The sequence below is a fragment of the Myxococcus sp. CA051A genome, assembly GCF_013336705.1.
Classification (GTDB): Bacteria; Myxococcota; Myxococcia; order Myxococcales; family Myxococcaceae; genus Myxococcus; species Myxococcus llanfairpwllgwyngyllgogerychwyrndrobwllllantysiliogogogochensis.
In genome coordinates, this window is sequence record NZ_JABUMS010000001.1 from 1206738 (window position 1) to 1322080 (window position 115343).

The 115343-nt window shown below is 68.5% G+C and carries 83 protein-coding genes and 1 tRNA gene (1 of these 84 only partly in view); 40 read left to right on the forward strand and 44 right to left on the reverse strand.

Going from position 1 to position 115343, the window contains the following annotated elements; translation table 11 throughout:
* Nucleotides 1-5: 5 nt before the first annotated feature.
* The 6 genes from HUA74_RS04935 to HUA74_RS04955 all read left to right on the forward strand — a co-directional run bounded on the left by HUA74_RS04935 (nt 6) and on the right by HUA74_RS04955 (nt 6033).
* Nucleotides 6-1922, forward strand: a complete 1917-nt coding sequence (locus tag HUA74_RS04935; RefSeq protein ID WP_254624888.1) for a M4 family metallopeptidase — start codon at nt 6-8, stop codon at nt 1920-1922.
* 377 nt (nt 1923-2299) lie between these two features.
* A complete protein-coding gene (locus HUA74_RS04940) occupies nt 2300-3115 on the forward strand; it encodes a hypothetical protein (protein ID WP_254624889.1) in 816 nt (271 codons plus the stop codon).
* Nucleotides 3116-3136: 21 nt separating this feature from the next.
* A complete protein-coding gene (locus HUA74_RS45400; protein ID WP_371817198.1) occupies nt 3137-3547 on the forward strand; it encodes a hypothetical protein in 411 nt (136 codons plus the stop codon).
* Between the two features lie 172 nt (nt 3548-3719).
* On the forward strand, nt 3720-4736 hold the full coding sequence (locus HUA74_RS04945) for a neprosin family prolyl endopeptidase (RefSeq protein ID WP_174453570.1): 1017 nt from the start codon (nt 3720-3722) through the stop codon (nt 4734-4736).
* Nucleotides 4737-4942: 206 nt separating this feature from the next.
* Complete coding sequence (locus tag HUA74_RS04950) at nt 4943-5473, forward strand: RNA polymerase sigma factor (protein WP_217443330.1); 531 nt, start codon at nt 4943-4945, stop codon at nt 5471-5473.
* A 44-nt stretch (nt 5474-5517) separates the two neighbouring features.
* Nucleotides 5518-6033 (forward strand): hypothetical protein, encoded by a 516-nt coding sequence (locus HUA74_RS04955; protein WP_174453571.1) that lies wholly within the window; start codon nt 5518-5520, stop codon nt 6031-6033.
* 57 nt (nt 6034-6090) lie between these two features.
* Here HUA74_RS04955 and HUA74_RS04960 read toward each other — a convergent pair whose 3' ends face one another.
* A complete protein-coding gene (locus tag HUA74_RS04960) occupies nt 6091-6783 on the reverse strand; it encodes a LytTR family DNA-binding domain-containing protein (RefSeq protein ID WP_141645347.1) in 693 nt (230 codons plus the stop codon).
* Nucleotides 6780-8474 (reverse strand): histidine kinase, encoded by a 1695-nt coding sequence (locus tag HUA74_RS04965; RefSeq protein WP_141645348.1) that lies wholly within the window; start codon nt 8472-8474, stop codon nt 6780-6782. Before HUA74_RS04965 ends, HUA74_RS04960 begins: the two co-directional genes overlap by 4 nt.
* A 134-nt stretch (nt 8475-8608) precedes the next feature.
* On the opposite strand from HUA74_RS04965, the gene HUA74_RS04970 reads away from it, so the two are divergent.
* Complete coding sequence (locus tag HUA74_RS04970; protein WP_174453572.1) at nt 8609-10015, forward strand: alpha/beta fold hydrolase; 1407 nt, start codon at nt 8609-8611, stop codon at nt 10013-10015.
* A 157-nt stretch (nt 10016-10172) separates the two neighbouring features.
* Nucleotides 10173-11156, forward strand: coding sequence for an aldo/keto reductase (locus HUA74_RS04975; RefSeq protein ID WP_174453573.1), 984 nt, complete (start codon nt 10173-10175; stop codon nt 11154-11156).
* 135 nt (nt 11157-11291) lie between these two features.
* Here the strand turns inward: HUA74_RS04975 and HUA74_RS46575 are convergent, their stop codons facing one another.
* Both HUA74_RS46575 and HUA74_RS04985 read right to left on the reverse strand, forming a co-directional pair.
* On the reverse strand, nt 11292-13778 hold the full coding sequence (locus tag HUA74_RS46575; protein WP_174453574.1) for a hypothetical protein: 2487 nt from the start codon (nt 13776-13778) through the stop codon (nt 11292-11294).
* Between the two features lie 216 nt (nt 13779-13994).
* The gene (locus HUA74_RS04985) at nt 13995-14882 is read right to left on the reverse strand and encodes a LysR family transcriptional regulator (RefSeq protein WP_371817193.1); all 888 of its coding nucleotides are present in this window, start codon (nt 14880-14882) and stop codon (nt 13995-13997) included.
* 110 nt (nt 14883-14992) lie between these two features.
* On the opposite strand from HUA74_RS04985, the gene HUA74_RS04990 reads away from it, so the two are divergent.
* The 3 genes from HUA74_RS04990 to HUA74_RS05000 all read left to right on the forward strand — a co-directional run bounded on the left by HUA74_RS04990 (nt 14993) and on the right by HUA74_RS05000 (nt 17526).
* On the forward strand, nt 14993-15814 hold the full coding sequence (locus HUA74_RS04990) for an MBL fold metallo-hydrolase (RefSeq protein WP_174453576.1): 822 nt from the start codon (nt 14993-14995) through the stop codon (nt 15812-15814).
* A 38-nt stretch (nt 15815-15852) separates the two neighbouring features.
* Nucleotides 15853-16602 carry an RNA methyltransferase gene (locus tag HUA74_RS04995; protein ID WP_174453577.1) on the forward strand — a complete coding sequence of 250 codons (750 nt, stop codon included), beginning with the start codon at nt 15853-15855 and terminating at the stop codon, nt 16600-16602.
* A 111-nt stretch (nt 16603-16713) separates the two neighbouring features.
* Nucleotides 16714-17526 (forward strand): S1 family peptidase, encoded by an 813-nt coding sequence (locus HUA74_RS05000; protein ID WP_217443331.1) that lies wholly within the window; start codon nt 16714-16716, stop codon nt 17524-17526.
* 33 nt (nt 17527-17559) lie between these two features.
* Here HUA74_RS05000 and HUA74_RS05005 read toward each other — a convergent pair whose 3' ends face one another.
* Complete coding sequence (locus HUA74_RS05005) at nt 17560-18024, reverse strand: hypothetical protein (protein ID WP_174453578.1); 465 nt, start codon at nt 18022-18024, stop codon at nt 17560-17562.
* Nucleotides 18025-18160: 136 nt separating this feature from the next.
* Here HUA74_RS05005 and HUA74_RS05010 point away from each other — a divergent pair, with 136 nt between their 5' ends.
* Nucleotides 18161-18685 carry a hypothetical protein gene (locus HUA74_RS05010; RefSeq protein ID WP_174453579.1) on the forward strand — a complete coding sequence of 175 codons (525 nt, stop codon included), beginning with the start codon at nt 18161-18163 and terminating at the stop codon, nt 18683-18685.
* A gap of 225 nt (nt 18686-18910) precedes the next feature.
* Here the strand turns inward: HUA74_RS05010 and HUA74_RS05015 are convergent, their stop codons facing one another.
* Complete coding sequence (locus HUA74_RS05015) at nt 18911-19597, reverse strand: SDR family oxidoreductase (protein WP_174453580.1); 687 nt, start codon at nt 19595-19597, stop codon at nt 18911-18913.
* Between the two features lie 207 nt (nt 19598-19804).
* Here HUA74_RS05015 and HUA74_RS05020 point away from each other — a divergent pair, with 207 nt between their 5' ends.
* Together HUA74_RS05020 and HUA74_RS05025 are read left to right on the forward strand one after the other, a co-directional pair.
* The gene (locus HUA74_RS05020; protein ID WP_174453581.1) at nt 19805-21322 is read left to right on the forward strand and encodes a hypothetical protein; all 1518 of its coding nucleotides are present in this window, start codon (nt 19805-19807) and stop codon (nt 21320-21322) included.
* A 149-nt stretch (nt 21323-21471) separates the two neighbouring features.
* On the forward strand, nt 21472-25059 hold the full coding sequence (locus HUA74_RS05025; RefSeq protein ID WP_174453582.1) for a chitobiase/beta-hexosaminidase C-terminal domain-containing protein: 3588 nt from the start codon (nt 21472-21474) through the stop codon (nt 25057-25059).
* A 101-nt stretch (nt 25060-25160) separates the two neighbouring features.
* Here HUA74_RS05025 and HUA74_RS05030 read toward each other — a convergent pair whose 3' ends face one another.
* Together HUA74_RS05030 and HUA74_RS05035 are read right to left on the reverse strand one after the other, a co-directional pair.
* Nucleotides 25161-26624, reverse strand: a complete 1464-nt coding sequence (locus tag HUA74_RS05030; RefSeq protein WP_174453583.1) for a cytochrome-c peroxidase — start codon at nt 26622-26624, stop codon at nt 25161-25163.
* A 152-nt stretch (nt 26625-26776) separates the two neighbouring features.
* The gene (locus HUA74_RS05035) at nt 26777-28858 is read right to left on the reverse strand and encodes a M36 family metallopeptidase (protein ID WP_174453584.1); all 2082 of its coding nucleotides are present in this window, start codon (nt 28856-28858) and stop codon (nt 26777-26779) included.
* Between the two features lie 732 nt (nt 28859-29590).
* Between HUA74_RS05035 and HUA74_RS05040 the strand changes: the two genes are divergently transcribed.
* The 5 genes from HUA74_RS05040 to HUA74_RS05060 all read left to right on the forward strand — a co-directional run bounded on the left by HUA74_RS05040 (nt 29591) and on the right by HUA74_RS05060 (nt 35058).
* Nucleotides 29591-29663, forward strand: a tRNA-Gly gene (locus HUA74_RS05040).
* 289 nt (nt 29664-29952) lie between these two features.
* Nucleotides 29953-32073 (forward strand): P-loop NTPase fold protein, encoded by a 2121-nt coding sequence (locus HUA74_RS05045; RefSeq protein WP_174453585.1) that lies wholly within the window; start codon nt 29953-29955, stop codon nt 32071-32073.
* A gap of 153 nt (nt 32074-32226) precedes the next feature.
* Entirely contained in the window at nt 32227-33069 is an 843-nt protein-coding gene (locus tag HUA74_RS05050; protein ID WP_141646552.1) for a hypothetical protein, read from the forward strand.
* A 179-nt stretch (nt 33070-33248) separates the two neighbouring features.
* Nucleotides 33249-34115, forward strand: coding sequence for a DUF6345 domain-containing protein (locus HUA74_RS05055; RefSeq protein ID WP_141646551.1), 867 nt, complete (start codon nt 33249-33251; stop codon nt 34113-34115).
* Between the two features lie 40 nt (nt 34116-34155).
* Entirely contained in the window at nt 34156-35058 is a 903-nt protein-coding gene (locus tag HUA74_RS05060; RefSeq protein ID WP_141646550.1) for a hypothetical protein, read from the forward strand.
* A 113-nt stretch (nt 35059-35171) separates the two neighbouring features.
* Here the strand turns inward: HUA74_RS05060 and HUA74_RS05065 are convergent, their stop codons facing one another.
* The 3 genes from HUA74_RS05065 to HUA74_RS05075 form a co-directional block, all read right to left on the reverse strand.
* Entirely contained in the window at nt 35172-36059 is an 888-nt protein-coding gene (locus tag HUA74_RS05065) for an HNH endonuclease (RefSeq protein ID WP_174453586.1), read from the reverse strand.
* Nucleotides 36060-36493: 434 nt separating this feature from the next.
* On the reverse strand, nt 36494-39940 hold the full coding sequence (locus HUA74_RS05070) for an ELWxxDGT repeat protein (RefSeq protein WP_174453587.1): 3447 nt from the start codon (nt 39938-39940) through the stop codon (nt 36494-36496).
* Nucleotides 39941-40209: 269 nt separating this feature from the next.
* Entirely contained in the window at nt 40210-42165 is a 1956-nt protein-coding gene (locus HUA74_RS05075) for an ABC transporter substrate-binding protein (protein ID WP_174453690.1), read from the reverse strand.
* 175 nt (nt 42166-42340) lie between these two features.
* On the opposite strand from HUA74_RS05075, the gene HUA74_RS05080 reads away from it, so the two are divergent.
* Nucleotides 42341-43180: a hypothetical protein gene (locus HUA74_RS05080; protein ID WP_174453588.1), complete on the forward strand. Its 840-nt coding sequence runs from the start codon at nt 42341-42343 to the stop codon at nt 43178-43180.
* Between the two features lie 27 nt (nt 43181-43207).
* Here HUA74_RS05080 and HUA74_RS05085 read toward each other — a convergent pair whose 3' ends face one another.
* The 4 genes from HUA74_RS05085 to prfA all read right to left on the reverse strand — a co-directional run bounded on the left by HUA74_RS05085 (nt 43208) and on the right by prfA (nt 47002).
* A complete protein-coding gene (locus HUA74_RS05085) occupies nt 43208-43597 on the reverse strand; it encodes a zf-TFIIB domain-containing protein (RefSeq protein WP_141646542.1) in 390 nt (129 codons plus the stop codon).
* Between the two features lie 149 nt (nt 43598-43746).
* Complete coding sequence (murA, locus tag HUA74_RS05090; protein ID WP_141646541.1) at nt 43747-45018, reverse strand: UDP-N-acetylglucosamine 1-carboxyvinyltransferase; 1272 nt, start codon at nt 45016-45018, stop codon at nt 43747-43749.
* 14 nt (nt 45019-45032) lie between these two features.
* Nucleotides 45033-45914, reverse strand: a complete 882-nt coding sequence (prmC, locus tag HUA74_RS05095; RefSeq protein ID WP_174453589.1) for a peptide chain release factor N(5)-glutamine methyltransferase — start codon at nt 45912-45914, stop codon at nt 45033-45035.
* A complete protein-coding gene (gene prfA / locus HUA74_RS05100; RefSeq protein ID WP_141646539.1) occupies nt 45911-47002 on the reverse strand; it encodes a peptide chain release factor 1 in 1092 nt (363 codons plus the stop codon). Before prfA ends, prmC begins: the two co-directional genes overlap by 4 nt.
* Before the next feature lie 161 nt (nt 47003-47163).
* Between prfA and HUA74_RS46360 the strand changes: the two genes are divergently transcribed.
* Nucleotides 47164-47286: a hypothetical protein gene (locus HUA74_RS46360; protein WP_013941470.1), complete on the forward strand. Its 123-nt coding sequence runs from the start codon at nt 47164-47166 to the stop codon at nt 47284-47286.
* Between the two features lie 8 nt (nt 47287-47294).
* Here the strand turns inward: HUA74_RS46360 and HUA74_RS05105 are convergent, their stop codons facing one another.
* Entirely contained in the window at nt 47295-48515 is a 1221-nt protein-coding gene (locus HUA74_RS05105) for a CapA family protein (RefSeq protein WP_174453590.1), read from the reverse strand.
* A 63-nt stretch (nt 48516-48578) separates the two neighbouring features.
* Here HUA74_RS05105 and HUA74_RS05110 point away from each other — a divergent pair, with 63 nt between their 5' ends.
* Together HUA74_RS05110 and HUA74_RS05115 are read left to right on the forward strand one after the other, a co-directional pair.
* The gene (locus HUA74_RS05110; protein ID WP_141644800.1) at nt 48579-49394 is read left to right on the forward strand and encodes a lipopolysaccharide assembly protein LapB; all 816 of its coding nucleotides are present in this window, start codon (nt 48579-48581) and stop codon (nt 49392-49394) included.
* Nucleotides 49395-49397: 3 nt separating this feature from the next.
* Entirely contained in the window at nt 49398-50825 is a 1428-nt protein-coding gene (locus HUA74_RS05115) for a hemolysin family protein (protein ID WP_174453591.1), read from the forward strand.
* Between the two features lie 22 nt (nt 50826-50847).
* Here the strand turns inward: HUA74_RS05115 and HUA74_RS05120 are convergent, their stop codons facing one another.
* Complete coding sequence (locus tag HUA74_RS05120) at nt 50848-51558, reverse strand: hypothetical protein (RefSeq protein WP_371817194.1); 711 nt, start codon at nt 51556-51558, stop codon at nt 50848-50850.
* Nucleotides 51559-51893: 335 nt separating this feature from the next.
* On the opposite strand from HUA74_RS05120, the gene smc reads away from it, so the two are divergent.
* Entirely contained in the window at nt 51894-55493 is a 3600-nt protein-coding gene (gene smc / locus HUA74_RS05125; protein ID WP_141644802.1) for a chromosome segregation protein SMC, read from the forward strand.
* A gap of 98 nt (nt 55494-55591) precedes the next feature.
* On the opposite strand, the gene HUA74_RS05130 is transcribed toward smc, so the two are convergent.
* From HUA74_RS05130 to groES, 6 genes are all read right to left on the reverse strand, one after another.
* Nucleotides 55592-56794, reverse strand: a complete 1203-nt coding sequence (locus tag HUA74_RS05130) for a hypothetical protein (RefSeq protein WP_141644803.1) — start codon at nt 56792-56794, stop codon at nt 55592-55594.
* A 38-nt stretch (nt 56795-56832) separates the two neighbouring features.
* Nucleotides 56833-58218 (reverse strand): sigma 54-dependent Fis family transcriptional regulator, encoded by a 1386-nt coding sequence (locus tag HUA74_RS05135; RefSeq protein WP_141644829.1) that lies wholly within the window; start codon nt 58216-58218, stop codon nt 56833-56835.
* A gap of 587 nt (nt 58219-58805) precedes the next feature.
* Nucleotides 58806-59201: a hypothetical protein gene (locus HUA74_RS05140; protein WP_174453592.1), complete on the reverse strand. Its 396-nt coding sequence runs from the start codon at nt 59199-59201 to the stop codon at nt 58806-58808.
* Between the two features lie 96 nt (nt 59202-59297).
* Nucleotides 59298-59555: a glutaredoxin 3 gene (gene grxC, locus HUA74_RS05145; RefSeq protein WP_141644805.1), complete on the reverse strand. Its 258-nt coding sequence runs from the start codon at nt 59553-59555 to the stop codon at nt 59298-59300.
* Between the two features lie 146 nt (nt 59556-59701).
* Complete coding sequence (gene groL, locus HUA74_RS05150) at nt 59702-61345, reverse strand: chaperonin GroEL (protein ID WP_141644806.1); 1644 nt, start codon at nt 61343-61345, stop codon at nt 59702-59704.
* A gap of 36 nt (nt 61346-61381) precedes the next feature.
* Nucleotides 61382-61672, reverse strand: coding sequence for a co-chaperone GroES (gene groES / locus HUA74_RS05155; protein ID WP_002640434.1), 291 nt, complete (start codon nt 61670-61672; stop codon nt 61382-61384).
* A 413-nt stretch (nt 61673-62085) separates the two neighbouring features.
* On the opposite strand from groES, the gene HUA74_RS05160 reads away from it, so the two are divergent.
* The 3 genes from HUA74_RS05160 to HUA74_RS05170 are packed head-to-tail and all read left to right on the forward strand — an operon-like array spanning nt 62086 to nt 63865.
* Complete coding sequence (locus HUA74_RS05160; RefSeq protein ID WP_174453593.1) at nt 62086-62685, forward strand: hypothetical protein; 600 nt, start codon at nt 62086-62088, stop codon at nt 62683-62685.
* A gap of 19 nt (nt 62686-62704) precedes the next feature.
* On the forward strand, nt 62705-63346 hold the full coding sequence (locus tag HUA74_RS05165; protein ID WP_174453594.1) for a hypothetical protein: 642 nt from the start codon (nt 62705-62707) through the stop codon (nt 63344-63346).
* A 39-nt stretch (nt 63347-63385) separates the two neighbouring features.
* On the forward strand, nt 63386-63865 hold the full coding sequence (locus HUA74_RS05170; RefSeq protein WP_174453595.1) for an NUDIX hydrolase: 480 nt from the start codon (nt 63386-63388) through the stop codon (nt 63863-63865).
* Nucleotides 63866-63874: 9 nt separating this feature from the next.
* Here the strand turns inward: HUA74_RS05170 and rpoZ are convergent, their stop codons facing one another.
* The 9 genes from rpoZ to HUA74_RS05215 form a co-directional block, all read right to left on the reverse strand.
* Nucleotides 63875-64114, reverse strand: coding sequence for a DNA-directed RNA polymerase subunit omega (gene rpoZ, locus HUA74_RS05175; RefSeq protein ID WP_141644810.1), 240 nt, complete (start codon nt 64112-64114; stop codon nt 63875-63877).
* A gap of 141 nt (nt 64115-64255) precedes the next feature.
* The gene (locus HUA74_RS05180; protein WP_174453596.1) at nt 64256-64609 is read right to left on the reverse strand and encodes a DoxX family protein; all 354 of its coding nucleotides are present in this window, start codon (nt 64607-64609) and stop codon (nt 64256-64258) included.
* Between the two features lie 12 nt (nt 64610-64621).
* Nucleotides 64622-66262: a phosphoglucomutase (alpha-D-glucose-1,6-bisphosphate-dependent) gene (gene pgm, locus HUA74_RS05185; protein WP_174453597.1), complete on the reverse strand. Its 1641-nt coding sequence runs from the start codon at nt 66260-66262 to the stop codon at nt 64622-64624.
* 103 nt (nt 66263-66365) lie between these two features.
* Nucleotides 66366-67997: an MFS transporter gene (locus tag HUA74_RS05190; protein ID WP_174453598.1), complete on the reverse strand. Its 1632-nt coding sequence runs from the start codon at nt 67995-67997 to the stop codon at nt 66366-66368.
* Nucleotides 67998-68070: 73 nt separating this feature from the next.
* Nucleotides 68071-69027: a hypothetical protein gene (locus HUA74_RS05195; RefSeq protein ID WP_174453599.1), complete on the reverse strand. Its 957-nt coding sequence runs from the start codon at nt 69025-69027 to the stop codon at nt 68071-68073.
* Between the two features lie 11 nt (nt 69028-69038).
* Nucleotides 69039-70637: a caspase family protein gene (locus HUA74_RS05200; RefSeq protein WP_174453600.1), complete on the reverse strand. Its 1599-nt coding sequence runs from the start codon at nt 70635-70637 to the stop codon at nt 69039-69041.
* Nucleotides 70634-71404, reverse strand: a complete 771-nt coding sequence (locus HUA74_RS05205; protein ID WP_174453601.1) for an ACP synthase — start codon at nt 71402-71404, stop codon at nt 70634-70636. The genes HUA74_RS05200 and HUA74_RS05205 overlap by 4 nt, the downstream gene beginning before the upstream one ends.
* A complete protein-coding gene (locus HUA74_RS05210; RefSeq protein WP_174453602.1) occupies nt 71401-71943 on the reverse strand; it encodes a sigma-70 family RNA polymerase sigma factor in 543 nt (180 codons plus the stop codon). Before HUA74_RS05210 ends, HUA74_RS05205 begins: the two co-directional genes overlap by 4 nt.
* A 25-nt stretch (nt 71944-71968) precedes the next feature.
* A complete protein-coding gene (locus tag HUA74_RS05215; RefSeq protein ID WP_141644817.1) occupies nt 71969-72943 on the reverse strand; it encodes a hypothetical protein in 975 nt (324 codons plus the stop codon).
* A 241-nt stretch (nt 72944-73184) separates the two neighbouring features.
* On the opposite strand from HUA74_RS05215, the gene HUA74_RS05220 reads away from it, so the two are divergent.
* Both HUA74_RS05220 and HUA74_RS05225 read left to right on the forward strand, forming a co-directional pair.
* Nucleotides 73185-74009, forward strand: a complete 825-nt coding sequence (locus tag HUA74_RS05220) for a nucleotidyltransferase (protein WP_174453691.1) — start codon at nt 73185-73187, stop codon at nt 74007-74009.
* The gene (locus HUA74_RS05225; protein ID WP_141644819.1) at nt 73993-74697 is read left to right on the forward strand and encodes a metallophosphoesterase; all 705 of its coding nucleotides are present in this window, start codon (nt 73993-73995) and stop codon (nt 74695-74697) included. Before HUA74_RS05220 ends, HUA74_RS05225 begins: the two co-directional genes overlap by 17 nt.
* 7 nt (nt 74698-74704) lie before the next feature.
* On the opposite strand, the gene HUA74_RS05230 is transcribed toward HUA74_RS05225, so the two are convergent.
* The 7 genes from HUA74_RS05230 to HUA74_RS05260 all read right to left on the reverse strand — a co-directional run bounded on the left by HUA74_RS05230 (nt 74705) and on the right by HUA74_RS05260 (nt 82399).
* Nucleotides 74705-75073 carry a Rieske (2Fe-2S) protein gene (locus tag HUA74_RS05230; protein ID WP_141644820.1) on the reverse strand — a complete coding sequence of 123 codons (369 nt, stop codon included), beginning with the start codon at nt 75071-75073 and terminating at the stop codon, nt 74705-74707.
* The gene (gene hmgA, locus HUA74_RS05235; RefSeq protein ID WP_174453603.1) at nt 75070-76407 is read right to left on the reverse strand and encodes a homogentisate 1,2-dioxygenase; all 1338 of its coding nucleotides are present in this window, start codon (nt 76405-76407) and stop codon (nt 75070-75072) included. Before hmgA ends, HUA74_RS05230 begins: the two co-directional genes overlap by 4 nt.
* Nucleotides 76408-76437: 30 nt before the next feature.
* Nucleotides 76438-77514, reverse strand: a complete 1077-nt coding sequence (gene hppD / locus HUA74_RS05240; protein WP_174453604.1) for a 4-hydroxyphenylpyruvate dioxygenase — start codon at nt 77512-77514, stop codon at nt 76438-76440.
* Nucleotides 77515-77731: 217 nt separating this feature from the next.
* Nucleotides 77732-79240 carry a DUF4340 domain-containing protein gene (locus tag HUA74_RS05245; protein WP_174453605.1) on the reverse strand — a complete coding sequence of 503 codons (1509 nt, stop codon included), beginning with the start codon at nt 79238-79240 and terminating at the stop codon, nt 77732-77734.
* Nucleotides 79237-80796 carry a Gldg family protein gene (locus tag HUA74_RS05250; RefSeq protein WP_174453606.1) on the reverse strand — a complete coding sequence of 520 codons (1560 nt, stop codon included), beginning with the start codon at nt 80794-80796 and terminating at the stop codon, nt 79237-79239. Before HUA74_RS05250 ends, HUA74_RS05245 begins: the two co-directional genes overlap by 4 nt.
* Nucleotides 80797-80832: 36 nt before the next feature.
* A complete protein-coding gene (locus HUA74_RS05255; protein WP_174453607.1) occupies nt 80833-81636 on the reverse strand; it encodes an ABC transporter permease in 804 nt (267 codons plus the stop codon).
* A gap of 40 nt (nt 81637-81676) precedes the next feature.
* A complete protein-coding gene (locus HUA74_RS05260) occupies nt 81677-82399 on the reverse strand; it encodes an ABC transporter ATP-binding protein (RefSeq protein WP_141644831.1) in 723 nt (240 codons plus the stop codon).
* A 228-nt stretch (nt 82400-82627) separates the two neighbouring features.
* On the opposite strand from HUA74_RS05260, the gene HUA74_RS05265 reads away from it, so the two are divergent.
* The gene (locus tag HUA74_RS05265) at nt 82628-83821 is read left to right on the forward strand and encodes an aspartate kinase (RefSeq protein ID WP_174453608.1); all 1194 of its coding nucleotides are present in this window, start codon (nt 82628-82630) and stop codon (nt 83819-83821) included.
* A 110-nt stretch (nt 83822-83931) separates the two neighbouring features.
* Here the strand turns inward: HUA74_RS05265 and HUA74_RS05270 are convergent, their stop codons facing one another.
* On the reverse strand, nt 83932-85557 hold the full coding sequence (locus tag HUA74_RS05270; protein WP_174453609.1) for a nitrous oxide reductase family maturation protein NosD: 1626 nt from the start codon (nt 85555-85557) through the stop codon (nt 83932-83934).
* Between the two features lie 410 nt (nt 85558-85967).
* Here HUA74_RS05270 and HUA74_RS05275 point away from each other — a divergent pair, with 410 nt between their 5' ends.
* Entirely contained in the window at nt 85968-86360 is a 393-nt protein-coding gene (locus tag HUA74_RS05275; RefSeq protein ID WP_141647503.1) for a LysM peptidoglycan-binding domain-containing protein, read from the forward strand.
* 233 nt (nt 86361-86593) lie between these two features.
* On the opposite strand, the gene HUA74_RS05280 is transcribed toward HUA74_RS05275, so the two are convergent.
* The gene (locus HUA74_RS05280) at nt 86594-87049 is read right to left on the reverse strand and encodes a hypothetical protein (protein ID WP_174453610.1); all 456 of its coding nucleotides are present in this window, start codon (nt 87047-87049) and stop codon (nt 86594-86596) included.
* 352 nt (nt 87050-87401) lie between these two features.
* On the opposite strand from HUA74_RS05280, the gene HUA74_RS05285 reads away from it, so the two are divergent.
* Nucleotides 87402-90089, forward strand: coding sequence for an ATP-dependent Clp protease ATP-binding subunit (locus HUA74_RS05285; protein ID WP_174453611.1), 2688 nt, complete (start codon nt 87402-87404; stop codon nt 90087-90089).
* Between the two features lie 27 nt (nt 90090-90116).
* Here the strand turns inward: HUA74_RS05285 and cutA are convergent, their stop codons facing one another.
* The 3 genes from cutA to HUA74_RS05300 all read right to left on the reverse strand — a co-directional run bounded on the left by cutA (nt 90117) and on the right by HUA74_RS05300 (nt 92143).
* Entirely contained in the window at nt 90117-90443 is a 327-nt protein-coding gene (gene cutA / locus HUA74_RS05290; protein ID WP_174453612.1) for a divalent-cation tolerance protein CutA, read from the reverse strand.
* Between the two features lie 10 nt (nt 90444-90453).
* Nucleotides 90454-91419 (reverse strand): ATP-binding protein, encoded by a 966-nt coding sequence (locus tag HUA74_RS05295; RefSeq protein WP_174453613.1) that lies wholly within the window; start codon nt 91417-91419, stop codon nt 90454-90456.
* A gap of 61 nt (nt 91420-91480) precedes the next feature.
* The gene (locus tag HUA74_RS05300) at nt 91481-92143 is read right to left on the reverse strand and encodes a hypothetical protein (RefSeq protein ID WP_141647498.1); all 663 of its coding nucleotides are present in this window, start codon (nt 92141-92143) and stop codon (nt 91481-91483) included.
* Nucleotides 92144-92425: 282 nt separating this feature from the next.
* Between HUA74_RS05300 and HUA74_RS05305 the strand changes: the two genes are divergently transcribed.
* The 8 genes from HUA74_RS05305 to gltJ form a co-directional block, all read left to right on the forward strand.
* A complete protein-coding gene (locus HUA74_RS05305) occupies nt 92426-96007 on the forward strand; it encodes a tetratricopeptide repeat protein (RefSeq protein WP_174453614.1) in 3582 nt (1193 codons plus the stop codon).
* A complete protein-coding gene (gene gltE, locus HUA74_RS05310; protein ID WP_174453615.1) occupies nt 96007-97476 on the forward strand; it encodes an adventurous gliding motility TPR repeat lipoprotein GltE in 1470 nt (489 codons plus the stop codon). The genes HUA74_RS05305 and gltE overlap by 1 nt, the downstream gene beginning before the upstream one ends.
* 125 nt (nt 97477-97601) lie before the next feature.
* On the forward strand, nt 97602-97874 hold the full coding sequence (gene cglF, locus HUA74_RS05315; RefSeq protein ID WP_174453616.1) for an adventurous gliding motility protein CglF: 273 nt from the start codon (nt 97602-97604) through the stop codon (nt 97872-97874).
* 78 nt (nt 97875-97952) lie between these two features.
* A complete protein-coding gene (gene gltG / locus HUA74_RS05320) occupies nt 97953-99917 on the forward strand; it encodes an adventurous gliding motility protein GltG (RefSeq protein ID WP_141647494.1) in 1965 nt (654 codons plus the stop codon).
* Between the two features lie 102 nt (nt 99918-100019).
* Complete coding sequence (gene cglE / locus HUA74_RS05325; RefSeq protein ID WP_141647493.1) at nt 100020-100652, forward strand: adventurous gliding motility protein CglE; 633 nt, start codon at nt 100020-100022, stop codon at nt 100650-100652.
* A 210-nt stretch (nt 100653-100862) separates the two neighbouring features.
* The gene (locus HUA74_RS05330; RefSeq protein WP_174453617.1) at nt 100863-102566 is read left to right on the forward strand and encodes a DEAD/DEAH box helicase; all 1704 of its coding nucleotides are present in this window, start codon (nt 100863-100865) and stop codon (nt 102564-102566) included.
* Between the two features lie 129 nt (nt 102567-102695).
* Complete coding sequence (locus HUA74_RS05335; RefSeq protein ID WP_174453618.1) at nt 102696-114971, forward strand: tetratricopeptide repeat protein; 12276 nt, start codon at nt 102696-102698, stop codon at nt 114969-114971.
* A 136-nt stretch (nt 114972-115107) separates the two neighbouring features.
* Nucleotides 115108-115343, forward strand: partial view of an adventurous gliding motility protein GltJ gene (gene gltJ / locus HUA74_RS05340; protein WP_174453619.1) — the 5' portion only. 1888 nt of this gene lie beyond the right edge of the window; only the first 236 of its 2124 coding nucleotides appear in the window; it begins with the start codon at nt 115108-115110; its stop codon lies beyond the right edge, outside the window.

Here is a 115343-nt window from a genome sequence, read left to right on the forward strand (position 1 = left end):
AGACCATGATGCGTGGCATCCGCTGGCTCGCCGCATGTTTGTCGTTCTCCCTCTCTGGCTGTTCCGCCGGAGATCTCGAGCCCTCCGAGGCCTCACAGCCAGAGCAGAGCGTCCTCACGAGCGATGCCCGCCTCCAGGACATCGCGACGGCGCTGAGCGCGCTCCCCGACGTCCAGGTTCTGGGCTCACACGGTGACGGCGTGCCGTACATGATTCATGGAGAGCTGGGATGGGTGGGCCAGAGCCTCGCGGACGTCACGGTCTGGCAGGCCCACGAGTTGGTGACCACGGCACTGGAGCGCATCGCCCCGTCTTTCCGCCTCGACGCGCGCGACCTGGTGCCTCGGCGAATCGCTCGTGACACGCAGGGACGCACCCATCTCCGGTACTCGCAGACCAAGGACGGCCTGCCGGTGGTCGGTGGTGAGTTGGTGGTGCACCTGGATGCGTCTGGACGGGTGTACGCGGTGAACGGCTCGGCGCGGGACGGGGAGCAGGTTCCCTCCAGCCCCGGCATCGCGCTGGAGACCGCCCAGCAGGTGGCCTTGCGGAAAACGCCGGGCGCCAGCGCCTTGGAGGGCATGCCTCGCCTTGTTTATGTCCGTGCGACCGCGAAGGACCCGCTGCGGTTGACCTGGGAGGTGCGGGTGACGGGCACCGCCGCCGCTACGCCCCTGCGGGACCGTGTCTACGTGGACGCCTCGGATGCCTCCATCGTCCTGCGCGCGCCGGAGATCCACGACGCGCTCAACCGCAGGGTGTACAGTGCCAACAACGCCACCAGCCTCCCCGGTACGCTCAGGCGCGGCGAGGGGCAGGGGCCCACGGGCGATGCCCACGTGGACGGCAACTTCGACGTGCTGGGAACCACGTACGACTGCTTCAACACACTGTTCGGGCGTGACTCGATTGACAATGCGGGCCACACGCTCACCAGCACCGTGCATTACTCCACCCACTACGTGAATGCCTTCTGGGACGGCACGCAACTGGTGTGCGGCGATGGAGACGGGGTCAACGCCGGGCCGCTGTGCACGGACCTGGATGTGGTGGCCCACGAGCTGACCCACGCGGTGACGGATTTCGAGTCCGGCCTCATCTATACCGGCGAGTCCGGCGCGCTGAACGAGTCCCTGTCGGACATTTTCGCCTCCGTTTGCGAGAGCTGGTCGAACTCGTGGTCCATGGGCCCGGACATCTGGAAGATTGGCGAGGACATCTGGACGCCCGCCACGCCCGATGACGCCCTCCGATACATGAACGACCCGGTCCTGGACGGCGCCTCGCTGGACTACTACGGGGACTACTCGTCCGACACCGACGTGCATTACGCGTCGGGCATCTCGAACCTGGCGTTCAAGCTGCTGGCCACCGGCGGTGTGCATCCTCGCGGGCGCACCCCGACGGAAGTCCCAGGCATTGGCGTAGAGGCCGCTGCTCGCATCTTCTACAAGGCCAGCACCGACTACTTCACCGCCAGCACCACCTTCGAGCAGGCCAAGACCTATACCCAGTTCGCGGCGCAGGACCTCGGCTTCAGCGCGGCCGTGCTGGAGTCCGTGAGCCTGTCCTGGCAGGCCGTGGGCTTCCCTCTCTACTTCCCGACGTTCTGCACGACCCTTCCTCGCTTCAGCGGTACCGTGACGAACCTCAACGGCGCGGTGGGTTCGAACCGGTACTACTGCGCGGACGTCGGCGCATTCACCTCCCCGTACTTTACCCTTGGCGGAGGCACGGGTGACGCGGACCTTTACGTGCGATACGGCGCTGCTCCAACGAAGAGCGTCTACGACTGCCGCTCCTACTCGACGACCAACACCGAGGTGTGTACCGGCACGTCACGGCCCGTACCGGGCAGGTTCTGGGTCATGATCAACGGGTACCGGGCCTACTCCGGCGTGACGTTCAGCTATTCCTTCTGAGCGGTGCGCGGGCAGGGATGGCGGGCGGCTGCCCGCTCCGGGGACAGGGCCATCCCAGACTGAAGACGAGCATGTCCCTCCTCCACGGGGCCGTGTCTGGCGTATCGATTCAAGCGGTTGACGCGCCGCTCGAAGGTGGGCGGCGCGAATCCGATGAAAATCGTCAGGGTCGCGAATCCATAGGGCGGGATTTCGTCCAGGTGCTCCACCGCGGTGCTCGCCCACGGGTTGGGCGGATTGTCGATGGGGCGTGCCTTCACGCGCACAGGGTGGGGCTGAGAACCCGTTCAGTCAGGTGCCGGATGCGTGCGAGGTTGAGGGGAAGGCGCGCCCAGGAGCGTTACACCGCGACATTCCTCCGCATGGAAGGGCCGCGAATGAGATTCCTCCTGCTCCTGCTCTCTTTGTTTCTTTCGAGCTGTGCCTCCCCGGCCCGAGGCGTGGCCGCGCAAGGGGGCGCGGTGGCCTCTGATGCCGACCGGATTGTGCGTGACCTCTGCGACAAGCAGCTCGCGCTGCTCGGCGAGGAGTCCCACCACGGCAATGGCAGGACCATCGCTTTCAAAGCGGAACTGACCCGCAGGCTCGTGGAAGAATGCCAATACGATGCCTTTTTCATCGAGACAGGCATCTATGACTTCCTCCACCTCCAGGTGCTGAGAGAGGCGGGCCAACCCGTCAGCGAGGACCTGGTTGCCACTGCGATTGGTGGGATGTGGGCCAATCAGGAGATGGCGCCCCTGATTCCGTTCCTGTCCGAGCGGCTCAAGGCGGGGACCCTCGTCGCGGGTGGGATTGATGATCAGATCAACCGAGGCACCTACGCCCAGCGCGAGATGGCGCGCGAACTCATTCCCTTTCTGGAGGGCCCGAGGCAGGCCGCGTGCGGAGAGGAAATCGAGAGGAACATGTCCTGGAACTACGACGACGCCCACCCATATACGGCGGAGCACATGAAGTTCATCCTGGGCTGCTGGACGGAGCTGGGGGCGGTGCTCTCCAGGCCCGGAGTGGCTGTGACGCCGAGGGCTCGAGGCCAGTTGCAGATGGTCCGCAGCCTTGAGCGGAACTACACCCGTCAGGTCGCCGCGATGTCCCGGGCTCCGGACGCGTCTGGAGGGACCTGGAGCTGGAGCGATTTCGATGACCGCTCCCGCTCCATGTTCATGAATCTGGAATGGCACCTGGCCTAGTCATCCAGGCCCCGAAAGGCCATTGTCTGGCTTGCCACCGTTCATGCGGCGAAAGACCTCAAGGGCCTTGATGCGGACACCCGGCACGGGACGTCCTTCGGGTCCTACGTCCAGGAGAAGTTCGGGGCGCGGGCCTTCGTGTTGGGCTTCTCCGCGCGATCCGGGAGCTATTCCATCGGCAGCACCCCTCGCACGAATTCCCTCGCACCCGCGCGGGACGACTCCCTGGAGGGCTGGGCGTTTTCGGGCCACACCGGGGACACGCGGTATCTGGATGGGAGCCAGCTGCGTGACTTCGGGCCCCGAGTGGCGCGTCCCTTGAACGACGCGTGGATGACGGCCCCTTGGGCCACGGTCATGGATGGGCTGCTCATCTTCCGGGAAGAAGCCCCACCGCGCCCGGTGGCCCGGGCGAGCCCAGCGACGCATTGACCCCACCAGCGAGTCTCGGAGGGGTCAGGGGCGCTCCATCTTCCGTACCAATGTGAGAGTCATTGTTACCCCAGCCATCCAAGGACTGGCGCTCAATCCAAACCGAGACAAGCATGGTGGCGCCGTGCCCCGCTCCTCGACTGGCCCCAGGTCCTGGGGCCCCGGAGTCACCATGCAGCCTCATTCGCTGTTCTCCCGCGTCGCTTGTCTATTTTCACTCGTCACCCTGGGTTGTGGCGCTCCTGATGCAAAGGAGCCCGCGGCCCAGGCGGACCAGCCCTCCGCGGTAGGTCACTACCGCTGCATCCCGCTCTCCGCGGAAGCGCTGCGCGTGACGGCACCGTCCACGGCCCTCGTCGTGGGAGACTCACGGCAGGAAGCCCAGGTCACCACGGCCCGGCTCTGCCCCAGCGGGCAGGTGCCCCAGGCGGTGTACAACCCGGCGCCGCCGCGCCCGCTCGCGTCCTGGCTGCCCGCGATGCCCGGCGCGTCCGAAGACAATCGTCCCGTCCATGCGAGCGCCGACTCCATCTTCTACGTGGGGGTGTACAAGCCGACGTCAGAGACGGGTTACTCGCTGGGGGTGGGCGCGCGTCTTCAGATCAACAACCCCCAGGTCGCCCACACCTTGGACCAGGCCAGCACGGTGGTGTCGATGGTCCGGGGCAGCAGCACGTCGATTGTCGCGACGGGCTACCGCAAGTTCCAGACGTCGTATCCCACCCTGCTCGTCGGCCACACGGTGGGAGGCGTCTTCCAGCACGTCACGGGCTGGGTGCAGGTCCACCCGAGCTACTACCCGGGGATGGACCTGAGCGGCTACATCGGCGCGAAGCCGCGTTTCTTCGTCCTCTATTCGGGAACCGACTGGTGGGTGTATTTCAATGATGCCTGGGTGGGCTACTTCCCCGGCTCACGGTGGGGCGGCGCCTTCACGTCGGGCGACATGGCCCACTGGTACGGTGAGGTGTTCGACGCGGGTGCGCGCCTGCCGCCGGTGACGGACATGGGCAACGGCTTGTTCCCACCGAACGCGGCCTCCGGCGCCATCGACGAGATGTGCACCCACTCGGGCACCAACTGCTACAGCATTGGTGCCGGGCAGACGTATGTCTCCAACGCCGCGTATTACGGCCTGTACTACCCGGGCCTGTCGAACCTCCGTTACGGCGGAAACGGCGGCGGGTAGCCACCGCTCGGAAGCTTGGGAGACGGGCGTGTCCTCGCTCTGGGGGCATCGCCCGGTGTGTAGATTCAAGGGGTTGACGCGCCGCTCGGGCATCGGGCGGCGCGGTCCGGAGAAAATCGTCGAGGTCGCGAATCCGTTCGTCGGGTGCCCGCCTCTTAGTGGGCAAGGCAGGGCATTTTCCCCGCCGCCGTCTTCCAGGGACTCGCATGGCCGCCGCCCACCCGTTGCCCGCTGCTCCCGACGCGATGCTGCTCGCGGCCCACGCGGGGGATCGCGACGCGATGCTCCGCCTCCTCCAGGCGCTCCAGCCCAACCTCAGGCGGTACGCGCAGCAGCGCTGCTTCATCAGCGACATCGACGACGCGGTCCAGGAGTCGCTGCTCTTGCTGGCCCGCCACCTGGGCTCGGTCCGGAAGCTGGCGTCCCTGTCGGGCTGGTTGTTCCGCATCGTTCAACGCGAGTGCCGCCGCCTGGGGCGCGTGGCCCTCAAGCAGGACCCCTACGAGGAGGCGCGGGCCGACCAGTGGATGGTCTCGCACACGCCGGACTCCGCTCGACTCGATGTGGCCTCAGCGCTGGAGTCATTGCCTCCGCACTACCTCGAGGTTTTCCTGTTGCGCGACTTCGAGGAGCTGTCCATCCGCGAAATCTCGGAGCGCCTGGGCGAGGACGTGCCCGCCGTGAAGAGCCGGCTGCACCGGGCCCGCGCCATGGTGCGCGAGTACCTGCTGGCCTGACCTTTCATCCCCGCCTCATCGACATCCGAAGAAGGAGACCTGTCATGGCCAATCCCATGTCCACCCTCGGCATCATCCACACCGTGCTCAGCCTGCCCCCCATCGTCTTCGGTGTCTGGGGCTTCCTTCGCGACGGACGCATCGACCCCGGCACCCGCGTGGGCCGGCTGTACCTGCTCGGCATGGTGGCGTCGATTCTCACGTCGTTCGGTCTCTCCATCACGGGCGGCTTCAACCCCGGTCATGGACTGGGCCTGCTCGCGCTCGTGCTCATGGCGGTGGGCGTCGTCGCCTCGCGCGTGGGTGGGTTCGGTCGCGCCACGCCCTACGTGGAGACGCTGACGCTGTCCGCCAGCTTCATGGTGCTGCTGGTGCCCGGCATCAACGAGACGCTGACGCGCCTTCCCGCGGGCCAGCCCATCGCCAGCAGTCCGGAGTCGCCGCCCGTGCAGACCGCCCTGCTCGTGCTGGTGGCCTTCTTCTTCCTCGGTGCCACGTACCAGGTGCTGAAGCTGCGGGCGCTCGCGCGAAGGAGCCCGGCGGTCGGCTCGGCGGCGTGACGCCTGCTTCGCCTGGGTCATTCCCCCTGACGCCGCTGCGGGAATCAGCGACGGCGCCTACGCCTCCAGTCGCTTGCGCAGCACTCCAACACGGCTGCGGCCCACAGGCAGTCGGGTGCCGTCTCGCAGCTCCACCGAGGTGCGCGAGCCCTCCGTGGAGATGAGCTCGCGGATGTCCGTCACTCGGATGAGATAGGAGCGGTGGATGCGGAAGAAGTCGGCGGGGAGCAGTTGCTCGAGCCGCTCCAGGCTCTTCTCGCTCAGCTCGGTGCCGCCTCCTCGCAGGACCAGCTCGGTGTAGTCGCCAGCGCCCTGGATGTACGCGACGGAGTCCAGGGGCACGAGGACCACGCCTCCGCCCTTCCTCACCGCGAGAGCCCGCAGGGGAGTGGCCGCGCGGCTTCCCACTCGGGCGAGCGCGAGGGCGAGCCGCTCCGGCGTGTATGGCTTGGGCACGAAGTCCAGCACCCCCAGCTCGAAGGCGCGCAGCGCCTGGTCTGTGTTCGCGGACACCACCACTGTCTGGAACGCGCCCGCGGCCACCTCCTCGAGCAGCGCGAAGCCGTCTTCCCCCGAGAGGTTCAGGTCCAGCAGCAGTACGTCCACGGTGCGCTCGGCCAGCAGCTCGCGTGCCTCGTCCAGACTCGCGCACACGCGCGGGGGCGGAGCGTCCGGCCCCAGTTGCTGCTCGCACAGCCGGGCGAGACGGCGCGCCGCCAGTGGCTCGTCCTCCACGATGAGCAGTCTCACGCCGGCACCTCCACCCGCGTCCTCCAGCCCGCATCCGTGGGCCCATCCTCGAGCCTCCACGCACCAGGGAAGGCCTCCTCCAGACGCGCGCGCAGGTAGCGCGAGCCGGTGCCCTCACCACCTCCCGGGCGCGTCCCCGTGCCCGGAGGCGCGAGGAAGACGTAACGCCGACGGGGCCCCGTGCCTTCGGCGACGAGGCTGCTTTCGAGTCGGAAGGTGTGGGGCGAGACGTAGCGGTTGTGACTGAAGGCGTTCTCCAAGAGCGTGTGCAGCAGGGCAGGGGGGACGGGGGCCGACAGGTCCACGCCCTCGGTCTCCAACTGGAAGGCCGTGCCTTGTCGGCAGCCCATGACCTCCAGATGGGCGCGACACAACTCCAACTCGCGAGCGAGCGGGATGGTGCGCTCACCGGAGACGGCGAGCAGGTGCCGGTACACCGCGCCCAGGGCCTCGATGAAGCGCACGGCCTGCGCGGGCTCCGTCTCCACCCACTCGCTCAGCGCGCCCAGCGTGTTCATCAGGAAGTGCGGCTGCAGGCTGCGCTTGAGCAACTCCAGTTGCAGGCGCTCCGCGGCGCGCGTCGCACTCTCGAACCGCTCCTGCTGATGGCGCTGCCGCCGGGCATGTATCGCAGTGAGGCAGACCAGGAGCCCTCCGAAGGCGACGAAGAAGCCGCGCTCGGAGAAGCCCCAGGGTTCCAACAGGTAGAGCGTCCCGGCGAAACAGAGCCCCGCCAGCGCGCCCAGGGCTCCCCCCGGTTCCCCTCTCCGCCACGCGCGCACGGCGAGCGCCGTGGAGACGACGAGCGAGGCCCCGAGCGCCACGCTGTTCTTGGCATCGAAGCCCGGAACGAAGACGAGCGCGAGCAGCCCCAGTCCCAGTCCCACCCACCGCAGCCAGCGGAGTGGCTCGCCGAAGGCCGCGTGGACGGTCGCTGGCAGCAGCGCCGCCACCGCCAGCACGGCCGCCGCCTGCAGTCGCAGCCGCAGCGCATGCTGTGGGTAGGGATAGTTGGCGAGCCCGCGCCACGACTCCATCAGGACGAGCGCCGCGGCGGCGAGGCACAGCACGCCGAGCAGGAGCGTGGCGAGCCCACCGTGAGCGAGCCGCACGCGCACGAGGTGGTAGAGCCCCATCAGCACCAGCGCGCCCAGCATGCAAAGGGCTGGCACCAGTCCGAGCATCCGCATCTGAGCGAGTGACGCGGCCTCGCCCACCTGCATGTAGTGGACGGTGCCCACGGGCTGGAAGCCGAGTCGATGCGCGGAGATGCGCATCGTCAGCACGTGAGGGCCGGGCGCGCTGAGTCCGGTCGGAAGCGGGAGCAGGGCATCGACCCGTCCTGGTACCTCCTCCGAGGGCGTCCGCCCCACCTGTCCGTTGCGGCCCAGCAGCCCGCCGTCCCACCACGCCTCCCATGACCCGAGCACCGACAGGGCGAGGGCAGGTGTCGGGGCTCCGGCTTCACGCGGGGGCACGTCCACCTGCGTGCGCAGCCAATAGGGGCCCGTCCCCTCGTTCACCTGGTCGGCCGCCACCGTGCGCCAGCCCCGTGCGTCTCCGGAGAGCGCGACCTCCGGGGAGAGATCCTCCGTGTTCACCTGCACCAGTCCCTGCCGCGCGGAGGGCAGCGCGGCCGAAGCGGTGAGCGAGAGCGCGAAGCATCCCGCGAAGAGGGCGGAGGACATCATGGGCCTCAACATACGCGGCCTGGCGCCGCCCCACGCGCATTCCGGCGACACCGCGAGACGTTGGGCGACCGGCACCCCACGTGCCGTGCTGGCCACCGCATTCTCCTCCCTGAAGCCCTTCTCGGAGGAACGCCATGCGTGCCGTGCTCCTGCTTGCCCTCATCCTTCCGTTGTCCCTCGCCCAGGCCCAGGGCCTCCAACTGCAGCCCCACACCTTCCAGGCCCACGACGGTCGCACCGTTCAGGCGGAGCTGGGCACCCTCACCGTGCCCCTGCGCCATGCCCACCCCGAGGGCCCGGGCTTGCCCCTGCGCTTCGTGCGCTTCAAGAGCACGAGCCCCTCGCCCGGGGCGCCCATCGTCTACCTCGCGGGTGGCCCTGGCGGCTCCGGTATCGAGGCCGCACGGTATGGCCGCTTCGATCTGTTCCTCGCCTTGCGCGAGGTGGCCGACGTCATCGCGCTGGACCAGCGCGGCACCGGCCAGTCGAACCCCCATCCCGAGTTGAAGCAGCTGTGGGCCATCCCGCTCGACCAGCGCATGGACGAGGCGCTGCTCACCTCCACGGTGAAGAAGGCCGCCGCGGAGGCGAGCCGGACCTGGACCGCGGCCGGCGTGGACCTGGGGGCCTTCACCACGGTGGAGAACGCCGACGACCTGGAGATGCTGCGCAAGGCGCTGGGCGCGCCGAAGCTCAACCTCTGGGGCATCAGCTACGGCACCCACCTGGGCCTCGCCTACGTGCGGCGCCACGCGGAGCGGGTGGACCACATCATCCTCGCGGGCATCGAGGGGCCTGATGACACCTGGAAGCGGCCTGCCCACGCGGAGGCGCTGCTCGGGCGCTGGGAGGCCGTGTTGCGCGCCGAGGGTGAGCGCGGGCCCGGCCTGAAGGCACGGCTGGCGAAGCTGGTGAAGTCGTTGCGGAGCAAGCCGCTCACGGTGGAGTTCACGGACGAGGAGAAGGGTGACCGCCGCACCTGGAAGGTCAGCCCCTTCGACCTTCAGTGCCTCGCCTTCGAATCCCTGAGGGACCCGGCCACCTTCCGGCGCTTCCTCCCCCTGCTCACGGCGTTGGAGTCCGGGAACCATGAGGCGATGGCGCCGTTCGCGGGCAGGCTTCGCGAAGGCTTGCTGCGTCCCATGTCGCTCGCGATGGACGCGGCCTCCGGTGTGAGTCCGGCGCGACGCGCCCTCATCGAGCGGGAGGCGGCGAAGGCGGTGCTCGGTGGCAGCGTCAACCCGGGCGCCCTGCTGGCGGAGGATGTGGCCGGCGTGAGCGACCTGGGAGAGTCCTTCCGTGGCCCTCTCAAGGCCGACGTGCCCGTGCTCCTCATCAGCGGCACCCTGGATGGGCGCACGAGCCCTGACAACGCGGAGGCGCTGCGCCCCGGACTCTCCCGGGCCGTGCACCTGGTGCTGGAGGGCGCGGGACACGACGGCCTCTTCCAGTCGGACCCGCGCATCCTGGAGCGGATGAAGTCCTTCCTGAAGGGTGAATCGCTCCGCGACGAGCGAATGGAGATCAAGGCGAAGCCCTGAGGTCTCCCGCTCGCCCCGCGCTCGTGTGGGGGACGGGCCGCCGCCTCGCGGTCGTCGAGGAGGCGGCCTGACCTCCGCCTGCCGCCGGGCCGGTGCACCGCTCTTGCTCCGGCCGCACCTTCAGCGCGCAACGGCACTCGAACGCGGAGGCAGGACGATGAAGCAGCGCAAGCTGGGTCGGCAAGGGCTGGTGGTCTCGGAGCTGGGGCTCGGGTGCATGGGGATGAGCGAGTTCTACGGCGCCGGGGATGAGGCGGAGTCCCTGCGCACCATCCACCGCGCCCTCGAATTGGGCATCACCTTCCTCGACACCGCGGACATGTACGGGCCCTTCACCAACGAGGAACTCGTGGGCCGCGCCATTCGAGGCCACCGCGAGCAGGTGGTGCTGGCCACGAAGTTCGCCAACGTGCGTGGCGCCAAGGGCGAGTTCCTGGGCATCCGGGGCGACCCGGCCTATGTGAAACAGGCGTGCGAGGCCTCGCTCAAGCGCCTGGGCGTCGACCACATCGACCTCTACTACCAGCACCGCGTGGACCCGAAGGTGCCCATCGAGGACACGGTCGGCGCGATGGCGGAGCTCGTGCGCGCGGGCAAGGTGCGCTACCTCGGCCTGTCCGAGGCCGCGCCCGAGACGATTCGCAAGGCGCACGCCGTCCACCCCATCTCGGCGCTGCAGACCGAGTACTCCCTGTGGACGCGCGACGTGGAGGAGGACGGCGTACTCTCCACGGTGCGCGAGCTGGGCATCGGCTTCGTCTCCTACAGTCCACTGGGGCGCGGCTTCCTCACCGGCCAGTACAAGCGCTTCGAGGACCTGCCCGCGGACGACTTCCGACGACAGAACCCGCGCTTCCAGGGAGACAACTTCCAGAAGAACCTGGACCTCGTGCAGCGCGTGGAGCAGCTCGCGAAGCAGAAGGGCGTGACGTCCGCGCAGCTCGCGCTCGCATGGGTGATGTCCCGAGGCCCGGACGTGGTGCCCATCCCCGGCACCAAGCGCGTGAAGTACCTCGAGCAGAACGCGGGTGCCGCGCGCGTGGAACTCACGGGCGCGGACCTCGCCCAGCTCGACTCGGTGTTCCCGGTGGGAGCGGCGACGGGGCTTCGCTACCTGGACATGAGCAGCGTGCACCGCTGACGCGTTCGCAAGAAGGCGCTCACCGGCGCTGGGGCGCCCTGGAAGTCACGGGCGATGGGATGCCCGCATGACGCCGTGAACGGCTCCGGGGTGGCGCGGCTTGCGCGAAGAATGGCAAGCCGCGCCCGTCCGGCATCAGGGCACGGTGGTGCGCCGGCGCAGATGCGCCACGCCCACGGAGGGGATGCGGCGCGCGTCGCGTCCGGCCTCGGCGATGAAACCTCCCAACCAGATACCGTCGGGTGTCAGCGCCACGGCATCGACGCTGATGGCGTTGACGCCCCCTCCAATGGGCAGCAACCGTTCGCCATTGAAGACATACGCATGGGTGGGGCCCCCGCCTTCGGGAATGATGGTGCCCACGGCGACGAGGTCGCTCCCGCTGGGGACGAGCTTCCGGAAGCTATGGACACCGCCCCGGCTCTCGTTCATGGGCGGCGGCAGCCCGTTTTCAGCCGTCGCCAACTCCACCCAGGCGGTACCGTCCCAGTGTCCGAGTGTGATGCGGTCTGGCACGGGCAGGCCCTCCGGCCCCAATTCCATGTTGGTGCTCGCGAAGATGCCGCGCTCCCCGTAGGCGACGGTGATGACGGAGGTGCTCAGTCCTTCGCCCAGGGGCTCGAAGGCGGTGCCGTTCCAGTGGACGATGCGCCGCGCCGCCAATGTGCCCACGTGCGTGAACTCGCCCGCGGCGACGAAGGCGGGGTGGTCGGGGTCCTCGTTCTCGGGACGAAGGGCCAGCGCGGACACGGGGCTGTCGAAGCCGTCCGCCACCAGCACGAAACGCTCGCCATCCCAGCGGACCACGCGCCCGGTGGTGTCCAGCAGGGTCGACAGCCAGGGTCGTCCGAGCGAGTCCAGGGTCATGTCGAAGATGAAGCCGTGTGCGCTCAGGTCTCCGAGTGACCGCCACGCTTCCCCGGTCCACGTGAGCACGTGCGACTGGAGGGCGTTCCAGTCAGTACACGAGACATAGATGTCGCCCCGGGCATTCACAGCCAGGTCCGAGCACTCCATCTCCGGCAGTGCCGCCAGCGGCTTCCAGCCCGCGTCACTGAATTGCAGCACGGTGCGCGGAACCGCCTCGCCACCCGCATGGGAGATTTCGCCCAGGATGTGGACGGTGCACTGGGGGCCTCCCGTCGCCATCACATCGGGTCGCCCGCTCAGTCCGTCGCCGGACTCGCCGCCCTCGGTCCGCCACTGGCCGTCTTCGTAGGAGACGAGGCTCTGGGATGCCGCGCCGTTGACGCTGGGGAAGGTGCCCGCGACATAGAGGCGCTCACCGTCGAGCAGGAATCGCTGGATGGGGACTTCCCACAGGGGGAAGGCGGAAGGGCCCTCATCGCCACAGTAGAGCGGCGCGAACCAGACGGTCCGGTTGGGCAGCGTGGCATTGGGCCACGGCTCCCATCCGGTGGTGGGCGACCACTGCGCCAGGGCATTCGCGGGGATGGCCTTGGGGTCGTTCCAGGCATGGCCGTTGACGTGGGAGAAGCATCCACCCACGTGAAGCTTGCCGTCGTTGAACACCAGGTCCGTCACGACGCCGGGGAACTGCCCGGTGCTGACGCCTTTGTTGAGCATCTCCCACGCGGTGCCATTCCAGCGGGCGATGGAGCCCACGCCATCCATGCTGAAGTCGTAGGCGAACGTGCCACCCGCATAGGGCGTCCCGTCGTCTCCGAGCGCGAGCGCGAAGACGCCGTTGCCGATCAGAGGGAGGTCGTACGCCTCCCACGTGCTCCCATTCCACCGGGCGACCATGTTGCTGGAGATGCCACCCACCTGGGAGAAGCCGCCGCCCACCCAGACGTCATCACCGTCGACGAGCAGCTCGTAGACGGGGCCATTGGCGGGGCCTCCGGTGGGGAACCGCCAGGTGCTCCCATCCCAGATGGCCAGGCCGATGGCCCCGTTCTCCGCGAGCTGGAACTGCCCCGCGACCCAGAGCTCTCCCTTGATGAAGGCCATGGTGCGAACCAGGCCGTCGAACCTGCCGATGACGCGAACACCTTCGGGCGTCGCGAGCCACACCTCACCCGAGCGCGCGCCGAACGTGTCGTTCGTCGCCAGGGCGAGCGTGGTGTCGTCCTTCGCCGCGACGGAAGAGAAGCCCGCGCCGGGAAGCCCTTGCTCCCATGTTCTCTGGAGGGGTTGCCACTTTCCGTCGTGGCGCTGGATGAGTGGAGGCGTGGCCTGCGTGCCGAGCCAGCGGAAGTACCCGGCGGCGACGAGGTCGCCCGAGGGCGTCTTCGCGAAGTCATACACATGGGGCACATGGCCATCCATGCCGGAGACGCCCGCGATGGAGAAGCGGGGGTCCCATTCTCCGTTCTGGAGGACGTCCGTCACCGTCGGCGCGCAGGAGGTCCCCGCATCGGGTTCACCTCCGCCCGCATCGGGCTGGCCTGCGTCAGGAGTGCCGGAGTCAGGCTCGCCAGCATCCGCGGGGCCGGCATCGGGACCAGGGCCTCCGCCAGAGTCGGGGATGCCAGCGTCATCAGGGCCCGCATCGGGCGTGGGCTTCGGCGGGTCATCACTACAAGCGGTGAAGAGGAGTGCCACGACGAGGAACAGGGAAACACGATGCGTCCAGGAGTTGATCAGGGGTGTGCGCATAGGGGGTCACACACGACTGCAATTGCCGGACCCTTTCTCGTCTTATGGTGTTTCAAGTATTTCAGACGACTTCGAGCGACGCCGTCGCACCGAGAGCCTCGAGCCCCTGAGGTTCTCTCAGGAATTTGAGGCTCTCGGTGCGCTTGAGTCCGTCATCTGAGGCACACGGACAGCGCGTACCCACATCGGCCCTTCATCAGGAACGGTGTTGAGGCCTCATCGTCCCGGGGGGCCCGCCTTCGCGAGCAGCTCCACGAAAGAGGTGAGGTGGGGTGTGGGGCGCACGGCGCGGGGCCACACGGCGTGCCAGTGCCTGCGCAGTCCCTTGCGTGTCACACGCACCGCGACCAGCGTCCCGCGTGAGAGCTCCGGGGCCACCGCCCAGCGGGCCAGCACCGCGATGCCGAGCCCGGCCTTGGTCAACTCGACGAGCGCCTCGGTCAGCTCCACATGGGACACGCGCGCGGGGGAGACGCCGGCGGGAGTGAGCACCTGTTGGAACAAGGTGCTCTCGGTGAGGGGGATGCTGTAGAGCAGCACGTGCTCGCGCGCGAAGTCGGCGGCTTGCAGGACGCCGCGGCTGGCCAGGGGATGTTCTGGTGCCATGACGGCGACGAGCTCGTCCTCGAAGAGGGGCGCATGTGCGAGGCGCCGGTGCCGCGTCGGCGCGCTGACGATGCCCAGGTCCAGCGTCCCCGCCAGCAGCGCCTCCACCGGGCGGCGCGTGGCCTCCACTGCGATGCGCACCTCCACCTGGGGATGGCGGATGGAGAACCGCCGGAGGACCGCCGGCAGCCAGTGGTAGGCCGTGTAGCACTCCGTGGCGAGCCGGAGGATGCCCTGCGACGTGTGCGCGAGCCGTGCAACGTCCGCTTCGGCGGCTTCCACCTCGGCCATCACCTTGCGTGCGGCTTCGAGGACGCGTTGGCCGGGGCCGGTGAGCACCATGCGTCGGCCCTCGCGCTGGAACAGCTCGGTGCCCAGCCGCTCTTCCACGTCGCGGAGTTGGTGGCTCAGCGCGGGCTGGGACAGGTGCAGCACGCGCGCCGCCGCCGTCACCGAGCCGGTGTCCACCACGGCCGCCACCAGTCGAAGGTGTCTCACGTCCAGGGTCATCCATTCGATTCTCGCATGGATGGATTCGGAGGATGCGTTGGACGCATGGAGGAAACTTCGGGAGAACCCACGCCTGCTCGCTGACGAGAGGTGCCGGGATGGGCTTGAAGACGCTGCGATTGGCCCCTGAGGTCTGGGTCGTCACGGGGGAGGCGTATGACTCGAATGCCACGCTGTTCCTCCGGGAGGGTGAGGTGCTGATGGTGGACGCGCTCGCGAGCCGGGCGGACGCGGAGGCGCTCCGGGAGTGGGTGGCTGGCTCCCTTCGGGCCCGGGTGCGGCAGGTGGTCTGCACGCATGGCTTCAGCGACCACCTGGCGGGGCTCCAGGCGTTCCCCGAGGCGTCGGTGTGGGCTCACGCGCGGTTCGAGGAGACCTTTCGCCTGGAGCGCTTCCGCTCGGACGAGGAGACGGGCTTCTACCGTGCGCCGGACCGGTGCGTGGACGCGCCGTTGTCGCTGGAGTGGGGACGGTACACGCTGGACGTGTTCCCGAATCCCGGGCACACGGCGAGCACGCTGAACCTCGACGTCCCCGCGTTGGACGTGTTGCTCAGCGCGGACATCGCGGTGGGGAACATGGCCTACGTCGCGTATGGCGAGCCGGCCGACATCGATGCCGCGCTGGCCCGGGCCGAGGCGAGGGGGCGCACGAGGGTCATCCAGGGGCACGGCGGGGTGTCCTCCGCGCGCACGCTGGGGGCCGCGCGACACTACCTGCGGGCGCTGGAGGCGGCCGTGCGCGAGACGCGGGGCGTGCCGGAGCGTGTCCGCGCGATTCCGCTCGGAGCCTGTCTTCCGGAGGACGTGGAGGGAGGCGACTTCGAGGCGTTCTTCCACCGGAGGAACCTGGACGAGGTGCTCTCTCGGGGGCTGTGGTCCGCGTCGCCCCCGGGGGAGAGGACAGGACGGAGCGGATGAGCGCGACGGGGGCTGTGCGCGGCCAGTAAGGTGGCTGCATGGCTCTCACCTCCCACCTGCGCGTCGTGCTGCACCAGACGCAGGGCCCGGACAATCTCGGCGCAGTGGCGCGCCTGGCTGCGAACTTTGGCGTGGCGGAGCTCGTGCTCTCCGATCCTCAACTGCAGGAGATGGACGGCGCCCGGCGCATGGCGGTGCACGCCGGCCATGTCCTGGAGGCCGCGCGAATCGTTCCCACCCTGCCCGAGGCGCTGGAGGACGTGGTGCTCGCGGTGGGGACCACTTCGCGGCAGAACCTGCGCGGCATGCCCACCCTTTCTCCCGAGGATGCGGTGGCGCTGCTGGCGCTGCACTCGCAGCGGGGGAAGGTGGCCCTGGTGCTTGGGGGCGAGAAGCGCGGCATGTCCGATGAGGACCTGAGCCACTGCCAGCAGGCGCTCGTCATTCCCACGCGGCCCGAGCAGCCCTCCATGAACCTGGCGCAGGCGGCGGCGGTCCTCCTGTACCTCTGCGCGCGCGAGCAGGTGGAGGTGGCGTCACCGGGCGCGGTGGAGGGCGCGCCGCTGCGGCTGGTGCAGGCGCTTCAGTCCTGGATGCGATTGGTCCTCCTGGAGGTGGGGTTCCTCAATCGGCAGGGACCGGATGCACTGCTCGCGGAGATGACCCACTCGCTCACCCGCTCGGCCCTGACGAGGCGGGAGGTGGAGCTGTGGCTGACCGCCTTCAAGCAAATCTCGCGTCTCGTGGTGGGCCCGACGGCGCGTCCGGAATCCGACAAGAAGGGCTGAGGCGTGCGGAGGACTCCAGGTCCACGAGCACTGCCCGGGGGCCGTCGTCATCCAGGACGGGTGGGTGGTGTACGGTGCCCGCGGGATTCAGCCCTGGATCGAAGGAGCGATATGCGCATCACTCGGATGGCCGTCGTGTTGTTGTCCACCCTCGCTGTCCTCTCCTTGGTGGGAGGGGCGGGTGAAGCCGTTGCCCAGACGAGCCCCAAGCTCGTCGCCAATGGCATGAAGATCATCTTCAACCCGGCCTATCCGGAGGCCTTCTGCACAATGGGCCCGGTCGGAACCGACAGCTATGGCAACCGTGTCGGCATCACCGCGGGACACTGCCTCGACGGTGGCGACACCTACGAAGGTGTCCTGATTCCCTATGGTCTGGCGCCCATCTACGACGCCAACGACGTGGCGTTTGGCCCCATCGGATACATGCGATTCATCAAGCCGAAGGCACTCCAGCCGTTTCTGGACTACGCCATCCTCCAGTTCGTCGAGGACGTGCAGCTCTCGGCCCAGGGCCCGCATCTCAAAATCACCGGGGTGCTCGTGGTCGAAGGCAGCCGGGAGAACCTGCTGGGTGCCGCCTGGTTCAACAACAACGAGCTGGTGACGTCGGCGCCGTCCGGCACCTACTACGGCCGTATCACCAACAACAGCAATGGTCTGTACCAGTGCTGGGCCCAGCACGCGGCCGGCGACTCGGGAGGCCCTGTCATCTGGCATGTTCCGGGGAGCGCGTACCCGTCGTCGTCGAACAACTTCCAGTCCGAGGGGCCGTGGGCCGGCATCACCACCCGTCGGTCGATTGCCATTCCGCCGTACGTCTACACCTCATCGGCCAACATCCTGAAGGACCTCCGCCTTCGGGACGCGGCCAGCGGGTTCGACGGCACGGTGATGGGGGCGGGATTCCAGACGACGCCCTGAGCGGAGAGTGTCGCGGCTACATGCCTGGGGCCGTCACTCGCGCAGCCAGGCGAGGATGACGTCCTTGTCGCCCGTCGCCAGCACGTATGGCGTGCCTGGGGCGATGACGCCCTTGCGGGCCGCGACACCTTCCACCGCGTCCTGCGCGTGGGTGAGCTGCACGCCTGCTCCACCTCCGCCGAGAACGAGGGGCGCACCCATCTTGAGGTCGAGCACCACCACCTGGCGCCGCGCGGGTCGCGGCTCCGCCATGTCCACGATGACGAAGTCACCCGCGAAGCGACGCTGGTCGCAGCGGAAGACCCACAGGTTCGGCTTTCGGCCGAGCAGCTCTTGCGCGAAGGGCTTCTCGTCACTCTTCATGACGTAGCGCTCGGAGAGCAGGCTGGCGGTGGAGAGCGGATAGCCCTCCTCTTTCGCGAGGAGCAGCGCCCACGGATTCGCGAGCCGGAGCTGCGACAGCAAGACGGGCAGGACGATGGGAGGCTCGCGAGGCATGGGTGGGCGTGCTCGACGGGCGGGGTTGCTCGTGTCGGACAGTCATTCAAACACGTCGCGGCACCCCTGGGTTCCAGCGTGCCCCCTGGCTCTGGTAAGGGGACGCGGTTGTCAAACCACACCCTGGAGTCTTCGCATGTCCCGAATTACCCGCCACGCGCTCGTGCTCGCCCTGATGCTCACTTCCACCTCTGCTCTCGCGGGTTCGCAGTGGGTGCAGGCGCGCACGGTGCTCAACACGTGCGGCTACTTCAGCACCTCCCAGGCGGAAATCACCCTCACGTACCGCAACGATGACCTGCCCTGGGGGACGAGCGTGTTCCTCATCTACGGCTGGGGCGGGAGCACCGGCCCCACCAGCACGTTCGACTGGGCTCCGGCTCCGCAGACCGTCGAGGCGCCGGCGGTGGCTCCGTACCACTGGGGTACCACGGTGACGGGTGTCATCCGGGCGCGGTCGTCCACGCAGTACACGAGCATCAACTACGTCTGGAAGGTGGTCCTCCCGGATGGTCAGGAGTTCTACGAGAAGGGCAATGGCTCCACCTACGGCTACTACGCCGCGGACTTCTCGCAGGTGCCCATGCCGTGCACCAACACCGCTGGCAGCTTCATCGGAACTCCGACTCCGCTGATCATCACCACCGTCGTCAAGAACTGACGGTCCTTCCGAGCACGGGCGTCCCGTGCATGGCGAGGATGGCCCCTCACCCGTCGGTCATCGATGGGGTGGGGGCCATCGGCGCAACGCTGGAGGAAACGGCGGCCACGGTCACCCGATACAGCCCTCTGCGATACTCAAGGCTTGTTTCAGCCCGCGAGGTCCTCGGGTGTTTGTTTGCGAATGATTGTCAGGGGCCTGGACTGAGGAGTGACGCCACTTCGCTCACCAGTCGATGCGCGCGCCCCGGAAGTCGAAGAAGCCTCCGCTGTCCTGCGGCGTCACGCGGTCCAGCACCGCGAGCAGCCCCGCGGCGGACTCGGACACCTGTGTCGGTGCGCTCGCGCCGCCCATGTCCGTCTGTACCCATCCGGGACTGATGGTCACCACGATGAGTCCCTCGCCGCGCAAGTCCGCCGCGAGCGAGCGCGTCGCCATGTTCAGCGCCGCTTTCGACATCCGGTAGCCGTAGCCTCCGCCCGACGTGTTGTCCGTGATGGAACCGAGCCCCGAGCTGAGGCTGGCGATCTTCGCCCCGGGCGTCCCGCGCAGTCGCGGCAGCACCGCGCGAGTCACTCGCAGGGCACCGAGCGCGTTCACCTGCAGCATCTGGAGCGCGTCCTCGAGCGAGACATCCTCGAGGTCGTCTCGCCGGGTGCGCCGGCCCGCGTTGTTGATGAGCAGGTCCACTGGCTCCGTCAGCGCGGCGGCGAACGCGCGCACGCTCTCGTCGCTGGTCACGTCGAGGGCATACACCCGCAGCCGGCCGCCGGAGGCATCCGCGAGGGCGGTGAGTTCGCGGGCCTCCGCCGGCTCTCGGGCTCCCGCGTGCACCGTGTCGCCGCGCGCGAGGTACTGCCGGGTGAGCTCCAGGCCGATGCCACGGTTGGCGCCTGTGATGACGAGATTCATGGCGCCGGACCATAGACCTGGACCTCGTCTGATGGGGGGACTGTGGGGCACGTGGGCCACACGATGGGGGGTTGTCCCCCCTGTCTCCGCGCCAGTGCTCCCGTGTCGCCGAGCGCATCCGTGGAGGAGTTCGTGTGAGCGCCCCATGGCATGTCACTTGCCTGGGCCCACGCGCGGGCGTTCAGCCATCTTGTCTCGGAGCAGTGCATGACCACGGGCCGTCTGAGCCGATGTTTGTCTCCTTGGATTCTCTTCGTGTCGCTCTCACTCGTCGTCGCGGGATGCGACTCGTCGGACCCCTCTCCTGGGGAGCAGCCCTCACCCGACGGCGGGACGACGTCACCGGATGGAGGAGGGCCGCGGCCCGACGGCGGGACGACGTCACCGGATGGAGGAGGGCCGCGGCCCGACGGAGGGACGACTTCACCGGATGGCGGGCAGCAGCCTCCTCCCGAGTTCACCTGGGGCCATGGCACGGAGACCGGCACGCTGGTGGGCAACGTGTGGACGCCGGGGCGTGACGCGACTGGGCTCGTGAACGAGGTGTCGTGGGCGCTCGTCCCGAAGGACCGGTGGATTGAAGTCGCGGGGACGCCGCTCACCACGCTCGACGCGGAGGTCAAGGCGGCGCTTCCTGGCTTCCGGGACCTCGGCTCGCAGGGAATCGCCGGGGTCATCAACGCGTACTCAGGGGTGGCGCTGGATGCGCCGCGCGCGCGTTGGTGGGCCTTCGGTGGAGGCCACGCGGACAGCTCCAACAACGGCATCTACCGCTTCGACATGGCGCAGATGCGCTGGAGCATCGAGCAGCTCCCGGACCACTCGGCGAACTGGGCGGAGGTTCCCTGGGGGAATACATACAGCAGCTATCCTCCCGCCTCGGAGTACGCCAGGTCGCATCCGGACAGCGACGTCACCGGGGACGAGTTCTTCGACCCGGCCCGGCCCGCTGCCTCGACAGGCAACCCCACGGCCCGTCATACCTACAACGGGCTCGTCTACAACCCGGACCTCGATGAGGTTGCCTTTGGCGTCCGGCGCATGTGGCGTTACAGCCTGACGACGCGCAAGTGGACGCGCCACAACCCGTTCAACACCCCGGGCGCCTCCTACAATGGAGAGACGGGTTACGGTGGCGCGGCCGGGTGGACGTTCTGGGACGAGGTGGCGGGCCGTTATGTGTTCGGCCCCACGGAGAACGGCAACTATTCGCGGTGGTGGTCGTTCGGAACCGCGGACAAGTCCTGGAAGTGGGAGGTCATTACTCCTCCCACCTGGTTCTTCGCGCAGATGGCCAGGGTGGGGCGCACGCTGGTGAGCTTCCCGGCTCCAGGGCACGAGGAGTCGCACGTGCACTTTCCCCGACTGATCACCTACGACCTGGACACGACGAAGTGGGGCGAGCTGAAGCTCACGAGCGACCTGGTGCGTGCGCGCTGCTTCAGCGAATACTTCGAGGGACAGGTGTTCGCCTACGTGCCTCCGCTCAATCGCTACATCGCCGCGTTCCGGTATGACCGCGATGGCGATGGGAGCTTCGAGTACCGGACCTACGAAGTGGACCCGGTGGCCCTCACGCTGCGCGAGGCCCCCGAGTACGAGGCTGGCGCCTTCGGTGGATGGCATGAGCTGGTCAAGAACCGCTTCTTCTACCTGGCGACGCACCACGCCCTCGTCTACGTGCGCAGGGGCGAAGAGAACCTGCGGGTCTTCAAGCTCCCCTGAGCCAGGGCAGATTCCTGGCGCACGTGAACATGTGCTGGGGGTGCCTCCATCGCCCAACGCGGCACAGCGCCCTGTCATGGGGACTTCCTCCCCAACTTGCGTCAATAGCCGGAAAGCACGTAAATCGACAAAACGCCGGGAGGGCCCGCATGCGTCGATCAATCCAGCGCCTCATCGCTGTCACACTCTTCCTGCTCGCCATGGATGTGCTGGCGAGCAATGACGTGAGAGGCAATCTCGAGGGCGTGTATTGGAGGGGCACGACCTACTTCGTGGAGGGGTGGGCGTGTGCGTACGGGTTCTCCGAGTCGGTCGACGTCGACGTGTACGCTGGAGCGCCGTGGCCCACGGGCACGATGCTGGGCGGCACCCGGGCGGATGTGCTGTCGGAGCCGGGGGTGTCCACGGCCTGTGGCAGCACCCTCAACCGGCACCGCTTCCGGTTCCAGCTCCCCCAGTATCTGCTCAAGCAGCACGCGGGGAAGCCGCTCTATGCGCATGCCCATCTGGCCGCCCACGGCATCAACAACCTCGTCCCGGGCTCGGGAAACATCTCCATCCCCGCGGCCCCCTACAATGGACAGGTCAAGGGCTCCGTCGAGGGAGTGTACTTGCGGAGTGATGGCTATTACCTGGAAGGATGGACCTGCGCGTATGGCATCAACCAGTCCGTTGAGCTGAACGTCTACGCGGGCGGGCCCTGGACCACGGGAACCATCTTCTACGGGGGGCTGGCGGACATCGCTTCCGAGCCCGCGGTGAGCTCCATTTGCAACACCACGCTGGCCCGACACCGCTTCAAGATTCGCCTGTCAGATTCGGTCCTCGCCCAGTTCCAGGGTCAGCCCCTGTATGTGTATGCCATGTTGTCCGGCACGGATGTCTCGGACCAGGTCGCCGGAACGCCGACAGTGCCCACCGTCGCGACGGTGCAGGCTCCCGTCCTGTCCCCGTCGGGAGGCACCCATGCCAGCCCCATCAACGTGGCGCTGACCTCCGGCACCAGCTCGGCGAGCATCTACTACACGCTCAATGGCTCGGCTCCGACGTGTGGCGGTGGGAACCTCTACGGCACGCCCTTCGCGCTCTCCTCGGCGACCACCGTCCAGGCCATCGCCTGCAAGAGCGGCATGACGCAGAGTTCCGTTATTTCGGCCCAGTACAGCTTCGTCGCCGCGCCGCCCCAGTTCTCGCCACCGGGAGGGATCTACAGCAGCGCGCGGAGCGTGACGCTGACGACCACGACCCCTGGCGCGACGCTCTACTACACCCAGGATGGAAGCTCGCCCGTCTGTGGCGCCCCCTCGCTCACGTATACGGCGCCCTTCACCGTGGACACGACGAGGACGGTCCGCGCCATCGCCTGCCGCGCGGGCTTCACCAGCAGCACGCCGGTCAGCGCCACCTATACGCTCTCGACGTCGAATTGGACGGGCCCCGCCGCCACCATCGTCACCGTCAACGGAGGCAAGCGCATCTCCGTCAACGGCCAGGTGCTCAGCCCGCTGCACCACGCGTTCAACCTCCAGTCGTGTCGTCTGGACGACTGCCTGGCGGAGGATGCCATCATCGACACCCAGCTCGCCGAGCTGGCGAGGACGCAGGCCTTTGGCACTCGCTTCATCGTCGAGGTGGCCGCCATCGCCTACCGGGGCACGCCCGCGGTCCAACGACTGGGCGCCCGGCTCAAGAAGGTCCGGGAGGCCTACCCGGGGTTCGACCCGTACCTCATCATCCGGTTCGACCTCTATGATTATGAGGAGAGCGCCTTTACCTGCGTGGACGGAGAGGACTTCCTCTCCCCGACGTACATGGCGCTCTACAACAACCAGGGGGCCCGCTTCAACGCCAATGCCCTCTGCGACGCTTCCGTCGACGGCAAGTTCAGGAAGCCCTACAAGCGCATCAACGAATCGTGGATTCTGTCCCGGGAGGTGGAGATCGGCACGGTCGCCAACCTGCTGGAGGCCGAGCCGGAGACCCGGGGGCGGGTGATTGGAATGACCTTCACCTACCTCTCTGGGGGAGAGTTCTTCTTCTCGCCCCTCTACGTCACGGGCAAGGACCCGACAGCGAAATTCCCTTGGGAGCCGCTCCACACGTCGAGTTTCTTCTTTCAAGACGACTCCGGCAGTCCCGCCGCCACCCTCACGAATCGGATGTCGGAGAACTTCGGCATCTTCCTGGCGGGGAGCACGAAGGCCGCGGCCGTCCAGGCGTCCCGCGCCGAGGTGGACAACCTGGTCGCCGCCATCTCCCGGTTGGCGGCCCGGGTGAAGCAGGTGACGGGCGGCAAGGCGTTGAACAAGATCTTCTACGGCTATTCCTATGGCCTCACTGCGCGCCGGGCGTTCTCTTTCCACCACGGGCTCGCCACCTTGTTGCTCGACCCGAACATCGACATCCTCGCCTCTCCCTTCTCCTACGAACTCTCACGCCGGCTCGGCTTCGGCTTCTCGCCGCAGGTCTCCATCGAGGCGATTACCAAGAGCGGGAAGCACTTCGAGTTCGAGGACGACAGCCGGACGCACTTCGCGGAGGTCGACGACTGGCGGCATGCCACCAACATCGTGGAGACCAATCGGCTGGTGGTGCGCGATGGCCTCACGGCGGCCATCCATGGCATGGGGCTCTACTACTTCGACCTGCCCGCCAGGGGTTGGTTCGGGAATCCGGACCAGACCGCGGAGACGACCTCGCTCTGGAACACCCTCAAGAACACCAGTACGGTGGCCTCGTCCGTGGTGAGCACGGGGAGCGCGTATTCGCCGCAGATCGCTGTCTTCGTGGATGAGCAGTCCGTGGCGCATTATCCGCTCGACGGGCTGGGGGGCGCCAAGGCCTTCCCATTCACGACGGCCAGCATGACGGGGCAGATTGAAGCGCTCTCCCGCGTCGGAGCACCAGCCCGGCACTACCTCCTCTCCGACCTCGCGACGCTCGATACGTCCAACCTCCGGCTGGCCATCTTCCTGGACGCCTACAAGCTGTCGGAGTCCGACAAGCAAATCATCCAGCAGAAGCTCGCGGGCAGCGGGCGCACGCTCCTCTACCTCTACGCGCCCGGGGTGATTGACGGCAGCGGCAACGCCGCGGACAGCAACGTCTCGAGCGCCCTGGGGATGCCGGTGTCGCGGCGAGCCACCACGTCGGCCTTCGCCGCCGCCTCGTACATCGATGGGCGTGAGTACCCCGACAATGGACTGGGAGCCCCTCTGTCGATGGGGAGCTTCGAGCTCCAATACCGCATCGACGTGGGCGCCACCGGGGGCGTGCTCTGTCCCAATGCCTCGGCAGTGAACTGCATCGACTCCCGCATGCTCTCCCGCTATGTGAACAGCGGAGAGGTGGCCTTCGCCGTCAAGCGGGTCTCGGACGGCTCCGGGAGCTACAAGGTCGGCTTCGCCGCGGTCCCCGGCCTGCCGACGTCGGTGCTGCGAGACGTGGCACGGGACGCGGGGGTCCACGTCTTCTCCTGCACCAGCGGTGGGAGCTGCGTGGACGCCGTCGTCGAGGCCTCCGACAACACCCTGATGTTGCACACCGTGGGGCCCCTCCCTACGCTGAACATGCCGCTGGCCCGGAGCGGCTGTGGCTTCAATGTCTCGGAGTGGGTCGGCATGACGACGTCCACAAGCCCCTCCCTGGCCCCTGTCTCCTGTCCGGGCAATCAGTGCCAGGTCAACGTGGGCGAGAGCCTGGACGTGCGCGTCTATCAACTGACGCCGTCGTGCTGAGGGTGCATTCGAGGGCCTGACCTCACGTCGACGCCGGGGGACGCGGCACACGCGCATCGTGCCGCGCCCCTCGCCCGGGTTCACCGCGTCGCGGCCGGACTTCAGAGTCGCTGGAGGAAGCGGAGCAGGTCCTGTTTCTGCGCGGGGCTGAGGGACTCGGGGAGCCCGCCTGGAGTCTCCGGCGGATGAACGGGCGGCAGGTTCAGGGGCGCCGTGAAGGCCAGGACGAACTGGCTGTAGATGTCGACGACGTCCTCGAGATTCTCGAGGCTGTTGTCGTGATAGTAGGGCGCCGTTCGCGCGACGCCGCGCAGCGTGGGGATGTCGAAGGCCTCGAAGTCCAGGGGGTTGCCGGTGACGAGCGCCCGGCCAGGGTCCGTGGAGAACCACTGAGGGAAGAGGTTGGGCCCGACGATGGGCGCTCCGTTCTCGTCCACCGCCGGAATCGGGTCATACGGCTCTCCGCTGGCCGTCACGGGGTTGGGCGGAAGGTCCGTCACCTGCTGCTGGCGCGTGCCGTCCGTATAGAAGCGGAACCGGTAGCGCGGCAGCTCGATGCTCGCGTTGTACAGCATGGGGAACTGGCCAATCTGTCCCAGGTAGGAGAAGCCCGAGAACCCGATGTTCAGGATGTCTGGCGTCGAGCGCTGGCCCTGAACGGGCACGGGCCCCACGCCGGGGACATGGGTGAACAACACGTTGCCATCGGCCTTCGTCACCGGGAACTGGGAGGCGACCTCTCGCATCGCCGGGGTTGAAATCCGGCTCAGCGTCGCACCGCCATGGCAGGGCTCGCAGCCGACCTTGAAGACCTCGCGCCCCCGTCGCTCCTCGGGCGTGAGCCACATGAAGTCCTCGGGGAGGGGAATCCGAGCGAGCGGAACCCCCGCGTTGCTCAAGTCGGCGACGAACCGCGCGCGGGCCGACGTGAACTCTCCGCGTTGGAAGTCCGCCACCTGGCGCAGCTGGGAGCGCGGCACGGCGGCTCCCTCGCTGTGGCTGGTGATGGCGGCCTGGGCCTGGTCCTCCAGGTTCGACTCGCGGCCGTCCAGTTGGAAGAAGGGGCCGGAGATGGCGATGTCCTGGATGCTCGGCACGCCTCGCCAGACGGCAATCTTCCGGTCGGTGGGGGTGACGATGTGTCCCTGGGCGTCGATGACGTCCATGTTGGCGGGCAGGGGAAGGACGACGCGGACAAGCCCTCTCTTCAGATGTTCGTACGTGGGGACCGCCGCGTTCGGGTCATCCGCATCGATGCGGTTGAACAGCGGGTCCGTTGGATTCGAGGCGAGACGGGCCTGGACGTTCTCGGGCCGCAGGGCCGTGCTGTCCTCGAACACATGGCAGGTGGCGCAGGAGCGCCCGTTGGTGTTCGGGAAGGCCTCGCTGAACAGCTTCCTTCCGCGGGGGTCGTGGTGCAGGGCGGCCTGGGCCTCGGCCGTCTGGGAGATGGGATTCACCTCGCCGTCGACTTCGTCCTGCTCCGGGGCCGCCGGGGTGCAATGCGTCAGTCCGCCGAGTGCGAAGGCACCGGCGAGACACGCGACAAAACGCGTGGGAACCATGGGAATGTCTCCGGGGTGTGGGGCTTCCCACGAAACACCGGTGACGTTCGCAAGTGTCACCCGGTTGTTGTCGTCCGTCGCCGCGCACAAGAACAAACCGGGGGCCCCTCGTGAGAGGAAACCCCCGGTCCGGTGCGTCGGTGTGTCAGGAATTACAGGCGCGTCTCGCCGTCGAGGGCCGCGGGGCAGGTGGAGGGCAGCGTGAAGCCGTTGGTCGGCGTGGTGCTGGTCGAGCCTCCGGAGACCGCGTTGAAGCCCAGGCCGTAGGCGGCGAACGCCTTCCACAGCCGGCACACGTCCTCGCCACCGTGCAGGGTGGTGGCCGCGTTGATGATGCCGTCACGCACCTGGGTGAAGGTGGGGCTGCAGGCCGTGCGCTTCAGGCCCTCCGTGAAGTACAGCATCATGCGCTGGTTACCGGCGTTGCCATTGGCGTTGTACAGGTTGGCGTCGAAGCCCCACTGCGTCACCAGGGCCCAGTAGGCCTCCCACATCGCCTGGGCGAAGACGGACCCCACGCCGTGCGGAACGGCCATGCCGTTGATGCTCGCGTACGTCCAGGTGTTGAGCGTGGAGTTCAGCGTGTACGGCTGCGTGCGGATGCCGTTGCCGGTGGTGGGCTGGTTCAGCGCGTAGGTGCCCACGCCGCGAACCTTGTTCGCCGTGTCGCCGACGCGCGCCGTGTAGAACAGCGAGAGGAAGTCGCTGATGCCCTCGCCCGGCTGCTGACGGTTGCTGAGGCACGACACGTTGCTGGGGCCACCGACGAGGCGGTTGGAGATGCCATGGCCGAACTCGTGGACGATGATGCCGCTGTCCAGGTCGCCGTCCTTGTCCGGGGTCGGCGCCGTCCAGACGTACATCTGCATGCGCGGGCGGCTGCCGTCCGCGGGCGTGGAGAAGTTGGCGTTGTTGGTGCCGCCGCCGTCCTGCGCCTCGGCCTGGACGTAGTCGTTGCCCGCGCCGCCGCGGCCGTAGTTGTTCTGCTGGAAGTTGCCGGCCACTTCGTTGAAGCCGTACTGGTACTGCACGTCGTGGATGATGTTGTTCCAGTAGAACAGGTTGGTGACGGCCGCCGAGATGTACGTGGACGGGGCGCCCGCGAGGTTGATCGTGAAGACGCAGTTGAGCGCCGCGCCGCAGTCCGGCTGGGTCGCGGGCGGGGCGTTGTTGGCGTCGCGGTCCTCGTACGCGTGGACGTTGTTGCCGCGCGTCGTCGTGTACTCCGCGCCAGCGACCCCGTTGGTGTCATGCCAGCCGTAGGGTGAAGCCGTGGTGTTGGCGGGGTTGGACACCGTCACACGGCCGTCCGAGGGGGGCAGCGGCGTGGTGTGATTGGGGCTCTCCACGGGCACCGGATAGACCTTGTAGGAATCCGCGGCCACCCAGTCAAAGCGCGTCAACACCTCGCCCGTGCCGGCGTCCACCGTCACGTCGTAGTCGTGCTGCGAGTCCAGGGTGTAGACCTGGAAGTGCCACACCAGCCGCGCCTCGCCACGGCGCATGGGCAGCACGGCCAGCTCCGCGACGATGGGCTCGCGCGACAGGCCGTCCACTTCCACGCCCGTGCGGCGCTTCACGCCGGACTCGGCCTTCAGCGAGCGGGGGGCGGTCGGCAGGCTGACGCCCAGGTGCCGGGCCAGGCCCGCGACGGCCTCGCCCGCGCTCAGGCGCGGCTCCACGCCCGCGATGGCGTTCTCGATGGAGGGCAGGAAGTCGCTGTGGACGCCCAGGACGCTGCCGTCCTTGCCGATGTTGATCTGCAGCTGCGCGTTGTAGACGGGCAGGCCCTTGAACGTCTGGCGCAGGTGCAGGTGCGTGGCGCCGCTGACCTCCGAGAAGACGCGGTCCGTGACTTCGAGGTTCGCCAGGTCATGGAGCCCCAGGCCGAGCGCCTCGTGGTGCTTCTGGACGAAGTCCAGCGCGATGGCCATCGGGTCACCGCTGCTGGGGCCGGAGAGCGCGCCCACGGGGTTGGTGAGCGAGCGGACCAGGCCGTTCGTCTCGTCCACTTCCACCAGCAGATCCGGGATGCTCTGGCGCAGCGCCGCGACGTGCGCCTTCTGGGCCGTCGAGAAGCCGAACCGCGCCTGCGCATTGTAGGCGGCGCGGGCATCGAAGTTCCGCTCGCCTTCGTGAGACTCCGGCGCCACTGCCAGCGCCGTGGACCCCGTGAGGGTCGCCGTGAAAACCACCGCCTGGAACAGCCGCCTTCGGTATGCACCTACGGACATGTCGTGCTCCTGCGCTGCGGGTCAGCCGCCCGTTGCGGGGCGGTACTGGGCGTGCGAGGAAACACGTATTCTCCGTATAATGCAAATGATCCGAAATATACGAAAAATATGATTTAAATGTAGTTGTGATAGGGCGGCGCGGACCCCTGTGCGCGGGTGCGGGATGACCTCCAGAGGAGGGCTTCTGGAGGCTCGGAGTGGGGGGCGCCGCGAGCGAGACTTTCTCTGGGATGAGAGGCGTTTCATTCCGGTGGGTCTGGGGTGATTCCTACCAGTCGGGTGCCAGAAGTGAGTTCATGGCGGGCTGTGTCAGTTTCACGGGTGCATGCGGACCCTGGCTGGCATGAACAGCCGGAGCCGAACTTCTCGGCTCGCTGGTACGGCGTTCCGGGATGAGACTTGGGGGCTCCGTTGGAGTCGCGCTGTCTTGGTTGTTTGGATTCATGTGTATCTGAATGGCGTTATTGGGTTCGCTCGGAATGCGGCGACGTTGCCTGCGTCTGGGGGCGGGACGTGGGCTCCCTCGCCTTCCGAGCCGGCGGGTGGCTTGGGCCCGGTCATGCCGCGGGTGCGGGTGGGGGGCAGGTCAGGGGAGGGGCTCGTCACGTCCTCCTGGGAGCCCCGAGTCCCTGGCCGGGCCCGCTGGCGACGCCTCGTGGACGTCGTGGGGGAGGGCGCTGGCAACGTCCTTGACGCTCGCTGGGGCCTGCGGTACATCCGGCCCGTTGGTTCGCGGTGGTAGCTCAGTTGGTAGAGCACGAGCTTCCCAAGCTCGGGGTCGAGGGTTCGAATCCCTTCCGCCGCTCACTCATAAAGGCCGGTAGTTCTTGAGGAAACTCGGGACTACCGGCCTTCGTGTTTCCGGGCATCGGGCCGCCTTGTTGTTGCGGGGGCGCGAACCGCGGCTTTGCCCACGAAGTGGTGAGGACTCAACGGACCCGAGATGAGGCCGGCGGCATGGCGCGGCGCTGGTGGGCGGCCTGCCTGGCTCGGCCTCACTGGGAGCGCAGCGAGGGGTTGGGAAGGCCTGCCTTTTCCCGGACCCACTCGGCATGTCGTTGAATGGGGCGCGGTCGCGGCGGACGATGCGCCTCATGTCCGAGCGCCCCTCTCCACCGCGACACTTCTCCGACGACCCCATCGAGAGTGAAAGTGAAGACTTGTTGGCGCGAACGCAGTTCGCACGACAGGTGGTCCAGGTCCTCTCGCGGGTCCAGTCGGAACAGTCCAGCTCCGTGCTGGCCCTGATGGGGCCCTGGGGCAGTGGCAAGTCCTCCGTGCTGAGCGTCGTCACGAAGCAACTCCAGGCACCCAAGAGCCCGTGGACCATCGTTCACTTCAATCCCTGGGAGTTCTCCGGCGTCCAGACACTCGCCTTCGCCTTCTTCGATGAGATTGCGAAGGTGTTGTACGACTTCGAGAACCAGACGGCCTTTGAGACGTTTCAGTCGTACGCCAGCAAGTTGCTCTCGTTCGGCGGCGCGGTGACCGACTCGCCGCTGATGGAGTGGATTGGCATCAATCCCGGCAAGCTCGCAGAGAGCGCGGCGAAGCTGATGGCTCCCCAGCGCTCCGTCACGGAGCTGCGTGCTCGGCTTGAGACGGCGCTCCGTGAGCGGGCGCGTCCGACGCTGGTGGTGCTCGACGATGTCGACCGCCTCATGCCGAGTGAGCTTCTGATGGTGTTCAAGCTCATCCGACTGCTCGGGCGGCTTCCGAACATCTGCTACCTGCTCGCCTATGACGAGGCCACCCTTCTCTCGGTGCTCCAGGAGACCGAGCTGGCGCGCGGCAATGCGGAGCGCGCGCTGGCCTACCTGGAGAAGATCGTCCAGGTCCGGCTCGACCTTCCCATCGTCCACCAACGGCAGGCCCGGACGATGATTGACGAGTCCCTGCGCGCCCTGGCTCCGCCCCGGATGAGCGCCGAGGCCACGGATCGCGTGAAGCGCCTGTTCGACAGTCAGGTCCTTCGCAGGCTGACGGAGCCTCGCAGCATCAAGCGATTCTTCGCGCAGCTTCGCTCCTACCTGCCGCTGGTCACCGGGGAAGTCGACTTCGCCGACTTCATCGGCGCGACCTATCTACGGACCTACCATCCCTTGGTCGTTCGCGGGCTCTATCACCTCAAGGAGGAGCTGTTCGAGCACACGTACTCCGCCACCGCGACACCCGACGCGGCGACCTTTCTCGTCGGACACCGGCTGTGCGAGCCGAGAGAATCGGTCGAGGTCGGTCGCGTCCTTGCTCACCTCTTCCCGCAGGTCATCGGCCTCGATACGAGCATCGTCGAGCGCCACGCCGCCGCAACCCGGCGCATCGCGAGCAGGGAGTGTTTCGACCGCTACTTCTACTTCGGCATCCCCCCGGAGGCATTCTCGGACGAGAAGCTCCGAACGCATGCCAGCAACCTGGGTACGCCTCGGAACGCGGACGCGATGGCGGCGATCAAGGAGCACCTTGACGCGGACTTCGACCTGACGATTTCCCGTCTCCTTCAGCACGTGGATGGGCTCTCATCGGGGAACTGCGCACGCTTGTTGGCGCTCGTCAGTGCCAGGATTCAATCCATGCCACCGCATCGGATGAAGAAGGGGGCGCAACGGTATCTGCTGGGAGCCTCTCTTCTGGCGAAGTTGGACCGCGAGTCCGCGCGAACATTGCTCGCGGACCTCGCCCCAGCCGATGACAGGGACTACCTCCTGTACTCCGCCTGGCACCATCACGCACAAAGGGCAACGCCCGGCGCGCTTGCGTCCGAGCAAGGCCAGTCCACGGGGCTGGAGGAGGTCATCAATCCCGCGCTGTGCGCCTATGCTCCCCAACGGCTCGCACGGTTGCTGGCGGTCCCGCTCGAGGTGGCCGACTGGTCCATGGGCGTGCTGTTCTGCTGGAGTGAACTGGGATGCCGTGAGGACGTCCAGCGCTGGCTGGAAGAGAATATCGCCACCCCTCCAAGCGCCTGGACCCTGCCAGACCTCCTCGCCATCTGTGTTCCCGCGGATACGTCGAAACAGAATCGAGACAATGAAACCAGCCGTTTGCTCCTCTCGAGTCTGCGGGAGATTCTCCCGGAGTCACTCCGAAGCGCCCTGGATGACATCGTCACTGAGCTGACCTCCACGAGAGCGCCCGGATTCCTGTCGGAGAATGAGCTCTTCGAGGTAGTCCCTGAACGAATCGTCTGGGCCGCTTTCAGCTTGAAGCAACTCTGAATGCCATCGAGGGCCCAGGGTGGCGGAGATTCCGCCGTGCTCGCTGGGGACACGGCGTTTGGCACCTGGATGTGCGCCCAGCGACGTGCCACGGTCCATGTCGACGTCTACGGTTCTTTGAGTGTCAGGGATTTCGATAAAGGGAGAGGTGTCATGGACATCAATGGGGCTTTGCAAGATGGGATGCTCATCGCGATCCGCGAGATCAAGGCGCAACTGGATGCCCCTCAGCCTCCCGAAAGGGTGGGTGACGCCAGATTCTCCCCCGACAGCCTCAGAGGCATGGCGCTCAAGGCGAAGAATCGCATCGGACTCAACGACGGGGTTCCGTACTCGGAAGCGCAGCAGAAGAAGCTACTGGAGACCTTTGGTGGCCTCCTGAATACCGTCACGAATACGCAGGCGTTCAAGGTCTCGAGTGGGCTGTCGAAGCAGAATGTGAGCCTGGTGCGAGACCTGGTCGCGATCTGCACGTTCATCCAGAACGGCATCCCTATCTACCCCTGTATGATCAATCTGCTTCAGACCCGGGAGCTCGCGTCCCCTGCGCGAATCGTGGCGGAGGAGGTGGATGTCACCGAGATGATACAGACAGAGGAGCGTCGGTTCTGGGTCTGGGACGGTCAGGATAAAAGGGTGAAAGCGGACGGCGATTATCCGTTCGTCGTCCCGCTGTCGTATCTCTGGAAGAGAGCCGTGAAGAGCAGTCCAGAGGCCGTCATGGGCGGCACGGTGGCGAATCCGAACCACGCGGAGGGGCACTCGGCCATCTCCACGAAGGACAAGCCGAGCAACAGGCCGACGAAGTCCGAGAAACCGGTGCTCTTCGCCGGCACGGCCAGGTTCGCCGACGGCTTCCTGGTCTACTGGGACAATGACTCGGGGCACTACACGCCAGGCAGTCTGGCAGGGGTCGGAATTGGCGCGGTCACGCGTGAGTTGCTGACGGAGCTGCGGTTCCCGTTTCCCATCGAGCGCTATCGAGACCACCAGTAGGCGCCGTGGTCGCAGCGGAGGGCGCCCGCAGCGGAATCTTCACGTATTCGTCGGGGCGCCCGGGAAGATTTCAAAATGCCTTCGTTCTGGGTCCGAGGCTGAAAACAGGGAGCTCGGCACGCTCCCTCCCGGCCATGGCGTGCCATTCCGGCACACCGACTTCTAGGGGGACCTGGACCATGAAACTCCGGACGCAAACCAAGCAGTGGCTGAGCAGCGCGCTCGCGGGAGCCCTGCTCCTGCCGGCGGCGGCGCTGGCGAATGAGACTCACGTCTACGGCATCGCCAACTTCGGCGGAGCCTCGCAGTGCTCGGGCTCGTCGCACTCCGTCCACACCCAGACGGCGGCGACGTTCGCGAATTACTTCAACTGGCTCAGGAGCCTCGGCCTCTGGTCGGACGTGCGCACGCACAACAACTCCAACGCGGCGCGGGACCTCTGGACGGACCCGGCCAAGGGCGCGGTGGGTGAGTCCAACGACGCCGCCATCAACGCCGGCGTGGACGACGCGGATGTCCTCTTCGTCCACACGCACGGCAGCCACAGTGTGTCGACGCCGCGCAGCTCACTCGTCATGGGCAGCAATGACCCTTCGTGCTCGGCGCGAACGAATGAGCACATGCGGTTGGGGAACGGGAAGTTGGACATCGCCGTCATCAAGGCGTGCCAGTCCGGCAACATCGAGGTCTGGGAGAAGGGGGGCTACCGCCAGCAGCTCGTGACGGCCACCAGCGGCTTCAGTGTCTGGAATGCCTTTCACGGAGACTCCTCGTGCGGCAACTTCGTGAAGGGCTACCTGGAGGACTACACGGCGAACTCGATGATGGATGGCGTGGGCGAGAACTGGATTGATGAGGCCTACGACTGGGGGCTCATCTATGACGACTGCCCCGTGTCCATCGTCTTCGGCGACACCAAGGCGAAGCGCAAGAGCATGTACGAGGCGGGCGGGTGGAGAGACCGCAAGAACACCGGCAGCAAGACGGGCTCCACCTACTTCTACGTGAGCGGCTGCAACCCGGACAACGGTCGCAAGCTGCCCTGAACGCATCGTTCTTCCACACCTTCCCTTGGACACCGAAACCATGAAGACCCAAATCATCCGATACCTGGCCGTCCTTCCTCTCACCGCGATGCTGGGCTGCGACAGCGTGACACCCCTGGCGGAGGAGCGCCCCGACACTCAGTCCGCGCAGGTCGCAAGGGCAGCGACCGCCGTCAGCTTTGAATTCGACACCTCCGGCATCGCGACGCCTCCGTCCGGTGGCCTGCCCACCCAGTTGCTGCCGGCCAACGCCTTCAACGACGCGATTCTCCAGCGGGGGCTGATTGGCACGACGGAGCCCTTCACCGTGGCGAGCGAGCTGGGCACTCGTCTTGAACTGGAGTCCGCGAACTGGAAGCTCGAGCGGGATGGTGCCTCGGGCCGTGCCCTGGTGCTGAACAAGGTGGAGAGCGGGCCCGCGACGAGGCTGGAGCCCGCTGTCTTGCAGCGCAACGCCCTGGCCCGGCTGCAGCGGTGGGGCATTCCCACCACGGAAGTGGGAGACGTCCGCCAGGTGGCGTCCTTCCTCCAGAGCGAGGACGTGGGCACCTACGAGCCCGCGGAGCTCCACCGGCACAAGACGTTCGTGCTGCGCGCCATCAATGGCATCCGTGTGCAGGGCCACCGCGCGGTGGTGACGCACGGCGTGGATGGCAGCTTCCAGCGAGCACTCATCTCCTGGCCCGCGCTGGCCCGTGAAGGCCACCTCCTGCGGACCCGGCTGAGCACGGCCGAAATCGAGCGGAAGGCCACCGAGGCTCTCGTGGCCGAGGAGCTGACGACGGGCCGTGTGAGGCTTTTCTGGAAGTACGTGCCGAACCGGCTCACCGATGGGAGCTGGGCGCTGACGCTCCAGGTGGGCGCCGCGCTGGCCTCCGTCGCCACGGAGACGCACACCGAGGAACCGCGTGTGATTGACGTGGATGTGAACGCGGTCCCGTAGTCGCGCGCTTCCCGACACCGCCGCCTCCGGTCAGGGATGCCGAGAGACATCGAGAAGGAGTCGTCGCCCGCCTGCGGGTGCGAGCCCGCGGGCAGGCACGGTCGGGCCTCTGGCTACCCCTTGAAGACGTGCTCGCGGTGCCACTTCAGGTAGCTGGGGTGGGGCCGCCACTCCTCGCGCCGGGGGAGCCGCAGCTGTCGGTTCGAGTGGATGAGCCGGCCCACGTCCTCGGGTACGCCGCTGCGCGCGAGGAGGATGCGGTAGTCCTCGCCGACGGAGAGCAGCCCCCGGTCGAAGAGCCAGTGGGCCGTGCCCGTCAGCGCGAGGCCGTTGCGCACGGAGTCCGGCCCCTGGTCTGCCACGGGCTGGATGTGGGCGGCCTGGACCTCGGGGCGACCGCCGCCGTTGATGAGGCGCAGCCCCGAGACGGCGCATGTCTCAGAGTAGGCTTGGCGGACGCGGCGCCGGAAGGAGGCCTCGCGGAAGGGGCGGTGAATGACCTGCTCGATGATGGGGCGCTCGGCGTAGACGGGCGGTGGCTCCTCGACACCGGTGGGCGTGCGCTCCCAGGCGGCCAGCTCGCGCATGAAGCCCGCGTGGAGGATGGCCTCGAACTCGTCGTCGCTCAGGGGGCGGACGGAGCGGCCGAAGGCACCCTTGTTGGTGCTGCCATCCGCCTTCTTCAGCCTGGCTTCGTAGTAGTGCGCCCCCTCGCTGAACGGCACTGCGTGTTCGAACTCGAGGAAGGAGTCGATATGGGCGTAGTAGTGGCCCGCCTTTGCCGGGTCCTCTTCGATTCGAAGCACTCGGGCGACGGCGAAGTATGACTGGCGACCGGTCCGGCTGCTGGCGCCCTCGGTGCGGCGCGGCTCGTAATAGACGATGAAGTCACCGACGGCGGCCTTCACCTCGTTCAGGTACGTCTTCGGGAAGTGGTAGCGCACCTCCGGCTGGTCGTCGTACGCCGAGCTCTCCGAGGTGGTGAAGGCGGCCTTCGTCATGACTCCATGCCCGTGCTGGTCCGGCACCAGGTTAGAGCCATGTCCGGGGGAATGCACGCTGGCCACCTATCGACGACAGTTCGTATTCGTCCGGCGAACGCCGTACGGCGGGGCCTTGAGAGGATTGAGCGGGGCAGGTCATCTCTCGACGTGACACAGACCTCACGTTGAAGGTGAGGGCGCCAGGATGCGAGGGCCCATAAGAGGGAAGGCCGCAAGTGCCCCAGTGTTGCCCCTACAGCGGGGCTGAGAACGGGACAAGACGGGGCGAGACGGGATGGGGCGGCACAAGAACCGACGTGAGCTAACGGCGATAGCGGGTAACACCGCGTCCTGCTGGAGGCTTCCTATCGCCCTGCCCACGGGTTCAAGTCCCGTGGTCCTTGAGACGGGCGCCCGTGCGAGGCGCCCGTCGGAGTGGTGGGTCGATGAGGCTAGTGCGGGGCGTCGTGGCCGCGCGCGGCCCGGCGATGTCGCAGGGGGCCTCCCATCAGGAACAGCAAGCCCCAGAGCAGCGAGAGGCCCGTCGGGCTCGTGGAGCATCCACCGCCCTTCGGCTCGTCGCGCGTGATGTCCGGTTCGTGTCCCGCATCAGCCCCACCTGGGCCCGCATCGGGGGACACGGCCCCTGCATCCGGGACTCCGTCACCCGCGTCGGAGGACACAGCCCCCGAATCCGGAAATCCGTCACCCGCGTCCGGGGACACTGTACCGGCGTCGGAAGGCTCCTCTCCTGCGTCCGTTGCCTCCGGACCGGAGTCGGGCGTGTGCGCTCCCGCGTCGGGAAGCGTGGTGCCTCCATCCTCGGACGAGGGAGGGCCGAGCACCGTCACCCGCATCTCACAGGTCGCGGTATTGCCCGCGCCGTCCCGGGCGGTGAACACCACGGGCGTCGTCCCCACGGTGAACCGGGTGACGGAGCGGGGCAACGAGGTCACCTCGACCTCGGAGACGTCATCCCATGCCTCCGCCATGCCGAATTCGACATAGCGCATGGCTCGGCCTCCCGCGTCCACCACCACGTCCGCCGGGCAGGTGATGGAAGGGGGGACCGTGTCGAAGTGCTCGGGGCCCACGGCCCACAGCTCACGTCCTCGCTCATCCAGGTCGGCGGTGAAGTAGAGGTGGTCGCCGGCGGGCATGAAGGACCGTGGCGTCGAACCTGGGTCCCCGGGCTGCACATCCGCGAGCCTGTGAGTCCCGGCCAGCGTCCCATCCGTCGTCCAGGGCTCGAAGCCCGACACGCCATCCCAGGCGGAGAACACGAGCCGGTTCCCCAAGGCTCGCAGTTGCTCGGGATTGGAGCCCGTGGGGCCTGGCTGGACATCCATCACCAGGGTCGTTCCCGCCACGGTGCCGTCCGTCTTCCACAGCTCCCAGCCGGTGGTGTCATCCTTCGCGGTGAAGTAGGCGAGGGTGCCAGCCACCACGGGGCGTTCTCCCGACAGGGTGAGGCCGGAAGGGCTGATGGCGACCGTGCCCGCCGCCGTGCCATCGCTCGCCCAGATGCGCCCCTCGACGTGGGCCACGAGGCGTCCGCCGATGAGCGACAGGGCAGGGCGGGTGATATCCGACGACGTGTTGAAGGAGGTGACGGGCGCTGTCCCTTCCGCTGTTCCATCGCTTCTCCAGAGGCCGCGGACGTTGGCCGTCGTCGACGAGGCCAGGAAATAGAGCGACCCGTTCGATTCGACGAAAGAGAACGCGGGCATGTCGCCCAGCGGATGGAGGACCTCGAGTGGCCCCGTCCCCACGGGCGTCCCGTCACTCTTCCACAGCGTGGACTGAAGGCCCGAGCCCACGCCGAAGAAGAGCGAGCCGCCGAAAGTCCCCAGCGGACCGAAGCGCTTACCGCTGGCGGTTCCCAACTCGGCGACACGCTCGGCGCCTGTTCCCGCCGCACCGACCCGCCAGAGCGCCACGGCGCCATCGGCGCTCGCGAGGAAGTACAGCCACTCGCCCAGGGCCACGGGCGAGCCGACGAGCTCGCCCCCTGTCACCCGCGTCTGGCTTCCCGGCGTGAGGCCCGAGGACCAGATGGTCCAGGCCGCGCCGTCCCGGGCCGTGAAGTACACGCGGCCGCGGAACGCCGTCAGCGCGAAACGCTGCTCGGAGGTGACCTTTCCGCCCGGATCCAGGTCGGAGATTCGCACCGTCCCACTGCGTGCGCCCTGGCTCTTCCAGAGTCGGAACGTGTCGAGCGTGCCTTCCTGTGCCCAGAACACGAGGGTGCCATCCACATCGGTCAGGTGCTGCGGATGCGATGGAGTGGAGGCCGCGGTGACATGCTTCACGGGGACCGCGCCACCCGGCGTCCCGTCCGTCACCCAAAGCCAGGTGCCCGAGTAGGTGCGGTTGTTCCCATCCACGTCGGCGTAGAAATAGATGCGCCCGTCATCCCAACCCGCGATCTCGGCCATCGAGTCGAGCGGGCCGGGTGCGACGTCCTTCACCATGAAGGTCCCTTCCTCGGTTCCGTCGCTCGTCCACAGCTCGACACCATGCTCGGGCGTCTGTCCCTGGAAGTAGAGGCGGAGATCCACGACCCAGAGGCCGCTGACCACGCCGCGTCTCGGGCCTGGGTTGATATCCTTCACCCGGTACGTTCCCGCCGTCGTGCCGTCGCTGCGCCACAGCTCCGTGTCCCAGAGCGTGGTGGTGGGGTCGTCTTCGGTGGGGCCTGGAATCGTCGTATAGCCCGAGGTCGCCACGAAGTAGAGAATGCCATTCATGTTCCGGAACGAGTGGAGATAGGACCCCGTGGTGCCCGGGCAGATATCCTTAACGAGCACGGTCCCTGCTTCCGTCCCGTCACTCTTCCAGAGCTCTACATTCTCTTCCTGATCGACACCCGTGAAGTAGAGGGTGCCGTCGATTCGCACCATGGAGCTGCTGGCGGGCATGCCGGTGTATTGCCAGTTGGGGATGCCATTGAGAGGGCCCGGGTTGATGTCCTTCACGAGCGTCGTTCCCGTATCCGTTCCATCCGTTCGCCAGAGTTCGTGGCCGCGGGTGGGATCCGACGCGAACATGTAGGCGTACTGTCCGAGAGGCAGGAACGCCTGCATGCCATAGGGCGTCTCGCCATGGAGGGCCAAGGCGGTGCCGGCGGGAGTGAAATCGGTCCGCCACAAACGGCGGCGCGGCACGCCGGCCTGAGAGGCGGTGACGTACCTCACGCCCGCGAGCTCGAACGAGCCGCTGCCGAAGCTCACCCTGTTCGCGCTCCCCGAGGAGTCTGTCAGCAGGTGACTCCCCCCGGGCGTTCCATCAGTGGCCCAGAGCTCGCCCTGCCCTTGAGAGCGATTCACCACGAGGAGCGCCTGGTCGTTGAAACCGAAGCCCGGGAACACCGCCGAGCTTCCGTACTCCTCTCCAGTCAGCAGCTCCCTCACCTTGACGGTGCCCGCCGCCGTGCCATCTGTCTTCCACAAGGCCATGTCCGAGGCGATTCCTCCTGAGAAATAAGGTCCGTCCCCCGCGAGGAAGAGCAGGTTCCTTCCCAGGACTGTCATGTCGCCCAAGTAGGCGCTGTCAGGGCCGACCGCGATGTCCTTCATCACGCGGGTCCCTTCCCGGCTTCCGTCGCTGACCCAAAGCTCTTTTCCGTAGGGAGAGCGGGCCGCCGCGAAGAGCATCACCTCCGTGGCGTACGCGGGATACGTATACGTCCAAGGCATGGCGCGACGCTCCTGGAACTCCAGGGGCACTTCGCCAATATCTCTCACCGGATACGCTGGCCAGGAGTCCGGACGTGATTGCAGCCGTGATTCCAGAACGGGTGAGTTGCGCTCGACCGGCACCCCGCCCTCCGACATCACCGGACTACAACTCCCCGCCAACACCCACAGCGCACCCCACAGCGCTCCATTCGGTCTCATGCGCGCATCTTCATGAATTGACGCGCGCGTGACGAGTCCTCGGCTCTTCATCGCGTCGAACATGACGCCGAGTCCTCGGCTCTCACCGCTCCCCGTGCGAGAAGGAGTAATCCCAGACGTCTGCCATCATGAAGTTGGCGGAGACGACCCAAGGGGGCCTCGTACTTCAAGCCCAGGGCGCACCATCGGTTGTCATGGAAGAACCCGCCCCCTCCACGGGGAGGTGTTCTCGCCGTCGGCCCTGGGCCGCGCGTAGCCCTCCGCCTCGGCTACTCGCCCTCTTCGACGGTGAGCTGGTACGAGTCCTGGAAGTTGGCCTCGCGGTTCTTCGCGTCACGCACCTCGAAGATGTAGACGCCGGGCTCCGCGCTGTACCGGATGCTCTCCGGCTGGTCTCCCTTGGCGCGGTCCGCTGTCTGCACGAGCGACAACTTCCCATCCGGCTGCACGCGATGCAGGTACAGGCCCACGTCGACCTTGAGGATGCCCAAGAGCGTCGCCCTCAGCGGCGTGCGCACCGGACGGTCCGACAGGTCCACGCGGTAGTAGTCCGAGTCCTTCACCGGGAACACCGTGCCGCGCACCGCCTTGCCGAGCGCGAGCTCCTGCGCGCGGTCCACCGTGTTGTTCGGCTCGCGCTCCTCGCCACCGTTGTCCGGCACCGTGGAGACGCTGATGCGGTAGGGCTGCTCCGCGTTCTCGAAGTCCTTCACCCACTTGCCCTCCACCTTGCGCGACGCGCCCTCCACGCGGAAGTAGCAGGCGCCGGTGCACGAGACGTTGTTGAGGCGCTCGGGCTCCTTGAGCGCGCCGTCATTGGCGCGCAGGAGCACCGTCTCCGACTGCCCATCACCCTGGGCTGGCTCCACCATGGACAGCACCAGGTCCAGTCGCTCCACGCCGGACAGCTCCACCTTCGCCAGCACCGGCTCCGTCGTGCGCAGCACGAAGTGGTCCACGTCTCCCTTGGGCGCCAGGAACCCCTCGCGGTACCCCCCCGCCGTCAGCGGCGTGGCCTTGTGCAACTCGTCATTGGGCTCCAGCTCCGCGTTCGCTCCGGCCTCCTCCTGCGTCACGGTGAGCGTGTACGGCGTGCTCGCATTGAACGTGCGGCGCGCTTCCTTGCCCGCCCCCGTCCAGCCGCCCTTCACCACCACGTAGACGACCCGGTCCGTCGCACGCACCCCGATGTTGCGCAGCGACAGGGCCTCGCCCTCCTTGCCACGCAGCGAGAACAGCGGCGCCTCGGCCGCGGACAGCACCGAGATTTCCGGCCGCACGCCCTCCACCGCGGACAGGTCGATCTTCAGCGCCACCGAGGGAGGCTCGGGCGGAGGCGCCGCCACCCCCGCATCCGTGATTTGTGCCACGGCCGTCTCCGGAGTCGGCGCGGCGGCGGGCTCACCTCCACCGAACGTGCCCGTGGGGGAGGGGGGCGTGTCCAGAGGAGCCGCACCTTCCTCGGGCGTCCCCGTGGCCGCGCCGCTCTCGGAGCCAGGCACCGGGCTCGGAGGAGGCGTTGCTCCCTGGGGGGGCACGTTCCCTGGAGCCGAGGCTCCGGGGGGCACCGTGCCCTCGGCACCCGAGTCCGCGTCGTTCGCCGCGGGCGCGCTCGTGGGCGCGGCGGTCTCCGGCAGCTCCACCCGGTACCAGTCCTCGTCGCCCGCGTGGCCCAGGAACGCCGTCACCGTCTGGCCCAGGGGGAGCGCAATCGCGTCCACCGCCCTGTCGTTGGGCTCGTGCTCCTCGCCGTCATTCGCGGCGCGCATCTTCACGCTGAGCGTGTAGGCCCCGCCCACGCCCTTGCGCGCGGGCGCCACGCGCACCCAGCGTTCGCCGTCCACGTAGAGGTTGGGGAAGCGCTCCGGCTTGCCGTCGCCCTCGCTGTTGATGGAGGCCAACCGGTTGCGGTCCCGGTCATAGACCTCCAGGGTGATGTCTCCGCCGGGCAACCCGGACACGGTGACGTCCGCCACGCGGGGGGCAGGGGGCGCGAGCCGATACCAGTCCTCGTCCGCCTTGTTCGGCTGGGCCGCCAGGTCCGCCGTCACCGTGCTGTCCCGCGTAATCGTCAGGGCCTGCTCGGGCCGCTCGTTGGGCTCCTGCTCCGTGAGGGCGGATGGCCCCGTCTCCACGGGCCCCGCGTCGGGCACCTCGCTCGGCTTGTCGTCCTTGCAGGCGACCAGCGTCGCGGCCAGCACACAGACCCACCCCCAGCGTCGCATCACGTTTTCTCTCCGCATCGGGCCGCATCACTTCCCCGCGGCGTCCGGGTGTCAAGCACCCCAACACCCGGGCCCGTGCTTTCATCCGTGACGAAAGGCCCACCCCGGGCCCCTCCAGACGGCCTTCCCGGTCGGGGACTGGAGCCACCCTCACGGTGCGATCAAAGATGGGCGCATGAGCCGCCTCCCCCTCGCCTTGTTGCTGCTCGCGTCCGCCGCCCCCGCCGCGTCCAACGCCCCGCCGGGGTATGCCCAGGCCGCCGACTACCTGGAGCGCGAGCGCCAGCCCGAGCGTTACTCGCCCCTCCACCTGCTCGACGGTCGCGACTCCACGGCCTGGTGCGCCACGGGCGCCACCCCGGCCCCCGTCACCATCGGCTTCAAGGACGTCGTCACCATCGACGAGGTGCGCGTCTACACCGGTGATGGGACGGACAAGGCCTCGTACAAGGCCCACGCCCGCGCGAAGAAGCTCACCCTCACCAGCGTGGACTCCGCCAAGAGCCTCAAGGTGGAGGACAAGCGCGGCCTGCAGGTCGTCCCCATCAGCCCGTCCCTGAGGGGCAACCGCTTCACGCTCGAGGTGGCGGAGCGCTTCCCGGGTTCCGGCGAGGCCGCCCCTGTCTGCGTCACCGATTTGATCTTCTACTCAGGGGGCAAGGCGCTCAACGGGACGTGGCTCGCGCCGCGCCTGCGCTACGACTCGCGCCTGGCGCCCCTGTTGGGGACGTGGTTCAGCGGCCTGGACGGCGCCCCGGACCGCTTCCTCTCGTTCTACGTCGACGGGACGTACCGCTTCGCCCACGAGCCGCTGGAGGGCGGTGAGCCGAGCGCCGTGACGGGCACCTATGCCCTGTCGGGTTCTCGACTCACGCTGGAGGTGCCCAAGCGCGGAAAGGTGACGGCGCGCCTCCAGAAGGCCGCCCCGGAAGGGGCCACCTCGGCTGGAGCCACACTGGAACTCGACGGCGCGGTGGCCGAGGAGTGGGGCCGCGCCTTCCGCGGCCAACCCTGAACCGGCTGCGACTGCCCGGTGGGCCGTCTAGAGGGAGGCCGCCTTCTTCTTGCCACCAAAGTGGCGGAAGAACGCGATGATCTCCTCGACGGCGACCTTCACATCGGTGGCGTCCTCGAACTCCGACTCCAGGAAGATGCCACCGCAGGATTCGCAGGTGTCGTAGTGCAGGGGATGCTGGCGGTCGCCGCCATCCACGCGGACCAGATCGACCAGACATTCAGGGCACTGACCGGTCAATGCCTGTGCATCTACCTTGCCGCCCTGGCTCTCCAGCCCGGGGAGGTTGTTGTGGAGGAGGACCCGGTTCAGGTCCGCGACGTCAATCCACAGTCCGCCGCAATCTCCACACCTTCGCAACGTCTGGTCATCCCCCTCGAGATCAACCATCTCGACGTTGCAGCTGGGGCAATCCATGGCGCGGGTCAATCTCCTTCAATGGGGGACACACGTCCCCAGTGGTTCGGAGAATGATAGGTCGTGCGAATTTTGGGATGCAACCCAGGTTGCCGCTTCTGTTGGCAACGCGCCTTCTGGGGTCGTTCGGCCCCGTGTCCCTCGGTCCCTCAGGCCTTCGCTTTCACGCGCCGGATGTCCGCCCCCAGGGCACGCAGCTTGCGCTCCAGGCGCTCGTAGCCGCGGTCCAGGTGGTAGACGCGGCTGACGTCCGTACGCCCCTCGGCGCGCAGGCCCGCCAGGATGAGCGAAGCGCTCGCCCGCAGGTCTGTCGCCATGACGGGGGCGCCACTGAGGGTCTTCACGCCCTTCACCACCGCCGTGTGCCCCTGAACAGTGATGTCCGCCCCCAGTCGGTGCAGCTCCGGAACGTGCATGAAGCGGTTCTCGAAGATGTTTTCGCTGATGACGGATGTCCCATGGCTCACACACATCAGCGCCATGAGCTGCGCCTGCATGTCGGTGGGAAACCCAGGATGTTCGGTGGTGGTGATGTTCACCGAGTTGAGGGTGCGAGGGGCCTTGCAGCGCAGGCCCCCGGCCTCGGCGGTGAGGGTGCACCCGGCCTCGCGCAGCTTGTCGATGACGGCGTCCAGGTGTTCGGGGACGGCGTGTTTCACCAGGACGTTGCCACCGGAGATGGCCGCGGCCACCAGCAGGGTGCCCGCTTCGATGCGGTCCGGGAGGATGGCGTGGTCCACGGGCGTGAGGCCCTCCACGCCTTCGATGGTGATGATGGACGTCCCGGCGCCTTCAATCCGGGCGCCCATCTTGTTGAGCACCCGGGCCAGCTCCTCGATTTCGGGCTCGCGCGCGCAGTTCTCCATCACGGTGCGGCCCTTGGCCAGCACGGCCGCCATCAGCACGTTCTCCGTGCCGGTGACGGTGATGACGTCGAAGTTGACGGTGCCGCCCTTGAGCTGCTTCGCCCGGGCCTCCACGTAGCCTTCCGTCAGGGTGATGTCCGCGCCCAGGGCCTTGAGGCCCTTGAGGTGCTGGTCGATGGGGCGCGCGCCGATGGCGCACCCGCCGGGCATGGACACCCGGGCGCGACCGAAGCGCGCGACGAGCGGGCCCAGCACCAGCACGCTGGCGCGCATCGTCTTCACCAAATCGTAGGGGGCCTCCGGGGTGATGGCCCCGTTGACGCCCACCTCGCACACGTCCTTCTTCCGGCCGGTGAGCCGCTCCGCGTCGCAGCCCATGGTGCGCAGCACCTTGAGCATGGTGACCACGTCAGCCAGGTCCGGCACGTTGCGGAAGGTGGAGGTGCCATCCGCCAGCAGCGCGGAGGCGAGGATGGGCAGCGCCGCGTTCTTCGCGCCCGAGACGACGACCTCGCCGTGCAGCTCGGCGCCGCCCTTCATCACAATCTTGTCCATGCTGTTTCCGGCCCTCAGCCCTGTGGCCCGCTGGCCGCGGGCTGTGTCCCAAATGCCATGCGCTCCCGCCGCTCCAGGTCCTTCTCCACCCGCGCGTCCTCGTAACCGGCCGCGCGCAGCAGCTCCAGGACCGCGGCGCCCTGCGTCTCACCCATCTCCAATGCAAGGAGGCCGCCAGGCTCCAGCCACTTGCGCGCCTCCGTCACCACCCGCCGGAGGGCGACCAGGCCGTCCTTCCCGCCGTCGAGCGCCAGCCTGGGCTCGCGCCGCACCTCCGCGGACAGGCCGGGAATCTCGTGCGAGGCGATGTAGGGAGGATTGGAGACGATGACGTGGAAGCTCGCGTCGGCGGGCAGCGGGGAGAACAGGTCTCCCTGGAGCACCGTCACCCGCTCGGAGACCTTGAGCGTCTCCGCGTTCTCACGCGCCAGTGCGCACGCATCCGGAGACAGGTCCGTGGCCGTCACGGCGAGCTGGGGGCGCTCGGCGGCGAGGCTGATGGCGATGCAACCGGAACCCGTGCACACGTCGAGCGCGCGAGCAGGCGAGTCCTTCGGCAGCACGCGCAGGGCCGCCTGGACGAGCAGCTCCGTCTCCGGCCGGGGGATGAGGACGCGGGCGTCCACCTTGAAGGCGCGGTTGTAGAACTCGCGCGTACCCGTGAGGTACTGCGTGGGCTCTCCCGCCAGGCGCCGTTCAATCAGCGCGCGGAAGGCGGTCAGCTCCTCCTTGGACAGGGGGCGGTCCAGGTCCACGTACAGCCGCACGCGCCCCGTCTTCAGCACGTGCGACAGGAGGATTTCCGCCGTGAGTCGCGGCGCATCCACCTGCCGCTTCTCGAAGTGCTGTGTCGTCCAGGTGAGGACCTTGCGGATGGTCCAGGTCTCGCTGCTCATGCTTCGGACTGGGGCCTCGGGCCGCCCATCTGAGCCTTGAGCGCCTCCGCCTGGTAGAAGGTCCGACAGGCGGTGATGATGTCCTCGATGTCGCCCATCATCACGGCGGGCAGGTTGTGCACCGTGAGGCCGATGCGGTGGTCCGTCAGCCGGTCCTGCGGGAAGTTGTAGGTGCGGATCTTCTCGCTGCGGTCGCCGGTGCCCACCTGCGAGCGGCGCGTGGAGTCGCGCTCGGCGCGGATGCGCTCCTGCTCCATCTCGTAGATCTTCGCGCGCAGCATGCGAAGGGCCATGTTGTAGTTCTTCAGCTGGCTCTTCTCCTGCTGGCACTTCACGACGATGCCCGTGGGCCGGTGGGTGAGGCGCACCGCGGAGTCCGTGGTGTTGACGCTCTGCCCGCCCGCGCCGGTGGAGCGCATCGCCTGGCGGTCGATGTCCGCCTCGTTGAGCTTCACGTCCACTTCCTCCGCCTCCGGCATGACGGCCACGGTGATGGTGGAGGTGTGGATGCGGCCCTGCGTCTCCGTCGCGGGCACGCGCTGGACGCGGTGCACGCCGGATTCGTACTTCAGGTTGCTGAAGACGGCGTCGCCGGACAGCGTCACGGTGGCGTCCTTCACCCCGCCCGCGTTGCCAGCGCTCATGTCGATGATGTCCGACTTCCAGCCCCGCTGATCCGCGTACCGGAGGTACATCTGCATGACCTCCTCCGCGAACAGCGCCGCCTCGTCGCCGCCCGCGCCCGCGCGAATCTCCAGGATGACGTTCTTCTCGTCATTTGGATCCTTGGGCAGGAGCAACAGCTTGAGGCTGCTCTCCAGGCTGTCGCGCTGCTCCTTCAGTCCGGGCAGGGCCTCGCGCGCATAGCTCTTCTCGTCGGCGCTGCCGGCGTCGAGCCACACATCCACTTCCTTGAGGTCGGCGAGCACCTGGCGGTACGTGCGGAACGTGTCCACCAGCTTCTCCAGGCCCGCCCGCTCCTTGGAGACCTTCTGAAGCCTCGCCGAGTCGGCGAGGACGTCGGGGTTCGACAGGTCCGCGGTGAGGCGTTCGAACCGGCGCTCGACGTCTTCAAGTTTGTCAATCATCGTCGTTCCAGGGGGTATTGCCCCTTTGTCCGGCTGCTGGCAAGGGAGGACGGAGTCAAGAAATTCCTTGGCCGCTCGGGCGGTAGCATGAAAGAAGGGCCGCCCTCACCGCCGGATCCACTTGGCGGTCGGTTTCACATCACCACACGGAGTCCTTCCACATGCCCGCCCAGAAGGGAAATCGTTCCAAGAAGAAGGTCGCCAACCGTGCCAAGGGCCGGAAGGCCCAGCTGAAGCGCCGCCGTAGCCGCGCCAAGAAGGGCCAGTCCAACAACAAGGTCTGACGCTCCGGTTACTCCCTCCCGCCAGTCGCGGGGGAGGGAGACGGCCTTGCCCACGGCTCCAGCTCGGGGAGCATCCGCTCCACCCCCGAAGAGCTGTTGGCCAGCAGTCGCAGCACCTCCTCGGCTGCCTCCCCGGTGACGGGCACGGGCTGGAAGGGGAGCTCCGGGAAGCGGTCCGTGCGCAGCGGCAAGACCTCGCTGGAGAGGTAGCCCCCCGGACCGAAGCGGCCCTTCCACAGGGCGCCCCGCTTGTCGCGCGGGTTCCAGTTGCCTCCGAAGACGAAGTTGCCCAGCGAGTAGACGACGGGCGCCCCCCGGTGCAGCTCCATCGCCTGGAGCACGTGGGGGTGGCTGCCCAGCACGCCCGCCGCGCCCGCGTCGATGGCGGCGTGGGCCAGTCGCACCTGGTAGGGCTCCGGCACGTAGGTGCCCTCGCGGCCCCAGTGGAAGAAGGGCAGCACCACGTCCGCCTGATGCTTCGCGGCGAGGATGTCCTCGCGCAGCATGCGCTCCATCACGTCCACGTCGGAGAAGTGGCCGGCGACCCCGGGCGTCGTCTCCGTGGCGTAGACCTCTGGCGGCTCGATGTTTCGCTCGCCCAGGAAGAAGTACCCCAGGAGGGCCACTTTCACGCCGCCCACGGTGATGACAGCGGGGCGGCGCGCCTCGGCGAGCGTCCTGCCCGCGCCGAAGTAGGGGATTCGGGCGGCCTCCAGCGTCACCAGCGTGTCCACCAGCCCCTGGGCGCCGTAGTCCATGAGGTGGTTGTTGGCCAGGCTGACGACGTCCACGCCGCCGGCGACGAGCGCTCCCACCAGCTCCGGCCGGGCGCGGAAGTTGAAGTTCTTGGCCAGCTTCTCGCCGCCCTCGGTGAAGGGGCACTCCAGGTTGACGACGAAGAGGTCGGCCGCGTCACCCAGGGCCCGGACCTCCTTGAAGCCGTAGGCGAGCATCTCCTCGCGGGAGCGGCCCTTGGCCACCTGGTCGTCGAAGTACTTCTGGTGGTTGTGACCCAGCGTCACGTCCCCGCCGACCACCAGGGTGATGGGGCGAACGGGGGGCCCGGCGTCCGGGAGGCCGGCCAGTGGATCGGTCGCTTCCCGGCTTTCGGGAGGCCCTGCGTCCTCTGGAGAACGGGGCTCCACGGAGGGGGGAGGGGCCTCCGCCACGGGGGCGGGCCGGGGATGACAGGCGGAGAACAGGAAGAGCAGGAGGGCGGCGTGGCGCATGGACGGAGGGAAACTCTACCTTGCACCCTTTGTTGCGCGACGCGTAGATTGCCCGGCGCTCTCATGGCCCGGGAAAAGGACAACATCGCGCTCTCCGACGAGCACAACACTCGCGGAATCGAGCTGGCGGACCGGGGTTGGCTCGATGAGGCCATCAAGGAGTTCAAGAAGGCCATCGACCTGGACCCGAGTTCGGCGCACGCGCACGACAACCTGGCCACCGTCTACGCGGAGAAGAAGCTCTTCCGCGAGGCCCTCACCGAGTACCTCACCGCCCTGAAGCTGGAGCCGGAGAGCGCCACGGCGCACTACAACCTGGCTTGCTTCCTCTCCACGCATGCCGGGGAGATGGCGGTGGAGGAGTACAAGGAAGCCATCGAGTTGGATCCGGAGTACCCGGACGCGCACCTCAACCTGGGCCTCACGTACGCGGACCAGGGGCGGGTGGAAGAGGCGATGCGCGAGCTGCAGGCGGCCATCGAGCTGGACCCCCAGGACGCGTTCCCCCGGCACGAGCTGGCGGCGCTGATGATGGACGAGGGGGACTACCGCTCGGCGATTACGTTGCTGAAGGACGTGGTGCGGCTGGAGCCGGACAACTTCGAGGCGCAGCTCGATTTGGGCATCTGCTACGCGCAGAAGGGCTTCTACGCGGAGGCCGAGCGCGCGTATGAGCGGGCTCGCGCGCTGAACGCGGAGGACCTGCTGCTCAACTACAACCTGTCGGCGCTGTACGCCCTGTGGGGCAGGCCGAAGGACGCGGTGCAGTACCTGAAGGCGGCGCTCACGGCGGACCGTCAGAAGGTGATGGGGTGGCTGTCCACGGACCCCATGTTCGACGCGCTCAAGGGCGACGCCGACTTCGACGCCTTGTTCTGAGCCATGGGAATGGAATGGGTGTTCCTGGGGCTGGCGATCCTCCTGGTCTTCGCCAACGGCTTCTTCGTGGCGACCGAGTTCGCCATCGTGAAGATTCGCGCCACGCGCCTGCAGTCGCTCGTGGACGAGGGCACGCCGGGCGCCGCGCAGGCGCTGCGGATGGTGGAGAAGCTGGACGCGTACCTGTCCGCCACGCAGTTCGGAATCACGCTGGCCTCGCTGGGCCTGGGCTGGCTGGGTGAGCCCGCCTTCGCGAAGCTCCTGGAGCCCGTGCTGACGCGGCTGGTTCCCGAGGGCGCGAGCCCCACGCTGGCCCACACCGTGTCGGTGGTCATCGGCTTCAGCATCATCACCTTCCTGCACATCGTCCTGGGAGAGCTGGCGCCCAAGAGCCTGGCGATTCAGCGCGCGGAGGCGACCACGCTGGCCGTGGCGCTGCCGATGCGGGCGTTCTACTTCCTGTTCTATCCGGCCATCATCCTGCTCAACGGGCTGGCGGCCTGGGTGCTGCGCATCTTCGGCCTCCATTCCGTGGGAGAGGCGCACGAGGCGCACAGCGAGGACGAGCTGCGCGTCATCCTCCACAGCTCCGCGCAGGCGGGGGCGATTACGACGGCGCGCGCGGAGCTTTTGGAGCGCGCGCTGGAGATGGCGCAGAAGACGGCGCGGCAGGTGATGGTGCCGCGAAACCAGGTGAAGTTCCTGGACGTGGAGGAGCCGCTGGAGAAGTGCATCGCGGACGCGCGCGCCGCGGGGCACACGTGGCTGCCGGTGTGCCGGGGCAACCTGGACGAGGTGGAGGGCGTGGTGAACGCCAAGGACCTCTTCTTCCTCCTGTCTCGCGGCGAGCTGCGCAGCCTGGCGCAGGTGCAGCGGCCGGTGCTCTTCATCCCGGAGAACGCGACGCTGGAGCAATTGCTCGCGGAGTTCCGCCGCCGCCGTCGTCAGACGGCCCTTGTCGTCGACGAGCACGGCGGCACGTCGGGCCTGGTGACGATCGCGGACGTGGTGGCCGAAGTCGTGGGCGACGTGGCGGAGCTGGGCCGGCGGGTGGACGAGGTCCGCTCGCTGCCGGGCGGGCGCTTCGAGCTTCCCGGCACGGCGCAGTTGGATGACCTGGAGGAGCGGCTCGACGTCAGCTTCGACCTCGATGAGGACGAAGAGGGCGAGGTGACGACGATTGCCGGCTTCCTGATGGCGAAGCTGGGGCGCGTCCCGGAGAAGGGGGACTCGCTGCGGCTGGATATGTGGCGAATCCTGGTGGAGGAGGTGGACGGCCCCCGCGTGGTGCGCGTGACGGTGGAGCCCCAGTCCCGCGCCGCCCCTCGCTCGGCCACGGAGTCGTCGTCCTCGTCCGGCCCGGGAGAGCCGTCGCAGGGCGCTCCAGGAGAGATACCCCCCGCCTCGTCGTCGGGCGGCGAGTCCACCTAGCTGTCCGCCCCGGCCGCCGGGGTCAGGGCGCCGAGGGCACCTTCTTGTCGGCCGCGGCCTTCTTCACGGGCCGGCGCGCCTTGCTGGAGGACTTGGCCTGCACGGGCTGGGGACGCTCCACCTTGAGCAATTCCAGGTCCGTGCTCTCCGCCGTGGCGAACTTGAGGATGCCCACGCCCGGCGCGAACCAGACATAGCTCTCCATGGAGCGGCCCTCGGAGCCAGGGCGGCTGGCGCGCGCGGTGACGATGTTCTTCACCTTCAGCGCCTTGAACGTGCCGGCGGCCACGGTGACCTCCTCCTCGCCCACGACGGTCGACTCCTTTTCGAACGTGGTGGCGATGATGGGCCGGATGCCGCCCGTCTTGCCCGCGGGGGGCTGGAGCTTCACCGACAGGCTGTTCTTCCACGAGCCGCCGGGCACCATGCTCGTCAGCGCGGGCACCGCCATGCCTTCCGAGCTCACCACCTGCACATCCATGCCGGACGCGGACAGCAGCGTGCCTTCCAGGCCGCCCAGGCCCGTGCTCATGCCCTCGGCGGTGCAGGTGGCGTCCGTCTCGCCCTGGCGGCCCTTGAGCTTCACGGCGACCTTGCCGCGCAGCCCCTCGGGTGTGGGTGTCACGCCGTGGGTGCTGATGACCATCTGCGACGACTTGCCCGCCCGGTAGGTGAGCGTCAGCCCTTCCTCCAGCGGGAAATACGGGTGGGGGCAGGGGGCCGGGGCTTCCACCGCCTGCGTGTCAGACCGGGGTGTTACCTCCGGCGTAGGGGACGCTCCCATGAGGAGCGTCAGGGCAAGAAAGGGCTGGTACGTACGCAACCTCCAGGAATGTCAATGGGAAGGTAGGGTGGGGCGGCCAGGGCGCAAGTCCAAGAGAGGACCCTCCTGCCCGCCTCTGGCCCGTTTGAAGGGCAAGCAGCCGAACGTATGGCCACGCGTGGCATGGTCACGCTTGATCGCCTGGATGGCGGCTGGTACTCCTGCTGATCGTTCCGAGGCCGATTTTTCGGCCTCGCGCTCACTTTTCACCTCGTACCTCGCGCCTCTTCCAGGAGCCCGCTGGCATGCGTATCAAGCGGTTGGACATCACCGGCTTCAAGTCGTTCATGGAGCGGAGCGTCTTCACTTTCGACGAGGGCGTCACCGGCATCGTCGGCCCGAACGGCTGTGGAAAGTCCAACGTCGTGGACGCCATCCGCTGGGTGATGGGTGAGCAGAGCGCGAAGAACCTCCGTGGCCGTGGCATGGAGGACGTCATCTTCAACGGCTCGGAGAACAAGCCGCCCCTGTCCATGGCGGAGGTGTCGCTCACCTTCCTGGTGGATGACACGGACCAGCTGTCGCCCCAGTACCAGGGCTACTCGGAGATCACCGTCACGCGGCGCCTGTTCCGCAACGGGGACTCGGAGTACCTCATCAACAAGACGCTGTGCCGGCTGCTGGATATCACCGAGCTGTTCCTCGGCACGGGCGTGGGCACCAAGGCCTACTCCATCATCGAGCAGGGCCGCGTGGGCCTCATCGTCTCCAGCAAGCCGGAGGACCGGCGCCACCTGCTGGAGGAGGCCGCGGGCGTCACCAAGTACAAGGCCCGCCGCAAGGCCGCCGAGCGGAAGATGGAGGCCACCGAGGCCAACCTCCTGCGCGTGACGGACATCACCAGCGAGCTGGAGAAGCGGCTGGACGCGCTGTCCCGCCAGGCGAAGAAGGCGGAGAAGTACAAGAAACTCAAGCAGCGCATGCGGGACATCGACCTGCACGCGGCCAGCCACCGCCACCTGGAGCTGCTGGCGGAGAAGCAGGTCCTCCAGTCGCGCCTGCAGAACCTGGGCTCCGAGGAGCGAGAGAGCCTGGACCGGGTGAAGGAGCTGGAGGAGGCCATCACCCGGCGCCGCGCGGAGCTGGACGCGGAGGCCGCCGCCCTCCAGACGCTGGCCGCGGAGGTGCACGCGCTCGAAAGCTCCGTGCAGCGCGACACGCAGGAGCTGGCCTACGGCCGCCGTGACTACGACGAGACGAACAGCCGCGTGATGCAGGCCCGGGCGGAGCTGGACGGGCTGCTGGCCCGGCAGGCGGAGATGTCCGACGCCATGGCCGCCCGCGAGGCGGAGCTGTCCGGCATCGCCGGCTCGTGGAAGGAGGACGAGGTGGCGATGCAGGTGGCGCAGGAGGAGCTGCGCCGCGTCAACCACCTCCAGACGGAGGTCGCCCTGCGGCTGGAGCAGGAGCGCGCCGGGCTGGTGGCGGTGGCCACCCGACTGGCCAACCACGAGAGCAACCTGGTCAACCTGGCCCGTCAGCGCACGGACCTGGAAGCGCGCCGGGCCAGGCTCCAGGCGGAGCTGGACGGGCTGCGCGCGCAGGAGACGGAGCTGGAGTCGGTGCGCGGCGACGTGGCGAAGCGGGTGGAGGACACCCGGCACCTCGCCGCGGAGCTCGCCGAGCGCAAGGGGCAGGAGGAAGAGGCCCTCACCCGCACGCGCGCGACCTTCACGGAGAACGAAATCCAGGTCATCGCGCTGCGCGAGGAGCTGAGCGACAAGCGCAGCCGCCTGTCGTCCCTGGAGGACATCCAGAAGAACTACGACGGGTTCGACCGGGGCGTGCGCGCGGTGATGATGCGCGCCGGCACGGTGGCCCGGGAGCAGGGCATCTTCGGCCTCGTGGCGGACGTGCTCACCGTCACCCAGCGCTACGAGCGCGCCGTGGAAGCGGCCCTGGGTGAGCGGCTCCAGCACGTCATCGTGGAGAGCCGCGACAAGGGCGTGGAGCTGGTGGAGTACCTCAAGGGCCACGCGGAGGGCCGCGGCAGCTTCCTGCCCGTGCCCATGCTGGACACCCTGCAGCCCGTGCTGGAGCCGGACTTCGAGCGCCCGGGTGTGCTGGCCCACGCGCTGCGCGAGGTGACGTGCGAGGAGGCCCTGGCGCCCGTGGTGCGGATGCTGCTGGGAGACGTGGTCATCGTCCAGGACCTGGCGTCGGCGCGTGCGTACTCGGAGGCCGGTGGCCCCCAGTGCACGCTCGTCACCCAGGAGGGCGAGGTCTTCCGCTCGGACGGGACGATTGTCGGCGGCGAGCGCGAGGGCGCGGCGGTGGGCGCGCTCCAGAAGAAGCGTGAAATCGCCGAGCTGGCCACCGAGGTGGCCCGGGTCGAGGAGCGCTACAACGAAATCCTCACCCGGCACTACACGCTCCAGAAGCAGATGGGGCACACCGAGGGCGTCCTCAAGGGGCTGGCGAAGAACCAGCACGCCGAGGAGGTGAACCTCGCCAGCCAGGAGAAGGACCTGCACAAGGCGGGCGAGGACCTGGCGAAGGTGCGCGAGCGCCTCCGGGCCCAGGAGCTGGAGGACGGGCAGCTGGGTCAGAGCCACATGGCGCTGGCGAACGAGGAGGAGACGAGCCGGGGCGAGGTGGCCCACGGTCAGACGGACCGGGAGTCGCGCGAGGAGCGCGTCCGGCAGCTCTCCTCCGAGCAGGAGTCGCTGCGTCAGCGCTCCGAGTCCGCCAATGGCGAGCTGACGGGCCTGCGCATCAAGGTCGCCGCGGGCAGCGAGCGCGGCGAGTCCGCGCGCAAGGAGCTGGACAGCCTGGTGACGCAGCGCCGGGAGATGGAGACGCGCGTGGCGCGCCTCCAGGCGACGCTGGCCGAGGGTGGCACGCGCACGGAGGAGCTGGCGCGGCGCACGGCGGAGACGGAAGCGGGGCTGGCCCAGCGCGTGGAAGAGCACCGCGTGGCCGCGGAGGGCCTGGAGACGCGGCGCACCGCGCACACCACGGCCTCGACAGAGGTGCGGGAGCAGGACGCCCAGTTCCGCGAGCTGCGCGGTCGGGTGGAGGAGCTGATGCAGGGGCTGTCGCAGATTTCGCTGCGCGAGCGCGAGATTGCCCTGGAGCTGGAGCACCTGTCGGCCGGCATCCGCGAGCGGCACCAAGTGGACCTCGCGCTGGAGCTGCACCGCTACCACCTGCTGCCTTCCCTGGCGCCGGAGACGGAGGCGGAGCTGAAGGACCTGCGCGCCCAGGTGGAGAAGATGGGGGAGATCAACCTCACCGCCATCGACGAGCACGCGGAGCTGTCCAAGCGCTTCGACTTCCTCATCGCGCAGAAGACGGACCTCCAGGCCTCCATGGGTCAGCTGCGCGAGGCAATCACCCGCATCGACGCCACCAGCCGCGAGCGCTTCAAGCAGACCTTCGACGTGGTGAACGAGAAGTTCCAGGCCATCTTCCCCCGCCTGTTCGGCGGTGGGCGCGCCAGCCTGGTCCTCACCAACGACGGCCCCAATGGCGAGCCGGGCGTGGAAATCGTCGCCCAGCCGCCGGGCAAGAAGCTGCAGAGCGTCAACCTGCTCTCCGGTGGAGAGAAGGCCCTCACCGCCGTGGGCCTCATCTTCGGCATCTTCCTCATCAAGCCCACGCCCTTCTGCCTCCTGGACGAGGTCGACGCGCCGCTGGATGAGGGCAACGTGGGCCGCTACAACGACATGGTGAAGGAGATGAGCAGCCAGTCGCAGTTCATCCTCATCACCCACAACAAGCGGACCATGGAGGTCTCCAACACCCTCTACGGTGTCACCATGGAGGAGCCGGGCATCTCCAAGCTCGTCAGCGTGCGCATCAGCGAGGCCAGCGCGGCCAACGACGACAAGATCAGCGCGTAGTCGTCCTCACGACGCTGGAAACACAGAAGGCGCGGGTCCCGGAAGTTCGGGTCCCGCGCCTTCGTGCGTTTCAGCCCCGCTGGGGGACTGCTTACTGACTACTTGCCCTTGTAGGACTTCTTCGGGCACGCCTTCTGGTCCGCGTCCGCGCGGGCCTGGGCGGCCGTCAGGTCCTTCTGGGTGTTGGTCAGCGCCGTCTGGCTGGCCGTCTCCACCGGCGTCCAACCCTCGGCGTCCGTCGTCTTCAGCTCCTGCACCAACGCCACGGAGGCCTGGTCCACGGCCTGCTGGGCCTCCAGCGCCTTCACCCAGCCCTGCGCGGCCTCCACCAGGGCGTTGCACTTGCCGGCCAGCTCGTCGAACAGCTTGTAGTCCTTGGTCTTCTGGTACTTCGCCACCACGGCCTCGAACGACTCGGCCGCCGCGGCGCGGGCGCCGAAGGCGATGGCCGCGTCCGCCGCGCGCTGGTTGCGGACGACCTCCAACTGGAAGAAGCGCAGCTGGGGGGGCAGGGCGCTGGCGGCCTCGGTGGCTCCGGAGTTGAAGTGGACGAAGCGGTGCGGGTAGCTGAGCTTGTCCGTGGACAGCTTCGCGGGCACGGCGACAATCTTCGTCTTGAGGCACGCGGCGAGCTGGTCACCCTCGGTGCTGCCGGAGGCGTCGAACGTCACCTCGGCGACGGGCTGGCCCTTGGTGAGCGTCATGTGGGACGTCAGCACCGGCGGCGTCTGCGCCTTGTAGGTGGCGTAGCAGTCGCACCAGCCCTGCTGGGCCAGGCGGACGGCGCCGGAGAAGTCCGAGCCGTCGTTGACGCCGAACTTCACCGTGGCGCTGGCCGTGGTGTCGTGCTCGAAGGTCGCCGTGGACTCCAGCGGCTGGGCGCCCTTGGCCAGGGGCTTGGGCTGGACGAGCTTGTCCACCACGGCCTGGATGCACTGCGTGCCCGTGGGGGTGAGGTTCTCACCGGTGATGGTGTGGGTGCCGCCCGCGTCCGTCACGGTGGTCTTCACCGTCGCCACCGTCTTCTCGGCGGGGCCCCGGTTCTGCGGGGACACGAGGCACTCGAGTACTTCCGGCCGGGTGGTGAGCATGGCGCCCACCAGCACGCCCTGATTGGACGCCGGCAGGGTCAGCTCGCGCGGGAAGCAGGTGGCCACGTCGAACGCGGGCTGGTTGCCAATGCGCACGCGCTCCTCGGTGGTCTGCGGCTTGGCGGCCGTGTCGGCGCTCTCGGCGGGCTTCTGCTGACCGGCGCAGGCGGCGGTGAAGACGACGGAGGCTACGACGAGACGACGCAACATGCGGTTGTTCTCCATGGGGTGGAACTGCGAGGGGGCACTCACTTCTCCAGGCCCTCGGCGTTCTTGAGGTCCTTGAGGCGAAGCCCGTTCTTCTTGAGCAGACGATAGAGGCTCTGCATGGACAGCCCGGTGCGCTGCTCGGCGGCCTTCATGTCGAAGCCCACCGTGCGCATCACCTCGGCGAAGTAGAGGCGCTCGAAGTCGGCCAGCACCCTGTCCTTCGCCTCGTGGTACGGCATGCCGGTGACGAGCGTGGCCACGTGGGTGCCGGGCGGCTGACCCTCCGGGCGGCGCGAGGGCTGGGCGAGGAAGTCCAGCCAGCTGGTGTTGCCCGTCTCCTCCATCAGCGCGCCGCGCTCGAGCACGTTGCGCAGCTCGCGCACGTTGCCCGGCCAGTCATAGCCCTCGAAGAGCGCGAGCGTCTGGGGCGTCAGCGTCACGCTGGCGCGCAACGTCTGCGACAGGGCCTGCGCCAGCGAGGGCAGGTCCTCGCGGCGGGTGCGCAGGGGCGGCAGGCGCACGCGCGCGACAGCGAGGCGGAAGTACAGGTCCGCGCGGAAGCGGCCCTGGCGCACGTCCTCCTCCAGGTTGCGGTGCGTGGAGGCGATGACTCGCACGTCCACCGGCACGGGCTGGCCGTCCAGCGAGGGCACCTCGCGCGCGTCCAGCACGCGCAACAGCTTGCCCTGCACCATCAGCGGCAGCTCGCCGACCTCATCCAGGAAGAGCGTCCCTCCCCGGGCGGCCTCGAAGACGCCGCGCGCCTCCTTGTCCTCCGGGTCGCTCGCGCGCAGACCGCCGAACAGCTCCCGCTCCGCCTTCTCCTCGGAGATGAGGTTGCAGTCGACGACCTTGAACGGGCCATGCCGCCGCGACGAGTGCTGATGCACCGCGCGCGCCGCCAGCTCCTTGCCGGTGCCCGTCTCGCCCTCGATGAGCAGGCTCATGTCCTCGCGGGCCACGCGCCGCAGCTCCGTGAAGACCCACCGCATCTTCTCCGAGGAGCCCACCAGCGCGCCGAAGGACTCGGCGCCCGCGAGCTCCACCTCGGTGGGCTTCGCCGCCACCTTCACGGCCAGCTTCGTCTTGCCGAGCTCGACCTTGTCTCCGCGGCCCAGGTACGCCTGAAGCACCTGTCGCCCGTCGAGGAAGGTGCCGTTGCGACTGCCGGTGTCGCGCAGCAGGAGGCCTCGCGGCGTGCGCTCCACCTCGAGGTGACGGCGGCTCACCGTGGTGTCCGTCAGCACCAGGTCGCTTGCGGGGTCCGAGCCCACGCGTACCAAGCCATCCTGGGTCGTCACCTTCTTGCCCTTGTCGGGGCCAGACACCACCTCCACGGTCCATTCGTGAATGGGGATGCGGGTGGTGCGGCCTTCTTCTTTGTCCGTCTGGGTGGTCTGGGTGACCTCGGGCCTGGGCTCCATCATGGGTCCTCTTTAGGTGCGAGGGGACCGGGCGGGCAAGCCCGACGCACCATGTGCTCGTGCCCGAACTGGTCAGGGCAGCATGAGTGGAAGAATCTTCCCGGAAGGCTGTTGCACGTCAGCCTTCCTCGGAAGGAGCGCCCCGTGCGCGTGGACCGGGGCGGGGGTGGCGCGTCGGAGTGTCCCCGCTCGGGCCTCCGGGCGAACGACTCCCCAGCGCGCGGTGGCTTCGGAGTGGGGCCTGGGCCCTCGTCCGTGCTTTGCGCGATGGGGATGCTGGCGTCCTTCCCGGTGACTCCCGGAAGGGCGCGTCGGAGGGTGGGGTGGCGCACGTCCACGTGGCCCCAGTACGCCATGGACGCCTGGGGACCTCGTGCTGGGGTGTGCCTGGGACTGTCCACCAGCGCACGTTCGTCGCCGTGCAGGCGCCGCGTCGTGTCGCGGTGCGGCCCTCGGGCGTTCCGCAGCCGCGCCTGCGCCGGCGGAGGTCGTCCAGGAGGATGGGAAGGGCCGTTCCAGAAGCTCACGGCCGGCATCCAAGACGAACACCCTCCGCGAATCCAGTGTCACGCGCGGGCGAGGTCCAATCAGTACGTCGACGGCGAGTCGCTGGCGGGGAATGACTCCTTGGAAAGCTCGTCCACGAGATCATCGGAGCTGGTTCCTCCGGACTTCACCCCCGCGTTGCTCTGGTCCCTGACCACCGGTCCCTTTGGGGAGGACTTGCCCGAGCCCGCCGCGCGCTTGCGTCCGGCGCTGCCCGTGGCCGCGGCCCTTTCCGTCGTCCCCAGTCGCGCGCCCAGGAGGTTCTTCGCCCGCTCGGCCAGGTGGCGCTGCTCGTCCCGCCAGTCGCGGAAGAACTGCGCCAGCTCCGGGTCTCCCGCCCGCTCCGCGTCCTGGATGAACTGCTCCGCGGTCGAGGCGCCCTTGAGCAGGTGGTACAGCGTGCTGATGACGTTGTAGTGCGCGTCTTCACCTGCCATTGCCGCCTCCCGAGAAGGGGTGGTGTTCCATGGCGGTAAGGTAGGCACGGCGCGGCGAGCGGCCCCGTGAAGGGCGCTCGCCTGCCCGCTTGCGACTCAGGCCTGGAGCATGGGCTCCAGCTTGCCTTCCTTGTCGAGCTGGGCCAGGTCCGAGTAGCCGCCGACGTGCGTGTCACCGATGAAGATTTGAGGCACGGTGCGCTGGCCTCCGCTCATCTCCACCAGCTTCTCGCGCGCGTCATCGTCTCCGGTGACGTCCAGCTCCTGGTAGTCCACGCCCTTGCGCTTGAGCAGGTCCTTCGCGCGGACGCAAAAGCCACAGTAGTTCGTGGTGTAGATCTTCACGGGTTTCACGGTGTCGCCTCCTTCATTCCCAACGTAAGGGCGTGGCCTTTCGCGCGCCACCGGGCGCATGAAAGCACGACGGCCCCCGGCTCCTTGAAAGGAACCGGAGGCCGCCTGTGAAGCGTCCACCCCGGATGGACCGGGGTGGGGGGCGACTACATGCCCATGCCGCCCATACCGCCCATGCCGCCCATGCCGCCACCGCCGGCGGGGGCGTCCTTCTCGTCCTTCGGACGCTCGGCCACCATCGCCTCGGTGGTCAGCATCAGGGACGCCACGGACGCGGAGTTCTGCAGCGCCGTGCGGCTCACCTTGGCCGGGTCGATGACGCCCGCGGCCAGCAGGTCCTCGTACGCGCCCGTCGCGGCGTTGAAGCCGAACGAGCCCGTGCCTTCCTTGACCTTGTTGACGATGACGCTGCCCTCGAGGCCGCCGTTGCCGACGATCTGGCGCAGGGGCTCCTCGACGGCGCGGCGGATGATGTCCACGCCGAACTTCTCACCCTCGGCGAACGTCTGACCCTCCAGCGCCTTGAGGCACCGGATGTAGGCCACGCCACCGCCAGGAACCACGCCCTCCTCGACGGCCGCGCGGGTCGCGTTGAGCGCGTCCTCCACGCGGGCCTTCTTCTCCTTCATCTCCGTCTCGGTGGCCGCGCCGACGTTGATGACGGCCACGCCGCCCACGAGCTTCGCCAGACGCTCCTGGAGCTTCTCGCGATCGTAATCGCTGGTGGTCTCCTCGACCTGGGCGCGGATCTGCTTCACGCGCGCCTCGATCTCCGGCTGGCTGCCCGCGCCGTCGACGACGGTGGTGTTGTCCTTGTCGACGGTGATGCGCTTGGCCTTGCCCAGGTCCTGCAGGGTCAGCGTGTCCAGCTTGATGCCCAGGTCCTCGGCGATCATCCGGCCGCCCGTCAGGGTGGCGATGTCCTCGAGGATGGCCTTGCGGCGGTCGCCGAAGCCCGGCGCCTTCACCGCGCACACGTTCAGCACGCCGCGGATCTTGTTCACCACCAGGGTGGCCAGGGCCTCGCCCTCGACCTCCTCGGCGATGATGAGCAGGGGCTTACCAGCGCGAGCGACCTGCTCCAGGATGGGCAGGAGGTCCTTCATCGAGGAGATCTTCTTCTCGTGGATGAGGATGAGCGCGTCGTTCAGCACCGCCTCCATCCGCTCCGGGTCCGTCACGAAGTACGGAGACAGGTAGCCGCGGTCGAACTGCATGCCTTCGACGACGTCCAGCGTCGTCTCCAGGCCCTTGGCCTCCTCCACCGTGATGACGCCCTCCTTGCCGACCTTCTCCATCGCGTCCGCGATGATCTGGCCGATGGTGGCGTCGCCGTTGGCGGAGATGGTGCCAACCTGCGCGATTTCCTTCTTGTCCTTCGTCGGCTTCGCCAGCTTCTTCAGCTCCGCGACGATGACCGCGACGGCCTTGTCGATGCCGCGCTTGATGTCCATCGGGTTGTGCCCGGCGGCCACCAGCTTCGCGCCCTCGCGGAAGATGGCCTGCGCCAGCACCGTGGCGGTGGTGGTGCCGTCACCGGCGACGTCGGAGGTCTTGGACGCGACCTCCTTCACCATCTGCGCGCCCATGTTCTCGAACTTGTTCTCCAGTTCGATTTCCTTCGCCACCGTCACACCGTCCTTGGTGATGGTGGGCGAGCCGAAGCTCTTCTCGATGACGACGTTACGGCCCTTGGGGCCGAGGGTCACCTTGACCGCGTCGGCCAGGATGTTGACGCCACGGAGAATGGCCTCGCGGGCGCGTACGTCGAAAAGCAGTTCCTTCGCCATGATGGGAATTCCTTGAGTGAAGGGGTGGGGGACGGATTACTTCTCGATGACGCCGAGCACATCCTCCTCACGGAGGATGAGGTGCTCCTCGCCGTCGAGCTTGATCTCGGTCCCGGCGTACTTGCTGAAGAGGATGGTGTCGCCGGCCTTGATGTCGAGGGGACGCACCTTGCCGTCCTCCTGCACCTTGCCGTTGCCGACGGCGATGACCTTGCCCTCGAGGGGCTTCTCCTTCGCCGTGTCCGGGATGAAGAGGCCGCCCTTGGTCTTGTTCTCCTCGGCGACCCGCTTGACGATGAGCCGATCCTGCAGGGGACGAATCTTCATGGTCTGCTCCTTGATGGGCGCCCACCGTCCGGGGTCTCCGGACGGCTCTCGGCGCCACTGGGGGTTGAAAAGGGCCGTGACGACCCGCGGCATTTAGCACTCACACCTTGCGAGTGCTAACGCCTAGGCGCGGCGGATAATAACCAGCGAAGTCGACCCGTCAAGCGACGCTGACTGCCCGTGCCCCGACATGCCAACCGTCTGGCATTGCTGCTCTTTTCCCCGCCGCGCACGACGCCGTGGAAGGACGCCCGCTCGTCGCCCCGCACGTGGAAATTGGCACTCGGGGTGGTCGAGTGCCAGCGCAAGTGCTTGGAATCATTGAAAGCGGGTTTTGCGACGAGGAGGGTCGATTGCTACCGTTCCCTTATTCCCGAAGGCGCCGTCGGCCGGGTGGAAGGACGGGAGTGTCGATGAGTCAACTGGTGGCGTCCCTGTCGCTGAAGGAGTTCTTCAAGTCGCTCCTGGACGAGGTCACTTCGCGCCAGCGCGTCTCGCTGGAAGAGGTGACGGAGTTCTATCTGGTGAACCTGCTGGCGGACTTCGCCAGCACCGACATGCTGTTCGACCGCCAGGAGGACGGCCGCAAGGGCCGCGAGCCCCTGGCGCTGCTCTACCACCAGGCGCTGCAACAGGAGCGCGAGGCGCGCATCCGGACGCTGCGGCGGCTGGGGGATGTCTCCCTCTACACCGTGGGCTTCTTCTCCGGCGCGCTCCAGGGCGGAGTGGTGGGGCCGGACTACTACATCCAGATGGGAGGCACGGCGTACGGCCAGGTGGCGGACCTGTCCCCTCGGGCGGGCTTCGCGGGGGTGTACCGGGAGCTGCACGACAAGTTCCGCTCGGTGGTGGAGGTGCTGGAGGAAATCTCGGCGCGAGGCATGGTCCGGGCCGGGCCCTCCGGGGCGTTGAAGGTCTACGAGTCGTGGGCGCGCACGGGCAATGACCGGCTGGAGCGCGTGCTGGTGGACGCGGGGATGATGCCGAACGCGAAGGGACAGCTCCCCAACTAGCCGTGGCACGGAGGTCGCGATGATTGGCCGCGTTCAGGACCACCTGGAGGCCATCTATGGCTTCACGTGCGAGGCTCGGGCGGAGGTCTTCGTGGTGGACACGGAGGCCGCCGTCCAGCTGGGCGCCACGGGGCGCAGTGACGAGGAGCTCCTGGTGCACGAGTCGGGGGACGCGCTGGAGATGGCGCTGTACCTGTCCCCCGCGCTGCTCGACAGGCTGAAGCCCTACGAGGCCGGGCCGCTGGGGTATCTGCTGGATGGAGACCTCGCCGGCTACTGCCAGGTGGCCGAGGGCGTCAGCCACTTCCTCTACATGGCGCACACGGCGGCGCACGGGCGGACGGTGTCCCTGCTGGAGCTGGAGGCCCAGGCGGAGGTGGACAAGTTCGCCATCTGCCTGTTGCACCGCTGGGGGGAGGGGGTGGGGGCGTGGGCCCAGGAGCTGCTCACCCGGCTGTTCGACAGGGTGTCCTACCGGGACAAGCTGTCGTCCCAGGAGCGCTGGCGGTACGAGGAGGCCAACCGCGTCTCCCGGCGCTTCTGCTCGCGGATGATGGGGCACGTCTCCGGAAGGCGGTTGGACAGGCTCCTGGCGGACCTCCGGTATGCCTACCGGCTGGGAGCGGAGGCGAAGCTGAGTCACTTCGTCCACGGTGGTTGAGTCCCCGCGGCCCGCCTCCTTCGGTTAGGGTAGGTGGGCATGCCACGCGAGGCGTCCGCAGGCGGGATTGTCATCCGGGAGAGTGACGGCACCTGGGAGGTGGTCGTCATCCGTCCGCATGGCCGTCCTCTGTGGGCGCTGCCCAAGGGGCACGTGGACCCGGGGGAGACTCCGGAGCAGACGGCGAGCCGCGAGGTCCACGAGGAGACGGGGCTCACCGCCGCGCTCATCGCGCCGCTGGGTGAGATTCGCTACGTCTACCAATTCAGGGGGCAGCGCATCTTCAAGCGCGTCCACTTCTTCCTCTTCCGCTACCAGGAAGGCGCGCTGGGGCCGCTGCCGGGGCCGCGCGTGGAGGTGGACGAGGTGCGCTGGGTGCCGGTGGGACAGCTGGTGCCCCTGCTCGGCTACAAGGGAGAGAAGGCCGTCGCCGCGCGCGCCGTGCGGTGGATGCGCGCCCAGGGGCTCATCCCGGAGGCCCCTTCCCCGGCCGCAAGGCCCGAGGGGAAGGGAACCTAGGACCTACGACTACTTGCGGGCGTCTTCGGGGGTGTACTTCCCGGACAGTGCCTCGCGCACGTCGCGGTCGAACTTCACGCGGCCCGTGGCCACCTCGCGCAGGGACAGCACGGGGGGCTTGTTCTTGGAGCTCTCGATGATGGGGCGGGCGCCGGCCATCAGCTGACGCGCGCGCTTCGCACCGAGCAGCACCAGCGCGAACCGGTTGTCGACGAGGGGGAGGCAGTCTTCGACTGTGACGCGAGCCATGGAACGTCCTTCGGATTTCGGTGGGGCTACCTGAAACGGTGAAAACTAAAGACCGCCCCGGGGGGAGTCAAGGAAGGACGCACGGGCAGGGCCGCCGGGCGGACAGGCGCTGTCCCACCCTGGAAGCCTGGATTCCGTGGATCAGGTGTACCACCAGGCCCAGGCGATGAGGACGACCTGGAGGGGCAGCCGGGCCCAGAGCAGGGGGGCGGGGACCTTCTTGAAGCGCTCGGGCTGGAGGGCCATCTGGAGGTTGGCCGGGAAGATGGCGACGAACAGGGCGATGAGTCCCCATGCGGACACCGCGCGCGTGGCGGGAACCAGCAGGCCCACGCCCAGCAGGACTTCCGCCACGCCGCTCAGGAAGACCAGGGGCCCGTGCCACGGCAGGTACGGCGGCATCATCCGCACGTAGGGGCGCGGGTTCACGAAGTGATTGATGCCACCGGCCACCATGAACAGGCCGAGCACGTACATCAGGACGGTCTTCACCATGTGCCGGGAGTCCTACGCCCCCGCGAAGGCCGTGTCGACGATGGCGCGGGCTTCCTGGAGGATGGCCTGGAGGTGGGCGTCGTCGCGGAAGCTCTCCGCGTAGATTTTGTACACGTCCTCGGTGCCCGACGGCCGCGCGGCGAACCAGCCGTTCTGCGCCACCACCTTGAGCCCGCCGATGTCCGCGTCGTTGCCGGGCGCGCGCGTGAGGCGCTGGAGGATGGGTTCTCCCGCGAGGCTCGTCGCCTTCACCGCCTCCGGTGAGAGCTTCTTCAGCACGGACTTCTGCGCGGGCGTGGCCGCCTGGTCGATGCGCGCGTAGTACGGCGTGCCGAAGCGCCCCGCCAGCTCCTGATAGTGCTGTCCCGGGTCCTTGCCGGTGCGCGCGAGAATCTCCACCGCGAGCAGGTCCAGCAGCATGCCGTCCTTGTCGGTGGTCCACACGGTGCCGTCGCGGCGCAGGAAGGACGCTCCCGCGCTCTCCTCACCGCCGAAGCCGAGCGAGCCGTCCAACAGCCCGTCCACGAACCACTTGAAGCCCACCGGCACCTCGACGACGCGGCGGCCCAGGCTCTTGGCCACGCGGTCGATGAGCCCGCTGCTCACCAGCGTCTTGCCCACCGCGGTGTCCGCCTTCCAGCCGGGCCGGTTCTGGAACAGGTAGTGGATGGCCACCGCGAGGTAGTGATTGGGGTTCATCAACCCGATGGAGCGGGTGACGATGCCGTGCCGGTCCGAGTCCGCGTCGTTGCCGAAGGCGATGTCGTACTGGTCCTTGAGCTTCACGAGATTCGCCATGGCGTACGGCGACGAGCAGTCCATGCGGATCTTCCCGTCATGGTCCACCGGCATGAAGCGGAACGTCGGGTCCACCGTGGGGTTCACCACGCGCAGGTTCAATCCGTAGCGCGTGGCGATGGGCTCCCAGTACGCGACATTGGAGCCGCCGAGCGGATCCGCGCCGATGTGCAGCTTCGCGCCGCGCAGGGCCTCCATGTCCACCACGGTGCCCAGGTCCTCGACATAGGGCGTGATGAAGTCGTGGGGCTTCACCGTCGGGGCCGTGCGCGCCTTCTCGTAGGGCGTGCGCTTCACGCCCGCGTTGCTGGTGCCGAGCAGCGCGTTGGCGCGGCGCTCGATGCCCGAGGTGACATTCGTGTCCGCGGGGCCGCCGTTGGGCGGGTTGTATTTGATGCCGCCGTCCTCGGGCGGGTTGTGGGACGGGGTGATGACGATGCCGTCCGAGAGCCCCGAGGCGCCCCGGCCTTTGTTGTACGTGAGGATGGCGTGGGAGATGACGGGCGTGGGCGTGGCGCCGTCGGTGAAGCGCACCTGGACGCCGTTGGCGGCCAGCACCTCGAGCGCGGTCTGCTGCGCGGGCGCGGACAGCGCATGGGTGTCCATGCCCAGGAACAGCGGCCCGTCGATGCCCTGCTGCTGCCGGTACTCGCAGATGGCCTGCGTCACCGCGACGATGTGGGCCTCGTTGAAGCTGGTGCGCGCGGACGAGCCCCGGTGGCCCGACGTGCCGAAGGCGACGCGCTGCTCGGGCACGGCCACGTCGGGACGCTCCGCGTAGTAGCGCGCGCGCAGCTTCTCGGGGTCGATGAGGAGGTCTTCCGGCGGGAGCTTTCCAGCGAGGGGATGGGCCATGTCGCCGCCAACATAAACTCGCCGCGCGACGGATGGATCTCCCATGTGAGGGAGCTGTCCTCGGGTGGACCCAGACCCTCCCGGGCTCGAAGCGGGTGCCTCGCTACGAGCCGGTGGCGCCAGAGGGGGAGGGGGGCGCCTCCTGCTCGGGGAGGTAGAACGCCCCGGAGCGCGCGGCGAGCACCGCCGCGGTGAGCAGGCCCACCGTCAACCCGAAGACGGCGATGCCGGCCAGCGTCACCCAGTCGGTGACACCCGAGGGCTGGAACAGCGCGGTGAAGGGCGTGGCGAAATCGAAGCCCTTCTCCGGTGTCTTGCGCAGGTTCTGCACGGCGGTGAGCAGCGCTGTCGTCATCGCGCCCAGCACCATGCCCACGACGGCCGCGAAGGCGGCGCTGCCCATGAGGACGGGGCGGGTGACGGCGCGGGTGGTGGGGCGGCTCTGCACGTCGAAGTCCGGGTCCTTCACGCCCAGCGGCACGAAGCGCGCGAGCAGCAGCAGGCCGGGGATGCCGCCCACCATGGTGAACCAGAAGAAGGGCTCCCAGCCGATGGCGTACACGAGGAAGCCGGCGATGGGGCCCGCCACCACGCGCGGAATGGAGAAGAGGCTGGAGAGCAGCGCGAACTGGGTGGCGGAGAAGCGCTTCTGCGTCAGCCGCATCAGCAGCACGGAGAAGGCCCCGGTGCCCAGGCCCTGTGTCACGTTCTCGAAGCCGATGGCGATGTACATCAGCCACGGCGTGGGCGCCCCGGCGCGCGCGACGAGCACGTAGCCGATGTTGGACACAATCTGGATGACGCCGAACACCCAGAGCGCGCGGCCCAGGCCCAGCACCGTCGTCCACGCTCCGCCCACGAGCGTGCCGGCGATGGTGCCGAACAGGCCGATGGTGCCCAGGGCCACGCCCCGGTGCAGGTCGCTGTAGCCCATGTCCACCAGGAAGGGCCGCAGGAGCGTGCCGCCGAGGTTGTCGGCCAGCTTGTAGAGGAAGACGAAGGCGAGGATTTCGAGCGCCCGGTGCCGCGCGAGGAAGCCCACGAAGGGATACCAGACGGCGTCCTTGAGGGACTTCGGAGGCGTGAAGCGCTCCTCGGGCTCCGGCGCGAAGCGCGTGACGATGAGCATGGGCAGGTACAGCACCGCCAGCCCGATGACGACCCACTTCCACGACACGCGGCCCGCGAGCGTAATCGCCGCCGAGCCCGCGATGAACATGGCCGCGCGGTACACCGCCACGCGCGCGCCCACCGCCACGCCCTGCTCCTCCTTGCGCAGCACCTCCACCGCGTACGCGTCGATGGCGATGTCCTGCGTCGCCGCGGAGAACGCCACCGCCATGGCCAGCGCGCCCACCACCCACGCGGTCTCCGGATGTTCTCCGATGCCGGCGAGCGCCAATGTCGTCGCGAAGAGGGCCACCTGCGCCACCGCCATCCAGCCCCGCCGCCGGCCCCAGAAGGGCGGCACATAGCGGTCCATCAGCGGCGACCAGAGGAACTTGAAGGACCACGGTGCCTGCGCCAGCGTGATGATGCCCACCACGCGGATGTCCACGCCGATGCTGCGCAGCCAGTCGGGGATGGCGATCCACACCAGGCCGAGCGGCAGGCCCGAGGAGAACGAGAGCAGCGTGACGGAGGCCGTCCGCCAGGAGGCCATGGCCCGCGCCAGACTGGCCCAGGTTCCCGGCCGCGCTGCCTGCTCTCCACTCTTGCCCTGCTGCTCGCTCATGGCGGCGGACTCTATACCAGCCGTGCTCGCGGCCCAGGGTGTCCCGCGCGCTTCCGCTCGGAGGGTTGGCCGGTTACCGGTCCAGCGCGGACATGTCCGGGCAGGAGCTGCGCAGGCCCTCGGTGGGGTTGAGGAAGTCCCAGCTCCGGGAGATGAACGTCACGCGGCCCTGCGCGTCCCAGCACTCGGTGTATTTGGCGCCCAGGATGTCGCCCTTGATGATCTCCAGGATGCCCGTCCCCCGGCCGTCCGGTGCCCAGCGCGTGGTGAGGGCCACGTCTTCGCGCAGTCCGCCCTGGACGAAGTCGGTGTCGAGGATCTGGAAGGTCATCTCCGCCAGGTCCCCCTCCGCCTCGCGGTAGATGTAGCGCGAAGGCAGCAGGGTGGGCACGTTGCTGACGAACACCAGCTCCACCCGCGTGGGGAGCTTCCGCGTCTGGTAGTGGATCTCCTCGCGGTCCAGGAAGGGGATGTCCAGGAAGCGCTCTTCCCGGGCCCGCTTCAGGTCCATGATGAGGCTGCCCTCTCCCTTGCGGACGCCGCCATTGGCCTGGAAGGAGCCCGACATGAAGCTCCACCACGCGTCCTCGCCCTCACCGACGTCCCGGTACTGGAGCTGGTAGTCGAACCGCTCCCCTTCACGCGTCATCACGAAGCGCGTGTCGAACTTCATGTCGTTGCGCCCCGGGATGGGCCCCCACACCCGACGGTCCGGCTCTCGCTTCGTGGGCGTGTACTGCTGGATGGCCTCCAGCGAGGAGAGGATTCCGTCCACCGCTTGGTTGAAGCGCAGGCCCGTCTCGTCCGTGTCGCCGACGATGCCCGACGAGTCCCCCAACCGTCCCGCCTGCTGCGCGGACTTGCTGGCCACACGTGCGCCCCAGGCTTCGCCTTGGGTCTTCCCCGGCATCGACGCCGTCAGGTCCTCGCGCCGGGGGAAGGCGTTGAGGAACTCCAGGTCGTCGTTGGAGAAGTCGCCGCCACATGCGGCCAGGGCCAGACACAGACAGATGGGCACCAGGTGTCGCATCGAACGCTCCCTCAAGGCTGATACGTGACGAGCGCGCCCAGCTCCCAGAAGCCCAGCGAGCGTTGCTCATCCACGGTGTAGAGGAGGTAGTGGAGCCGCGCGCGTCCCGTCACGTGCAGGCGCCGCAGGGGTTGCCACCGCAGGCCCGCCACCAGGCCCGGGGAGAACATCGCGTACTTCTGGTCCGGGTACGTCGCTTCCTCGAAGTCGCGGCGCATCACCAGATACGCCATGCGCGCGCCCACGAAGGGCGCCACGGTGCCTCGCGGCCACTCGGACGTGAGGGTCGTGCCCAGGCTCGTCACCGAATACTTGTAGGGCGGTCCACTCAGGGTCGGCAACGCCAGCAGCGCCTGTTTCCCGCCCACCGCCACGTCCACGCCCCACACCCAGTCGCGGCGGAAGTAGTCGTGAAGCTGCGCCTCCGCGCCCAGCATGCCCACCGACAGGAACAGCGACTGGCGCGTGGGCGCATCGAAGAAGGACTGCACGCCACCGGACACGCCCACCGTCCACCACGCTCCGCCCTCCGGCGCCGCGCCCTTCACCGGGTCGTCCGAGAACGGCGCGTCTCGCAGCCGCGCCTCTTCCAGCACCACCTGCCGTCCCCGGGACACTTCCACTTCGCCGATGCGCAGCCGGTCCGACAGCCTTCGCTTCACGCGGTACGTGCCGGGCGCGAGCGCCACGCGGCGCTCCACGTCGGGCGTCTTGTCCAGCTCCGCCACCACCATGCCGCCCGGGTCCACGAAGTAATACATGCCCGCGGGCGCGAGCCCTGGCACCACCAGCCCGTCGCCGCCCGCGCGCAGGTCCGTCAGCACCAGGTCCCCGTTGCCGGCGAGGTCGTAGCTGAACGTCGGATGCTGAGCGCCCCCGCTGCTGGCCGCCGTGTCCGCCACCGTGCGGGCGTAGGCATGCGAGTACGCCTCGAACAGCGTCACGCGTCCGTCACCGCTGCGATCCGCGTCACCCAGCAGGCCACTGGCCAGGTGGTGCGAGAAGTAGCTGCCGCGCAGCGCGTCCGACTCCTGCGAGTCCTCGTCCGCCGAACTGGAGGTGAGGATGACCAGGCCCCGCGCATCGCGCGCCGCGCCGGACTCGATTTCGAAGGCCGGTGCCCGTCGCGCGCCCTTGGTGCGCGTCAGCGCGCCAGAGCGGCACGAGTCGAGAATCGCGATGCGGATATCCGCGGGCGCGTTCGACAGCCGCTGCTTGAGGTCCTCGAAGCCCAGCCGCGTGTTGCCCAGGCGCAGCGTGCCGTCCTTCGCGTGGCCGGAGTAGTAGACGAGCAGCGCCGTGCGCTCACCTCGCGCCCGAGCCTCCTTCGCCCGGGCCTCCAACTGCGTCAGCGCCGCGAGGAAGTCCTTCGAGGACTCGTTGAGCAGCAGCATCGCGTCGCCGGGCGCGACACCGCCCAGGCGCGCCAGCAGGCCGTGCATCTTCCGCGCGTCGTCCTGTGCGAAGCGCAGGGGCCGCGTCTCGTCGCCGCCCTCGTCGTTGCCCGCCACCAGCGCGAAGCGGCGCAAGCTGTCCGCATGCGCGGCCGAGGCACCGAGCACGAGGAGGGCGGCCAGCGCGCGCCAGGAAGGAAGCAGGGGAGGGCTCATGGCTTGAACAGCACCCAGTGCGTCTGCGCACCCGGCACGTCGAGCTGGGACATCCGCTCCACCTCGCCGTTCGCCGCCGTGAACGCACGACGGGTCGCCTCCACCACCGACTCCACCGTGAACGGTTCATCCCCGAGCACCAGCACCACGCGCTCGGCTCCAGAGCCGGTGAACTCCCAGCTTCCTTGCAGCCAGTGCAGGTCCTCGCCGGACTCCACGGGGGCGCTCGCGCCGGACTCCGGATGCAGCGCCGTCACCTCGCCGATGGCATCCACGGACACGGCGGCCACGTAGCGGTGGGTGCCCGCCTTGTAGCCCAGCATCACCCGCTCACCCGGTTCCAGGGCCTCGGGAGCCTCCGGCTTCACCTCGCGCTGGGGCCCGGGACCTCCGCCGATGCGCAGCTCCGCGATGTCCGCGCCGCCCTTGCTCCGGTCCCAACCCGGACCCTGATTCAGCAGCGGCCGGGCCAGCACCACCATCAGCACCGACGCGGCCAGCGCCACCGTCGGGGCGAGCCAGCGCCGGGGGGAGGGCTTCAGCGCGTCACGCCGCTGCTGTCGCTCCAACGCGCGCTGCACTCCCAGCTCGAAGCGCTCGAAGGGAAGCTCTGCTTCGAAGCGGGCCTGGTTCGACTCGAGGCCGCGCAGCACGGCGCCACACGTGTCGCAGCTCGCCGCGTGGGCGCGCGCGCGGGTGGCCTCGGGCGAGCCCAGCTCACCGGCCCTCAGGCGTCGCAGTGTCCACTCCGACTCGTGCGCGCTCATCGAACCCTCAGCTCCTCTCCACCCAGCGCGGCGAAGTGCTCCAGCCGCTTGCGAATCGTGGGCACCGAGCGCCCCAGCAACGCCGCCACCTCCTCCAACGTCATCCCATCCACGTGGTAGTGCACCACCGCCGCCTGCGTCTCCGCATCCACCCGGGACAGCAGCCGGCGCACCAGGTCCCGCGTCTCCATCTCTCCCGGACCCCCGTGGGCTTCCGGGCGCGCTGCCGCGTCCCGCTCGAACCACTGCCTCCAGCCCGCTCGCTCCGAGCGGAGCTGGTTGAGACAGTGGTGCGTGGCGATCTTCATCAACCACGTCAGCGGCGAGGCATCCGCGCGGAAGTCGTCCGCGTGGACAAGCGCTCGGGCGAACACGTCGTGCATCGCGTCCTCCGCCCTCGCCGCGTCCTTCAACAGGTAGCGGCAGCGTCCCATCACGCTGCCGCCGTACCGCGTGTAAAGGTCGCGCAGGAAGTCCCGCCGGTCCTGCTGGGGACCCCCCTGGATGACCCTGAGGGCCGGCTGGCGCGTTCCTGTCACGCGCCGCAGACTACCGCGAGCCGGCTCACAGCGTGGAGTAGACCGCCGTGCTGAAGCTGCCGCAGGCGCTCACCGTCCCGTAGCCGATGGCCGGGTTGTAGCTGACCGCGTGGTAGGCGCTGCGGAAGTTGCTGTCCCAGCACTCGTTGATGGTGGCCTCGCCGAACAGGTCTCCGCCCGACAGCTTGATGTCCGAGCGACCGAGGCCCGTGCGCTCCCAACGGCTCTTGATGGACAGCTTCTCCAGCTTCGAGCGCGTCGGGTCCACGTCGATGTTCTGCTTCACGACGTAGTCCAGCTCGCCCCCGGTGCCCGGGGCCTGCTTGAAGCGATAGTTCGCGCTCGCCAGGGTGCCTCCGCCGGCATCCACCTGGAAGTCCGCCTCCACGGAGGCCACCGCGTTCGGGGCCGTGCGCGCGTAGCGAATCTCCATCGTCGCCACGCCCGTCTCGCCCTCGTTGCCAGGCAGGGAGTTGTTCTTCTCCCAGTCGATGAGGAACTGTCCGGAGCCATAGCCGGAGCGGCGCTCGCCATCATCATCGACCGCCGCCGTGTGCGAGCCAGCCAGCACCGTCTTGAAGTTCGTGTCGGGCTCGATCTTCGCCTTGGCCGCCAGCACCCACCCGTAGGTGTCGTCATCGGTGCGCGTGACGGTCAGCTTCCAGGTGATGGGGCTCAGGGCCTCCGTGTGCGGACCCCACACCGCGACGTCGCCCTGGATGGAGGACGGCGGGTGCTTGACGATGGCCTCGATGAGGCCGAGCACTCCCAGCGTCCCACCGTTGATGCTCGCGGCGGCGGCCACGGTGAGCACGTAGTACTCCGACGTCTGGTTCTCGGCGGAGGCCGCGGTCAGTCCCTGACCGTCCGGGCCGGGCGAGGCCACTTCCACCATCTGCTTGGAGGGAAGTCCCTCGCGGAACGAATCGGCGTCCTGCTTCGAGTCAGGATCGCAACCGGCGAGCAACAGGGAGGCGCACAGCAGGCTCTTGCGCAGCATGGTCCTTCTACCTTTCGGATGGCCCCCGGCGGGCCGTGCAGCAGCGTGTTCGCCTCAATGGACACAGCCCCGCCGAAAAACAGAAAGCACGCCTGCCTGGTTCTGAAATGCGCTGGGATTCCAGGGGGTTGGAGGTCGCTCGGACGCCCCTCGGGCGACTTCACCCGGCCTTCGGACGGCGGAAATGCACCGTCCCTACCTTTCGCCCATGGAAAAACGACACCCCAACCATCCCGGGGAGATGGGCACGGACGCCTCGCTCGCGGAACGGGAGCGCACGGCGGATGAAATCAACGCCCGCGCACGGGCCGTGGGGCTGTTGCGCGACGCGGGGGTGCCCTTCGTGGTGGGAGGTGCGTACGCATACGCCACCTATACCGGCATCTACCGGGACACGAAGGACCTGGACCTGTTCCCCCGCAAGGCGGACGCGCTCCGGGCGCTCCAGGTGCTGGAGAAGGACGGCTGGCGCACCGAGCGCACCGACGAGGTGTGGCTCTACAAGGCCTTCAAGGGTGACTACTTCGTCGACTTCATCTTCTCGTCCGGCAACGGCGTGGCGGTGGTCGACGACGAGTGGTTCCAATTCGCCAAGACGGCCACCGTCTTCGGGCACGAGTGTCTGGTGGCGCCCGCCGAGGAGATGATCTGGTCCAAGGCCTTCGTCGTCGAGCGCGAGCGCTACGACGGCGCGGACGTCAACCACCTCATCCTCAAGGCGGGCCACGTCATGGACTGGGACCGGCTGATGCGCCGGTTCGACCGGTACTGGGAGGTGCTGCTCAGTCACCTGATGATGTTCCGCTTCGCCTATCCCTCCGAGAGGGACCTGGTGCCGGAGTGGGTGATGGCGGAGTTGATGCGCCGCACGCTGGACAGCATCCGCGAGGGGCGCTGGGAGGAGAAGCTGTGTCGCGGCAACCTCGTCTCCAAGGTGAACTACCACGTGGACATCCACCACTGGGGGTTCAGGGACGGGCGGGCCTGGGACGAAAACGAACGACAGCAGGGGGGCGAGCGTGGCGAGGGATCCGAGCTCGAAAATTCGATTGGCGGCAGTCGGTGACCTGCACTGCCGGGAGGACCAGCACGGACGCTTTCGCCACCTCGTCAAGCAGGTGAACGCCACGGCGGACCTGCTGGTGCTGTGTGGGGACCTCACGGACCGCGGCATGCTCGAGGAGGGCAAGGTGCTCGCCGAGGAGCTGTCCGCGCTGCGGGTGCCGTGCGCGGCGGTGCTCGGCAATCACGACTACGAGCACGGCCAGGTGAAGGACATCTGCGCGGAGCTCGCGAAGGTGGGCATCCACATCCTCGATGGGGACCACTTCATCTTCGAGAAGGTGCTCGGCGTGGCTGGCGTGAAGGGCTTTGGCGGCGGCTATGGCAACGCGACGTTGCAGGCCTTCGGCGAGGCGCAGACCAAGGGCTTCGTGCAGGAGGCGGTGACGGAGTCGCTGAAGCTGGAGGCGGCGCTGAGCCACCTCGACACGCCGAGGAAGATCATCATCATGCATTACTCCCCCATCCCGGAGACGCTGGAGGGGGAGAACATCGAGATCCGCCCCTTCCTCGGGACGAGCCGGCTGGCGATGCCCATTGACCACTACGGCGCGGAGGCGGTGTTCCACGGACACGCGCACCACGGCGCGCTCCAGGGGAAAACGAAGAACGGCATCCCCGTCTTCAACGTGGCCATGCCCTTGCTGGCGCGGCACACGCCCGACCAACGCTACGTGCTGCTCGAAGTGTGAGCCGGACTCAGGCGGTGACGACCATCCCGGCTTCCACCTTCACGGGCCAGGACGTCAGCGACGCGCCGCTGCACGGGCCGCCGACGCACTTCCCGTCGTCGGGTTGGAACAGGGCGCCGTGCCACGCGCAGACGATGAGCTGCTTGTCCGGCGTCAGGTAGCGGTCCAACACGCGCGCCAGCGGGAGCCCGGCGTGGGGGCACCGGTCCACATAGCCGTGGACCTGGGTGCCCTTGCGCACGAGGAAGCCGTGGAAGAACGCCTCGCCAATCTGGAGCACGATGTTGCGCGAGCCCGGGTCCTCCAGCGAGTCCACCGGGCAGAGCTCGACGTCGGAGGGCGTCGTCCAGACGCGCTGCCTTGGAGGCAGGCTCAAGGCAGTCGGGCCTTCTCGAACCCGGCCCAGCAGTCGTCGTAGTCCAACTGCATCGCCGGCGTCTCCACCGCGAAGCGCGTGGGGCGGATGGTCCACCGGGACTCGAACATGAACGCGAGCGTGTCCTGAATCTTGTGCGGCTTCAGGTCCGCGCGGAGGGCCTGCTCGTAGCTCGCCCGGTCCGGACCATGGCCGCTCATGCAGTTGTGCAGCGACGCACCGCCCGGAGCAAAGCCTCCGGCCTTCGCGTCATAGACACCCTGCACCAGCCCCATGAACTCGCTCATCACGTTGCGGTGGAACCACGGCGGCCGGAACGTGTTCTCCGCCACCATCCACCGGGGCGGGAAGATGACGAAGTCGCAGTTGGCCGTGCCCGGTGACTCGCTGGGCGAGGTCAGCACCGTGAAGATGGACGGGTCCGGATGGTCGTAGCTCACCGTGCCGATGGTGTTGAACCGCGACAGGTCATACTTGTACGGCGCCAGATTCCCGTGCCACGCCACCACGTCGAGCGGGGAGTGGTCGAACTGGGACGCCCACAGGCGCCCCTGGAACTTCTGGACGACCAGCGTCGGGCGGTCCACGTCCTCGAAGGCGGCCACGGGCGTCAGGAAGTCGCGCGCGTTCGCCAGCCCGTTGGAGCCGATGGGCCCCAGGTCTGGCAGGCGGAAGAGGGCGCCGTGGTTCTCACAGATGTAGCCCGACACCGGCCCTTCGGGCAGCTCCGCCCGGAAGCGCACGCCCCGGGGCACCACGCCCATCTCGCCGGGCCGCAGGTCCAGCACGCCCAGCTCCGTCACGAGCGTCAGCCGCCCGGCCTGCGGCACGATGAGCAGCTCGCCGTCGGCGTCGTAGAACACCTTGTCCGTCATCGACCGGTTGGCGAGGTACAGGTGGATGGCGATGCCCGCCCCCGTGCCTGGGTCTCCATTGCCCGCGTAGGTGACCAGGCCCTCGACAAAGTCGGTGGGCGCGGTCGGCGCCGGCTGGGGACTCCAGCGCAGGCGGTTGGGCGTGGGCGGGACCTCGTCGAACGGGCCACCGCGCAACAGGCCCTGGGGATGGACCTTGTACGCGGGATGGTTGGCGCTGGGCCGCAGCCGATACAGCCACGAGCGCTTGTTCTCCCGGCGCGCCACCGTGAAGGCCGTGCCGGAGAGCTGCTCCGCGTAGAGCCCGAACGGGGCGCGCTGCGGCGAGTTGCGCCCCACGGGCAGGGCACCCGGGACGGCCTCCGTGGCGAACTCATTGCCAAAGCCGGAGAGATAGTCACCGGGCGCCTGTCGGAGCCCGCTCTTCGGAGGTACCGCGGTTCGATTCTCGAGAGTCACCGTGTCGCTCCTCCGAAGTCGGGCCGGAGACTACTTCCGGGTCTTGTCGACCTTGATGACGCCGCGGCGGATCTGATCCAGCTCGATGGACTCGAACAGCGCCTGGAAGTTGCCGTTGCCGAAGCCCTCGTTGCCCTTGCGCTGGATGATCTCGAAGAAGATGGGCCCGAACAGGTTCTCGGTGAAGATCTGCAGCAGCAGGCCTTCCTGCTGATTGCCGTCGATGAGGATGCGGTTCTTCCGCATGCGCTCCAGGTCCTCGCCGTGGTTGGGGACGCGCGAGTCGACCAGGTCGTAGTAGGTCTCGATGGTGTCCTGGAGGTCCACGCCGCGAGCGCGCAGCTTCTCGACGGTGCTGTAGATGTCCTGCGTGGCCAGGGCCAGGTGCTGGATGCCCTCGCCCTTGTACTCGCGGATGAACTCCTCGATCTGCGACTTCTCGTCCTGGCTCTCGTTGAGCGGAATCCGGATGGCGCGGTCCGGCGCAATCATCGCCTGGCTGAACAGGCCCGTGGCCTGGCCCTTGATGTCGAAGTACTTCTGCTCGGTGAAGCCGAAGATGCGGTTGTAGAAGGACGACCACGTCCGCATCTCACCCCGGCGCACGTTGTGCGTCAGGTGGTCCAGCGACTCCAGGCCCACGCTGTTGCGGGCCTCGGCCTCGACGGCGCCGGGAATCTGGGTCCACGAGTCGTAGATGGTGCCGCTCGGACCGTGGCGGTCGATGAGATACAGCAGGCTGCCACCGATGCCCTGGAGGACATAGAAGCCCTCGCCCAGGGAGCTGGCGGCGGGGTCGGCCGGGATGGCGCCGCGCTCCAGCGCCATCTCGTAAGCGGTGCGGGCATTGGCCACGCGGAAGGCCATCGCGTTGGCGGACGGGCCGTGGGCGGCGCGGAACTCGGCGGCCTGGCCCGTGGTCTCCCGGCTGATGAGCAGGTTGATATCACCCTGCTTGTAGCGAACCAGGTCCTTGCTCGGGTGCTTGGAGAAGGCGGTGAACCCCAGCATCTCCACCAGCTTCACCATTGCCTCGGGGGCGGGGCTCGTGAACTCCACGAACTCGAAGCCATTCAGTCCAAGAGGGTTTTCCGCCGTGCTCATCATGACCCAGCCTCCGCGAAACGTCTGCGAGTGTGCCTTGGAAGGTAGGGAGTGGCGGCCAGGGAGGAAAGCACAAAGCACTGCCAGAGAATGTCAGGCCCTTTCACAATCTTCAGAGGGAGGGCCCACGCGAATGCGCACGGGTGGCGCGTCAAACGCGGCACCGCGTCGCGTCACCTACGGAGGGTCGTGAATTGTCACAGCAGGCGCGGGCTCATCCTCACGGACCGCGTGCTTCCGTGGGCTCCGGTGCGGGGGCGCCTTCCATCAGGTCTTCAGCCCGCACCGGCAGCACGAGTCCTTCGATGGAGACCTCCATCACCTCGGGCCCCGAACCCCGCACATAGCTCAAGCCCGACGAGTCGGGCACGTCGCCGCCCAGCCACAGTCGCGCCAGCTCGCGTCCATCCGCGCCCAGCAGCACCGCGCCGCGTGAGGCCTCGTCGATGCCGTACTTCGCCCAGCTTCGAGGCTTTGCGTCTCCGAAGCTCGTGGCCTTCAGTGCGCCCATCGCGCGCAGCAGGGAGACGACGCGGAAGTGCTGGGCCTTGCCTTGCTTCGGTGACTCCACCCGCCACGACTCCGTGCCGCCATCCGTCTCCGAGGCGTTGACCAGGATGATGGGGGCCGCGCCTCCGCCAGGGTGGAACACCACGCGTCGCACGTCCTCGCGCCGGAAGCTCAGCACGTGCTTGTCCTTCAGTTCGTGGACGTCCACGTCGAGCACCGTGAGCGCGCCGTCCGACACCTCGGCCAGCACCGCGTCTGGGCCCTGCTCCCGCAGCGCGTGGATGCGCGGAGTGCCGTCCTCCATCACCTGGGCGAGTCGGATGCGCACGGGCTCGCCCGAGAGCGGAGTGAAGCGCGCATCGACGAGCGGCGACTCCAGTCCCAGCTTCTTCCGCGTCTGCGCGGAGTCCGGGGGGAAGGCGAGCGCCCGGTGCTCCTTCAAGTTTTTCAACAATGTCGCCACCCGAGCCTCGTCCGCGCGCTCGGCCACGGGTTTCGTCAGGCGCCACTTCGTCGTGCCCGTCTCGTGCTGCAGCACGTAGCTTCGCTCCTGGGCCCGCACCTCGATGCTCGCGAGCGCAGTCGCTTCCAGTCCGCCGAGCAGCTCCTTCGAGCGCAGCGCGAAGGTGTCCTTGTCCAGGCTCCACCGCACCGAACCCTGGGCCGCGTAGACCTTCGAGTCCCCGTCACGACGCACGTACACGGACCCGTCGAAGGTGTTCTCGACGCCCCCGTGCAGCGTCACCGTGTGCTGGCGGCTCGGGACGTCTTCACCTCCGCCGCTCGCGTCTGGCAGGAAGGCATGCGCTGTCACGCTGAAGACGGGCGACTTGAGGCCGTACTTCTCCAGGTCGGCGTCGGTGGGCGCGTCGTTCACCAGGGGGCTCGACGCGGTGCTCCCCAGCGTCTCCAGCAGGGCCTCCACCGCGGCGGCCTCCGCGCGTGCCTTCACGGGAGCGACGAGTTGCCACGCGCCATCCGGCTCGCGCGCCAGCTCCGTGGTGTCGCCCTGGGCCCGCACGGTGATGCGAGTGAACACGGGCGCGGCGGCCTTCGCCCCCTGTGTCGCGCCGGACGGCGGGGCGAACAGTTTCTCTGACACCGCCGGGGTCTCGGAGCCTCGCCGCGAGGTGCCGTCGGAGCACGCGGACAAGGTCAGTCCTCCCGCGCCCAGCGCGAGGACCGCCACCGTCACGAGTCCCTTGCCCGTGGCGCTCACTTGTTCCGCCGGGTCAGCCAGATGGCCAGTCCCAGACCCATCATGGTGAGGGGGAGCAGGTCGGTGGAGATGAAGCGGATGTGGTCCATGTCGTCCGCGTCCAGCTCCAGCGTCGACACCTCGCGGTCCGGGGGGCGCAGGGTGACCTTGGTCACCTGATTGGAGGCCCAGCCCAGCGCGTTCATCACGAGGTTGCGGTTGGGCTCATGGCCCCAGTTCGGATCCAACAGCAGCTCCGCGTCACCCATCACCACGAGCCGCGCCTCGTCGAAGCGCTTGTTGGTGGCGTTCTTCGTGTCGCGGACGATGGCGGCCACGAGCGTGAGCTGGCCCGTCTTCTCGCCATCGGAGGGGACCGCGTTCTCCTCCGGCTTCGTCTCCACCCAGCCGTACTGCGAGGTGTGCACCACGGGCTCCACGCGCACGCCTTCCGCGAGGCCCTCGCGCAGCAGCGTGAGGCTGCGCGGCGTGGGCAGCTCCACGTTCAGCCCGCGCTGCCGCAGCGGGAGCACCATCGCGTGGTTGCTGTAGAACCGCGAGAGCACCACGTAGGGATTGCCGCTGTTGAACTGCGCGTCGGCGGCGATGCCCTCGTCGAGCTGGATGCCGTACTCGGCCAGCAGCCCGCCCAGGCCGTCCTCCAACCCCGCGTCCGTGAAGTAGAGCAGCCTGCCGCCGCCCGCGAGGTACTTGCGCAGCACCTCCACCTCCGGCGTCGTGAAGCGCGCGCGAGCACCCGCGATGATGACCAGCGAGGCATCCCGGGGCACGTCCGTCGCGCCCGCCAGGTACATTGCCTCCGCGCCATATCCCTCCTGAAGTAGCTGCCTGCGCAGCTCGGACATGGTGGCGCCCGGGTCATTCGGGGCCGCTTCGTCCTTGGCCAGCGGCCACTCACCGTGGCCGGTGACGAAGTACACCCGCTGCGTGCCCACCGCGTTCAGCTTGATGAGCGCGTTGGTCAGGTCCTGCTCGGAGACGGCCTGCAGCGTCGTGTGCGCCTCGCCACGCACCAGCACCACGCTCGCCTGACCCTCCTTGAGCTGGTACTTCGCGGCCAGGTCCGGGCTGCGGCGCGCGTCCTTGAACGTGTACTCGAAGTGCTCCGGCGCCTGCGCACGGTAGCGCTGGAACAGCGTGTCCAACAGGCCGTAGGACTCGTGCGTCGGAGGCACGAAGCCAATGGCGAGGACCTTCTCCGGCAGGGCCTCCAGCGTGGCGAGCGTCTGCGGCGCCAGCGTGTGGATGCGTCCCTTCGTCAAATCCCAGCGAGGACTCTTCTGGAAGGCGACGTAGTTGAGCGCCACCAGCGCGAGCAGGGCGGCGACCACGGTGAGTCCCGAGCGCAGGAAGAAGAGGCTGGAGCGGTGCGAGGCGAGCTTGCCGAAGTGCTTCAGGTTCGTCGCCAGGTACACGCCGAGCAGCGCGAGGCCCACCGCCGCCTTCACGCCCGCGGCAATGGGGTTGCCGGAGGTGACGAAGAGGGTGAAGGGGCTCGACAGGAGCAGCAGGAGCCCGAAGGCGCCCAGGTATCGACCGAGGAGGGTCGCATTCATGTGCGGGGATTCCCTTTCGCGTGAGCGCGGGCCATGTCAGGCCCAGCGCCGCGCTTCCACGGTGCGGTGGGTGAGCAGCAGCGAGAAGACGATGACGGAGGCGAAGAACACGAGCGTCTGCACGTCGAGGATGCCCTTGAGCATGTTCTGCAACTGCGCGTCGAAGGACAGGTACGTCAGCACCGAGCGCAGCGGCTCCTCCGTGGCCTGCGCCACGCCGGACAGCAGCATCCACGGTAGGAGGACCGCGAAGGTGAGGAAGGCCGCCAGCATCTGGCTCTCCGTGAGCGCGGAGATGAACATGCCCACAGCCATGCACGTGGCGCCCCACAGCAGGATGCCGCCGTAGCCCAGGAGCACGGTGGGCCACTCCAGCGCGGTGCCGGACTCCGCGTGGCCGAACGCGGAGAGCACCAGCGGGAAGATGAGCGTGAGGCCCAGCGTCGCGGAGATGATGCCCAGTCCGCCCAGGTATTTGCCCAGGACGATTTCAATGGGGCGCACTGGCGCGGTCATCAGCAGCTCGAACGTCTTGTTGCGCTTCTCCTCCGCGAACAGTCGCATGGAGAGGAAGGGCGCGATGAAGAGGGTGATGACGATGACCATGCCCCACAGCTGCACCATCACCCCGTCGGTGAGGTTGCGGTAGGCGGTCATGTCCGGAGGCATCATCGCCCACGTGACTTCCCGTGCCTGCTCCTGCACCTGCTGGAACGTCGCGAGCAGGTTCACGAAGAAGAAGGACGAGAGCGCCACCATCGCCGTGAAGACGCCATAGGCCCACGGGGTGGTGAAGAAGAGGGACAGCTCCTTGCGAGCGATGGCCAGGGCGATGCGCATGGACCGGGGGGTTCCTTGAAGGAGGGGACGGGCGTCGCGCTCAGGCGGCGGTCAGCTTGATGAAGACCTCTTCCAGCGACGCGCTCTCCGAGGTGCCCTGGGAGCCGGCCAGCTTGCGGAGGTCGTCGTAGGCGACGATGCGCCCTTGGTTGAGGATGAGGACCTTCTCGCACGTCATCGTCACTTCCGGGAGGATGTGCGTGGAGAGGATGACGGTGTGCTTGCCCGCGAGGCTCTTGATGAGCGCGCGCACCTCCGCGCGCTGCGCGGGATCCAGCCCTTCCGTCGGCTCGTCGAGGATGAGGACCTGGGGCGAGCCGAGCAGCGCCTGCGCGATGCCGACGCGCTGCTTGTAGCCCTTGGACAGGTTCTGGATGAGGCGGCCGAGCACGTGCGTGACGCCGGTGAGGCCGGCCACCCGCTCGACTTCGCCCTTGAGTTCCCGGGCGGGCAGGCGCTTGAGCGCCGCGACGAACTTCAGGTACCCGTGCACCGTCATGTCCGGGTAGAGGGGTGGCGCCTCCGGCAGGTAGCCGATGCGGCGCTTCACCTCCAGCGGGTGCGTGAAGACGTCGAAGCCTCCCACGCGGGCGACTCCCTCCGAGGGCGGGAGGAAGCCGGTGAGAATCTTCATCGTGGTGGACTTGCCCGCGCCGTTGGGCCCGAGGAAGCCGAGGATTTCGCCCTCTTCGACGCTGAAGGTGAGGTCGTCGATGGCCACGCGGTCGCGATACCGCTTGGTGAGGTGCTGTACCTCGATCATCGCCATGGGCAGGCTCCAGGAGAGACGCGCTCGACCCTGGGCCGCCGGCCGTGGAGGTGTTTCTCGGACGGCCCGGGCAGACCGTCGCCGACTATAGGGGCCGACCTTGGGGTGTCAAGGCGACGCCCGGCTCCCGGCTCGGGTGCTTCACCGCGCTGGCCGGGCTCCTGCAAGACTGCGCTTCGGTGTGGTTCCCCGGACACGCCCAACAGGGGTAGTGAGACGCTCATGCCTATCGTGGTCCAGAAGTACGGCGGCTCGTCGGTGGCCGACGTGGAGAAGATTCGCAAGGTGGCGCGCAGGGTGAAGGACAAGCGCGACGCCGGGTACCAGGTGGTGGTGGTGGTGAGTGCCATGGGCGACACCACGGACGAGCTGCTCGCCCTGGCCAAGCAGGTGTCCCCGGACCCCGCGCGGCGCGAGCTGGACATGTTGTTGACGTGCGGCGAGCGCATCTCCATGGCGCTGCTCTCCATGGCGCTCCAGGAGATGGAGGTGCCGGCCATCAGCTTCACGGGCAGCCAGAGCGGCATCATCACCAACGACGCGCACGCACAGGCGCGCATCGTCGAGGTGCGGCCCTATCGCATCCACGACGAGCTGGCGCGCGGCAAGGTCGTCATCGTCGCCGGCTACCAGGGCGTCTCCTACAAGAAGGAAGTGACGACGCTGGGGCGCGGAGGCTCGGACACGACGGCTGTGGCGCTGGCGGCGGCGCTGGAGGCGGAGGCGTGTGAAATCTACTCCGACGTGGATGGCATCTTCAGCGCGGACCCGCGCGTGGTGCCGGATGCGCGCAAGCTGGAGTCGCTCAGCTACGACGAGATGCAGGAGCTGGCGAGCGCGGGCGCCAAGGTGCTCAACGCGCAGGCGGTGGAGTGGGCGAAGTCGCGCGGCATCGCCATCCTCGCGCGGACGGCGCATGCCCCGGGCAACGGCACGGTGGTGCGCGAGCTGACGGCGCCCTCGGACAGTCGGGTGAAGGGCGTGACGGCGGACTCGGAGCTGGCGGTGCTGGCGGTGGGCGGGCAGGTGCCGCTGCCGGAGCTGTTGGAGTTCCTCGACGCCCGAGGCGTGCGAGGCCGCTCCCTGGGCTTCGACGGGCTGCCGGGGGGCACGGCCCACGCGTACCTCCTGGTTCCGCTGGCGGACATCCACGGGCCGGAGGCGCTGCGCAAGGAGCTGGCCACGCGCTTCGACGGAGCGGTGTCATGGCGCGAGGAGCTGGGCACCGTCACCTGCGTGGGCGTGGGGCTCAACGCGGACTGGGCGCCGCTGAGGCAGTCCCTGGCGGCGGCGGAGGAACTCGGCGCGAAGGTGCATGCGGCCCACACGTCACCGCTCCAGCTCACGCTGCTCGTGGACAAGCCCCACCTCAAGCCGCTGACGGCGAGGCTGCACCGGGAGTTGCTCGGCGCGTGACGTCCAATGAGTCGCGTTCCATCGACAGCAAGCTGTCGCCGCGCGTGGACCGAGGGGCGCACGGGAGAGGACCTCCTCGTATCCAGCCGGGAGGTCCTCTCTCGACGACGCTATTCGGTGAGCGCCGCGGTGGCGGCCTGGGCATCCGAGGGGCAGTCGGACTCCACCGCGCCGACGTCGGGCGCCGAGCCGCAGAAGGGCAGGCCCAGGTCCATGCCCCGGTCGACCGCACCCGTGCCGGGCATGAAGGTGTTCGTGTCCACCAGCGCGTTGGCGGACTCGGCGGAGCTCACGTCCTGGCCTTGCTGCTTCCACGCGGCCAGCAGCTCACCCACCCAGGAGTCCTCGGGGATGAAGAAGTTGCCCTTCGTGAAGTTCGCGCCCTGCAGGTACACGTTGGCGGCCAGGTCCAGCCCGGAGGTGTAGGGCCCCAGGTTGACGGCGTTGCGCGTGGCGAAGAGGTTGTTTCGCACCGCCACGTTGGTGGAGTCGCCACCGGTGCCATGTCCGAGCACCAGCGCGAAGCCCTTCGTCCCGGTGACGGTGTTGTGCAGCACGCGCACGTCGACGCCGTTCTCGATGCGGATGGCGGAGCCCTCGGGCATCTTCAGCGAGTGGACGCGGTTGCGTCGCACGGAGATGTTGGTCGGAGGGGCGCCCACCCGGTTGCCGCCCACGGCGATGCCCAGCGCGGCGTCCGAGATGTCGTTGTCCTCCAGGACGACGTTCTTCGCGGAGTAGTGCACCACCACCGCCTCACCTCGTGACGTCGAGGACTTGGTGAAGCCGTGCATGCGGTTGCCGCGCACGGTGACGTCGTGGCACGTCTTGATGTCCACGGCGTTCTCACGGTTGTCGTACATGTGATTGGCTTCGATGAGGACGCCGCTGGCGGGCGCGTCGTTGCTGAAGCCCTCGGGCCCGAGGCACTGCACGGAGTCGCCCGAGTTGTCGTGGATGTCGTTGCCGCGCACGGTGATGTCCTTCGACGTGGGGGCGATGACGACGCCGTGCGAGTCGTCGGACCCTCGAGCGAAGTGATGGATGTGGTTGTTCTCGATGGTGACGCCGCGCGCGCTGGCGTCCGTGCTGATGCCGCTGCCGAAGGCGCCGTGGTGCAGGTCGTTGTTGGCGAGCACCGTGCCCTGGGTGTCTCCGGCGAAGGTGACGGCGATCTGCCGCTGGCTCTTCACGTCGAACTCGAAGCCCTCGATGCGCCAGTTCGGGCGCTGCACCAGGACCATGTACCAGCCACTGGAGGTGGGAACGAGCTTGGGCTTGCCCTCGCCGAGCAGGGTGATGGGCGCGCTGGTGGTGCCGGCGCGGACATTGGAGTCGAGCACCAGCTTCTCCGCATAGGTGCCCTGCTGGACGCGGATGATTTCACCGGGGCCCACCAGGGTGAGCGCCTTGGCGATGGTGCGCAGCGGACTGGCTTGTGAGCCGGCGGCGGTGTCGTTGCCGGACGGGCTGACGTACCACTCGCGCGAGTACCGAGGTGGGGCTGGCTCCTCGGGCGTGGGAACGGGCGAAGGTGTGGTGGGCTCCGGGGACGGCGTGGGCACCTGCGTCACGGGAGGCGTCGTCGGCTCGGGAGAGGGCTGGGTCGGGGGAGGCGTGGGACGGGTGGGGAGGGAAATGGTGCCCGAGGGGGAGGGGGGCTCCTTGTTTCCGTTACAGGCGAGGGCTCCCACGGAGAAAGCTCCGATGAGGCACAGGCTGCGCAGCGTGGACATGGGGGTCGACTCCTCTGGGGGTTGAGCGAGCCAAGGAACGTTCGGGAGGGCGAGCGGTATTCTGCTGGCCTGTGCCGTACGGCCCCTCGTGAAGCAGGCGGCCTGTCATCCTTCCCGCGCGTGATGCACTGGTGAAGGAGCGCCGTGGCTCGGTGCTCATTCGCTACCACGAACCCGATGCGAAATGGAAAGGGACCGCCGGCTGCTCTCCTGCCGAAGCGCGGGTGCTCGTGGGGACTGTCGTGGAGCGACGGAGCCGGCGTCCTCGCGAGAGTGTCAGCTGCCACGCAGTGGTGAGGGCCTGGAGGGCAAGACGGGAGCCGAGGCCCGCGTGCCTACAGTGCGCTCCCTCGCACGGCGGCAGTCACGTGGACATCGTGCGACCTGACCCGACGACTGGAGGAACGCCCATGGCCCTGCAAAACGACTACAAGGACGTGCTCGACGTGGCGAAGACGATTGGCGCGAAGGTCGAGTCCCGCGAGGAGAATGGAAAGCTCATCCTCAAGGGCTCGGTGGACTACGCGTGGGACCGCGACCGCATCTGGGACCAGATCAAGGCGAAGCACACGCAGTGGCAGCAGGAAGTCATGGTGAACCTCACCGTGACGCACGCGGAGCCGTATGGCGTCTACACGGTGAAGTCCGGCGACACGCTGGGCAAGCTGGCCAAGGACATCTACGGCGACGTGAAGCTGTACCCGAAGATTTTCGAGGCCAACAAGGACCAGCTCAAGGACCCGGACCACATCAAGGTGGGCCAGGTGCTCAAGCTGCCGCCCAAGTCCATCGCCCAGGCTTGAGCGCTCCGTCGTGTCGGGGGAGCCTCGGGGCTCCTTCGATGCACGGGGTGCTCAAGCCGAGTGAGCGGTTCGTCGTGTCGAGGCCGACTCATGCCCGCTCCCGCGCGAGCCCGTGGAGAAGGCGCGGGGCTTCGTATGCCTCCGCGCGGGCGACCTCTGGCGCGAGGTGCGCTGGCTCGTGAGTCGCGGCCCGCTGCTCTCCGGTTCTTCGAAGAGGGGCGTGTGAGTCCGGCTCAGGGAAGCAGTCCCGGGATGCTGCCCCCGGGCCTGGGACCGATGTGGAACCGGATGCTGCCCGGCGCCAGTGTGCATGCGGGCGGATGGGGCGCGTGGAAGGCACCGTGCCGGGGCGGTGTGCACAGGCCCAGCAGCTGCATCGTGGAGTACGGCGACGAGGGCTGCTCGAGATAGGTCTCCACCGTGTTTCGTGGCGGTGGTGGTTCCTCGTCGGTCGTCGCTGGCTCGTCGAGCACGGCGAGAGCGTCCTCCGGCAGTGGACTCGTGTCCGGAACGAAGGAGATGCCCTCGGGAATGGGCTCCTCGCGGTCCGGTCGCCCGATGATGTTCTCGATGCGCTCGGTGCCCTCGTCCTTCACGGCGCGAGGCGCGGTTGCACACGCGCCCAGGAGCGACGCCGCCAGGAGCGTGGAGAGCACTCGGCGCGAATGGAACGGAGACGGAAGGGGCATGGGCGTCAGGGGCCTTGGCGACATTCGGCCGGATGCCGGACATGTTCCCTCGGGAAGAGGGGTCCGGGGAAGAGGCGCAGGTCCTCGCCGCGGGGGAAGTCGGTCTTGGGACATCACTCGGACTCCTGAGGACTCTCGTCACAGGCTTCGTCCGAAGCGCACGCAGCGCAACGTCGCGAGCCAACGCCTTCCTCCATCCTGGGGGTGGGGCGGTGGAGTCGTGAGAGCGCCTCTCACGAGAGAGAGGATGAGGCCTCGTCAGGATGCCCGCCCTTCGTGAAGCGGCCTTCCGTGGTCCTCGGCCCGCGCCATTCCTAGCTTGCCCGGGAGTGGAGCGCGGAGGTCGTCGACCATGCTGTGTCAGAACTGCCGGACCCGTCCAGCCGCGGTCATGCTCAAGAAGCGGATGAACGGGCAGGAAGCCATCCTCAACTTCTGCAACCACTGCGCGAGCGCGATGGGCGTGGGGCTGGGGGACGCCAAGGGGTTCGGCAGCCTGGAGAGCCTCGTCGAGCAGATGATGGGCCCTCGCCCTCGGGGCCGGGAGAATCTGCTGACGCAGCTGTCGGAGATGGCGCAGCAGGTGCTGGAGCGCTCGGCGCGGATGACGCTCGACTCGGGCTACGAGCGGATGCGCATCGAGCACCTGTTGCTGTCCTTGCTCCACTCCGTTCCGGAGCTGCGCGAGTCGCTGAAGCACGCAGGCGCGCCCGTGGACGAGTTCGAGGCGCGCCTGGACGCGGTGATGCCCCGCCGCGAGCCGCGCAAGGCCCAGGGGGTGACGCTGTCCTCGGGCGTCAAGCGCGTGCTCCAGATTGCCCGCCTCCAGGCGCTCCAGATGGGGCATAGCTTCATTGGACCGGAGCACCTGCTGCTCGGCATCCTGATGGAGGCGGAGAGCTACGCGGCGCAGTTCCTCTCGGGCGTCGACGTCAATGAGCTGCGCAAGCGCCTGGTCGCCTCGGTGGGGGGGCCCGCGGCGCCCTCGGCGGGAGTCGGTGGGCGGCAGGGAAGCGGAGGGCTTCCGCCGAACCTGACACGCTTCACCAGGGACTTGTCGGTGCTGGCGCGCGCGGGAGAGTTGGACCCGGTCATCGGGCGCGAGAAGGAAATCAGTCGCGTCATTCGCATCCTGAGTCGCAAGACGAAGAACAATCCGGTGCTCATCGGTGAGCCGGGCGTGGGCAAGACGGCCATCGCGGAGGGGCTGGCCCAGCGCATCGTCGCGGGAGAGGTCCCCGAGGTGCTCAAGGACAAGCGCGTGCTGTCGCTGGACCTGGGGAGTGTCCTGGGCGGCACGAAGTTCCGGGGCGAGTTCGAGGAGCGCTTCAAGGGACTGATGGACGAGATTCGCGCCCTCAAGGGGCAGATCATCCTCTTCATCGACGAGGTGCACACGGTGGTGGGCGCCGGCGGTGCCGAGGGCGCGGTGGATGCGTCCAACCTGCTCAAGCCGGCGCTGGCTCGCGGAGAGCTGCAGTGCCTGGGGGCCACGACGCTGGATGAGTATCGGAAGAACATCGAGAAGGACGCCGCCCTGGAGCGCCGCTTCCAGCCCGTCATGGTGGCCGAGCCCACGCCGGAGCAGGCCATCGAAATCCTGCGAGGACTGCGCGATGCGTACGAGGCGCATCACCGCGTGAAGATTCTCGACACGTCGCTCACCGCGTCCGTCGAGCTGTCCGACAAGTACGTCAATGACCGGTTCCTGCCAGACAAGGCCATCGACCTGCTCGACGAGGCCTCGGCCATGGTGCGGCTGGGCGCACGCACCGCGCCGGACCGGCTGGGTGAGGTGGAGGCGATGCTCGCGCAGAAGGAGAAGGACAAGAGCGCGGCGGTGGCGGGGGAGCGCTACGAAGAGGCGAGCCGACTCAAGGGCGAACTCGACACGCTGCGCACGGAGCTGGAAGGCCTGCGCACGCAGTGGCAGCTCAAGCGAGGTGTCACCGAACCCGCCGTGACGCCGGAGGACATCGCCACGGTGGTGAGCGAGTGGACGGGCATCCCCGCGCGGAAGCTGCAACAGGAAGAGGGACAGCGACTGTTGGAGATGGAGGAGGCGCTGAAGCAGCGCGTGGTGGGACAGGAGGACGCGCTGCGCGCCATCTCCGAGGCGGTGCGCCGGGCTCGCGCGGGCTTGAAGGACCCGAATCGTCCCATCGGCTCGTTCCTGTTCCTGGGGCCCACGGGCGTGGGCAAGACGGAGACGGCGCGCGCGCTGGCCGAGTATCTGTTCAACGACGAGGCCGCGATGATTCGCCTGGACATGTCCGAGTTCCAGGAGCGCCACACGGCGAGCCGGCTCATCGGCGCGCCCCCGGGATATGTGGGCTACGAGGATGCGGGGCGACTCACGGAAGCCGTGCGTCGCAGGCCGTACTCGGTGCTGCTCTTCGACGAGGTGGAGAAGGCGCACCCGGACGTGTTCAACCTGTTGCTGCAGATTCTCGACGACGGGCGGCTCACGGACTCACGCGGCCGCACCGTGGACTTCAAGAACGTGGTCATCATCATGACGTCCAACCTGGGCTCGGAGGCGATGGGGGCCGCGAGGGCGGCGCTCGGCTTCCAGAGCTCGGGGGACGAGGAGCGGACGGTCAGGGAGCGGGCCAGCGAGGCGGTGATGAACGCGCTGCGCGGGCACTTCCGGCCGGAGTTCATCAACCGCATCGACGAAATCATCGTCTTCCATCCGCTCAACCCCGAGCAGCTCCGACGCATCGTCGACACGATGCTGGAGGCCACGCGCCGCAAGCTGCACGGGCAGAACGTGGGCCTGGAGTTGACGGACGCGGCGCGCGACTCGCTGGCCGAGAGGGGGTTCGAGCCCCGCTATGGCGCACGTCCCCTTCGCCGCGTCATCCAGCGCGAGCTGGAGACGGAGCTCAGCCGGATGATGCTGCGCGGTGAGCTGAGCGAGGGCCAGCGCATCCGGGTCGACTTCCAGGACGGACACTTCGTCTTCAAGGCGGAACCGGGGGCGCCCGCGGAGGCGGAGCCGAAGCCCCCCGAGACTCCTGTTCCACCCGCCACGTGAGTGCCTCGACGCGCGCGGTGGTGCTGCTCAGGGAGAGGCGCGGGTGTTGTCGAGAATCCACGCGAGATAGGGCGCGTGGCCGCCGGCGATGTCGACGCGGAGCACCTCGGGCACCTGGTAGGGGTGCAGCGCGATGATGCGGGCGCGCAGGGTGTCGAAGAGCGCGGCTCTCGTCTTGAAGAGGATGAGCGCCTCCGTGTCGTCCTGCACCTTGCCCTCCCAGCGATAGATGGAGCGCAGGCCGGGGAGGATGTTGCCGCAGGCGGCGAGCTGTTCTTCCACGATGGTCCTCGCCAGCTCCGCGGCCTTGTCGGCGGAGGGCGCGGTGACGAGGACCAGGATGGCGTCGGTCATGGCGCCCGAGTCACCGCCCGGCGCTGCGCATGCCGCCGGTGGGGGGCTGGTGGAGCGTGTCCATTTCCTGCCGCGTGCGTCGGCGGTCAGGGGTGTCCTTGGGCAGCTCCACGAAGGTGCACATCTCGCAGAGGCGGCTGTAGATGCGCTCGCCCACGCGCTCGCGCAGCAGCTCCGCTTCCTTCACCACCGCCTTGGCGTCTTCCGTCGTCCGGTAGCCGGTGGGGCCCAGGGGGCGCTGCTTCTTCTCCGGCTCCAGCGAGTAGTTCGTCGCGAACAGCGTGGTGCGGCCCGCGTTGTAGCGGCGGGCGATGAGCTCATCCAGCGTCTCCATCTCGAACGGGCTGCCGCGTCCCTTGCCCAGTTCGTCGATGGCCAGCACCTCCACCTCCGACAGCGGCCCGATGATTTCTCCGCCGCTCTTGCCGTCCTGGAAGCCCCGCCGGATGGTGGCGTAGAGGAGCGAAATCTCCACGTAGCGCGCGCGCACTCCCATCTCGATGACGAGGTGGCCCAGCGTGGCCGCGAGCAGGTGCGTCTTCCCGGTGCCCACCGGGCCGCTCAGGATGAAGCCCTTGGACGTGGCGCCCTTCACGTACTGGTGGCCGAAGTGCATCGCCACCCCGCGGCCCCGGTCCTGGGCCTCGTTGAAGGCGCGGTAGTTGTCGAAGGACGCGTGCGCCACCACGCCGGGCAGCCGCACGTCGTTGAAGATGGTCACCCGCCGCATCCGCCGCGTGCAGGTGCAGGGCTCCATCACCTCGTAGCGCTTGGGCCCCACCTTCTGGCTGAAGACGCCCTCTCGCTCCACCAGCACATGGCCGCGCCCGCCGCAGATGGAGCAGTTCTCCGAGCATGCGCACACGCGCGCCTGCGCCTGGTCTCCGTGCCGTTCGATGACATACGTCCGGCCGGCACAGACGCGGCACCCCTCCCCAGTCGCCTTCGCTCCCACACCCGTCTCGCGCATCGCCATAGCAGAGCCCTTCCCCGCCTCCTCGCAAACTGAACGGGCGAGCAGTAGTTGTGTCGCCCCCTCAGACTTCCTTCACACCCAGTCGCCGTCGCACCGCGGCCACCACCCGGAAGCGCCGGGAGAGCCTTCGCGCGCGCACCGACATCACCTGCTGTTCAGAACCCACCGAAAGTGCGTCACGCCACACCTCGCGTCGCTGCAGGAAGGGGAGGGCTCTCAGGAGCGCCAGGAAACTCAGGGCTTCCTGCGCATCGAGCGCGGCGGGCTCCCCCGGAATGCTCGCCAGCACCGTGCCGCGCAGCCACGCCACCCGGGGCGCCAGGGCCTGTTCCCGCCCCGCGAGGTCCTCCAGCGCGTCGACGAGCCGGGCATGTCGGGTCTCCTCCCACGACAGCGCCTTCCGACGTCGCGAGGGAGCCTCCGGCGCCGGTGTCTCACCCGCGCCCGCCGTCAGCGAACGGTACTTCTTGATCTCCGCGTCTACCTGCCGCCGACACGCACGCAGGTTTCGCAGCACGGGCTCACCGGGGCGCGCATCCCACAGCGCCTTCTCCGCCGAGCGGGAGATGCCCCGCGCCACCACCTCGAACGGAACGCCTTCTCTGGCCCAGGATGTCAGAAGCTCCGAGTCCAATGCCGAGAGCATCAGCCCCGCGCCACGCACCGCGAGGAAGTAGTCCTGCACCAGCTCCTCGAAGCTGGCGCTTTCCGGCAACAGACTCATGATCCGACACCCACTCCAGGCAGGGCGACCGGGCAGCCGGCCGTCCGCTCCCCCATACCCGGTGGGTCCGACAAGGCAACCGTGTTGTCATCCTTTTCACAGCAGTTCTGGAAGTTTGCCGGCCTGCTTTCCACTTCTGGAGGGGCCAGCCAGTCAGGGTTGACCCTGCACTTGGAAACCGCGCATAGTGGTTCTCCCCGAATGGAAATTCCCGAAGATTCCCGGCCACTTGCCTGTTTGGTAGGCAACCGGGGACGCCGGTCCCCCCCGCTTAGGAAGACCATGCGCCGTTCGCTCCTCGTCTGCCTCGTCCTCCTGGCCTCGGCCTCCGCCGCTCAGGAGAAGAAAGCGCCGCGTGACGCCGACCTGGGCCAGAAGTCCGCCACCGCGGTGGACAAGTCCCTGGCTGGCGACATCACCCGCGAGAAGAAGAAGGAAGAAGTCGCCCCCGCGCTCCAGTACGACCAGTTCCGACTGGGCGTGGAGCTGCAGGTGGCCTCCAAGCGACGCGAGCAGATCGTCTCGCTGAAGAAGATCATCTCCCTGTCGCCGGATCCGAAGGAGGTCCCCAGCCTCCTGTTCCGCCTGGGAGAGTTCTACTGGGAGGAGTCGAAGTTCTATTTCTTCGAGGCCAACCGCAAGGACGACGACCTCATCAAGGCGATGAACCGCAACGACGCCGCGGGCCAGCAACAGGCCAAGGCGGAGAAGGCGGAGTTCGTCGCGAAGCAGAAGGAGTACGGCAAGCTCGCCGTCGAGCAGTACACAAGGATTGTCCAGGAGTTCCCCAAGTTCGAGCGCACGGACGAGGTGCTCTTCTTCCTCGGTCAGTACCTGATGGAGGAAGGCCAGGACCGCAAGGCGCTGGTCGCCTTCAAGCGCCTGGTGGAGAAGCACCCGAAGTCCAAGTACATCCCGGACGCGTACCTCGCCTTCGGCGAGTACTACTTCAACAACTCCAAGGGAAAGCGCCCGGAGCTGGAGAAGGCGCTGGTGGCCTACAAGAAGGCCGCCGAGTTCCCGGAGAGCCAGGTGTACGCGTTCGCCCTCTACAAGCAGGGCTGGTGCCACTACAACCTGGGTGACTACACGGCGGCGAAGGACAAGTTCAAGACGGTGGTGCTGTACGGCGAACTGGCCGGCGCCAACGCGGTGGAGAAGGACGGCGGCAAGAGCGGCCGAGGCTCGCTGGTGCGTGAGGCCCGGACCGACTACGTGCGAGCGTACGCGCACGAGGGCGACGTGGCGCAGGCGCGCGCGGACTTCGGCAAGGTGGCCTCCAATCCGGAGGACCGCTTCACGATGCTCAAGCAGCTCGCCAACATGTACTACGGCGACGGCAAGGACCGCGAAGCGGCCATCACCTTCAACTCCCTCATCAAGGAAAAGCCGTTGTCGCCCGAGGCGCCCGGCTTCCAGGGGAAGATCGTCGACTGCATCCTTCGCATGGGCAACAAGGAGCGCACCGTGGCCCAGGTGCGCCGGCTCGTGAAGATCATGAAGGAGGTCGAAAGCTCCGGCGTCATCAAGGACGACAAGGACAAGAAGCTGCTCGCGGAGGCGAAGGAGCTGTCCGAGCGCACGCTCTCCAACCTCGCCGTCACCTGGCACAACGAGGGCCGCAAGACGCGCAACGAGGAGACGTTCCGCTACGCGGACGCCGTCTACAGCGACTACCTCACGCTCTTCCCGGAGAACCCCAAGGCGTACGACCTGCGCTTCTTCTGGGCGGAGTTGCTCAACGACAACCTGCAGAACTACGAGAAGGCCGCCGCCAACTACACGCTCGTCGTGCTCCAGGACGCCAAGGTGCTGGAGGCCAAGGACGACAAGGGCAAGCTGAAGCCGGGCAAGCCGGGCAAGTGGCTGCCGAACGCGTCCTACAACGCCGTGCTGGCCTACGACGAGGTCGTCAAGGCCGCCGAGGCGCGTGGCGAGGCGAAGAGCGAATCGGTGGGCACGGACCTGTCGAAGAAGGCCGCCATCCCCACGCTGAAGAAGGCGCTGTTGGATGCGTGCGAGCGCTACCTCAAGTACGTGCCCAAGGGTGACAAGCGGGTGGAGATCGCCTTCAAGGCGGCGAACATCTACTACCGCCACAACCACTTCGACGAGGCGGTGCTGCGCTTCAGCGAAATCGCGCTCGGCTACCCCGAGTACAAGTTCGAGAACGGCGACCGCGCCGCGGAGATCAGCGCCAACCTCATCCTCGACTCGTACAACCTGCTCCAGGACTTCGCGAAGGTGAACGAGTGGGCGCGGCGCTTCTACGCCAACGACAAGCTGGCCACGGGCAAGTTCCGCGACGACCTGGCCAAGCTGATTGAGCAGTCGTCGTTCAAGCTGGTCAGCCAGTTGGAGGAGAAGAAGGAGTTCTCCAAGGCGGCCGAGGCGTACCTCAACTTCGTGCACGACTTCCCGCAGACGGAGATCGCCGACCTGGCGCTCTACAACGCGTCCGTCGACTACTACAAAGCGAAGATGCTGGATAAGACGATTGAAGTGCGGGCCCGGCTCTTCGCCCAGTATCCGCGCTCCAAGTACGTGCCGGACTCCATCTACGCCAACGCGGAAGCGCTGGAGGCCATTGGCGACTTCGAGCAGGCCGCGACGACCTACGAGCTGTACGTGAAGGGCTACGAGCGCAGCGTGTCGGAGAAGGGTGGCGGCAAGGCGCGCCCGAGCAAGTCCAGCAAGTCCAACAGGAAGGGCGGCGGCGACGACAAGCCGGCGGTGCCGCAGAAGTGGGACGAGGCCAAGGCGCAGGTGGCGCTGTTCAACGCGTCCACCTACCGCGAGGGCCTGGGCCAGACGAAGGCGGCGCTGCGCAACCGCGAGCGCTACCTGGAGCTGTGGCCGAAGGCGAAGGACGCGGATGACATCCGTCTGTCCATCATCGAGCTGACCGGTAAGAGCGGCGCGGCGATGCGGGCCATCAAGATGCTGGAAGAGTACGAGCGCGACAACATGCGCTCGGCCAGCAAGTTCCTCACCGCCGAGGGACGGATCATCGACCTGTACAAGAAGATGAACAAGTCGCGCGACGTGACGCGCATGTACAAGCGCGTGGGCGAGCACTTCGACCAGCTCCCCCGCCGCGTGCAGACCACACTGGAGAAGCCCGCGCTGGCCACCGCCGCGCAGGCGCAGTTCCTGGGCGTGGAGCTGGACTGGGCGGAGTACAAGCGCCTGAAGCTGTACTGGGGCGCGCCGCCGTCGCCGGACCGCTTCCGCGCCAGCATCCAGGACAAGAGCCGCGCGCTGCAGGTGGTGGAGAAGAAGTACGTGCAGACGGTGTCCCTGGGTGCTCCGGAGCCGTCGCTCTGCGCGCTCAACCGCATTGGTCTGGCGTATGACCACTTCGCCCACAGCGTCATCAACGCGCCCATGCCGCGCGGCCTGGACGAAGAGGCCCAGCAGGCGCTGCGCGACGAGTTCACCAACCAGGCCCAGCCGCTCAAGGACAAGGCCACGGAGGCGTTCGCCGCCACGGTGGCGAAGAGCCGCGAGCTGGACGTGTTCAACGCCTGCGCCGCGGAGAGCTTGAAGCTGCTGCGCACCACCTACCAGCCGGACCGCTATCCGGAGATGCCGGAGGAGAAGGTCGCGCTGAAGAGCCGCCAGCAGATCATCGGTGGTGACGTGCTGGCCGGCATCCAGGACGTGCCGCCGCCGGCGCCCAAGGCCGTGGCGGAGCAGAAGAACCAGAAGGAGGCGCTGCAGGAGGACCTCACGGACCTCACCGCGCAGCTGCGCTCGCAGACAGAGACCCAGGTGGACACGAAGGCCACCGCCTCCACCCCGGACGGCACCAAGCCCGCCAAGGCGGCTGGGGCCGACGAGGAGCCGGAGGACTTCCTCTAATGAACCGGACGACCCGTACCATGCGCCTGTTCCCCCTCCTGGCGGCCGCGTCGCTCATCGCGGCCGGCTGCACCGCGTCCAAGGCCACTTCTCCCGCGCCCGTGGCGAAGAACCCCACGGCGCAGCCGAAGGACGCTCCGCCTCCGCCCATCTCCAACACGGCCAAGGCGCGCTTCGAGGACGCGGTGAAGTCCTTCGACACGCAGAAGAAGGCCAAGGCGTTCGACTACCCGGCGCTGGAGCGCAAGTTCAAGTCGGCGCTGGAGTCCGACGCGAACCTCGCCGAGGCCGAGTACAACCTGGGCGTCATCGCCGAGCGTCAGGGCAACATCCCGGAGGCGAAGGCCCGCTACAAGGCGGCGCTCACCAAGAAGCCCTCGCTGCGCCAGGCGTCCGAGAACCTGGCCGTCATGGAGCAGAACGGCGGCAACGTGGCCGGCGCGGTGGCCCTCTATCAGGAGGTCCTCCAGCGTTATCCGGACGACGCGCAGTCCCGCGCGCGCCTGGCGGAGATCTACCGGCAGCAGAACGACCACGACAAGGCGATGGAGCTGGCCCGTGGCGCGCTGATGAGAGATCCGACGTCCACCACCGCGCTGAAGGTGATGATCCGCAGCTACCTGGACCGCAAGCAGCTTTCGATGGCGAAGCTGGTGGCGCTGCGCGGCGTGAAGCTGGACGGCGCGGACCCGGAGCTGCACCACTCGGTGGGCCTCATCCAACTGCGCGAGGGTGATGCCGATGACGCTCGGCTGTCCTTCAAGAAGGCGCTGGAGGCGCGCGAGGACTATGTCCCGTCGCACGTCGCGCTGGCGCAGCTGTCGCTGGACGCGGAGGACTATCCCGGCGCGGAGGAGCACCTGCGCCGCATCCTCCAGGCGGACGGGAAGAACGCCACCGCGCACCTGAACCTGGGCCTCTCCTACAAGGGCCAGGGTCAGTACGACAAGGCGATGCAGGAGTATGACGAAGCGGAGAAGCTGGACCCGGAGCTGGCGGCCGTCCACCTCAACCGCGCCATCCTCCTCCACAAGGTGAAGGACGCCCCCGAGCGCGCCGTGGAGCTCTACAAGCGGTACATCGCCACGGCGGGCGGAGAGGTGGCCCTGTCCGGCGAGGCCCCCGTCTTCGGGCTGCTGCGTGAGGCGGAGGCCATCGTCAGCGCCAAGCGCGAGGCCGTCGCGGCCGAAGAGCAGGCGAAGAAGATGGAGGACCTCCAGAAGAAGCAGCAGGCCCAGATGCAGGCCGCGGAGAAGAAGCAGGCGCCCCAGGCCCCCGCGCCCAATGGCGCCGCGGTGGCTCCGGCCACGGGCACGGGTACTTCCGCCCAGGCCACTCCGGCGGGGGGCTCTTCGCCCCAGCCGCCGGCGGCCCCTCCTCAGTCCCCCGCAGCGGGGGCTCAGGAGAAGAAGAATGCAGGCACGACGGATCCTTCCGAGCCGGGTGAGCCTGAAGACGACCTGCTGTGAAAGTTGGGATGTCCCCGGGTGCCTTCGCTGTGGCGAGCCCCGGGGGGATGATGCGAACCTTCGCTGTCCGTTGTCTGGACATGCGGCGTCGAACGGGCCCGGCGGGGCCCTTGTGGGAGGCAGTGATGCGGAAGGCTCTGATGTTGTGCGCGGTGCTCGCGGTGGCTCCGGCCTTCGCCCAGGATGATGCGGCCAAGCCGTCAGGTGGGGGCGCGGAGGGCAATGTGCGCTACTCCAAGACGACGAACATCGACTTCGAGGACGACACCATCGAAGGCGACCTCACCAAACCGGACGGCGAGTACATCGAGGCGCGTGAGACGGTGAAGCACTCGAACCTCATCCGCATCCGCGAGGACTTCGAGGACAAGGTGATGCAGTCCGTGGGCGAGCTGTAACAAGCGTCGGTGCGTCGGCGGGAACCTTCCGGCGCGAGCGTTGTCCATAGCGAGCATCCACCTTCCGCAGGAGCCCTCATGGCCGTTCCCCTGACACTCAAGGTCTTCAAGGGCGACACCCTGGTCGCCACCAAGGACTACGAGCGCGACATCATCAAGATTGGCCGGCTGTCCTCGGCGCACCTGTGCCTGGAGGACGAGAAGGTCAGCCGCATCCACTCCGTCATCGAGGTCGCCGGCGACGGCTCCATGTCCATCATCGACATGGGCAGCGTCGAGGGGACGTACGTCAACAACAAGCGGGTCAACAAGGGCCTGCTGTCGTTCGGCGACGAGATTCGGGTGGGTGCCACCACCATCCGGCTGGAGAACCCCTCCGCCATCGCGGCTGCAAACCTGGCCGTGGCCGCGGCGAGCACGGATACCACCACGGAGAAGAACCCCGTGCTGGGCTCCACCACCGCCGCCACGGGGCTGGCGCAGGCCGCCGCCGCCGAGGCCGCCGAGTCGTCCCTTCCCACCCCCGTCGCCGCCGCGAGCGCGGGTGCGCTGGACGCCTCCGTCGCCCCCACGCAGAAGAGCCCCATCCTCGCCGCCGAGGAGCCCGCGCCGGCTCCCCGCGCGACGCAGGCCCCGGTCGACGACGCCGCGCCCCGCGTGCGCACGGTGCGCCGCTCCAAGTCGAGCGGTCCGCAGGGTGTGTCGCTGCGTTTCTGCTGGGGTGACCAGCGGGTGGGCGAGTTCTTCGTCGCCCCGGGTATCAAGCGCTTCGTGACGGTGGGCAGCGCCGCGGGCGTCGACTTCGTCATGGGTGACGCCAAGTTCGGCGCTCCCCGCTTCGACGTGCTGCGCACGGACGGTCAGTCGTTCGTCGTGCGCTTCACGGGGAAGATGAAGGGCGAATTGGTCCGCAAGGGCGAGACGCAGGAGCTCAAGGCGGTCATCGAGTCCGGCAAGGCCTCGCACGAGGGTGACGCGTACACGCTCACGCTCGACGCGGAGGACTTCTTCTGGGTGGACCTGGGCGGCGTGACGATGGAGGCGAGCTTCCAGTCCGTCCCCAAGCGCGTCGTGGCGCCGCTGGGCGAGTCGCTGGACTACACCGCGCTCAACATCTTCCTGGTGATGTTCTTCGCGGCCACCGCGTTCGTCATCACCGCGATGAACCGCACGGGCGAGGGTGACGAGTACGCGGACGAGTTGTCCGGCAACCAGGCGCGCATCGCCAAGTTCCTCATCAAGCCGCCCGAGGCGCAGAAGAACAAGTTCCTCGAGCGCCTCAATCAGCAGAAGGAAGCGAAGAAGAGCGGCGAGATGGCGGCCAAGAGCCGCGGTGACGAAGGTCAGATGGGCAAGAAGGACGCGCCCAAGACCAACAACCGCACCGCGCCCAAGGGCGACCCGAACAAGAAGGACGAGGCGCGCGCGCTGACCGCCAAGATTTTCGGCGGCGGCAAGGGCGGCATCTCCACCGTGTTCGGCAGCAAGGGCCTGGGCGGCGACCTGAAGAGCGCCATGGGCAACATGTTCGGCGCCAAGGCGGGCAACTCGGGTGGCTTCGGCGGCCTGGGCCTTCGCGGCTCCGGCGGCGGCGGCGGCGGCACCGGTGACACCGTCGGCATCGGCGGTATCGGCACCAAGGGTCGTGGCGGCGGCACCGGCAGCTACGGCACGGGCGTGGGCGTGCTGGGTGGCAAGTCCAGCGTGGACGTGGGTATCACCTCGTCCGACCCGGAGGTCATGGGCTCGCTGGACAAGGAGCTCATCCGCAAGGTCATCCACATGAACCGCGGGCAGATTCGCTACTGCTACGAAAGCCTCCTCAACCGGTTCCCGAAGCTGGGCGGCAAGGTGGCCGTGAAGTTCGTGATTACCGCCACCGGCTCCGTGGCGTCGTCCTCGGTGGCCCAGTCCACCGCGGGCAACGCGGAGCTGGAGACGTGCGTGGCCGGTCGCGTGCGCACCTGGAAGTTCCCCGAGCCCAAGGGCGGTGGCGTGGTGGTCGTCACCTATCCGTTCATCTTCAAGCAGTCCGGCGATTAGCGCCGGCCTTCCTCCGCTTCACGGGCGGCCCTTCCCCGGGGTCGCCCGCGCAGTCACCCCGGCTCCCGTCCCCCGTGGGAGCCACGTCAACCTCAGGACCGCATGAAAGCCCTCGCCTCCATTGCCCTGTGTGCCGTGTTCGTCCTCCCCGTGGCCGCGAGCGCTCAGCAACCACCCCCCACGGCGACGGGAGACAAGCCCGCCGTCACGTTCGATGAAATCGAGCGCGGCTTCTACTTCGCGCTGCTCGGCGGTCCGCTCTTCCTGACCAATCCGCCCGCGGCGGAGGGGACGCCCCGTCCGTTCTCCTCGGGCCCCATGGCCCAGGTGGAGTTCGGCGTGGACCTGGGCGAGCGGGTGTCCGTGGGCCTGTTCATCATGGGCTCCAGCATCCGCACGAGCGCCGAGTACATCGGCGAGTCCGGCGGCGCGGTGTCCGGTGACTTCTCCACCTTCGTCCCGGGCGCGGTGTTGCGCGCGCGCCTGGTGGGCCTGGCCGACAGCCAGGAAGTGAAGCGCACGTGGTTCTATGTCCGCGCAGGCGCGGGTTATGCGATGTTCTCGCCGAAGCGTCTCCTTCCGGATTCCGACATTCTTGTGTTTGCCGGGCCCGGAGTGGAGTACTACACACGGTTGCGCCACTTTTCCGTGGGGCTCGAGGTCACGGGGAACTACCTCGTTTCCGGAGGCTCGTTCGGGTTCGCGGTGGCGCCGAACATTCGCTACGCGTTCTAGTTCCAGCGGGAGAAAGACGTGCCTCAGGAGAATGGAAGCGGTGGGCCGCGCCAGGGTGGGCGTGGTCGTGACGGGGGTGCGCCGGGTCAGGGCCCGCGCCGTGACGGTCCTGGCGGTGGTTTTGGTGGCCGGGGCGGTCCGGGAGGCCCTGGTGGAAGGGGCGAGGGCAGAGGCCGCGACGGACGTGGTCGGGGTCGTGACGAAGGCCCCGTGGGCCCGGGTCAGCGTGTCATCTCCGAGCTGAGCGTCCTGGAGAAGGCCCTGTCCAAGACGGACTTCCTGGCCGAGAAGGGCCCGCTGCAGGCGATTGTGCGCTCGCTGCGGCCCATGCGGCTGAAGTCCCTGGAGGACCTGGACCTCAACACGCGAGGCCGACTCATCACCACGATGCTGCGCGTGCAGCGTCAGCCCAAGCCCGCGGCTCCGGATGCTTTGGCCCCCGCGGAGGCGAGTGCCCCGGTGGAGGCCACCGAGGCTCCGGCCGAGGCCGCCGCTCCGGCGGAAGGCTCGGAGGGTGCGGTCGCCGAGGGTGAGACGGGCGCGGCTCCGGCCGAGGCTGCTGCTCCGGCGGCGCCCGCGGTGGACCCCGCCAAGGAGAAGTTCGACGCGTGGACGGACGTGCTGTTCCTGGTGGGACAGGTCTGGCGCGCGGCGGGAGACCGGGAGCGCGCCGAGGTGGCCTTCGCCGCCAGCGGTCGTCAGCCCGGCCCCGAGGTCGAGGAGCCCACGGCGCCTGCGGCTCGGACGGAGGCACGTCCGGAGCGCGGTGAGCGTCGGGAGCGCCCGGAGCGAGGCGAGCGTCGGGAGCGCGGTGAGCGTCCCGAGCGTGGCGCGGCGGGTGAACGCCGGGAGCGTCCCGAGCGTGGCGCTGCTGCGGGCGAGCGCCGGGAGCGTCCCGAGCGCGGCGCGGCCGGCGAGCGTCCGGAGCGGGGCGAGCGCCGTCCGATGCCGGAGCTGACGGGCGACTGGAAGGAGCAGGCCAAGCAGCTCGAGGGGATGGGGCGCACGCGTGACGCGGCCCGTCTGCACGAGCGGAACAATGGCTTCGCGGACGCCACCCGGCTGTTCGAGGCGGGCGGAGACCTCAAGAGCGCGCTGCGCACCGCGCTCGCGGGCAGCGACAACGATGCCGCGCGCCGACTGGTGGGCACGCTGCCCCCGGATCAGCTCGCTCCCACGCTGGAGAAGGCCGGTGCCTACGAGCTCCTGATGGAGCACTACGTTGGCAAGGGCGACTTCGAGAACGTGGCGCGCCTGTATGAGCGCGCGCGCCAGTTCGACCAGGCGGCGCTCGCGTACGAGCGTGCGGGGAAGCTGACCCTGGCGCGCAAGGCGTACGAGCGCTCGCGGGACATGGCCAGCGCCAACCGCATCCGTGGGCTCGAGGTGAAGAGCCTGGTGGAGCGTGGAGATCGTCTGGGCGCGGCCACGTTGCTCGTGGCGGCGGGCCAGCGTCGCGAGGCGGTGGAGGTGCTGGGCACCCTGCCTCCTCCCAAGGCGTTCCACTTCATGCAGCGGCTGAAGCTGGACGAAGAGGCGAAGGAGCTGGCGCAGCGCGAGCTGGCCCGGGCCGAGCAGGAGCAGAAGCCCGCGGGCCGTGCCCGGTGGCTGGAGCTGCTCGGCGACGTCGCGGCTTCCGCCGAGGCGTGGGAGGCCGCGGGGCGCAAGGACAAGGCGCTGCCGCTGCACGAGAAGCTCGGCAACCTGCCTCGCGCCGCCCAGCTCGCCGAAGAGCTGCAGCAGCGTGACAAGGCCGTGGCCCTCTACACCCAGCTCAACGACAGCGCGGGTGTGGAGCGTGCGAAGGCCCTGCCGGAGACGCCCGTGGCGCCCCCGGCTTCCGCCGAGTCGTCCGAAGGCGGTGCGGGGGGCGAGGACGGGGACGTTCCCTCCGACGCTTCCTCGGCCGAGTAGCAAGAAGGCCAATGATTCCCGCCCTTTGGCGGGTTTTACACGATTGCTCGGGGGCGCTCGCGGCCGGTAGAGTCCGGCGGCTGGCGCCCCCGCTGCGTTCCATTTTTACCCCCGAGGCCCGCCCTCCCCATGCAACAGCCCACGTCTCCTCGACCCACGCTGCGCGTGTCCGATGACCGGAGCTTCGTCGAAGCCGAGGCCTCCCTGGAGAAGTCCGGCCGCGTGGAAGAGCTGATCCGCCTGTACGAGGGCCGCGCTCGCGACGTCGCCGCCGACGAGGCCGTGCGCCTGTTGTGCCGCGCCGCGGAGCTGGCTCATGACCGGCAGCGCAACGCGCCTCGCGCCGAGGAACTCCTCAAGCGCGCGATGCTGGTGGCGAAGGATCCGCTGCCCGCGCTGCGAGGCCTCAAGCGGCTGCACGAGTCGCGGCAGGACGCCGCGGCGCTCGCGGATGTGCTGGAGCGACTGGGCAGCTCCACGCAGGGCGAGGAGAGCGCCGGCCACTACCTGAAGGCCGCGGACCTCTACGAGCAGAAGCTCTTCCGCCGCGACAGGGCGGTGCTGTGCCTGCAGCGCGCGGCCCGCGCGAAGTCCGACCGGGCCATCTTCCGACGCGTGCGCCAGTTGCTGTTGTCCGAGGAGCGCTTCCAGACGGCCTTCGAGGCCCTGGAGCGAGAGCGCGAGGCGCTGGGCGACGCGGGCATGGCCGAGGAGTACGCGGCGCTGGCGGAGCGACTGGTGGATGATCCCACCGAGCACGAGCTGGCGCAGCGGGTGCTGGATGTCGCCCGGACGCTGGAGCCGCAGAACGCGCGCGTGGAGAAGGCCACCCGGGCGCTGCAGCGCTTCGAGCAGACGTGGCGGGACCGTGTGCGGATGCTGCGCAGCATGTCGCTGGAGGAGCGCGACAGGAAGAGCGCGGCAAGGCTGTCGTTGCTCGTGGCGAAGCTGTTCGCCTGGTACGACCCGACCGCCGCCGGCAAGGTGAAGGAGGCGTTGGACCGCTGCTTCCTGCTGTGGCCGGGCATGCCCGAGGGGCTGTCGCTCATCGAGAAGATGGCCGCGCGCTCAGGCGGCGATTTCGCGGCGGCGATTGCTCAGATTGAAGCCATGGCGGGCGAGGTGAAGGACCGCGCCGCGCAGGTCGACCTGTGGCTGCGCGTGGGCACGCTGCGTCTGGGACGGCTGAACGACGCGCCGGGTGCGCTCGGCGCCTTCGAGCGGGCCGTGGCGGCGGACCCATCGCGCGCGGACGCGGCGAGCCTCACGGCGGAGCAGTTGCTGGAGGGGGGCAGGGCGGCGGACGCGGTGGTGGTGCTGGAGCGCTACCTGACCACGGTGAAGGACAAGTCGAACCAGGCCGCGATGCGGCTGCGCCTGGCGGAGCTGTGCCTGACGCAGCTGAAGGACAGCGCCGCGGCGCGCACGCACCTGGAGGCGGCGCTCAAGCTGGACCCCACGCATGCGCTGGCGGCCTTCCAACTGGCGCGGCTGTTGGCGGAGGACGAGGAGCTGGAGGCCGTGGTTCCGCTGTTGGACCTGGCGCTCCTGGCGCCGCGTCCCCGGTCGGAGCGGGTGGCCTTCTGCGAGGCGCTCGCCCTGATGTTCGAGGAGAAGGAAGACGCGCGAGGCGCCTTCGAGGTGCTGTCGCGCGCGCTGGAGTTGGACCCCGCGCGTCCGCTGCTGCTCGGCTCGGTGGTGGAGCACGCGGAGAAAGCCAACGCGAGGCCCGCGCTGGCCCTGGCGCTCCAGCGCGCGGCGCAGGCGGCCCCGGTGGTGGAAGTGGCCGCGACGCTGTGGCGACACCTGGCGCAGTTGCTCCAGGGCCCGCTGGCGGACCCGGTGCGCGCGGAGGCCGCGTGGCGCGAGGTGCTGGCGCGGCTGCCCGGTGACGAGGTCGCCGCGGAAGCGGTGAAGTCACTGCAGGCGGTCGCGGCGCTCGCTGACGACCCGAAGGCCCGGCTGGAGGCGGAGGTGACGCGGCGTGAGGCCGCTGGCGCCGCGCCCGAGGAGCTGGAGCCGCTGGTGCGCGAGTGGACGCAGCTGGCGCCCGACGAGGTGAGCGCCGTGCAGCGGCTGCAGGCGTTGTGCGTGGCGCTGTCGCGCTTCGACGAAGCGGCGGCGCTCGCGGGGCGGCTGGCCTCGCTCGCGGAGACGCAGCTCGAGCGCAACGAGTGGACGGCGCGTCAGGCGAAGCTGTACGCGGAGCGACTGGGGCGCCAGGAGGACGCGGCGGACCTGTTCCTGGGGCTGTTGTCGGAGAACGTGTCCACCGGCGTGGTGGTGGGGGGCCTGGAGCGACTGGCCGCGGCGGGGGTGCGGACGCAGGAAGTCACCGAGGCCCTGGCGGCGCACTATGGGCGCGCCGGTGACCACCAGCGACAGGTGGCGGCGCTCCAGCAGCAGCTCGAGGCCACCACGGAACCGACGGCGCGCAAGCGCCTCTTCTCGCTGCTGGCGAGCATCCACGAGAAGCAGCTGGCGGACAGCCGCGCGGCCTTCGACACCCGGGTGCGCGTGCTGCGCGAGGACCCGAGGGATGAGCCCACGCGCGCCGAGGCCCTGCGTCTGGCGCGGGACTTGTCCGCGCACGCGGAGCTGGGGCGCGTGCTGCGCACGCTGGCGACGGAGTCGGAAGACCCCACGGTGGCGCTGTCGCTGCTCACCGAAGCGGCGGGGCTCACGGAGGAGGGCGGGCTGGTGGCGGATGCCATCTCCGCGCTCGAGGCGGCGGTGGAGCGGGCGCCGGAGTCGGGCCCGGTGCTCCAGCGGCTCGTGCGGTTGTACGGGCGCGCGGGGCGCTCCGCGGATGCCGAGGAGCTGCTGCGCAAGCGCATCCACGGCGCGCGTGGGCCGGAGCGATTGGAGTTGCTGCTCCAGCTCGTGGACCTGAACGTGGAGCTGGGCCGTCCGGCGCAGGCCGCCGAGGCGCTCCAGTCCTCGCTCTCGCATGGCGCCGAGGAAGGCCGGCACCTGCCGCGCCTGGCGGAGCTGTACGAGAAGGCGGGCCGTACGCGCGAGCTGGGCGACACGCTGGCCCGGATGATTGGCCTGGCGGAGTCGTCCGGTGAGACGGACAAGGCGTCGCGGCTGAAGCTGCGGCGCGCGCAGCTGCTGCAGGGCACGCAGGACGGCAGCGCCGAAGCGGTGCAGAGCTACGCGGACATCCTGCTCCAACGTCCCTCGGACCCGGACGCGCTCGCGGCGCTGGAGGCGATGTTGGCCTCGGGGCCCGCGCGGGAGGCGGCGGCGCGCGTATTGGTGCCCGCGCTCGAGCGGACCAAGGACCACCGCAAGCTGGTGGCCACGCTGGACGTGCTGGCTGAAGTGGCGAAGGACGACGCGGCGCGCGTGCAGGTGCTGCGGCAGGCCGCGCAGGTGCATCTGGCGCATCTGCGGCAGCCGGAGCTGGCGTTCGCGGCGCTGGCGCGGGCCCTGCGACTGGCGCCGGGTGACGCCGGGTTGCGCTCCACGGCGCGTCAGGCGGCGGAGGACGCGGACTCGGTGGACAGCTACGCGGAGATCATCGCGGAGCTGGCGGAGGAGGGCGACGTGGGCCCCGCGCGCGGCGCGCTGCTGCGCGAGCTGGCGGAGGTGCAGGAGAAGAAGCTCGACGACAAGGCGGGGGCGGTGAAGGCCCTGCGTGCATTGCTGGCCCTGGAGCCGGGCAACCTGGACAGCTTGCGCGCCTTGCAGCGGCTGCACCGCGCGGGCGAGGAGTGGGCCGCGCTGGCCGAGGTGCTCGAGAAGCTGGCGGCAGCGTCGCCGGAGCCCGCCGAGCAGCTCGCGTTCCTGCGTGAGGCCGCGCTGCTCCACGAGACGCGTCTGTCGGACCTGGAGAGCGCGTCGGAGGCGTGGCGCGCCATCGCGGAGCGCGACTCGGCGAGCCGTGAGGCCGCCGCGACGCTGGACCGGCTCTATACGGAGCTGGAGCGTCACCAGGACCTGGCGTGGGCGCTGGCGCTGCGCCGCAACCAGGAAGGACAGAGCCCGCAGGGGCGAGAGGTCTCCTTCCGCCTGGCGGAGCTGCAGCGCACGGTGCTGGATGACCCGAACGCGGCGCTGGGACTCTACAAGCGCATCCTCGCCGAGGACTCTGGTCACCCGGGCTCGCGCGCCGCGCTCGAGACGTGGGTGAAGGCGGCGGTGCCCGCCAGTGGCGCCGCGCTGGAGGTGTTGGACCCAGTGCTCGCGCAGGTGGGGGACCATGCCCGCCGCGTGGCGCTGCGCGAGGCTCGAATGGAGTCGGCGCTCACGGTGGAGAAGATCCTCCTGTCCGGTGAAGTGCGCCGCATCTACGAGCGCGACATGCGGCAGCCGTCGCTGGCCTTCATGTCGGCGGTGAAGTCCTTCGCGCAGGGGCTGGACCGGGACGGCGTGCGTCCCGACCTGGAGCGCCTGGGGCGCGAGACGGGCTCGCACGAGGTGCTCGCGGAGATCTACGAGTCCGCGGCGGTGGAACTCACGGAGGGAGACCCGGCGGCCTTGGAGCTGCTGCGTCGTGCCGCGGAGCTGCGCGAGTCGTTGGACCAGCCCGAGGAGGCCGCGCGCCTCTGGAAGAACCTGCTCGCGGACGCGCCGCAGGACCGCCAGGCGTTGGAGGCCCTGTCCCGGCTGTATGAGAAGGGGCAGAACGCGAAGAGCCTCTCCGAGGTCTACACCCGTCAAGCCCAGCTCTCCCAGGACGTGGAGGAGCGCGTCGGTCTGCTGCTCAAGGCGGGCGAGGCCTACGCCAACGCGGGCGAGGACGCGAAGGCCGTCGAGACCTATCGCTCCGCGCTCTCGCTGCGGCGGGTGTCCGAGGGACTGCTCGCGCTGGAGAAGCTGTACGCGAAGGCACGGCGGTTCGTGGAGCAGGCGGACGTGCTGGATCAGCTCGCGGATGGCGCCGCGGACGACGCCGCGCGACGGGGCTGGCTGCTGAAGCGGGCGCAGTTGCTCGAGAAGGAAGTGGGCCCCACGGAGGCGCTGCCGGTGTATCGCCGGCTGCTGGAATTGGCGCCTGGGGATGGTCAGGTGGTGGCGGGCCTGGAGCGCTTGATGGCGCACGACGGGCCCCGCGTGGAGGCGGCGCGTCTGTTGGAGCCCGTCTATCGCGGCCTGAACGACACGCGAAAGCTGGTGGAGGTCGTGGAGGTGTTGTTGCACGGCATCGCGCCGGAGCGGCGGCTGGAGCACATCCAGGAGATCGCCACCCTGCGCGAGGCGCTGGGGCAGACCTCGCTCGCGTTCGTCGCGCGGCTGCGGGCCTTCAACGAGTTCCCGCAGGAGACCTCGGTGCGTGACGAGCTGGAGCGGCTGGCGGCCGACTCCGGTTCGTTCGAGGAAGTCGCTGGCGCCTACGAGGACCAGCTGGAGCGCGACACGCAGGAGCCGCTCGCGGGTGACTTGTGGCGGCGTCTGGCGACGCTCTACGACAACCGGCTCAAGCGCTACGACCTGGCGGTCCGGGCGCTGGAGGAAGTGAGTCGGAGGGACCCGAAGAACAAGGGGGTGCTGGAGTCCATCGCCCGCGTGCATCGCCGCACCGGCGCGCACCGGGAGCTGGCGCTCGTCATGCGGCGTCAGGTGGCGGCGGAGCCCAGCGAGGCATCGCAGATCAATCTCCTGTTCGAGCTGGCGCACCTCGCCGAGGAGACGCTGGCGGACAAGGCGCTTTCGGCGCAGGCGTACCGCGAGGTGCTCGTCCTTCGGCCGGAGAACACGAACGCGCTCAAGCTGCTGGGCCGCGTGCTGGCGGAGATGGAGCGCTGGCCGGAGCTGGCGCAGCACATCGAGCGGGAAATCCAGCTCGCGGACGCGCGTGGCGCGCAGGAAGAAGCGTCGGACCTGCGCGTGCGCCTGGGGCGCCTGAAGTTCTCGCGTCTGGATGACCCGCGCGGAGCCCTGGAGCTGTACCAGTCGGTGCTGGCGCGCAGGGCGGGACATGCGGGCGCCGTCGGTGCGCTGGAGGAGATGGCCCGCTCGGAGAGTCCGCTGCGTGGCGCGGCCGCCAGTGCGCTGGAGCCCGTCTTCGTCGCGGTGGGCAACCACCTGAAGCAGGTGGAGATGCTGGAGTCCCGCGTGTCGGCGGAGGCGGTGCCGCAGGAGCGGGCCGCGCTCTTGCGTCGCATCGCGGAGATGTATGCCGGCCCGCTGGAGAACGCGGAGATGGGCTTCCTGGCGGCGACGCGTGCGCTGCGCGAGCTGCCGGATGACCTGCGCTCGCTGGAGCTGTGCGCGTCGCTGGTGGACCGGGCCGAGGCTCCCGAGGAGCTGGGCTCGGTCATCATGGAAGTGGCGCCCAAGGCGGGAGACGCCGCGCGGGCCGAGCTGTACCGCTCGCTGGCTCGACTGCAGACGGACCTGGGTGAGCCTTCCGAGGCGCTGACGTCCTGGAAGCGCGTGCTGGAGCTGCGTCCCACCGACACCGAGGCGCTGGATGGCACGGTCCGCCTGGTGGCTTCGCAGGGCAAGCCCACGGAGCTGTTGGAGGTGCTGCGCCGTCAGCTCGCCGTGGCCGAGGAGCCGGCGCGCCGCGCGGCGGTGCTCTTCCAGATTGGTCATCTGCAGGAGGAGCAGCTCCACGACGCGCTCGGTGCGCTGGCGACGTTCCGGCGCCTGCTGGAACTCAAGCCGGATGACATGGCCGCGCTGGAGCGGATGGAGGCCCTCTGCCAGAAGCAGGAGCGCTGGCCGGAGCTGGCGGACGTGCTGGCGCGTCGCATCGCGCAGATGCCTCTCGAGACGGGGCTGGAGCTGAAGTTCCGGCTGGCCATGGTGCGCGAGACGCGGCTGTTGGACCGGACGGGCGCGCTGGCGTTGTACGGCGAGGTGCTGGCGGTGCAGCCCAACCATCCTGGCGCGGTCGGCCGGATGGAAAGCCTGGTGTCTCGCGAGCCGCAGAACCTGCTGGCGGTGGAGACGCTGCTGCGGGCGTTCCGCGCGAGCGGAGACGTGCCTCGACTGGCGCAGGTCATCGAAGCGCGCGTGGGTGTGTCCACGGACGCGTTCGAGCGCAAGGCGCTGCTGGGCGAGCTGGCCACGCTGCGCGAGTCGCAGGGCGAGGTGGAGCTGACGTTCCTGGCCCTCTTCCGCGCCTTCAAGGAGGACCCGAACGACGGTGAGGTGCGCCGGCGCTTGGAGAACGCGACGGACGGCTCGGACAGCTACGACGAGCTGGTCGCCGCATACGAGGAAGCGCTGCCTCGCGTGGCCGAAGCCGCCGACGCGGCGCAGGTCTGCCTGAAGCTGGGCCAGTTGCTGGAGACGAAGCTGCGCGACTCGGACCGCGCCGTTTCCTATTACGAGCGGGCGCGCACGCTGCATGCGGCGGTTCAGGGGCGGGCGCTGGTCGCGCTGGACCGCCTGTACCTGGAGCTGCAGGCGTGGCCGGAGCTGGCGGGCATCCTGGAGGCGCTGGTCTCCGGGGCCACCGAGCAGGTGGAGCGCGTGGGCTACCTCTTCCGCCTGGGTCAGCTCTACCAGGAGCGGCTGGACAGTCCGGACCGTGCGGCGGGGGCCTACGAGGCCATCCTCAAGGTGGAGCCGGGGCACATGGCCTCCGCGCGCCTGTTGGAGGGCATCTACGAGGCCGCATCGGCGTCGGAGAAGCTCTACGCCATCCTCAAGCTGCAGGCCGACAAGGTCGTGGGCGCGGAGAGGGACCGCGTCGTCTCGAAGATGGCGCAGGTGTCCGCCGAGGGGCTCTCGGACCTGGGCGGCTCCATCGAGCTGTACCGCGAGCTGCTGGCGAAGAACGCGCGCAACGACCAGGCCTTCACCGCGCTGGAGTCGCTCTACGAGCGCGCGGACCGGCCGCAGGACCTGCGCGAGCTGCTCGAGGGGCGTCTGGCGATGACGCTGGACCCTCGCGAGGTGGTGCGCCTCAACGAGCGGCTGGGTCGTGTGGTGTATCGGCTGCTCAAGAAGCCCGAAGCGGCCGTGCCGTACTTCAAGGCGGCGCTGGACCGTGACGCGCGCAACCGCGCGGTGCTGGACACGCTGCGGGAGCTGTACGACGAGACGGAGCAGCGCGAGGAACTCGTCGGCGTGCTGCGCCGGCTCATCCCCCTGCAGGAGAACAGCGAGGGTGTGAAGGCGCTGCGCCTGCGCCTGGCGGAAGTGCTGGCCGGCATGGGCCGCCGCGAGGAGGCGCTGGACGCCGCCCGCCGCGCGCTGGAGGTGGAGCCTCACCAGGTGCAGGAACTCGTCCGGGTCCACGCGCTCTTCGTCACCCTGCGCGCCTGGAACGACGCGGTGCGCGCGCTGGAGCTGAAGGTGCAGGTGCACCTGGGCACCGAAGAGCGTGAGGCCGCGGTCGCCACGTACTTCGAGGTGGCGGACCTGTGGTCCGGGCAGGGCGGCAAGCCCGAGCAGTCCTCAAGCGCCCTGGAGAAGGTGCTGGAGCTGGACCCGTCGAACCGCACGGCCTACGAGCGGGTGTGCGAGCTGTACCGCACGTACAACGACTGGCGCGCGTATGCGACGGCGGTCGACCGTTACATGCCCCACTTCGTCACGGCCGAAGAGAAGATGGCGGCGCTGCGCGAGCTGGCGCGGGTGCAGGAAGAGCGGCTGGGGCAGAAGGACGTGGCCTTCCTGGCGCTGTGTCGCGCGCTGCAGCTCGATGCCTCCGACGACACGTTGCGCGAGGAAGTGGAGCGCCTGGCGGACGAGACGGGCAGTCACGAGGAGCTGGCCGCCGTCTACGAGGAAGTGGCGGACGAGCTTCCTCGCGGTCCGTTGGCGGAGCGGCTGTACGCCACGCTCGCGCGTGTCCACGACACGCGGCTGGATGATCCGCAGGCGGCGGAGGGCGCGTTCCGGAAGATTCTCGAGTTCGACCCGACCAACGCCACCGCGCTGGACGGACTGGCCGCCGTCTTCCATCGACGGGGCCACGAGCGCGAGTACGTGGTGGCGCTGGAGCAGAAGCTCGAGGCCGCTGGCTCCATCGAGCAGCGCAAGGGCATCCTGCGAGAGATTGCTCGCGTCTGGGACGAGAAGCTGGAGGACCCGACCGAGGCCGCCAGCGCGCTCCTGCGGGCCCTGGAGCTGGAGCCGGACGCGGAGACGCTCGGGGTGCTCACCGCGCTGTACCGGAGGCAGCGCTCGTGGCGCGATGTGGCCATGACGCTCTTGCGTGCGCGTGATTTGGCGGACACCGCCGAGGAGCGCGCGCGCATCCAGGTGGAGGTCGCGGGTGTCTTCGAGCGAGACCTCTCCGATGACGACTCCGCCGTCGCCGCCTACCGGCAGGCGCTGGAGCTGGACCCGGTCAACCGCGAGGCGCTGGAGTCACTGGAGCGGCTGCACACCAAGCTGGACCAGCCCGCGGACCTGCTCGCCATCTACGAGCGCATGCTGGAGCTGAGCGAGGACTGGCGCGAGAAGGTCCGCGTCCTCTTCCGCAGCGCCAGCATCTGGGAGGACAAGTACCAGAACCCGGCCAATGCGGACGTGTGCGTGGAGGGCGTGCTCTCCATCGACCCGCAGAACGTCCAGGCCATCAAGGTGCTCATCCGCCTGCGACGGGCCCAGGCTCGCTGGGAAGACCTCATCACCGCCTACGAGCGGCAGCTCTCCCTGGCCGTCAGCCCGCAGGAACAGGCGGAGCTGTACGTGGACATCGGCAACGTCCAGTACCAGCAGCTCAAGGTGGTGGACCGGGCCGTCAACAGCTACCACTCGGCGCTCGCGGCGGACCCCGAGAGTCGTCCCGCGTTGCACGCGCTCGGCAACCTGTACGAGCGCAGCGGCAACTGGCCCTTCGCGCTGGAGATGCTCCAGAAGGAAGCGGAGCTCGCGGGCCAGACGAAGGACGCGGTGGAGCTGTTCTACCGTTTGGGGAAGATCAACGAGGACATGCTGATGGACTCGGGCAGCGCCCGGAGTGCCTATCAGCAGGCCATCGCCATCGACGCGGGCCATCTGCCCAGCATCCGCGCCCTCAAGGGCATCCAGGAGCAGGAGAAGGACTGGAGCGGCTACGAGCAGACGCTGCGTCAGGAGGCGGAGCAGACGGAGGACCCGGCCGCCAAGGGTCGGGCGCTCCTCGATGTGGCGCGCTACCACGCGGAGACGCGCGAGGACCGAGAGACGGCCACGGGCTACTGGGAAGAGGCGCTCAAGCACATCCCGGACAGCATCGAGGCGGCGAGGCCGCTGGCGGACGTCTACATCGCCCACGAGGAGTGGGCCATGGCCGAGCGGATGCTCGACATCGTCACGCGCAAGCTGTCGGAAAAGGCCATGGTGGAGAAGGACGCGGCCACGGCGGCGGACCTGTGCCGGCAGCTCTACCGACTGGGCTACGTGGCGGAGAAGCTGGGGCGGCGCGACAAGGCCCTGAGCTGCTACGAGACGGCGTACGAGCGCGACGCGACGTACCTCCCCGCACTGGAGGGCTACGGCAACCTGCTGGTGCAGACGCGCCGCTACGAGGGCGCGCTCAAGGTGTTCCAGACCATCCTCATCCACCACCGTGAGGAACTCACGGACCTGGAGGTGGTGGAGGTCTACTGGCAGCTCGGTGACATCCACGCCGCGCTTGGCCAGGCGGACCGCGCGCAGAACCACTTCGAGAAGGCACTCGCCATCGACCCGGGCCACGAGCCCACGCTGCGCGCGCTCGTCGTGCTGATGGACAAGGCGGGCCAGTACGAGAAGTCCGCCGACCTGCGCCAGCAGCTCGTTGGCGTGCTGGAGGATGAGGCCAAGGCGAAGGTGTACCTGGACCTGGGCCGCATCTCCCGCGACGAGCTGCATGACCCGTACATGGCCATCGATGCCTTCACGGGCGCGCTCAAGGTCCAGCCGGATGCGCTGGAGGTGATGGACCAGCTCTACGTGCTCCTGCGCGAGACGCGTCAGGGCCAGAAGGCCGCGGATGTGCTGGCGCGGATGCTGGCGCTGCCCGCGTTGGCGTCCGAGCCCCACAAGGCCAAGCGCGTGTGGTTCGCGTTGGGCGAATTGCGCCGCGATGACTTGAAGGACGTGGAGGGCGCGACCCAGGCGTTCAACGCGGCCCTGGACCTGGACCCGCGCTTCGTCGAGGCGTTCAGCTCCCTGGAGGCGATGCTCGGCGGTGCCCGCCAGTGGAAGCCGCTGGAGGAGAACTACACGAAGATGCTCGGCAGGCTGCCGAAGACGCCGGAGACGCACGTGGCGCGCATGGCGCTGTGGCGCGCGCTGGGCGACCTGTACCACCAGGTGCTCAAGCATCCGGAGGGCGCGGTGGCCGCCTATGGCGTGGCCGCCAAGGGGCTCCCGGATGACGCGGCGGTGCAGGAGGCCTTCGCGGAGCTCGCCGGCAACATGCCTGGCAAGGAAGAAGAGGCCATCGCCGCGCTTCGTCGGGCGCTGCCTCACACGACGGACCCTCGCAAGATATGCGGACAGCTCGTCCGGCTGGCGGCGCTGCGCAAGGACTACGACGTGGCCTGGCTCGCGGCGCAGGCCGCGTCGGGCCTCCTGGGTGAAGCAGGGGAGGACGAGAAGGAGATCCTCTCCAAGCTGGGGCCGTACGCGAAGAAGAAGGAAGTGGCGCAGCGTCCGGTGGACGACCAGTTGTGGCACACGCACCTGTTCCACCCGAAGTCGCGTGGACCGCTCGCGGAGCTGCTCGGCCTGCTCTTCGCCAAGGCGGGGCACCTTTACGCGGTGCCCTTCACGCAGTACCAGCTCGTGCCGAAGAAGCACCGCATCGACGTGGCCAGCGCGCAGGAATACCACGTGCACCACTACCGGTACGTGGCGCGCCTGTTGGGCATGGAGGGCGTGGAGCTGTACTCGCCCTTCCTCGTGGCGACGCGCGAGCGCATGGCCAAGCGCTCCAACGAGCCCGCTCCGGAGCCGCTGGTCAACGTGGAGCTCCTGCAGACGCACCCGCCCTGTGTCCGAGTGGGTGGCAAGTACTTCGCGGAGCAGGGCCAGAAAGAGGTGTACTACCTCCTGGGCCGTGCCCTGGCGTTGGCGCGTCCGGAGCTGGCCTTCGCGCAGTACGTGCCCGCGGAGCGCTTGGAGGCCATCCTCCAGGCTGCCCTCAACATGGTGGTGGGCAATGTGCGTGTCGCCGAGTCCCTCCACGGCGTGGAGATGGAGCGGCGGGCCCTGGAGAAGGTTCTCACGGACGTGGACCGCGCGGCGCTCGCCAAGGCGGCTCGGGCCTGGCTGCCCACCGCGACACCGCAGTCCGTGCGCCAGTTCCTGGAGGGCGCGGAGCTCACCGCGGCGCGCGCGGGCCTCTTCGTCGCCGGAGAGATGGAGCCGGTGCGCAGGTTGGTCCAGGGGGAGACGGGGTCCTCGTTCCGGGTGGCGCCCCGCAACAAGCTCAAGGAGTTGCTCGTCTTCGCCACGTCCGAAGAGCTACATCACCTCCGTGTGGCTGTTGGCACACACGTGGAGGTGCAGGTTCGTCGATAGCGGGGTAGAACCCTGGGAAGGGTTCACGCGTTGATGAGCGACCGGGCGGTCAAGGCACTGATCCTTGACCCCTTCGGTGGCCACTTCTACGATTCCGACGGGATTTCTCCCGTCATTTCCGAGGCTTGCGGAAGAGATGCGTTTCGTCTGTGACAGCTGCCGCGCGCAGTACATGATCAGCGACGACAAAGTGGGCCCGAAGGGGGTCAAGGTTCGTTGCAAGAAGTGCGGCCACACCATCACCGTGCGCCCAGCGGGCGCCGCGGCGGGGAAGGATTCCCCGTCGGAGCCCGCGACTTCTTCCGCCCCTGCCTCCGCCTCGAACGGCGCGAGCACTCCGAGCACCCCGAGCAAGGAGGCCGAGTCGTCGTC

Coding starts and splice junctions, on each gene's coding strand:
- HUA74_RS04940 (WP_254624889.1), top strand. CDS start 2,300: ATGAGATTCCTCCTGCTCCTGCTCTCTTTGTTTCTTTCGAGCTGTGCC.
- HUA74_RS04995 (WP_174453577.1), top strand. CDS start 15,853: ATGGCTCTCACCTCCCACCTGCGCGTCGTGCTGCACCAGACGCAGGGC.
- HUA74_RS05065 (WP_174453586.1), bottom strand. CDS start 36,059: ATGACGAAGGCCGCCTTCACCACCTCGGAGAGCTCGGCGTACGACGAC.
- rpoZ (WP_141644810.1), bottom strand. CDS start 64,114: ATGGCTCGCGTCACAGTCGAAGACTGCCTCCCCCTCGTCGACAACCGG.
- cutA (WP_174453612.1), bottom strand. CDS start 90,443: ATGACCGACGCCATCCTGGTCCTCGTCACCGCGCCCTCCGCCGACAAG.
- HUA74_RS04950 (WP_217443330.1), top strand. CDS start 4,943: ATGGCCGCCGCCCACCCGTTGCCCGCTGCTCCCGACGCGATGCTGCTC.
- HUA74_RS05075 (WP_174453690.1), bottom strand. CDS start 42,165: ATGCGACGCTGGGGGTGGGTCTGTGTGCTGGCCGCGACGCTGGTCGCC.
- HUA74_RS04955 (WP_174453571.1), top strand. CDS start 5,518: ATGGCCAATCCCATGTCCACCCTCGGCATCATCCACACCGTGCTCAGC.
- HUA74_RS05005 (WP_174453578.1), bottom strand. CDS start 18,024: ATGCCTCGCGAGCCTCCCATCGTCCTGCCCGTCTTGCTGTCGCAGCTC.
- HUA74_RS05030 (WP_174453583.1), bottom strand. CDS start 26,624: ATGGTTCCCACGCGTTTTGTCGCGTGTCTCGCCGGTGCCTTCGCACTC.
- HUA74_RS04970 (WP_174453572.1), top strand. CDS start 8,609: ATGCGTGCCGTGCTCCTGCTTGCCCTCATCCTTCCGTTGTCCCTCGCC.
- smc (WP_141644802.1), top strand. CDS start 51,894: ATGCGTATCAAGCGGTTGGACATCACCGGCTTCAAGTCGTTCATGGAG.
- HUA74_RS05015 (WP_174453580.1), bottom strand. CDS start 19,597: ATGAATCTCGTCATCACAGGCGCCAACCGTGGCATCGGCCTGGAGCTC.
- gltE (WP_174453615.1), top strand. CDS start 96,007: ATGAACCGGACGACCCGTACCATGCGCCTGTTCCCCCTCCTGGCGGCC.
- HUA74_RS05165 (WP_174453594.1), top strand. CDS start 62,705: ATGATTGGCCGCGTTCAGGACCACCTGGAGGCCATCTATGGCTTCACG.
- HUA74_RS05085 (WP_141646542.1), bottom strand. CDS start 43,597: ATGGATTGCCCCAGCTGCAACGTCGAGATGGTTGATCTCGAGGGGGAT.
- HUA74_RS05170 (WP_174453595.1), top strand. CDS start 63,386: ATGCCACGCGAGGCGTCCGCAGGCGGGATTGTCATCCGGGAGAGTGAC.
- HUA74_RS05140 (WP_174453592.1), bottom strand. CDS start 59,201: ATGGCAGGTGAAGACGCGCACTACAACGTCATCAGCACGCTGTACCAC.
- HUA74_RS05200 (WP_174453600.1), bottom strand. CDS start 70,637: ATGAGCCCTCCCCTGCTTCCTTCCTGGCGCGCGCTGGCCGCCCTCCTC.
- HUA74_RS05055 (WP_141646551.1), top strand. CDS start 33,249: ATGAAACTCCGGACGCAAACCAAGCAGTGGCTGAGCAGCGCGCTCGCG.
- HUA74_RS46575 (WP_174453574.1), bottom strand. CDS start 13,778: ATGCGCACACCCCTGATCAACTCCTGGACGCATCGTGTTTCCCTGTTC.
- groL (WP_141644806.1), bottom strand. CDS start 61,345: ATGGCGAAGGAACTGCTTTTCGACGTACGCGCCCGCGAGGCCATTCTC.
- gltG (WP_141647494.1), top strand. CDS start 97,953: ATGGCCGTTCCCCTGACACTCAAGGTCTTCAAGGGCGACACCCTGGTC.
- hppD (WP_174453604.1), bottom strand. CDS start 77,514: ATGATGAGCACGGCGGAAAACCCTCTTGGACTGAATGGCTTCGAGTTC.
- prmC (WP_174453589.1), bottom strand. CDS start 45,914: ATGAGCAGCGAGACCTGGACCATCCGCAAGGTCCTCACCTGGACGACA.
- HUA74_RS05335 (WP_174453618.1), top strand. CDS start 102,696: ATGCAACAGCCCACGTCTCCTCGACCCACGCTGCGCGTGTCCGATGAC.
- HUA74_RS05080 (WP_174453588.1), top strand. CDS start 42,341: ATGAGCCGCCTCCCCCTCGCCTTGTTGCTGCTCGCGTCCGCCGCCCCC.
- HUA74_RS05060 (WP_141646550.1), top strand. CDS start 34,156: ATGAAGACCCAAATCATCCGATACCTGGCCGTCCTTCCTCTCACCGCG.
- HUA74_RS05280 (WP_174453610.1), bottom strand. CDS start 87,049: ATGCCCCTTCCGTCTCCGTTCCATTCGCGCCGAGTGCTCTCCACGCTC.
- HUA74_RS05260 (WP_141644831.1), bottom strand. CDS start 82,399: ATGATCGAGGTACAGCACCTCACCAAGCGGTATCGCGACCGCGTGGCC.
- HUA74_RS05160 (WP_174453593.1), top strand. CDS start 62,086: ATGAGTCAACTGGTGGCGTCCCTGTCGCTGAAGGAGTTCTTCAAGTCG.
- HUA74_RS04965 (WP_141645348.1), bottom strand. CDS start 8,474: ATGATGTCCTCCGCCCTCTTCGCGGGATGCTTCGCGCTCTCGCTCACC.
- HUA74_RS04935 (WP_254624888.1), top strand. CDS start 6: ATGATGCGTGGCATCCGCTGGCTCGCCGCATGTTTGTCGTTCTCCCTC.
- HUA74_RS05000 (WP_217443331.1), top strand. CDS start 16,714: ATGCGCATCACTCGGATGGCCGTCGTGTTGTTGTCCACCCTCGCTGTC.
- HUA74_RS05255 (WP_174453607.1), bottom strand. CDS start 81,636: ATGCGCATCGCCCTGGCCATCGCTCGCAAGGAGCTGTCCCTCTTCTTC.
- HUA74_RS05295 (WP_174453613.1), bottom strand. CDS start 91,419: ATGGCGATGCGCGAGACGGGTGTGGGAGCGAAGGCGACTGGGGAGGGG.
- HUA74_RS05180 (WP_174453596.1), bottom strand. CDS start 64,609: ATGGTGAAGACCGTCCTGATGTACGTGCTCGGCCTGTTCATGGTGGCC.
- HUA74_RS05205 (WP_174453601.1), bottom strand. CDS start 71,404: ATGAGCGCGCACGAGTCGGAGTGGACACTGCGACGCCTGAGGGCCGGT.
- HUA74_RS05025 (WP_174453582.1), top strand. CDS start 21,472: ATGCGTCGATCAATCCAGCGCCTCATCGCTGTCACACTCTTCCTGCTC.
- HUA74_RS05130 (WP_141644803.1), bottom strand. CDS start 56,794: ATGTTGCGTCGTCTCGTCGTAGCCTCCGTCGTCTTCACCGCCGCCTGC.
- cglF (WP_174453616.1), top strand. CDS start 97,602: ATGCGGAAGGCTCTGATGTTGTGCGCGGTGCTCGCGGTGGCTCCGGCC.
- HUA74_RS05035 (WP_174453584.1), bottom strand. CDS start 28,858: ATGTCCGTAGGTGCATACCGAAGGCGGCTGTTCCAGGCGGTGGTTTTC.
- groES (WP_002640434.1), bottom strand. CDS start 61,672: ATGAAGATTCGTCCCCTGCAGGATCGGCTCATCGTCAAGCGGGTCGCC.
- HUA74_RS05250 (WP_174453606.1), bottom strand. CDS start 80,796: ATGAATGCGACCCTCCTCGGTCGATACCTGGGCGCCTTCGGGCTCCTG.
- HUA74_RS05135 (WP_141644829.1), bottom strand. CDS start 58,218: ATGGAGCCCAGGCCCGAGGTCACCCAGACCACCCAGACGGACAAAGAA.
- HUA74_RS04945 (WP_174453570.1), top strand. CDS start 3,720: ATGCAGCCTCATTCGCTGTTCTCCCGCGTCGCTTGTCTATTTTCACTC.
- HUA74_RS05020 (WP_174453581.1), top strand. CDS start 19,805: ATGACCACGGGCCGTCTGAGCCGATGTTTGTCTCCTTGGATTCTCTTC.
- HUA74_RS04975 (WP_174453573.1), top strand. CDS start 10,173: ATGAAGCAGCGCAAGCTGGGTCGGCAAGGGCTGGTGGTCTCGGAGCTG.
- HUA74_RS05010 (WP_174453579.1), top strand. CDS start 18,161: ATGTCCCGAATTACCCGCCACGCGCTCGTGCTCGCCCTGATGCTCACT.
- pgm (WP_174453597.1), bottom strand. CDS start 66,262: ATGGCCCATCCCCTCGCTGGAAAGCTCCCGCCGGAAGACCTCCTCATC.
- HUA74_RS05215 (WP_141644817.1), bottom strand. CDS start 72,943: ATGCTGCGCAAGAGCCTGCTGTGCGCCTCCCTGTTGCTCGCCGGTTGC.
- HUA74_RS05070 (WP_174453587.1), bottom strand. CDS start 39,940: ATGAGACCGAATGGAGCGCTGTGGGGTGCGCTGTGGGTGTTGGCGGGG.
- HUA74_RS05105 (WP_174453590.1), bottom strand. CDS start 48,515: ATGCGCCACGCCGCCCTCCTGCTCTTCCTGTTCTCCGCCTGTCATCCC.
- HUA74_RS05045 (WP_174453585.1), top strand. CDS start 29,953: ATGTCCGAGCGCCCCTCTCCACCGCGACACTTCTCCGACGACCCCATC.
- HUA74_RS05265 (WP_174453608.1), top strand. CDS start 82,628: ATGCCTATCGTGGTCCAGAAGTACGGCGGCTCGTCGGTGGCCGACGTG.
- HUA74_RS05220 (WP_174453691.1), top strand. CDS start 73,185: ATGGGCACGGACGCCTCGCTCGCGGAACGGGAGCGCACGGCGGATGAA.
- HUA74_RS05115 (WP_174453591.1), top strand. CDS start 49,398: ATGGGAATGGAATGGGTGTTCCTGGGGCTGGCGATCCTCCTGGTCTTC.
- HUA74_RS05190 (WP_174453598.1), bottom strand. CDS start 67,997: ATGAGCGAGCAGCAGGGCAAGAGTGGAGAGCAGGCAGCGCGGCCGGGA.
- HUA74_RS05270 (WP_174453609.1), bottom strand. CDS start 85,557: ATGTCCACGCTGCGCAGCCTGTGCCTCATCGGAGCTTTCTCCGTGGGA.
- prfA (WP_141646539.1), bottom strand. CDS start 47,002: ATGATTGACAAACTTGAAGACGTCGAGCGCCGGTTCGAACGCCTCACC.
- HUA74_RS05305 (WP_174453614.1), top strand. CDS start 92,426: ATGCGCCGTTCGCTCCTCGTCTGCCTCGTCCTCCTGGCCTCGGCCTCC.
- HUA74_RS05050 (WP_141646552.1), top strand. CDS start 32,227: ATGGACATCAATGGGGCTTTGCAAGATGGGATGCTCATCGCGATCCGC.
- HUA74_RS05285 (WP_174453611.1), top strand. CDS start 87,402: ATGCTGTGTCAGAACTGCCGGACCCGTCCAGCCGCGGTCATGCTCAAG.
- HUA74_RS05195 (WP_174453599.1), bottom strand. CDS start 69,027: ATGCGACACCTGGTGCCCATCTGTCTGTGTCTGGCCCTGGCCGCATGT.
- HUA74_RS05275 (WP_141647503.1), top strand. CDS start 85,968: ATGGCCCTGCAAAACGACTACAAGGACGTGCTCGACGTGGCGAAGACG.
- HUA74_RS04990 (WP_174453576.1), top strand. CDS start 14,993: ATGGGCTTGAAGACGCTGCGATTGGCCCCTGAGGTCTGGGTCGTCACG.
- cglE (WP_141647493.1), top strand. CDS start 100,020: ATGAAAGCCCTCGCCTCCATTGCCCTGTGTGCCGTGTTCGTCCTCCCC.
- HUA74_RS05110 (WP_141644800.1), top strand. CDS start 48,579: ATGGCCCGGGAAAAGGACAACATCGCGCTCTCCGACGAGCACAACACT.
- HUA74_RS05300 (WP_141647498.1), bottom strand. CDS start 92,143: ATGAGTCTGTTGCCGGAAAGCGCCAGCTTCGAGGAGCTGGTGCAGGAC.
- HUA74_RS46360 (WP_013941470.1), top strand. CDS start 47,164: ATGCCCGCCCAGAAGGGAAATCGTTCCAAGAAGAAGGTCGCCAACCGT.
- murA (WP_141646541.1), bottom strand. CDS start 45,018: ATGGACAAGATTGTGATGAAGGGCGGCGCCGAGCTGCACGGCGAGGTC.